Here is a 113,560-nt window from a genome sequence, read left to right as displayed (position 1 = left end):
GCCAGCGCTAATAAGGCTAGTTTTAAGGGTAGAGGTCCGTTTCGATATCGGAGACTACCCTTGCGGCCCGCAAAACTGCCCCGCCTACCGGTACACCCTGTCGCACGGCAAAGCCCAGAAAGCGCGAGTACAAGCTCTTCGATGGGGACGGTCTCGACCTACTTGTGCAAGCCAACGGCCGCAACGGCGGGCGGATCAGGTACGTGAAACCCGATGGCCGAGAAGGCCTGACTGCCCTAAGCAGTTATCCAGTGATCCGTCTCTTTCAATGGGAAGAGCCGGGCGCTCTTGACAGTGCTGCAGCCCTTATCGCATTTGGTTTTGCGGCAACTTCACTCCTGACATAGGCGTGACAGACGCCAATGGCTCTAGCAGCAGCGATGTAGGGGATGGTGCCGCAGACCAAGGAATGGAGTGCACCTGACTAACAGTCGGGCATGCCCCGGTCATCGCATTGCTGCATTTCATCCAACTCAGGATCTCGCAGCACTGGTCTCGTCAGCCAATGCAGCCTCTACCCGCCCACCTTTAACGGCTTCAAGAGGCCAGATCATGAGATGCCCTCGCTCCAGGACGTCAGGAGCCGCCAGCCACAGACTAGAGGACATCCCACACAGGTCGCAGGGGCCATCCCTGATAACGCTCAGCATTCTAGGCAGGATACGGTGGGGCGAGGATTAGCAAACGGAGGTGAAGCGTATGCAAATACGGTCGATGTGAGCTCATCCCCCTGCTCTGGGGAACAAGCGTTGGGTTGTCGGATCTTAGACATTGTGTACTAGTGTGTACAATCCTCTGAATCGTTGTGTAGCATACACACAACCGCGGCAAGCTTTGAGGAGGTACCCGTGCACAGCCGAGACATCATCAAGCGGCTGAAGGATGACGGTTGGGTCAGAGTCAAAGGGACTGATGGGAGCCACCAGCAGTTCAAGCATCCAACCAAGAAGGGGCGGGTTACGGTTCCTCATCCAAATAAGGATGTGGCAATCGGGACGCTTCGAAACATTTGGAAGCAAGCCGGTCTCTGACCGGTTTTACTCTTGCGGGTAGATCGTAAGCTTGCTGTTAGCAATAGTGAAATCGAATCGCCGAAATTTTTCGGAGGGATATTTAAAATGAAATACCCAGTTGTTTTGCACAAAGATGAAGACTCCGACTACGGAGTGACAGTTCCAGACGTACCGGGCTGCTTCTCTGCTGGCGAAACGATCGATGAAGCATTGAGCGAAGTCCAACTCGCGTTAGAGATGCATTTTGAAGGTTTGGTAGAAGATGGAGAGCCTCTGCCGCAACCTCAAAATATCGAAATCCATAGGAAGGACCCGGCTTATGCCGATGGCATCTGGGCTTTCGTAGAATTCGACGTCACCCCCTACTATGGGAAGTCGGTTCGCTTTAACGCGTCTTTACCAGAAGGTCTCCTCAAACGCATAGATGATCGCGTGAAAGAAGACAGCGCTTATGCGTCCAGATCAGGATTTTTAGCCGCGGCGGCGCTGCATGAGCTGGCGAAAAACTTAAACGAAGGCATAGACGCTTTAAAAACCAGAAAGACAGTATGACTTGAAAATATTAAGGGCGCCCTAGGGCGCCCTAATAATGACCAGGTATACGGGCAAGAAACGCAACTGAAGCACTGAACCAACTTTGCGAAACTTGAGAGCTCACAGGGTATTCATCGAACTTCTGAAACGCCTTGTTGGGGCTGCTGTGCAGCCCATCTCGGCGCGAGGCCGCTCCCACCCTGGGATTCGCTCGGTTCCGGATGCGGTGTTGGGTGGTTGCTCGTATGGAACGGCGCTTACGCAAGATACGGGTTAGGATTCCCGGCGAATTGAACGCATCTGCCCAAGGCCCCTCACCCCAACCAAACCTCAAACCGGGTGCCCAACACCCCATCCGAGCACATATTCACACTCCCCCCATGCGCCTCGGCGATCTTCTTCACGATGAACAACCCCAGCCCCACCGACCGCACCGTGTCCTGGCAATCGCTGCCTCGGGTCATCGGCTCGAACAACGTGGGCAGCAGCGCGTCATCGATTGCAGCACCATGGTTATGCACAGTCACCACCGCCCCGTCATCCGAGAAATCCGTGGTCACGGTAATGGGATAGCGAAGGTCGCCATAGGCGACAGCGTTGGCCACCAGGTTACCCATCAACTGCTGCAACCGATCCGGGTCGACCTGCACCACGCGCCGGCCGCGGGCGTAATGCCGAATCTGTGCGTCAGGGAAGGCCACCTTCAGCTCACTTATCGAATAATCCACGGCACGCACCAGGTCCACTCGCTCGCGGCGGATGGTCATGCCGGGGCCGAGCCTGACCGAGGCGAAGTCGAGCAGGTCGACGATCATGCGCAGCGCGCGCTCGGTCGAGGTATCGATGCCCGCCAACAAGCGCCGAGCACGGTCGCTTGGTAGATCGCGCTTGAGCATGGACGCGGCCATCTGGATGGCGGTCAGGGGGTTCTTCAGGTCGTGGCTGGCAATGGCGACCATCTGTTCGGAGAAGACGGCACGGCGCTGGACTTCCTGGTAGGCGGCGGCGAGTTCGGTCTGGGCGCGCTGCAGGGCGCTTTCGGCTTCTATCTTCTGCGCCAGCATTTCTTCGGCGCGTTGCATGGCTTCCAGGGCAGCCTTGCCACTGCTGGTGCTTTCGAGCGCGCTGAACAGCGCCAGATGGTAACGAATGCCGTCATCGCTTTCGCGGCGCACGCCGCTGAGCAGCATGGGCAGCTTGCGGCCGTCGCGGTGGCGCAGGGCGATCTTCACTTCGGAGATCGACCCCTGCATGTTCAGCAGTGGGCCCCAGTGGGTCAGCAGGAACACGCGGCCGTCGGCGGGCAGCAGTTGGTCGAAGCTCATCGCGTGCAGGGTGGCGCTGTCGTACCCCAGCCAGTCGGCCAGTGTCTGGTTGCAGCGCACCAGGGTGCCGTCGGGCGCCATCACCACCAGGGCACAGGGTGCGTGCTCGAAGAAGGCCTGGGTGGACAGCAGCGCCGTGTTATCCATGGTCGAGGCCAAGGTGGGTGAAGAATTGGTCCATCGCGGCCGCACAAGCGCCTGACGCGCTCAGCTGGGGGTAATGGCCCATATTCTCGATGATGCTCAGCTGGCTGCTGGGCATGACGGCGTGCAGGTAGTTGCCTACCGCTAAAGGCACGACGGGGTCCCCGGTGCATTGCACGATCAGGGTGGGCAGCTGCAGGCCTGTCACGTCCTTGCGGTGGTCGGACAGGAAGATCACGCGGGCGAAGTGCCGGGCGATCTGGGCGTCGGTGCGGCTGAAACTGCTGGCCAGTTCCTGCTCCAGGGCCGGCTGGCCGGGGGTCCCCATCAGCACGGGGGCCATGGAGCTGGACCAACCCAGGTAGTTTTCGTCGAGGGTGGTCAGCAGGTCGTGCACTTCATCGGGGGTGAAGCCGCCGGTGTACGCCTCGTCGTCGACGTAACAGGGCGAGCCGCCCACCATGACCAGCCCCATCAGGCGGCCTGGCCGCTGGCGCTCGGCCAGGGCAGTGATCATGGCGCTGACCGAGTGGGCGACCACGATGACCGGGCCCTGGGCGTATTCGTCGATGATTTCGTTGAGATCGCTCGCGTAGCCCCACAGCGTGGAGTACTTGTCGTGCTTGTAGGCACTCAGGTCCGAGTGCCCCGCCCCGACCAAGTCGTAGGTCACGACCCGGAAGCGTTCGAGAAAGTGCGGGAGCAGCAGCCGCCACATGGATTGGTCGCAGCCGAAACCATGGGACAGAACGAGGGTCACGTCACCGGCTCCGGCAACCTGGACGTTGTTACGTTTTTGCAGGGTCATACCTCTCCCCAATACCGTTCAACGTCATGCTGAGCTGTCACGATCCGTTCAAGTCCTTGCTGAGAATAGTTGAGGGAAGCCCTACAGAAAGGTGCCGTTGAGCGACGCGTCATCGCCCCGCTAATGACTTAGTGGGGTCTTGTGCTGTAACAGTTCACGGATCGGGACGCCCACATTACGCTATATAGGCAAGCGACGTAGAAGTTTCTGCCAATTTTCTGGGGACAGACGGTCAGGCGATGATCAGGATGCCATTGGCTGGTGTTTGACTTCGGTCAACTCGAATAGCGCTGCGAAGGTTAGGCTCAGGTCATGTACCGCCTGCCGGAGGCACCTCATGGCCAAGAAATTCCCGAAGCACCCCAGCCACCCCGAGCGCATTTGCTGGGGCTGCGATCTGTATTGCCCAGCCAAGGCGCTGGCATGCGGCAATGGTGCCGACCGGACCATGCACCCGATGGAGCTGTTCGGCGAGGACTGGGACAGCTTCGATGACAGGTTCGAGCCGCCCGCTGTGGATAACGCGAAGCCTCCCACTCTCTAACCGCGCCTTCAGCCTTGCATGAACCACCTCATCCGCCGGGCGCGGGTGAGGTGTTCGTGCTTGCAACGTGGATCAGAAGGTGGTGTTGACGGTCAGCGACAAGCTGCGCGGGTCACCGTAAACGGCCCCTGCATAGAACCCGTAGCGGGTGTAGTAGTGCTTGTCGAACAGGTTGTTGGCATTGAGGGTCACGCTGGTGTCGTCGGTCACCTGGTACTTGGCCATGGCGTTCCAGATGGCGTAGCCGGACCAGTTCACGTCGGTGGCACCACTGCTCACGCCGTTGACGGGCTGGCCCGCCGGGCTGGAAAGGGCGCGGATATTGGACTGCGCGGTAACGCCGGCGCCGACCGTCAGGCGGTCGAGTGGGCCGCTGAGGTGGTAGGTGGTAGAGGCCTTGAACAGGTGCGAAGGGTCGCTGCGCCCGTCGCTGTCGACGCGGCGGAAGTGCAGGTAGGTGTAGCCGGCGTACACGTTCCAGTCCGGGGTCAGGGCGCCTGCGATTTCCAGGTCGATACCGTCGGTTTCCTGGCCTGAGCCTGCTTTGTAGGCATCGCCACCGGTCGGGGTCGACAGGCCGCCGTCCAGCACGGCCTTGTTTTCCTGCTTGGTGCGGAAGTACGCCGCAGAGGCGTTCAGGCGACCGTCGAACCAGGCGCCTTTGATGCCCGTCTCGTAGCTTTGCCCACGGATCGGCTCGACCCGGCTGCCGGCACTGGTTTCCTGGGTTTGCGGGTTGAAGATGTCGGTGTAGCTGGCGTACAGCGAGTAGGTGTCGTTGAGGTCGTAGACCGCGCCCAGGTAAGGAGTCACAACGCCGCTTTCTTCCTGGCTGGTGCGCACGGCATCCACGCTGCGGGTGATGGCCGAGTAGTCGGTGGTGCGCACGCCCAGGATCACCGACAGTGGGTCGGTGATGCTCAGGCGGGTCGCGGCGTACATGCCTTGCAGGCGGGTGGTGGTCTTGCTGTGCTTGCCGGTCTGCGAAGCCAGCATCGCATAGTCCCCGTCCACGCCATTGCGCCAGTCGCTGATGGGCAGGCCATTGTTGGCGCGGAACAAGCAGCCCACCACTGGATCGGTGGCCTTGCCGCCACCGACCATGCTGCAGCGGTATTCCGGGGACCACTGCACGCTACGGCTGTCGTTGTAGCCGACCATGGCCTGGTGCGTACGGCCAAACAACTGGAACGGGCCGGACAGGTCGATCTGCGCCGACTGCTGGGTGGTGTCGCTCGAGCTGTGCAGGCCGTTGAGCACTGCGCCGCTGCCGTCCTGATTCCAGTAGCCGCCGAACCGGCCGCGCCCTGCCGAGTTGACCTTGCCCAGGCCTCGGTGGTTGAGGGCATCGGTCGTGCTCTGGGATGCCTTCAGGTCCAGCGACCAGTCGTTGTCGAAGCGGTGCACCAGCGAGCCGAAGGCGGTGCGGGTGGTGTACTCGCCAAAGCTCCAGCTCGGTACCAGGTTGGAGCTGCGTGGCAGGTCGGTCTTGCTGCCGTCGCGGTACCAGATGGGGATGTTCGCGCCCCAGCCACCGCCCACCACCTTGTTGTACTCGTACTGATAGCCGGCACCTAGGGTGGTGGCGTCGTCCAGGTCGAACTCGAAGTTGGCCAGGGCCGCGCGTGAACGGTCGGACTGGTAGTCGCGGAACGAGTTGGCGTCCTGCTGGGTCACCACGAAACGCGAGCGCAGGCGGCCGTCTTCGGACAGCGGCAGGTTCAGGTCGGCGCCCAGGCGGCGTTTGTCCCAGCTGCCGTAGGTGGCATAGGCGCTGCCGCCGAAGGTGCGGGTGGGCGCCTTGCGAATCAGGTCGATGGTAGCGGACGGGTCACCGGTTCCGCCGAGCAGGCCGTTGGCACCGCGCACGATGTCGATGCGCTCGTACAGGTCCATGTTCAGGGCGTTGCCGCTACCGCTGAAGTCGGACGCGCCGGGTGCCTGCAGACCGTCGATTTTCCAGTTGGTGATGGAGTAGCCACGGGCGCGGTAATCGGTGCGTCCGCCCACTTCGGCTTTGCTGGCGGTTACCCCGGGGGTGGTTTCCAGCGCCTGCTCGATGCTGTGGATGGCGCGGTCATCCATCTGCTGGCGGGTGATGGTGGTGACCGACTGTGGCGTTTGCCGTGGGGTCAGCGCCAGGCCGGTGGAGCTGCGCGTGCGTTCGACGGTGTAGCCCAGCTGGCCGGCATCGTCCTGGGGCAGCAGGGCACTGTCTTCGATTTGCGTGGCATCGAGCACCAGAGGTGCGCTGTCGGCGGCCATGACACCACCGCTGATGGCGAGGCCGACGAAGAAGGCAATTGGCTTGAGGCGGGTGCCGCCACAGGTGAACGCGGTGAAGGTGTTGGCGATGCTTGAGGGATTCATTTGGGAAGACTTCGTATTTGCAGATGATTTTTTGTTAGGATTCTAGGGATCAGTCCTCCGGGCTCTACACCCGACATGTACGGGGATGTAATGCAACGTAACGGGCGTTGACGACGCCCGCCTCACAGGTGTTTTTTCAGATGAGCACAACCCTGCTGGTTGTTGATGACGACGACGAGATTCGCGAGCTGCTGTGCGATTACCTGACCGATGCAGGCTACGTCGTACTGGCGGCGGCCGACGGCAAGCAGATGCACGAGCACCTGGCGCGGCAAAAGGTGGACCTTGTGGTGCTGGACCTGATGCTGCCCGGTGAAGATGGCCTGAGCCTGTGCCGTCAGTTGCAGGCCCTGCCGGGGCTGGCGGTGATCATGCTGTCGGCCAAGGGCAGTGCACTGGACCGCATCATTGGCCTGGAAGTAGGGGCCGACGATTACCTGGCCAAGCCTTTCGAACCCCGAGAACTCATTGCCAGGATCAAGGCCGTGCTGCGCAGGCCCCATCGGCTGGAGGCTGCCGTACAGGAGCCAACCCAGGTCCAAGCCCATGTCTTTGCAGGTTTTCGCCTGGAACATATCAAGCGCCTGCTGACCCGCCCCGACGGGCAGACCTTGACCTTGCCGCGCTCCGATTACCGGGTGCTGCGCGAACTGCTCGAAGCCAACAACCGTGTGGTGTCTCGCGACCAGTTGACACGTAGTGCCTTCAGCCGCGACCACCTGCCGGACGATCGCTCGGTCGACATGTGCGTCAGCCGCCTGCGCCAGCATCTGCGCCATGCGCCTGGCGATGTGGCGCAGATCCTCACCATCCGCAACGAAGGTTATCTGCTGAGCATTGCTCAGACCCAGGCCACGGCCTGACATGCGCTGGGCTCGCCGACTGTGGCCGCGCACGCTGTTCGGGCAGCTGATGCTGATCATGGTGGGCGGCACCCTGGCCATTCAGTTGATGTCCAGCAGCATCTGGTTCGATGTGCGCTTCGCCCAGGTGTTCGAAGCCCCCGTGCGCTTGATTGCGGCGCGCAGTGCACCGCTCATCCGGCAGGCCAGCTGTCATGCCGGCGTGCTCAAGGTGCCGGCCCATTACCAGTTGCGCTGCGCCGAGCAGCTGCCCGTACTGCAGCAGGACGAACGGCGCGGGCGCAAACGGGTCGAGTTGCTGCTTCACCAGGCACTGAAATACGAGCTTGGCCATGAGCCGCAGGTGCGTTTGATGAAGGTGCAGTTGACCGACGAACTGGGCCAGCCGATCGTCTGGCGCAGCCTGTTCGGGCTGCGCACCGCCCAGGCCCATCTTCAGTTTGCGGTGCCGTTGGCAGACGGGCATTGGCTGACCATCGACGGGCAGGAACTGCAGGGCTGGAGCGGTGAATCCGCCTGGCTGCTGATCAGTGACTACCTGCTGCGGGTGTACGCGTTTCGCATTGTCGCCGTGCTGGTGGTATGCCTGATTGCCGTGCGCCTGTGCCTGCGTCCGCTGCGCCGCCTGGCGGATGCGGCGCTGGCGCTGGGCAGCAACCTGCAACAACCGCCGCTGGCGCTCGATGGTCCCGATGAGGTTCGTCAGGCCGCGCAAGCCTTCAACGCCATGCAGCAGCGCCTGATCGCCATGGTCAACGACAAGGCTTACTTTCTCGCTGCTGTCTCCCATGACCTGCGCACCCCGCTGACGCGCATGCGCCTGCGCCTGGAACGCATGCCCGACGACGAACACCGGCAGCGCTTGCGGCAGAACATCGCCCAGATGGACGACATGATCGGCCAGGTGCTGGACTACCTGCGTGCGGGCGAACAGCAAAACCTGCAACCGGTCGACATGGATCGCCTGGTGATACGCCAGTGCGCCGAGCTGGCCACTGCCGACGAACCCATACCCGTGCACGGCCATGGCGGCGTGGTGAGCGTCGATGCCCTGATGGTGCAGCGTTGCCTGCAAAACCTGCTGGTCAATGCATTGCGTTATGCCAGTCAGGTGAGTGTGTCGGTGGAGCGCGTAGGGGCACGGGTGCTGGTTCACGTCGAGGATCGAGGCCCAGGCATTGCGCCGCACCTGCTGGCGACCGTCACCGAACCGTTCGTACGGGGCGAGAGCTCGCGTAACCAGGCATCCGGCGGGTATGGGCTGGGGCTGAGTATCGTCGAGCGAATCATGACCAGCCATGGGGGGGCATTGCGGGTGCGCAACCGTGAGGGGGGCGGGTTGCGCGTGACCCTTGAGCTGCCTGTCTAGAGACGGGCAGCCCGTAGGCTCAGGCCAGCGGCGCACGCGGTGCGAAGGTGGCCTGCGTGGGTGACCAGATCAGAAGATGCTGATCGGGTACTCGACGAATACGCGGACTTCGTTGCCGTCGTCGTTGTAACCGTTCTGGCGCACGGCATTGTTGGTACGCAGGAACGAGCTGCGCAGCTTGACCGACAGGTCCTTGGCAGGGCCTTCCTGTACCACGTAGCGGATCTGGTTGAAGATCTCGCGCTCCTTGCCTTCGCCGAAGCCCTGTGGGTTGGCGACATTGCGGGTGTTGATGTTGTCACCCACCACGTAGGCCAGCTTGTAGGTCAGGCCAGGGATGCCGTAGGCACCGAAGTCCAGGCCATAGCCCAGCTGCCAGGAACGCTCGTCCTCGGCATTGAAGTCGGACCAGTAGGAGTTGGCCAGGAAGATGGTCGAGCCACCATCACCCACACCGCCCTGGTTCTGGTACCAGCCGTAGTTGTAGCCGGTGCTGCCAGTGCTGCGCTGGTGAGCGAGGGTGAACGAGTGGGCGCCGTAGGCGTAGGTGGCGGCCAGGCTCCAGATGGTGTTCGAGTCGCCGTTCAGGCCCGCTTCACGCACGTACTTGTTGTCGATGCTCGACTTGTAGCCGTTGAAGTCCAGGGTCAGGGACTGGTTCTCGGCAATGGCGTAGACGTAGTTCAAGCCCAGGTAGTGCTTCTTCATCACGTCTTCGGTGTCGGCGGTGTACAGCGACGCGGTGAAGTTGTCGTTGAACTTGTAGCTACCGCCCAACACGTTGATCGACTTCAGACCACCGCCATCGCGACGTTCGGCGCTCTTGCGCGCTTCCTGGGTGAAGCGACCGGCGTTCAGCTCCAGGCCTTCGATTTCCTTGGAGGTGATCAGGGTGCCGGTGAAGCTTTCCGGCAGCAGGCGCGCATCGTCGTACTGGAGCACTGGCAGGGCGGGCATCTGGTCACCGTACTTAAGCACGGTGTTGGAAATGCGGAACTTCACGGCGGCACCGGCACGGGCCAGGTTGTGCGGCGAACGGGCATTGCCATCGGCATTGGTGGTGTCGTGCGGCTTGAAGAAGTCGACGCCGCCACCACCGTTGTGGCCCTTGCCGCCGTCCAGGCGCAAGGCGTACAGGCCGAATGCATCGACGCCGACCCCGACGGTGCCCTGGGTGAAGCCGGACGAGAAGTTACCGATGAATGCCTGGCCCCACTCGATCTGGTCATCGGTGCCGTGCTTCTTGTCACGGTTGATGTAGGCGTTGCGCAGAAGGACGTTGGCGTGGCTGTCCTCGATGAAGCCGTTGCTGGCGGCCTGGTCATTGGCCTGGGCCTGGGTCGCGGCGATCATCGCCAGGGCGACCAGGCTGATCCTGGTATTCAACATGTTATTTTCCTTATTTCTTGATCGAAAACGCGCTGCGTAATGACGCCATGAACCAACGCCCCTTCGTAGGTTCGACGCTATGCAGGTTCTGCCAAAAGCCCCTTTGCCGGTAAACGCGGCCGGCCTGGCAACAGCATGGCCAAACGGATTGGCCAGCAGGCGTGGCCGAATCCTAGCGGCGTGCGATTACAAATGTCAAAAAAACGTGAAATTCAGGTTGATATAACTAAAAACCGAGCGCTCATGAGGCATTTTCTTTAGAACTAAAGCTGTAGGAGGATATTCCTTCTTGATATGGAAAACTCATCCTGATCAAGGGGACAAGTTCCCTTGGCAGGCCTTCGTAATTAGTTACAAAGTGATACAAACGTAAAAATCCAGGGCTCAGAATAGGCGAGCATTAGTAAATAGCACCCATTATCATTCGCACCTTCATTATTGCTCGGTCGAACGTGCGCCATGCTTGCCCCTTCTCGCCTCGCTCCTATCACGCTCTCCATTTCATGCCTGCTGGCTGCCAGCCCCACAAGCGCTGCCACCACCACCCTACCTGAGCTGCCCGTCACCGCCGAAAGCGAGCGGGAAAAAGACAACCCGCGGGTGCGTGAGGTCGGTACCGCGACTCGAACCGCCACTGCCGTGCGCTCCGTGCCGCAGGCGGTGGATACGGTAAAGACGTCGCAGGTGCTGGATTACGGCAGCGACACGCTGGGCAAAGCGCTCGAGGGTATTCCCAACGTCAGCAGTGGTGCCGACACGCGCTTCGACAGCGTACGCATTCGCGGCTTCGAAGCCGGCAATGACTTCTATCTGGACGGCGTGCGCGATGACAGCCAGTACATCCGCGACCTGCACAGCATCGAACGGGTCGATGTACTCAAAGGCCCGGCGGCCGTGCTGTATGGGCGGGGCGGCCAGGGGGGTATCGTCAACCGCATCAGCAAGGCGCCCGAGGCAGGCCGCCGCTCTACCCTGGAGGCACGGGCAGGCAGCGAGGATCTGCGCAGCCTGTACGCCGACCTGAGCGCAGACCCCAGCGACACGGTCAGCCTGCGCCTGAACATGGGTAACCAGGACAACAACAGCTTCCGTGACGGTATCGACGGTAGCCGCCAGCTGTTCGCACCCTCGGTCAGCTGGCAGGTCACGCCGCAGCTGAACTGGCTGGTGCAATACGAGTACAGCCGCTTCAACCGCACGCCGGACCGCGGTATCCCCGGCGTCGATGGCCGCCCGGCGAACGTCAGCCGCAGCACGACCTACGGCGATACACAACGTGATTTCATCGATGATCGGGCGCAGTCCTTGCGCTCACGCCTGAACTACGAGCTCAACGATGCGTGGCAACTGCGTCACACCCTGAGCCTGTTCAAGCTCGACAGCGAATTCGACAACACCTACCCCACCGCCTATAACCCCAGCAATGGCACGGTGACGCGTCAGCGCTGGCAGCAGGACCTGAACACCCGCAACCTGTTCAACACCCTGGAAGCCGAAGGCACCTTTGACACACTAGGCCTGGGGCACACGCTGTTGCTGGGCCTGGAGTTCGGCAGCCAACGCCGCGACCCTACCTTGTATACCGCGGCTGCGGCAAACGCCGGCGGGCGGCCCGTGCCGCCGCTGGACCTGTACGACCCTGACCGGAGCAAGCAGCACAACGGTCGCATGGTGATGTCCAGCAACAACCACACCGTGGTGCAAAGCCGTGGCCTGTACCTGCAAGACCAGCTTCGCCTGAACGATCAATGGCAGCTGCTGGCAGGCGTGCGCTTCGATGAATTCGACGTGGAGACCACCAACAAGGTGCGCAGCCTGACCGAAAAACAGAGCAGCCGGACCACCAGCCCTCGCATAGGGATCGTGTACACCCCGTGGCAGGATCACTCGTTCTACGCATCATGGAGCAAGACCTTCTCGCCGGTAGGCGGTGGCCTGATCGGCATCACGCCGGGCGCCCCGGGCAACAGCAACGAGACGGCACCCGAGCTGACCCGGCAAAAGGAAGTTGGCGTGAAGAGCGACTGGTTCGACCAACGCCTGACCACCACCCTGGCGGTCTATGAACTGGAGCTTTACAACCGTCGTACCCGCGACCCGCTTAACCCGGAAATCACCTTGCTCAGCGGCCTTCAGCGCTCGCGCGGCATCGAGTTGACCGCCACGGGCAATGTGATCGGCAACTGGTACGTGCGCGGCGGGGTTGGCTTGCAGGATGCCACTATCGTCAAGGACAACAACGGCCAGCAAGGTAACCGGATCAATGACGTGGCCAAGCGTAACGCCAGCCTGTTCGTCACCTGGAAGCCAGAACTGGGCTGGTACGCCGAAACAGGCCTGACGCTGGTCGGCCAGCGGTATGCCGACAACCAGAACACCACGGTGCTGCCAGGTTATGGCCGCTGGGATGCGCTGGCCGGGTACCGCACCCAGGCGTGGGATGTGCGGGCGGCGCTGAGCAACATTGCCGACCGGACATACTACAGTTCGGCGACCAGTGCAGCGCAGATCCAGGTCGGCGACCCCCGCAGCCTGGTCGTCACAGGCACCTACAGCTTCTGAACGTCAGCAGGGGCAGCCTTTGCGGGGCTGCCCCTGCCAGTGTGGTACAGGGTTTGAGCAACGTTGGGTCGCGGCTAACGCCACACCGCCATCAACGCATGAAACTCCGCCTCGCTGATCAGTCCTTCAGGGTAACGCCCGGCAAGTAGCCGTCGTGGGTCGGTCGTCCTGACCCTGCTGCTTCCATGGTGCTTCAACCACGTCGCCAAACGCTCGAGCGATGCTTGGTCTATTGCCAATGGGCGCAATGCCGACTCACTTGCTGCATTCATTTCTACACGTACTCCTGGCCCGTGAGCAGCTAACCTACGCAAGTAGTGTTACAAGCAGGTAACCTGGTTACATCAGGCTATCTATTTGAAAAACAATACAAAAGCTATGCCACTGCAGGTGCCAGGCGTCGCTGGGCGGTTGTGCGCGTGCGCGTCCTCACCACGCGCCACGAACCATCAACGGTGCACAGGCGCCGGCTGCTGCTGGGTCAGGCAATGGATGTTACCGCCACCCAACAGCAATTCCCGTCCAGGGATCATCACCACCTCGTGATCAGGGAATATGCTCGACAGTATGGCCTTGGCCTCGGCATCGGCCGGGTCGTCGAAGCTCGGCGCGATGATGCCGCCGTTAACGATCAGGAAGTTGACGTACGAGCCTGCCAGACGCACCGAAGGGTCACGCTCCTGGCTGCCCGACACCTGGTCGACGCCGGCACATTCTTCTTCGGTGGCGTACAGCGGCCCGGGAATCGGCATCTTGTGCACGACGAAGGCCCGCCCCTTGGCGTCGCGGGTGGTCTGCAGCACTTCCATGGCCGCGTGGCAGCGCGCGTAGTTGGGGTCGTTCACGTCATCTGTCCAGGCCAGTAACACTTCGCCAGGGCGCACGTAACAGCAGAAGTTGTCGACATGGCCATCGGTCTCGTCGTTGTACAGGCCGTCCGGCAGCCACACCACGGTATCGACCGCGAGGTTGTCGCGCAGCACGGTTTCGATCTGCTCGCGGTTCAGGTGCGGATTACGGTTGTGGTTCAACAGGCACTCTTCGGTGGTGATCACCGTGCCTTCGCCGTCCACATGGATCGAGCCGCCTTCGAGCACGAACCCTTCGGTGCGATAACGCTGGCAGCGCTCCATCTCCAGCACCTTGCCAGCCAATGCCTCGTCCCGGTTCCACGGTGCATACAGTCCACCCTCGAAGCCACCCCAGGCGTTGAAATCCCAGTCCACGCCACGCACTTCGCCGTTGTCGTTGACCACGAAGGTGGGGCCGGTGTCACGCACCCAGGCATCGTCGCTGCCCAGTTCAACGACCCGGATGTTGGGCTGGTCCAGCAGGCGACGCGCGTTTTCATACTGGCCCGCCGAGACGCCCACGGTGACCGGCTCGAAGCGCGCGATCGCCTTGGCCAAGGTGACATGGGCCGCCTGCGCCGGCTTACCGCCCAGTCGCCAGTTATCCGGCCGCTCTGGCCAGACCATCCAGACCTGGGTTTGCGGGGCCCATTCGGCGGGCATGTGGAAACCATCGGCACGTGGCGTGGAAGTGAGGGTTTTCATCGTTGACCTCTGTCATGGCCCTGCCCGGAAGGGTGTGGGCGTAAAAAGCGTTTATAACCGATATAAATCCATCTTTAAACAGAATAGCGTTCGAGCAGGCGCATAATATACGGATTATATTTCGATAATAATCGGCAAATACGTGACGCTCGTCGTGCGCAACCTAACCCTAGCAGTGTTCAGAGCGTTGTCGGGCGCTCTTCTGGACAGGACAAGCACGCGTCTGCCAGCTAGGGTCATAACGCATAGCCTGCAGAGTGTTTCCCGATGAACGTGATAGCCACTGCCCTCCCCGAAGTGCTGATCATCGAACCCAAGGTCTTCGGCGACAGCCGAGGTTTTTTTTTCGAGTCCTTCAACGCCCGCGAGTTTGCCCGGCTGACCGGCGCCGAGGTCGAGTTCGTCCAGGACAACCACTCGCGCTCCGGCCGGGGCGTGCTGCGTGGGCTGCATTATCAGGTGGCCAATACCCAAGGCAAGCTGGTGCGCGTGGTACAGGGCGAGATCCGCGATGTGGCCGTGGACGTGCGCAGGCACTCGCCAACATTCGGCCAGTGGGTGGCGGTGCACCTGTCGGCGGAAAACCATCGTCAGTTGTGGATCCCGGCAGGCTTTGCCCATGGCTTTGCGGTGATGGGCGATTCGGCGGAGTTTCTGTACAAGACCACCGACTACTACAACCCCCAGGCTGACCGCTGCATCCGCTGGGACGACCCGACGCTGGCCATTGACTGGGGCCTGCAACAGCCGCCTGTGCTGTCAGACAAGGACAAGGTGGGCGTGTCGTGGGCAGAAGCACAAGTGCTGCCTTAACTAGCGCATAATTGCATCAGACTTTTCTGACGCAATGATGTGATGATCGCCAAGAACACCCCTCCTCGCCGCCCCCGTTGGCGCAGCCTGGCCTTACTGGCGCTGTGCCTGGTGCCGCTGCTATGGCCGCTGCATCACCTGGCCGAGCGCTATTACCGGCAAGAACTGGCCTCGCAGAACCGGCAGACCCTCGACCTCTATGTCGCCAACCTGCTGGGGACGCTGCACCGCTATGAAACCTTGCCGCAGATCCTTGGCGATTTGCCGGCCTTGCGCGGGGTGCTGGCCGATCCGTTCCGCCTGGAGGCGGTCACCAATGCTAACCGCCTGCTGAAAAACATCGTGCAGCAGACCGGCGCCGAGGTGATGTACCTCATGGACGTCAGCGGCAACACCTTGGCGGCGTCCAACTGGGACAAACACGACAGCTTCGTGGGGCGTAACTTCGCATTTCGCCCTTACTTCAACGAAGCCATGGCCGGGCACCTCGGTCGTTTCTTCGGCCAGGGCACCACGTCTGCAAAGCGGGGGTATTTCTTTGCCGCCGCCGTGCGCGACGGCGAACGCATCGTCGGTGTGCTGGTGGTGAAGGTCGACCTCGATCATACCGAGACCTTGTGGGGCCGCACGCCCGAGCAACTGCTGCTGACCGATCACAACGGCGTGGTCATCCTCACGTCACGCCCGGAGTGGCGTTTTCGCGCCACCCGTCCGCTGACCGCGGCTGAGCGCCAGGCCATCATCGCCATCCAGCCGTACCCGACCCAGGCACCCCAGCCGCTGGTGATCAGTGACGATGCCTGGATCACCCAGACCCGGGCCATTCCAGAGACCGGCTGGCAGGTCAGCATCCTTGCGCCGCGCATCCTGGTGGACCGCTCCGCGCAGACGGTCACGGCCATCGGTGCCGGCGCTCTGCTGGTCATCGTGCTGCTGACTGGCCTGGTGATGCAGCGGCGCCGTCATTATATGGACCGCATCGACTTCGAGGCCCGTGGTCGTCAGCAGCTCGAACAGCGCGTGGCCGAGCGCACCGCCGACCTCGAAGGGCTCAACGCGCGCCTCAAAAGCGCCGTGCTCGAACGCGAAAATGCCCAGCAGGAGGCCGTGAGGGCCCAGGACGAACTGGTGCAGGCAGGCAAGCTGTCGGTGCTGGGCACCATGTCGGCGAGTATCAGCCATGAGCTCAACCAGCCCCTGGCAGCCATTCGCAGCTATGCGGAAAACGCCGAGATCCTGTTGGACCATCAACGTACCGAGGACGCGCGCGGCAACCTGAAACTGATCGGCGAACTGACCGGGCGCATGGCCTCGATCATTGCCCACCTGCGCGCCTTTGCCCGCCGTGACCGCCACGCGCCGGAAAGCGTAGCCCTGCAACCGGCCCTGGACGATGCCCTGGCCCTGCTCGCCAAACGTCGCCGGGCAATGGCGGTGGAGCTGGTGCGCGACCTGCCTGAAGCGACGCTTTGGGTACAGGCGGGCGAAACCCGCCTGCGTCAGGTATTGGGCAACTTGCTGGCCAATGCCCTGGACGCGCTGACCGAGAAGGCCAACCCGCGCCGGTTGTGGATAAGTGCAGAGCAGCAGGACGATTGCGTTTATCTCTCCATTCGCGACAACGGCCCCGGTTTCACCCGTCAGGCACTGGAGCATGCCAGAGAGCCCTTTTTCACCACCAAGACCCGCACCCAGGGGCTGGGCTTGGGCCTGGCCATCTGTGACAGCCTGATGCGCACCCTGGGGGGAGAACTGTTGCTGGCCAACCACCCCGAGGGCGGTGCGGTGCTGACCTTGAAAATGCGTGTAGCCCCGCCGGGTGCCACCTTGCCCAATTCAGAGGATTCTTCGGCATGAGCCCCGAGACACTGATCGACAGCCGCGCCCAGGTGATCCTGGTCGACGACGACGCACACCTGCGCCAAGCCCTGAGCCAGACGCTGGACCTGGCCGGGCTCAAGGTCGTGGCACTGGCCGATGCCCACGGCCTGGCCGAGCGCATTCCAACAGATTGGCCGGGGGTTGTCGTCAGCGATATCCGTATGCCGGGCATCGACGGCCTGCAGCTGCTCGAGCAGCTGCATGGCCTGGACAGCGAACTGCCGGTACTGTTGATCACCGGGCATGGCGATGTCCCGCTGGCGGTACAAGCCATGCGCGCCGGTGCCTATGACTTCCTGGAAAAGCCCTTCGCCAGCGACGCCCTGCTCGACAGCGTACGCCGCGCCCTGGCACTGCGCCAATTGGTGCTGGAGAACCGTAGCCTGCGCATGGCTTTGAGCGACCGCCAGCAACTGGCCACGCGCCTGGTAGGCCAGTCCGCGGCCATGCAGCGCCTGCGCGAGCAGATCGGCGCGCTGGCCGGCACACGAGCGGACGTATTGATCCTGGGTGAGACCGGGGCTGGCAAGGAAGTGGTCGCCCGCGCCCTGCACGACCTGTCGAGCCGCCGGGACGGGCCCTTCGTGGCCATCAACGCTGGCGCTTTGGCCGAATCGGTGGTCGAGAGCGAGCTGTTTGGTCATGAGCCTGGCGCCTTCACGGGCGCGCAAAAACGCCGCATTGGCAAGTTCGAATTCGCCAATGGCGGTACGTTGTTCCTTGATGAAATCGAAAGCATGAGCCTGGATGTGCAGGTAAAGCTGTTGCGCATGCTGCAGGAGCGCGTCGTCGAGCGATTGGGTGGCAATCAGCTGATACCGCTGGATATCCGCATCATCGCCGCCACCAAGGAAGACCTGCGCCAGGCCGCCGATCAGGGCCGTTTTCGTGCGGACTTGTATTACCGCTTGAACGTGGCGCCCTTGCGTATTCCACCGCTGCGCGAACGTGGCGACGACATCCTGATGCTCTTCCAGCATTTCGCCGATGCGGCCAGCCAGCGCCATGGCCTGGGGCCGCACGCGCTGCAACCTGCGCAACGGGCCTTGCTGTTGCGCCATGACTGGCCGGGCAATGTGCGCGAACTGCAAAACGCGGCCGAACGCTTTGCCCTCGGGCTGGAGCTGGCACTCGATGGCCAGGCGCCGCCTGCAACCAACGCGCCCGCCCCCGTCACCGGCAACCTGAGCGAGCAAGTGGAGCACTTCGAGCGCTCGTTGATCACTGCCGAATTGGCCCAGCCTCATGGCTCGCTGCGTAGCCTGGCCGAAGCGCTGGGTGTTCCACGCAAGACGCTGCACGACAAATTACGCAAGCATGGCCTGAGTTTCGAGGGCGGTGGCGGTGGCCACGACGACCATGAGGAAACCCGTTGATGAGCAAGCCGATTCACCCGCTGCAGACAGTGCTTCACGGCGATATTCCACTGACCCGGGAGATGGGCCTGGAGGTGCTGGACTGGCAAGGGCATACCCTGCGCCTGCAACTGCCATTGGCCGCCAACGTCAACCACAAGAACACCATGTTCGGTGGCAGCCTCTATTGCGCCGCGGTCCTGGCCGGCTGGGGCTGGTTGCACCTGCGGCTACAGGAGTTGGGCATCGATGATGGGCATATCGTCATTCAAGAGGGGCAGATCAGCTATCCGCTGCCGGTTACCGGCGCCGCCGTGGCCAGTTGCGCTGCACCGGACGAGAAGGCCTGGTCGCGGTTCCTGACAATGTATCAACGGCGTGGGCGGGCACGGCTGACGCTGGAAACGGCAGTGAGCAACGTGGGCAGTGATGAAGTGGCGGTGCTGTTCAGCGGGCAGTATGTGTTGCACAGGTGAGCGGCGGGGTGATCGCGAGTGATCAACTCTCAGTCTTGTGTGAAGGCGAGCATCTAAGGCCGCTTAGCGGCCCTTTCGGCCCTCAAACGATGAGCAGTTTTCAACACCCAACGCCGCGCTTACTCGCGTGAATCAAACAAGCGCAAGCAAGGCCTCTCGCCAACCAGCCCCCGCCGGCAGGGCCAGGAAGTAGGGATTGAGCAGCGATTCGCGCGCCGGATACCAGAAGGGTTGGCCGTCGACCTCGATCACCTCGCCCCCGGCACCTTCGACCACACCCTGAGCAGCCGCCGTGTCCCACTGGGAGGTCGGCGCCAAACGCGGGTAGCAGTCGGCGCTGCCTTCGGCCAGCAGGCAGAACTTCAGCGAACTGCCCACCGAAACCAAATCAAGCGGCCCCACCGCAGCACCCAACCCGTTCAGCAAAGCCTCTTGCCGAGGGCTGGAGTGCCGACGGCTGGCAACCACGGTGAAAGGCGACCCGGCAGGCGGGGTGGCGCGCACCTGGATGGCCTGCGCGGTTTCACCCCGCTCCGCTCGCCAGGCACCCAGGGCCCGGCCGCCGAAATAGCAACGCCCCGAAGTGGGGATCGATACCACCCCGAACACCACCTCGCCCTGATCGATCAAGGCAATGTTGACCGTGAATTCCTCACTGCCGGCAATGAACTCCTTGGTGCCGTCGAGCGGGTCGACCAACCACCAACGGCGCCACTTCTGGCGCTCCACCAGTGGGATATCGCAGTCTTCTTCGGACAGAACGGGAATGTGCGGGGCCAGAGCCTGCAAGCCCTCTGCAATCACCTGGTGTGCAGCCAGGTCCGCAGCCGTGACGGGCGAGTCGTCGGCCTTGTTGACGACGGCCACATCGGCGCGCCAGAACGGCAGGATCGCCTCGCCCGCCGACAGCGCCAACGCCACCACGCCCTGCATCAATTGCTGATCGTTCATAGTGCCAGTACCCCGCGCTGGATCAGCAGGTCACGGGCCAGGTACAAGGCAGCCAGCGCGCGACCTTCGCTGAACTGCGGGTGCATGGCCAAGGCCGACAGCTCCCGCAGGTTGACCTTGTCCACGCTCATCGGCTCCGGCTCATCGCCTTCCAACCGTTCCTCATACAGGTCGGTGGCCAGCACCACCTGGATTTTCTGGCTCATGTAGCCCGGAGACAGGGAAAGCTCGGTCAGGTGCTCCAGTTGCCGTGCACCAAAGCCGGCTTCTTCCTTGAGCTCCCGGTCAGCTGCCGCCAGCACGTCCTCGCCGGGCTCGATCAGGCCCTTGGGTAGGGACAGTTCATATTCGTCAGTTCCACCGCAGTACTCTTCGACCAGGACCGCGTGCTCGGCATCGAGCATGGCCACGATCATCACCGCGCCATAACCGTTGCCCCGGCCCACCAGCCGCTCGTAGGTGCGTTCCACGCCGTTGCTGAACCGCAACTCGACGGCCTCGACTCGGAACAGGCGGCTGCTGGCGACGATTTCGCGGCTGAGGACGGTAGGTTTCTGGCGCATGGGGGGCTCCTTGGCGTGAACGGGTTACTATACCGTGGCTTGCCGACCGAACGAGAGTTTCCCATGCCTGTTCTTCCCTGGTCCGCCATCGACACCGTCCTGCTGGACATGGATGGCACACTGCTCGACCTGCACTATGACAACCGCTTCTGGCTGGAGCACCTGCCGCAGCGCTATGCAGAACTGCACGGCGTGAGCCGGGCGATGGCGCAGCTGGAACTCGAACCGCTGTTCGAGCGCAACGCCGGCACGTTGAACTGGTACTGTCTGGACTTCTGGAGCCGTGAGCTGCGCTTGCCGATCCGCGAGCTCAAGCGCGAAATCGCCGACCTGATCGCCTTGCGACCCGATGCCGATACCTTTCTGGCCGCGATCAGCCAGGCAGGCAAGCGGGTAATCATGATCACCAATGCACACCGCGATTCACTGTCGCTCAAACTCGAGCGCATCGAACTGGCACCCTACTTCGACCGTATGATCAGCTCCCACGACTATGGGTTTCCCAAGGAAAGCCCGCAGTTCTGGGATGCCTTGCAAGCCGATATCGGCTTTGAACCTGCCCGCAGCCTGTTCATCGACGACACATTGCCCATCTTGCGCAGTGCCCGGCAATTCGGCGTGGGCCACTTGCTGGCGGTGCGTCAGCCGGACAGCCAGGGGCAGCCTCGGGATACCGCGGAGTTCGCAGCTGTCGAGGACTATCGGGAATTGCTGCACGGACTGTGAACGCAAACCCGCGCCATGGGCGCGGGTTGCGGTGACAAGCCTATAGACAGGCTTACCCGTTACTCGGGAATACGCAACACCTGGCCCGGGTAGATCTTGTTCGGATCCGACAGCATGGGCTTGTTGGCCTCGAAGATCTTCTGGTACTTGTTCGCATCGCCGTACACCCGCTTGGAGATGGCGCTCAGGGTATCGCCCTTCTCCACGGTCACGAAGCGCGCAGCCTGGGCTACTGGGCCGGTGACGGTGATCTGATCGTCGACGCTGGCCACACCTTCAATGTTGCCGGCTGCCAGAATGATCTTCTCTTTCTCTTCCTGGCTCGCTACCTCGCCCTTGAGGGTGACTGTGTCGCCTTCCACGGTGGCGGTGATGTTGGGGTTACCCAACCCGACGTTTTCAACGTGCTTTTTCAACTGCTCCTCGGCCTTGGCATTGCCGGGGGTTAGCAGATCGATCAACTTCTCGCCTGCTTCCTTCACAAAGCTGAATAGACTCATGACGCTCTCCTTGTTGATGTGAAACCGTTGGACAGTGAAGTCTAGGCCATGACTCAGTCAGTCATCGCACTGCGACCTATCGACGCGGTCTATCACGGCATAGACCCTAGCAATTAGACGTCGCCGGCGGGCAAGCCTAGGCTTGTAGCCTCAGTAAGCCGGCGCCCAATCGCCGATCAAGAGCACGCCTGGATGAACAGCAAGCCACCGTTCTGTGCGGCCTCGTTACCGTTAGCCCTGCCCGCCGCCAGCACTACCTATGATTACGTCCAGCTCGGCGATGGCCAGCCTGGCAGCACGCCACTGGCCGAAGAAGTCGCCCTGGCGATCGTGTACAACGGCCTGAACCAGGCCGTCATGCTCGTCAGCCCGACCGACCTGGAAGATTTTGCCGTTGGTTTTAGTGTGGGCAGCGGCATCGTTGAAAGCACCGCCGAAATCTACGACGTCAAACTGTCGGGAAGTGGCGCGTCGATGTACGCGGACCTGGAAATCTCCAGCCGCGCTTTCTGGAACCTGAAGAACCAACGCCGCCAGCTGGCCGGCACCAGCGGCTGTGGCCTGTGCGGCGTCGAAGCCCTGGAGCAGGCGCTGCCGGACCTGGCCAAGCTGCCCGGCGCCCCGTTGCCGCCTGCACAGTGGCTGGTCGGCCTGCGCCAGCGCATCGACGCCTTCCAGCCGCTGGGCCAGCACTGCGGCGCCGTGCATGCGGCCTTGTTCATGGACCGCCATGGCGAACTGCTGCTGGGCCGCGAAGATATTGGCCGGCACAACGCCCTCGACAAGCTCATTGGCGCACTGCTGCGCCAGGGCATCGACAGCGGCGGCGGCCTGGCCATCGTCACCAGCCGTTGCAGCCTGGAACTGATCCAGAAAGTACTGCGCGCCGGCATCCAGACCCTGGTCAGCCTGTCGGCACCAACGGGCCTGGCCCTGCAATGGGCGCGCAGGCACAACCTCAACCTCATTCATTTGCCCAAACACAGCGCACCGCGGGTCTACAGCCCGGCGGCGGAGTCGTAACAGCCGTGACCTCGTACCAGCCTATTCCGAAAAACGCCCCAGCCTCTTCCCCTCGCTACAAGCCCTACCACGGCCCTGCCGGCGGCTGGGGTGCACTGCGCAGCGTGGCCAAAGCCTGGGTTGGCAGCGACAACCCGCTGAAGAACATCCGCGCCCTGCTCAAGACCAACCAGAACGGCGGCTTCGATTGCCCGGGTTGCGCCTGGGGCGACTCGCCCGAAAGCGGCATGGTCAAGTTCTGCGAAAACGGCGCCAAGGCCGTCAACTGGGAAGCCACCAAACGCCGCGTGGACGCCGCCTTCTTCGCCCGCTACAGCGTTACCTCGTTGTTGCAACAAAGCGACTACTGGCTGGAGTACCAAGGCCGACTGACCGAACCGATGGTGTACGACGCCGCCAGTGATCGCTACCAGCCCATCAGCTGGGACGCCGCGTTCGCCCTCATCGGCCGAGAGCTGAACAAGCTCGCAAGCCCTGACCAGGCCGAGTTCTATACCTCCGGGCGCGCCAGCAACGAAGCGGCGTACCTGTACCAGCTCTTCGTGCGCGCCTACGGCACCAACAATTTTCCGGACTGCTCGAACATGTGCCACGAGGCCAGCGGTGTGGCGCTGGGGCAGAGCGTCGGGGTGGGCAAGGGCACCGTCACGTTCGAGGATTTCGAGCACGCCGATGCCATCTTCGTCTGGGGCCAGAACCCGGGCACCAACCATCCTCGCATGCTGGACCCGCTGCGCGATGCGGTGAAACGCGGTGCGCAGGTGGTGTGCATCAACCCGCTCAAGGAGCGTGGTCTGGAACGCTTCCAGCACCCGCAAAACCCGCTGGAGATGCTGACCAACAGCGACCGCCCCACCAATACCGCGTTCTTCCGCCCGGCGCTGGGTGGCGACATGGCCATGCTGCGCGGCATGGCCAAGTTCGCCCTGCAATGGGAGCGTGAAGCGCAAGCCAAGGGCGAGCCGGCGGTCTTCGACCACGCCTTCATCGCCGAGCACGGGCACGGCCTGGACGACTACCTGGCGGTGGTCGATGCCACGCCGTGGGCGCATATCCAGCAGCAGTCGGGCTTGGCACTCGAAGACATCGAACTGGCCGCCCGTATGTACTGCCGGAGCCAGCGCGTGATCATGTGCTGGGCCATGGGCATCACCCAGCACCGTCACTCGGTGCCGACCATCCAGGAACTGGTCAACCTGCAAATGCTGCGCGGCAACATCGGCGCGTCAGGGGCCGGATTGTGCCCGGTTCGCGGTCACAGCAACGTGCAGGGCGACCGCACCATGGGTATCAACGAGCGTCCGCCTGCCGCCCTGCTCGACGCCATCGAAGCGCGCTTCGGCTTCCCGGTGCCGCGCAAGAACGGGCACAACACCGTCGAAGCCATCCATGCCATGCTCCAGGGGCACGCCAAGGTGTTCATCGGGCTAGGCGGCAACTTCGCCCAGGCCACACCTGACACCGAGCGCACCGCGCGGGCGCTGCGCAACTGCGAACTGACCGTGCACATCAGCACCAAGCTCAACCGCAGCCACCTGGTTCACGGCAAGCAGGCGCTTATTCTGCCATGTCTGGGCCGCACCGATATCGATATGCAAGCGGACGGGCCTCAGGCGGTCACCGTCGAAGACTCGTTCAGCATGGTCCATGGCTCCAACGGCCAGCTCAAGCCACTGTCCCGGCAGATGCGGTCCGAACCTGCGGTCATCGCTGGCATCGCTGCAGCCACCCTGGGCAAACACCCTGTGGACTGGCAATGGCTAGTGGCCGACTACGACCGCATTCGAGCCCTGATCGCCGACACCATTGCAGGCTTCGCTGATTTCAATCAGCGCATGCGCCAGCCTGGGGGGTTCTATCTGGGTAATAGCGCCGCCCGGCGCGAGTGGGCCACGGCCAATGGCCGCGCCAACTTCAAGGCCAACCTGCTGCCAGACTCCCTGATCGACGAGCGTGTACGTAACAGCGGCCAGGTGCCGGACTTGGTACTGCAATCGATGCGCTCGCACGATCAGTACAACACCACCATCTATGGCCTGGATGACCGTTACCGAGGCGTACGCGGCCAGCGCGACGTGTTGTTCGCCAACGAAGCCGACATTGTTCGGCTGGGCTTTGAGCCTGGCCAGAAGGTCGACATCGTTTCACTGTGGGGAGATGAGCATGTACGCCGCGTGCGCGGCTTCACTCTTCTGGCGTTCGACATACCTGCAGGGCAGGCAGCGGCCTATTATCCAGAAGTGAACCCGTTGGTGCCGCTGGAGAGCATTGGCGAGGGTAGTCATACACCCACGTCCAAGTTCATTGCGATCAAACTGGAACGCGCAGAGGACGACGGGCGAATACTCTGAATGAAAAAGCCCTGGTCCAATACAGGAGCAGGGCTGGGTCACAAGAGCATAAGACCGCAAAAAAAAGACAAAGTTTCACTTATAAATCAATGAGTTGACGAATTGTGTACAACCCGTGCAATTCGTCGGATATTCGTTGCCACTGGCTGCAGATAGAAGCACATTCGCCTCGTCATCACTCTGAGGCTCTCTTGAATGAAGAAGTACTCCTCGATTCTGTTGTTGTCTTTCAGCTTGCTCAGCGGCGTTGCCATGGCAGGCGGCTCCACCGAGGCCGGCATTGGCGGCGCATTGGGTGGGGTACTGGGCTCAGTCGTAGGCCAGTCCATCGGTGGTAGCACAGGCGGCGCCATAGGCGCAGGCCTGGGCGGCGCCGCCGGCAGTGCGGTGGGCGCCGACAAACGTCAGCGTGGCGAAGCGGCCATCGGCGGTGCGCTGGGCGCAGCAGGCGGCAACGTGGTGGGCCGTACCGTTGGTGGCACCACCGGCAGCTACATCGGTGCAGCCGCTGGCGGCGGCGCCGGCGGTGCCCTGGGCAACTACATGGGCAACAAGGCTGATCAGGATGATCGCCGCGACCATCGCCGCTACCGCCGCGACTACGACGACCGCCGTCACTGGGACCGTGGTCACCATTACGGCCACCGCAAGCACGGCCGTCATCGCCACCCTTGATGGGGCAGCGGTAACCGCTGCGCAAAGACCCCGCCTTGAGGCGTAATGCTGTTCACTTAAGCGTGTTGGGGCCGTTTCACGGCCCATCGCGGCACAAAGGCCGCTCCCACGATGCCCAGTGAGCCCGCTAACTCAAGCGTCACGCAGTCACTGTGCGAGCGGCCTTGTGCCGCGATGGGTCGCGGAGCGGCCCTAAATGAACAGCATTACGCCTTGAGGCGGGGTTTTTTCATGGGGCCTGCTCTGCAAGCGCCGCTAACCTCGCCGCCAACTGCGCCGGCAGCGCAACCGGCTGGCCACTGGCTCGGTCAATGAAAACCTGCACCACCGTCCCCGCCGCACAAGCCTGGGCTTCACCAGGACGATACAGCGCCAGCCGGTACTCCACGGTGCTCCCAGCCAGACGCGTCACACCCAGCGCAACCTCCAGTACGTCCGGAAAGCCCGGCAGGGCATAGAAGTCCGCCGCCGAGCTGACCACGAACGCCGCCAATGCGCCGTCGCGCAGATCCAGTCCGGCTTGCTCAATCAAAAAGGCCTGAATGGCCGTTTCGAAATAAGCATGCACGGTCGAGCCCGCGATATGGCCGTTGGCGTCGTTGTCTTGCGCGCGGGTCAGGATCGGATGCACGTGAGAAAAGGCAGTGCGCTGAGGAGGCTGGATCATCGGGCAGGCTCGCGGTTTCACATTGGATGGACACAGTGAATCAGAAAATGAGCCGTTTGACCGAACCAACCTTTTTGTTGAAGCTCCCAGCAAAAAGCCGCCTCGAAGGGCGGCTTTTTTACTACAACCTGCTTCAGCTTACAGCTGAGGACCCGCAGCCTTGATGGCATCGGACACATCGAACTTCTTGAAGTTTTCGATGAACAGGTTGGCCAGGCCCTTGGCGGCTTCGTCGTAGGCAGCCTTGTCAGCCCAGTTGGTGCGCGGGTTGAGCAGGTCAGTCTCGACGCCTGGTACCGACTTCGGTACGTCCAGGTTGATGATGTCCAGGTGCTCGGTTTCAGCACCGACCAACGCGCCGCTCTGGATGGCAGCGATCACGGCACGGGTGGTCGGAATGCTGAAGCGCTTGCCCACACCGTAGCCACCGCCCGTCCAGCCGGTGTTAACCAGGTAGACCTTGGAGTTGAAGCCGTTGATGCGCTTGATCAGCAGCTCGGCGTATTCACCAGCAGGACGCGGGAAGAACGGCGCGCCGAAGCAGGTGGAGAAGGTCGACTTGATGCCGCCGCCCGAGCCCATTTCGGTGGAGCCGACCAGCGCGGTGTAGCCGGACAGGAAGTGGTAGGCCGCCTGCTCGTTGTTCAGGATCGACACGGGAGGCAGTACGCCAGTCAGGTCGCAGGTCAGGAAGATGACCGCGTTCGGCTCGCCACCCAGGTTCGCCTCGGAGCGCTTGGCCACGTGCTCCAACGGGTAGGCGGCGCGGCTGTTCTGGGTCAGGCTGACGTCGTTGTAGTCGGCGTGCTTGTTGGCATCGAGCACGACGTTTTCCAGCACGGCGCCATGCTTGATGGCTTTCCAGATGACCGGCTCGTTCTTCTCGGACAGGTCGATGCACTTGGCGTAGCAGCCACCTTCCATGTTGAAGACGACACCTTCACCCCAACCGTGCTCGTCGTCACCGATCAGGTAACGGCTCTCATCAGCCGACAGCGTAGTCTTGCCGGTGCCGGACAGACCGAAGAACAGGGTGACATCACCCTCTTCGCCGATGTTGGCCGCGCAGTGCATTGGCAGTACGTCGGCAGCCGGCAGCAGGAAGTTCTGTACCGAGAACATGGCTTTTTTCATTTCGCCAGCGTAACGCATGCCAGCGATCAGCACTTTCTTCTGGGCGAAGTTGATGATCACGCAACCATCGGAGTTGGTGCCATCACGCTCAGGCTCGCAGACGAAGTTGGCGACGTTGAGGATCTGCCATTCGCCACGGCCAGCCGGGTTGAACTGCTCCGGGTTGATGAACAGGCAACGACCGAACAGGTTCTGCCAGGCCGTCTGGGTCGTCATCTTGACCGGCAGGTAGTGCTCGGCCGCCGCCCCTACGTGGACGTAGGAAACGAAGTGATCCTGGGCGTTGTTGAACGCCTCGACGCGGTCCCACAAGGCATCGAACTTGTCGGCCGGGAACTTGCGGTTGATCGGGCCCCAGGCGATGGCGTCCTGGGTGGAAGGTTCTTCGACGATGAAACGGTCAGCCGGGGAACGGCCGGTACGGTGGCCGGTCTCCACGACCAGTGCACCCGTGTCGGCTAGTACACCTTCACCGCGTTGCAGCGCTTCTTTTACCAGCTCATCGACGCTCAGGTCGGTGTACACGGTGTTGTTGGCTTGCGTCATGAGATACCCCATCCGGCCCGAGGCCGAGTGCTCCAAACGTTTTGTAGTCGTTTCAGAAAAACTACTACAGCGAAAAAAGTGGCCGGATTATGCCAGAAACGCCCAAAAAAAGTAGGCCCCTCCTGTCAGAACCGAGCTTTTGCGCAATTCGACAGGAGAATCTCCTGTAGTGAAACGTTTCAGTGAAGAGTTTCTGAGGCAGAGTCCGTGCCGCCGCCCGCAAAGAGCTGTGCGACATCGCTGGCATCGAAGAAATACCGCTCATTGCAGAACTGGCAGTCGATCTCTACCGTACCGCCGCATTCCTCCACCAGCGCCTTGGCATCGGCTTCGCCCAGGCTTACCAGCGCATTGCCGGAACGCTCGCGCGAGCAGCTGCAATTGAAGCGCAGAGGCTGAATGTCGAACAGCCGCACGGCATCTTCGTGGTACAGGCGGTGAAGCAGGGTTTCGTTGGCTTCGTCCCACTCTTGCGGCTTGAGGGTCTTGGCCAGGGCCACTACATGCTGCCAGCTGTCCTCACGTTCCTCGTCATCAGGCTGACGGTCACGCGGCAGTTGCTGAAGCAGCAGACCACGGGCCTTGCCGGCCTCGGCGTGCAGCCAGAAACGCGTGTTCAGCTGTTGGGATTGCACGAAGTAGTTGGTGAAGCATTCCGAGAGGTCGGCGCCGTCTAGCTCGACAGTGCCCTGGTAGCGCTGGCCCCTGACCGGATCGATGGTCAGCGTCAGGTGCCCGCCTGGCATCAGCTCGGACAGGGTGGCATCGGCTGCAATCTGGTCGGCCTCGTAGCGGGCCATGCCACGGATGTCGCGGTCCCCGGAGCACTCGACCATCAGCAAGGGGATAGGCCCTGCCGAGCGCGCCTGCAGGATCAGCAGGCCGTCGAACTTGAGGGCACCGACCAGCAGCGCGGTGGCGGCCATCAGCTCGCCGAGCAAGGTCTTGACCGGCGCCGGGTACTCGTGACGCGCCAAAACCGCGGCGTAGCTGTCATCGAGAGACACCCACTCGCCGCGCACATCGCGCTCGTCGAAGATGAAACGTTGGGTGAAATCTGTATCTGGCAAATCGCTCATGGTTGTCTGGCTATCTGAAAATAATGACAAGATAATTGCCGGGATTTGCAATCCCGTCGTCGAGCGTTTCGGGCGCTCATTCCCGTTAGGAGATCGAGGTATCTTATGGACAATCGACCACTGTTCCAAGCGAGGTGGTCCTGGGGGCCATTGGTAGCCTGTACGCTACTGCCCATCGCACTACTGTGTTTCTGGTTATGGCCTGTTGGCCAGATGCTGTGCCTGGCATTCGACGAATGGCTGTTCCACAGCCTCAATGCACCGCTGGCTGAAAACACTGCCTGGCGCTACATCTGGACCGTCGGCAGCCTGCGCCCGTTCGACATCGTCGTCGGCCTGATCCTGCTGGCCACGCTGATCCGCGGCGACTGGGTGTTCAAGGCTGCCCAGGTTCGCCAGGCATTTTTCGGCTTTCTGGTCACGCTACTGCTCTTAGTGGTGATTCGGGCACTGTTTTCCAAGTGGGTCGACGCGGCCGGCTGGCAACACAACAGCCCGTCGATGATGCTCGATGGCGCCGTTCACCTGAGCGACTACTACCCACACCTGGAGGCAACCTGGGAGCTGAAGGACCGTTCCAGCAAGAGCTTCCCGGGCGATCATGCCTCGGTATTGCTCATCTGGGCGTTGTTCATGAGCGTCTTCAGCCGCCGCGTCGGGCAGTACCTGGTGATCTGGGGGCTGGCTGTGGTGTTCATGCTGCCACGCCTGGTCGCTGGCGCACACTGGGGCCAGGATGACTACATCGGCGGCCTGTTGATGGCGGTGCTGGCACTGGGCTGGAGCCTGTATACGCCCCTGGCGGCCAGAAGCAGTGCTGCGCTGGTGCGCTGGACCGCTCCGCTGTTCAGGCTGTTGGGCAGGTTGCCGCTGGTCGGCCGGATGGCCGTGTTGCGCTGAGGCCTGGGCCGCCATGCGGCCACAGCTACTCGAAGCTTCCGTGCAACTGATGTATCTGGCGGCGCTGCTTCTTGGTCGGCCGCCCATCGGTGGTGACACCGGTGGCACCGGCCTTGCGCAGCGCCGCAGCCTGCTCGCGCCGGCGCACGCTTTCTTCGGTTTCTTCATACAAAGCCTGCGCTTCAGGCGCACCGCGGCGCACCGCCGACAGCGCTTTTACCACCACCGTGCGCTCGTCGAAGCCTGTACGCAGGACGAATTCATCGCCCACCCGCGGCTCCTTACCCGGTTTGCATCGCTCACCACGGCAATGCACCTTGCCACTTTCGATGGCCGCCTTGGCCAGCGCACGCGTCTTGTAGAAACGCGCTGCCCACAACCACTTGTCCAGGCGAACCTTGTCGTCATCTTCGACTTTCTGTGCCATCCCGATACCTCGAATTCCGTGATTGGGGGAACTGTACTACCGTAAGCATCGGATGCAAAAATTCCCCGCCATGCTTACAGTTCACTCTCTCATCCGCTGGGTGCGTTTCGTGAAGACATTTGATCATCTGACTGTAATTGGCCTGCGGGAATGGGTAGCCTTGCCCGAGCTGGGCGTGGCAGGGTTACGCGCCAAGATCGACACCGGCGCCAGCACCTCCAGCCTGCATGCCACCGAGATAGAACCTTTCGAACGCAATGGCCAGCCGTGGGTCCGATTCACTGCGCACCTGGGTTCGATCGTGCAATTGCGTCACCGCCGCTGCGAGGCGCCGCTGGTGAGCATGAAAACCATCCGAAGCTCCAATGGCCACGCCCAAACCCGTTATGTCATTCGCACCACGCTCGCGTTGGGTGACAGGGTATGGGCAGTCGAATTTACCCTGGCTTGCCGCAAGAGCATGCGTTACCGCCTGTTGCTGGGTTCCAAGGCCCTGATTCACGGACAGTTGGTCGTCAATCCGGGCCTGAAGTACGTACAAGACAAACCTGCCTTTCCGGCCACCCACACTACCTTGACAGGTGCTGCATGAAGATCGCTGTGCTTTCGCGTAATCCGCGTCTGTATTCCACCCGCCGCCTGGTCGAAGCCGGTACCCAGCGTGGTCACGAGATGGTGGTGATCGATACCCTGCGGGCCTACATGAACATCGCCAGCCACAAGCCGCAGATTCACTACCGCGGCAAGCCACTGGAAGGGTTCGATGCAGTCATCCCGCGTATTGGTGCCTCTGTCACTTTCTATGGCTGCGCTGTGCTGCGCCAGTTCGAAATGATGGGGGTGTACCCGCTCAACGAATCGGTCGCCATCGCACGCTCGCGCGACAAGCTGCGCTCGCTGCAATTGCTGTCGCGCCGTGGCATTGGCCTGCCGGTCACCGGCTTTGCCCATTCGCCCGATGATATTCCGGACCTGATCCAGATGGTCCACGGCGCCCCGCTGGTGATCAAGGTCCTCGAAGGCACCCAAGGCATTGGCGTGGTGCTGTGCGAAACCACCAAGGCGGCCGAATCGGTGATCGAAGCCTTCATGGGGCTCAAGCAGAACATCATGGTGCAGGAGTACATCAAGGAAGCCGGTGGTGCCGATATCCGATGCTTTGTGGTGGGTGACAAGGTGATCGCCTCGATGAAGCGCCAGGCCAAACCGGGCGAGTTCCGCTCCAACCTGCACCGTGGTGGTGTTGCCAGCCTGATCAAGATCACCCCGGAAGAGCGCATGACGGCCATCCGTGCAGCCAAGGTGATGGGCTTGAGCGTGGCCGGGGTCGACATTCTGCGCTCCAACCACGGCCCACTGGTGATGGAGGTGAACTCGTCACCGGGGCTGGAGGGCATCGAGGTGACTACCGGCAAGGACGTAGCCGGCATGATCTTCGAACACCTGGAGAAGAACGGCGGGCCCAACCAGACCCGGACCAAGGGCAAGGGCTGATCACCCCGCTGGCCGCCTGCCAGGCCCGCCGGCTTCCTCGGCGGCTGGTCGCCCCTTGGAAGCACGCCAGGCCAAGCTTGCGGTCAGACAGCGTTGCGCGGCAACAGCAACCCCAAGGGTAACCGTACCCGCGCTTCGATACCGCCTCCGGAACGATTGCGCAGTTCGACGTTTCCGCCATGCTGGGCGGCAATTCGCTTGACGATGGCCAGGCCCAGGCCGGTGCCTTTGCCGCCTCGCGCACGGTCACCCCGAATGAACGGGTTGAAGATGGTCTCGAGCTCGGATTCGTCGATCCCTGCCCCCCGATCAAGCACGCTCAGTACCACGTACGGGGCGCTTTCATCCCCCGAGACATAGGCTGCAACCTCGACGCCCTTGCCCGCATGGTGCAGGGCGTTGCCAATCAGGTTGCCCAGCATGCGCTTGAGCGATACCCGACGCACTGGAAACGGCGGTATGGGCTCCAGGCACAGCCGAACACGCTCCTCGGGCTGGTTGTAGGGTGCAACCACTTCACGCACCAACGCTGCAAGATCGACTTCTTCGAGGGGTTCGTCACGCCCGTCGCGAATGAACGCCAGGAACTGGTCGAGAATGGCGTCCATGTCTTCGATGTCGCGCACCATGTCGTCGCTCAGCTCACTGTCGCTGCCGAGCAGGGACAGTGAAAGCCGCAGCCGGGTCAGCGGGGTGCGCAAGTCGTGGGACACGCCGGCCAGCATCAACTCGCGCTCGCGCCCGGCTTGCTCGACGTCTTCGGCCATCTGGTTGAAGGCTTTGTACACCTCGGTCATTTCGCTGGGCGTGTCGCTGACCGGCAGGCGCACACTGCGCCCCTGGCCAAGCTGGCGCGCGGCGAACACCAGGCGTTTGAGCGGCTGGTTCAATTGACGCACGAATATCCAGGCCGATGCGGTGGACAGCAAGCCGATGGCCAGGAACCAGCCCAGCACGTTCCAGATTTTCTGCCCGCGCAACGGGTGGGGGTACAACGGCACCTTCAACCAGCCCGGGCCCAGGCTGGGCGCGTTGACCCACAAGGCAGGCGGCGCATGGATACGCAGCCGTACCTCGGTGTCCTCGCCAAGCTCGGCCTGCATCTGCCGTTGGTAAATCTCGCTATAGGGCCAGTGTTGCTCGCCCTCGGGTACGCCTGCACCGGTCACCCGGATCAGGCCTGCCGCTTCGGCGATCTGGTCACGGTTTTCTTCGTCGGCCGCCCAATAGGCGCGCAAGGTCAATGCCACGCCGTGGCTGTACTGGCGATCGACCAAGACGTCCTCGTTCATCAGCAGGTAGACCAGGGTCAACGCCTTGGAGAACAGAACGACGATCAGCACCAGCCACAAGGTGCGCGCGAAGAAACTCTGCGGAAACCACAGCGGCGTCTTCATCTAGGCAGCAGCGTCATTTGCCGGCGTTTCCGTCCGGTACGAACACATAGCCCACACCCCATACCGTCTGGATGTAGCGCGGTTTGGACGGGTCTGGTTCGATCATGCGGCGCAGGCGCGAGATCTGTACGTCGATGGAGCGCTCCAGCGCATCCCATTCACGCCCGCGTGCCAGGTTCATGAGTTTGTCGCGGGTCAACGGTTCGCGGGCATGCATCACCAGGGCCTTGAGCACAGCGAATTCACCCGTGGTGAGCATGTGCACTTCGTTGCCACGCTTGAGTTCGCGGGTGGCCAGGGACAGCTCGTAGTCGCCGAAGGTGACCGACTCGTCCTCGCTGCCCGGCGCACCGGGTACCGAAGGCGCCTGACGGCGCAGCACGGCCTTGACCCGGGCCATCAGCTCGTCGGGGTTGAATGGCTTGCCGAGGTAGTCGTCGGCGCCCAGTTCCAGGCCCTTGATGCGGCTGAGCTCGTCACCCTTGGCCGTGAGCATGATGATGGGAATCTGGTTGTTGTGCTGGCGCAGGCGCTTGCAGGCGGACAAGCCGTCTTCGCCCGGTAGCATCAGGTCGAGCACCACCAGGTTGAACACTTCACGCTGGAGCAGGCGGTCCATCTGCTCGGTGTTGGGGACCGCGCGGGCACGATAACCCTTGCTGGTGAAGAAACGTTCAAGCAGGCTGCTGAGCCCTGGATCGTCATCGACGATCAGAATTTTTTCACCTTCAGCGGTAGTTGGCGTGCCGGTCATGAATTACTCCTCTGGTATCGCTGCGCATTATGGCGTAGCCGCTACAACGCGTGCCGTGAGCATTGTTAGCAGATTTTTCCCGGGACGCCACTTCCAACTGGCGCCAGGCCATCACCGCAAGCTGTTTGCGATGGGTATAATGCGCCGCTTTCATCCAGCGCCGTCGGGCGAAAGGCCCACCGGCGACTCCGTATTCAAGAACGTCAGGTGGTTTACATGGACAGCATCAACAGCCGTATCGCCGAGGAACTGGGCGTACGCCCACAACAGGTCGAGGCGGCCGTGGGCCTGTTGGACGAAGGCTCTACCGTGCCTTTCATCGCCCGTTACCGTAAAGAGGTGACCGGTAGCCTGGACGACACCCAGCTGCGCCATTTGGAAGAGCGCCTGCGCTACTTGCGCGAGCTCGACGAGCGTCGCATCAGCATCCTTGCCAGCATCGAGGAGCAAGGCAAGCTGACGCCGGAACTGGCGCGCGAGATCAAGCTGGCCGACACCAAGACGCGCCTCGAAGACCTCTACCTGCCCTATAAGCAAAAGCGCCGCACCAAGGGCCAGATCGCCCTGGAAGCCGGTCTGGGCGAGCTGGCCGACAGCCTGTTCGCCGACCCGTCCCTGGTCCCGGAAAGCGAAGCGGCGCGCTTTGTCAGCGCCGACAAGGGCGTGGCAGACGTCAAGGCTGCGCTGGAGGGGGCCAAGTACATCCTCATGGAGCGTTTCGCCGAAGATGCAGCCCTGCTCGACAAACTGCGCAGTTTCCTGAAGCAGGAAGCGGTGCTCAGCGCACGCGTGGTGCCCGGCAAGGAAGAGGAAGGTGCCAAGTTCCGCGACTACTTCGCCCATGACGAACTGCTGCGCAGCGCGCCGTCGCACCGCGCGCTGGCGATCTTCCGCGGGCGCAACGAAGGTGTACTCAGCGCTTCGCTGAAAGTGGGCGAAGAGCTGCCGGGTACCCTGCACCCGTGCGAACTGATGATCGGCGAACACGTCGGCATCGAGAACCGTGGCCGCGCGGCCGACAAATGGCTGGGTGAAGTGGTGCGCTGGACCTGGAAGGTCAAGCTCTACACCCACCTGGAGACCGACCTGTTCGGTGAACTGCGCGACAATGCCGAGGGTGAGGCGATCAACGTCTTCGCCCACAACCTGCATGACCTGCTGCTGGCAGCGCCCGCTGGCCCGCGCGCCACGCTGGGCTTCGACCCTGGCCTGCGCACGGGCTGCAAGATCGCCGTGGTCGATGCCACCGGCAAGCTGCTCGACTACACCACCGTGTATCCCCATGCACCCAGGAACGAATGGGACCGCACGCTCTCGGTAATGGCTGCGCTGTGCGCCAAGCATTCGGTCGAGCTGATCGCCATCGGCAATGGCACCGCCAGCCGCGAGAGCGACAAGCTGGTGGCTGACCTGGTCAAGCAGTATCCTGCCCTGAAGATCACCAAGGTCATGGTCTCCGAAGCCGGCGCCTCGGTGTACTCGGCATCGGAGCTGGCGGCCCGGGAATTCCCCGATCTGGATGTGTCGATCCGTGGCGCGGTCTCGATTGCCCGTCGTCTGCAGGATCCACTGGCCGAGCTGGTCAAGATCGATCCCAAGTCCATCGGCGTGGGCCAGTACCAGCACGACGTGTCGCAAGTGAAGCTGGCACGCGGCCTCGACGCCGTCGTCGAGGACTGCGTGAACGCCGTTGGCGTGGACGTGAACACCGCGTCGGTCGCCCTGCTCACGCGTATTTCGGGGTTGAACACGACCCTGGCACAGAACATCGTCGCCCATCGCGATGCCAACGGCCCGTTCGCCACCCGTGCAGCCTTGAAGAAAGTCAGCCGGCTGGGTGAAAAAACCTTCGAGCAGGCCGCAGGCTTCCTGCGCGTGATGAACGGCGACAACCCGCTGGACGCGTCTGCCGTTCACCCCGAGGCCTACCCGCTGGTGCAGCGCATCGCCGCCAACACCGACCGGGACATCCGCTCGCTGATCGGGGACAGCAGCTTCCTCAAGCGCCTGGACCCAAAGAAATTCACCGACGAAACCTTCGGCCTGCCCACGGTGACCGACATCCTGCAGGAACTGGACAAGCCTGGCCGCGACCCGCGTCCGGAGTTCAAGACGGCCACCTTCCAGGACGGGGTCGAGGACCTCAAGGACCTGGAGCCTGGGATGATCCTGGAAGGCGTAGTGACCAACGTCACCAATTTCGGCGCCTTTGTGGACATCGGCGTGCACCAGGATGGGCTGGTGCATATCTCGGCGCTGTCGGAAAAGTTCGTCAAAGACCCACGCGAAGCGGTCAAGGCCGGCGATGTGGTCAAGGTCAAGGTCATGGAAGTGGACATCCCGCGCAAGCGTGTCGGCCTGTCCATGCGCATGAGCGATACGCCGGGCGAGAAGGTCGAAGGCAACCGGGGTGGCGGACGTGGCCAGGGGGGTGGCCGTCAGCAGCCAGCGCCCCGTCAGCGCGAGACCGCCACTGCAGCGCCGGCCAACAACGCCATGGCTGCCCTGTTCGCCAACGCCAAGCAGTTGAAGAAGAAGTGATGGACGTGGCACCCGAGTACGTGCAAAGCGCCTTCAGCCAATTGCTGGGCTGCAGCCTGCAACGCCTGGAAGCGGGCGTTGCCGAGGTGAGCCTGGCGGTGGCGCCGCACCTGCGCAACCGTGGCCAGAAGCTTCATGGCGGGGCGATCTTCAGCCTGGTGGACATCACCATGGGGCTGGCCTGCTCGTCCAGCCACGGCTTCGACCAGCAGAGCGTCACCCTCGAATGCAAGATCAACTACCTGCGCGCCGTCAGCGATGGCGAGGTGCTGTGCACCGCTCGGGTGCTGCATGCAGGCAGGCGCACGCTGGTGGTCGACGCTGACGTAGTCCAGGACGACAAGCTGGTGGCCAAGGCGCAAGGAACCTTCGTCGCGCTCTAGCTCACAAAGCATTATCTGCGGTAACTTCGGCAGTGCGCGCGCACTGCTGGGGCCGCGGTAAACCAGGCGACAACGCCCGTTCCCTTCCCCCTACCCTTGTAGACCGTCATCTCTACCCCCATATTGGGGCGACTGACGCGTGAAGGAATACATCTTGAGCACACTCCTCAACCGCCGCCTGAGCTTGCTCGGCGCTAATCTCCCCTTGCTCAAGCAGTGTCTGCACGGCATTGAGCGCGAATGCCTGCGCGTGACAGACAGTGGCCGTCTGGCCCAGACACCGCACCCCGAAGCACTGGGCGCGGCGCTGACCAACGAACAGATCACCACCGATTACTCCGAATCATTGCTTGAATTCATCACCCCGGCGCTGCCTGACGCCGCTGCGGTGCTGGAAAACCTCGAGCAGATCCACAGGTTCGTCTACACCAAGCTGGGCGACGAGTACCTCTGGAGCCCGTCGATGCCGTGTTCGCTGCCGGCTGAAGAAGACATTCCCATCGCCGAGTACGGCACTTCCAACATCGGCAAGCTCAAGCATGTCTATCGCAAGGGCCTGGCCCTGCGCTACGGCCGCACCATGCAGTGCATTGCCGGCATCCATTACAACTTCTCGCTGCCCGAGGCCCTGTGGCCATTGCTGCGCGAAGCCGAAGGCAGCACTGAAAACGAACGGGATTATCAGTCGGCCGCGTACATCGCCCTGATCCGCAATTTCCGTCGCTACAGCTGGCTGCTCATGTACCTGTTCGGCGCTTCGCCCGCCTTGGACAAGGGCTTTCTGCGGGGCCGCGCCCACCAGCTCGAAGAGCTCGATGGCGACACCCTCTACCTGCCCTACGCCACCAGCCTGCGCATGAGCGACCTGGGCTACCAGAGCAATGCCCAGGCGGGCCTGACGCCGTGCTACAACAACCTGTCCAGCTACACCGACAGCCTGCGCAAGGCGGTAGGCACGCCGTACCCACCTTATGTGGAGGTCGGTACCCATGTCGATGGCGAGTGGGTACAGCTGAACACCAACATTCTGCAAATCGAGAACGAGTACTACTCCAACATCCGTCCCAAGCGGGTGACCTACTCCGGCGAACGTCCAATCCAGGCGCTCACCTCGCGCGGCGTGCAGTACGTGGAGGTGCGCTGCCTGGACATCAACCCGCTCCTGCCAGTGGGCATCGACCTCACCGAAGCACGCTTTCTCGATGCGTTTTTGCTGTTCTGCGCGCTGGACGACAGCCCACAGCTCAACAACAACGAATGCAGCCAGTGCACCAGCAATTTCCTGAGTGTGGTCAAAGAAGGCCGGCGTCCAGGGCTGAAGTTGCAGCGTGATGGGCAGCCTGTGCCGCTCAAGGACTGGGCCAGCGAACTGATTGCTCAGATCGCTCAATTGGCCGACCTGCTCGACCAGGCCCAGGGCGGGGATGAGCACGCCAAGGCCCTGCAAGCCCAGCAGGCAAAGGTCGACGACCCCGAGCTGACCCCATCGGCCCAGGTGTTGGCGCGCATGACCGAGCATGATGAGAGCTTCATCGCGTTCTCGTTGCGACAAAGCCGTCTCCACGCCCAGACACTGCGCGAGCAGCCCCTGAGCCCCGACCAGCAGCAGGCCTTCGAAACGCTGGCGCGCGAGTCCCTGGCCAAACAGTCGCAGCTGGAACAGGAAGAAGTGGGCGAGTTCGATACCTTCGTGGGCGCCTACCAGGCCAGTATCCTGGCAATCAGCAACTGATGACCCGCGGCATCCCAGCGCGCAAGCCACGCGCCAGCAGCCAGGCCCGGATCGAAGCGATCCTGGCAGCTGCCCGCGAGCTCCTGGCCGAGGGCGGGGTGGCTGGCCTGTCGATCTACAGCGTGGCCGAGCGCGCGCAAATCCCGCCGTCATCGGTCTACCACTTCTTCGCCAGCGTGCCTGCGCTGCTCGAAGCGCTGACTGCCGATGTACACAGGGTTTTCCGCGAGGCGCTTGGCGCGCCGATCGACAGCAGCATGCTCACCCGCTGGCATGAGCTGTCGCGGTTGATCGAGCAACGCATGCTGGATATCTACAACGAGGATGCCGCTGCGCGGCAGTTGATCCTGGCGCAGCATGGCCTCAGCGAGGTCATGCAGGCTGACCGGCAGCACGACATGGAGCTCGGCGCCCTGATGCACAGGTTGTTCGACCAGCACTTTCACTTGCCGGTGATGCCTGCTGATGTGGATGTGTTCGCCTTGGCCATGGAATTGAGCGATCGGGTGTATGCCCGGTCGATGCAATTGCACGAGACCATCACCCCGCGCATGGCCGAAGAAGGCAAGCGGGTATTCGAAGCCTACCTGGGCTTGTACCTGCCACCTTTTCTGGTCAAGCGTTCGCACTGAGGGGCCGCAAGGCGGCCCCGTGCTCGATCACAGCTTGGCGATGGATACCTCGGTGGACTTCACGAAGGCAATCACCTCGCTGCCCACTTGCAGTTCCAGTTCACGTACGGAGCGGGTCGTGATGACCGATGTGACGATACCCGAGGCGGTCTGGACGTCGATTTCCGACAGCACCGGGCCTTCGAGGATTTCCTTGACGGTGCCTTTGAACTGATTACGGACGTTGATGGCTTTGATGGTCATTGGAGTGTTTCCTTTTCGATGGCTTCTGGGGGTTCAGTGCGCCCAACGCAACTGCGTGGGCAGGGGGGCAACAGGCTCCGGCTCGGGCGCAGTGCCCGGCGCAGAAAGGACTCGGTTGAGCACTTGGCTTTCAAGCGCGGCCAGGCGGTGCGAACCGCGCGGTCGTGGCCGTGGCAGGTCGACCGTCAGGTCGAGCCCGACTTCGCCGTCCTCGATCAGGATCACGCGATCTGCCACCGCAACCGCTTCACTGACGTCATGGGTCACCAGCAGCACGGTGAAACCATGCTGGCCCCACAGGCGCTCGATCAGTTGCTGCATTTCGATGCGCGTCAGTGCATCCAGCGCACCCAGCGGTTCGTCCAGCAACAGCAGACGCGGTTGGTGGATCAGTGCGCGGGCAAGCGCAACGCGCTGCTTCTGGCCGCCCGAGAGGGCTGCGGGCCATTCGTTGGCGCGGTCGGCCAGGCCCACTGCCTCCAGCGCATCCAGCGCCCTGGCACGCCAATCGCCGGACAGGCCGAGCCCCACATTGTCGATGACCTTTTTCCACGGCAGCAGCCGCGAGTCCTGGAACATCAGGCGGGTTTCTTCCCGTGCCTCGTCCAGCGGTGCAGCACCTGCCAGCAGTTGCCCTGCCGTTGGTTGGTCGAGCCCAGCCAGCAGGCGCAGCAAGGTACTTTTGCCGCAACCGCTACGGCCGACGATGGCGACGAACTGGCCGGCCGGGACATGCAGGTCGATGCCTTTTAGCACCTCGCGCGAGCCGAAGGTTTTACGCAGGCCCTTGGCGGCCAATGGAATGCCACGCAGCAGGTGTGGCGGATTGTCCTTGAGCACGGTCATGCGCCCTCCTTCCTGGCAACTTGATAAGCCGGATGCCATCGCAGCCACACACGCTCAAGGCCACGGGCAGCCAGGTCGGCGAGCTTGCCGAGCACGGCGTACAGCACGATGGCCAGCACCACCACATCGGTCTGCAGGAACTCCCGGGCGTTCATCGCCAGGTAGCCAATGCCGGCGTTGGCCGAAATGGTTTCGGCGACGATCAAGGTCAGCCACATGAAGCCCAGTGCGAAGCGCACGCCCACCAGTATCGAAGGCAAGGCACCGGGCAGGATCACCTGGCGAAACAGGCTGAACCCCGAAAGCCCGTAGCTGCGCGCCATTTCCACCAAGGCCGGGTCGACATTGCGGATCCCGTGGTAGGTATTCAGGTAGATGGGGAAGAGCGTGCCCAGCGCGACCAGAAAGATCTTCGCCGACTCGTCGATGCCGAACCACAAGATCACCAGCGGGATCAGGGCCAGGTGCGGCACGTTACGGATCATCTGTACCGAACTGTCGAGCAGGCGCTCGCCCCAGTTGGACAGCCCGGTGATGAAGCCCAGCACCAGGCCAATGCTGCCACCGATCACGAAGCCCAGCCCGGCACGCCAGCCGCTGATGGCCAGGTGCGTCCAGATCTCTCCACTGCGTACCAGGTCGACGCCGGCTGACAGTACGGCGCTGGGCGCTGGCAGAATGCGGGTTGACAGCCAGCCCGCGCTGACCGCCAGTTGCCACGCGGCCAGCAGCAGTACCGGCAGCGCCCAGGGCGCCAAGCGCTCTGTCACGGTATTCGAGGCTTTGCGACTCATACAGTACCCCTCATCGCTGGGCCACGGACTTGGGCAGGATGTCGTTGGCAACCATCTCGCCGAACGGGCTCACGTAGCCGCCGCCGGTGGCAGGCTGAGGCCGTTGTACGTCCAGGTGCGGGAACAACAGTTCGGCCACCCGGTATGACTCTTCCAGGTGCGGGTAACCGGAGAAGATGAAGGTGTCGATGCCCAGGGCGGCATACTCCTTGACCCGTGCGGCGACGGTCGGGCCATCGCCCACCAGCGCAGTGCCTGCACCTCCGCGAACCAGGCCTACCCCAGCCCACAGGTTGGGGCTGACTTCGAGCTTGTCGCGGCTGCCATTGTGCAGCGCGGCCATGCGCTGCTGCCCTACCGAGTCGAAACGGGCAAGCGATGCCTGGGCGCGAGCGATGGTGTCGTCGTCCAGATGGGATATCAGTTTTTCAGCCGCTTCCCACGCTTGCGCATTGGTCTCGCGCACGATCACATGAAGACGAATGCCAAACCGCACCTCGCGCCCTTGAGCAGCTGCCTTATCGCGCACCTGGGCGATCTTTTCAGCCACCGCGCTGGGCGGTTCGCCCCAGGTCAGGTACAGCTCGACCTGCTCTGCAGCCAGGTCTTGGGCGGCTTCGGACGAACCACCGAAATACAACGGTGGACGAGGCTGCTGGATGGGTGGGTACAGCAGCTTCGCGCCTTTGACCTGGATGTGTTTGCCGTCGTAGTCGACTTCTTCGCCTTCAAGCACCTTGCGCCAGATGCGGGTGAACTCGACAGACGCTTCGTAGCGCTCCTGATGATTGAGGTGCAGGCCGTCACCGGCCAACTCATCCGGATCACCACCGGTTACCAGGTTGAACAGCGCCCGGCCATTGGACAGGCGATCGAGCGTGGCGGCCTGCCGCGCGGCGACTGTCGGCGAGATGATCCCAGGGCGCAGGGCTACCAGGAACTTCAACCGTTCGGTAACAGGAATCAGGGAGGCGGCCACCAGCCAGGAATCCTCGCAGGAGCGCCCGGTGGGTATCAGCACGCCGCCGAACCCCAGGCGGTCGGCCGCCTGGGCAATCTGCTGCAGATAGCCATGGTCGACCGCCCGGGCGCCTTGCGCGGTGCCCAGGTATTTGCCATCACCGTGCGTGGGGAGGAACCAGAAGATGTTGAGGCTCATTGGAGTTGTCTCCTAAGGGATAGCTGAGCCGGGGAAGGCCCGGCACGGGCAGATCAATCAAGGTGCACTGGCAACCTTGGCCGGGGGTGTCCAGATCACGTCCTTGATGCGCAGCGGCTTGGGTATGAGCTTGAGCGTCTGGAAGGTGTCTGCGATTTTCTGCTGGGCCGCCACTACGTCCGGCGTCAAGGGCGCTGCGCCATAGCCTTGGCGCTTGACGGACGTCAGGGTGATGTCCGGCGTGAGCCCAAGCAGCGGAGCGACCTGGTCGGTGACCTCCTGCGGGTTGGCCTGCGACCACTCACCGACCGCACGTACCTGTTCGATGACGGTATTGATGACGGCCGGGTGCTGATTCGCATAACTGCGCGTGGCCAGGTAGAACTGATGGTTGTCTACCAGGCCCTGGCCGTCACGCAGGGTGCGGGCTTGCAGCTGCTGCTCGGCGGCGGCCTGGTACGGGTCCCAGATCACCCAGGCATCGACACTGCCACGCTCGAACGCTGCGCGCGCATCGGCCGGGGGCAGGTAGACCGGTTGAATATCGGTGTACTTCAGGCCTGCGTCTTCGAGTGCCCGTACGAGCAGGTAATGGACATTGGAGCCCTTGTTGAGGGCGACCTTCTTGCCCTTGAGTGCCTGCACCGACTGGATCGGCGAGTCTTTGGGCACCAGGATGGCCTCACTGTGGGGTGCGGGAGGTTCGTAGGCCACGTACAGCAAGTCGGCCCCGGCGGCCTGTGCGAATACCGGAGGCGTTTCGCCGGTCACGCCGAAGTCGACAGAACCGACGTTCAGCCCTTCGAGCAGCTGAGGGCCGCCGGGGAACTCGGTCCACTGCACCTGCACGCCCTGCTCGGCCAGGCGCTTTTCCAGCGTGCCCTTGGCCTTGAGCAGCACCAGGGTGCCGTATTTCTGATAACCGATGCGCAGGGTTTCAGCCTGTGCCTGGGTGATGGCGCCGAGGGACACAGCCGCCGCAAACAGGGCGACCAGACCACGACGCAAGAAGATTGTGCGCATGGCGCTCTCCTGTGCGATGGGGTTCGGGTTGCACCTGCTTGCCTCGTTGACGGGCGAGTAAGGTGATACAGCGGGTTTGCCGGATCAGATGCTCCAGCGAGCACTGATCAGGCGATCATTGAGCACACCGGGTGCTACCGGGCGCGGGCGCCTGGCCAGGGCCAGGTGGAAGGTTTCCAGCGAGTCGTGCAGCCGCTCTTCGAGGGCAGGCGCCAGCTGGGCCGGCTTATTGCCTTCGGCATAGGCGATCTGGCTGTCGTCGGCAAAGATCCCTTGCAGGGTCTCCTGGGCCTTGAGAGCCGACAGCACGGGCTTGAGGGCGTAATCCACGGCCAGCATGTGGGCAATGCTGCCGCCCGTTGCGATGGGCAGTACTACCCGGTTGGCCAATGCGCGCTCGGGCAGCAGGTCAAGCAGGGTTTTCAGCGCGCCGGCGAACGACGCTTTGTACACCGGCGTGGCAACGATCAGGCCATCGGCCTGGGCCACCAACTGTTGGAAGTGCTGCACGTGCGGGCTGTCGAAGCGGGCATGCAGCAAGTCTTCGGCAGGAAAGTCGCGCACCTGCAGGGTGACGACTTCAACGCCACGGTGCTCGAGCCACTGCCGCGAACGTTCGAGCAACACGCCTGAGCGTGAGCGAGGACTTGGGCTACCACCGATTGATACGACCAGCATTGCTGCGCTTCCTTGGGTTACGGTAGGACGACATTATCAGCATCTTTATATATCTATAAATCATATTTAATTCTTTATTTATTCGATTTAGGTATTTACTGGTCAGTTTTTTGGTCAAAAAAAAGGGCCGTCGAAACGGCCCGAAAATCCCTGCTTGGCTAAGCGCTATGCAACACAGTATTCACGCTCGGTTCGGTTGAGGCGTCAGACGCAGATAGGGTTTGACCGCCTTGTAGCCTTTTGGAAAGCGTTGCCGGATCTCTTCTTCGTCCTTGAGCGAAGAAACGATCACCACGTCGTCGCCGTCCTGCCAGTTGCCTGGCGTGGCGACCTTGTGCGAATCGGTCAATTGCAACGAGTCGATGACCCGCAGGATCTCGTTGAAGTTTCGCCCGGTACTGGCGGGGTAGGTAATCGTCAGGCGAACTTTCTTGTTCGGGTCGATGATGAACAGCGAGCGTACGGTGAGGGTATCGCTGGCATTTGGGTGGATCAGGTCGTACAGATCGGACACCTTGCGGTCGGCGTCGGCGAGGATCGGGAAGTTGACCACGGTCTGCTGGGTTTCGTTGATGTCGTCGATCCAGCGGTGATGCGAGTCGACCGGGTCGACCGACAGTGCAATGGCCTTGACTCCGCGCTTGGCAAATTCCTCCTTGAGCTTGGCCGTGAGCCCCAATTCGGTGGTGCACACCGGGGTGAAGTCGGCAGGGTGCGAGAACAGCACGCCCCAGCTGTCGCCCAGCCATTGGTGAAAACGGATCTTGCCTTCGCTGGAATCCTGTTCGAAATCCGGGGCGATATCGCCGAGTTTGAGGCTCATGGGATGCAGCTCCTGTACTGGGGTGCCTGTGGAATGAATGTGCCTGAATTTCTTCAACCTTAAAAAGAATAAATAAAGCTTTATTAATGCTTTTTACGCATAACAAATTTTGGTCACAAAAAAGCCTCGCATCAGGCGAGGCTCTTTAATGTGGCTACGGCTTACAGGAAATTGTAAGTGTAGTTCACGATGAAACGGGTCTGGTCCTGATCGGCCAACGAGCTTTCACCGGTGCCGCGGTATACACCGTGGCGCAGGCTCGCACCCAGGCCTTTGAACGTGCCTTCCTGGATGACGTAGTCGATCCGGGCGTCACGTTCCCACTCGCTGAAGTGGCCATTGCCGCTGGCGTTCTTGCCGTCTTCACCCTTGAGGTAGGAAACCGAAGCCTTCAGGCCCGGTACGCCGAGGCGCGCGAAGTCATAGGCGTATTGACCGAAGGTGGTGTTCTCACCGGCCTTGGCGAACTGGTTGATCATGCTGTCGGTGAACAGGTAGAAGCTGGCGCCGCCGGCGCCTTCGAGCGAGGAACGCGAACCGTCCTTGCGCACGCTACCCTGGTTCAACCAGACGAAACCACCGTCGTCGTTGACGCGCTGGTGACCGAGCATGAGCGAGTGACCGCCCAGGGTGTAGGTGAACATTGCCGACCAGGTCTTGTTGTCGACCTCGCCAGGCGTCTTGGCAAAGCCGCCGTTGTTGTTGAAGGTGTAGCCCGAGTCACCGTTACGGCCATCGCTGCTGCTGTTGAAGTAGCGCAGGTCAGTCTTGAACGACTGGTCGTCAGCGATCTTGAAGACGTGGGTAGCGCCCAGGAAGTGCTGCTTGTAGAAGTCTTCCAGGTTCGAGTAGTAGTACTGCAGGGTCAGGTCTGGAGTGAGCTTGTAGTCCAGGCCGCCATAGCGGAACTTGTTGCTGTCACGGAAGGCGCCGTTGACCGACAGGCCGGTGCGGTTGCTCGAGGCGCGGCCCATGGCGTGGGTCAGCTGACCGGCGTTGATGGTCAGGTTGTCGATTTCCTTCGACTGGAGGGTGCCACCTTCGAAGGTCTGCGGCAGCAGACGGCCATCGTTGGAGACCAGGATCGGCAGGTTAGGCGCCAGGGCGCTGCCGTAATGGACTTCAGTCTTGGAGAACTTGGCCTTGGCGTTGGCACCCAGGCGAGCCCACTGGCTGACGGCGGAGCCGTCGGAATCGCTTGGGAAGAAGCTGCTGTTGTCAGGGTGTTTGCCACGGCCGCCATCGAGGTGGATGCCCCACAGAGCCTGGGCGTCTACACCGAAACCAACGGTGCCCTGGGTGAAACCGGACAGGTAATCCAGTTTGAAGCCCTGGCCCGATTCACGGTTGTCGGCGCCGCCGTCACGGTTGTCGCCATTGAAGTACATGGTGCGCGAGCTGACCGACAGCTTGCTGTCTTCAACGAAACCGGCAGCACCTGCTTGTTGGGCGAGAACACCCAGTGCCACGGCCATGGCCAGGCTGGACTTGTACATGCTTTGCTCCTCTACGTTCTAATTTTTGTGTATCTCAGGCGGCCGGGTCTGTTGCCCCGCTCACCGTGGATGGGCGATTTAGTCCCAAAGCGTGACCCTTTAGTCAATCATTTCTAAACGTTTCGCGACTTTGGTCTAAGGCGCCAACCTGCGCTACAGGATAATGACAATCCTATAAATCCAAAATGACTGTTTTGTGAATCGGTAAGACTTTTAAGGAATATGTAAGGAACCATTACTGCATTTTGTTGTAGCAAGTGGGTTTCTCATAACCCCCGGCTATTTGCAATCGTTTGCTCATAACCTCATTCCAATTGGATCTATAGGGACGCTGAGCCTAGCAGCGTCGGCTGATTTTGCCATTGCGCGTGGTCAAGCATCGACCAAGGGTGCCAAACACGCGCTAAGCTAATTCTTAAAAGTTATTTATTTTTAGTTTTTTAGATCAATTAGCCTTAGCTCATGCATCCTTTACCCGATGAGAGCTAACCATGAACCCGCACCGCACCCTGCGAATTCTCAGTACCTTAGCCCTTGCTGGCACCAGCTGGATGGCCCAGGCGTCAGACTTGACAGTGGCGTATCAGACGACGGTCGATCCTGCCAAGGTGTCGCAGGTCGATGGCGACTACGAGACGGCGACCAAAACCAGTATCGACTGGCGCAAGTTCGACAATGGTGCCGATGTGATCACCGCCGTTGCCAGTGGGGACGTGCAGATTGGTTATCTGGGCTCCAGCCCATTGGCAGCCGCCGCAACGCGCAAGCTGCCGATCGAGACGTTCCTGATCGCCACGCAGATCGGGGCCGGCGAAGCGCTGGTGGTGCGCGATGAAATCAAGACACCCCAGGATCTTGTGGGCAAAAAAGTCGCTGTTCCCTTCGTGTCGACCGGGCACTACAGCCTGCTGGCAGCACTCAAGCACTGGAACATCGATCCTGCCAAGGTGCAGATCGTGAACCTGGCACCGCCCGCGATCATCGCGGCATGGAAACGTGGCGACATCGACGCCACCTATGTCTGGGACCCTGCGCTGGGCGTGGCGAAGGAAACCGGCAAGGTGCTGATCACCTCGGGCGAGCTGGGCAAGGCAGGGGCCCCCACCTTCGACGCCTGGATCGTGCGCAAGGACTTCGCATCCAAGCACCCCGACGTGGTCAGGGCCTTCGCGCAGGTCACCCTGCAGGCGTATGCCGACTACCGAAAGGACCCACAAGCCTGGCTGGCGAACCAGGACAACGTCGCCAAGTTGGCCAAGCTGTCCGGCGCCAAGCCTTCGGACATCCCGGTGTTGCTGCAAGGCAACGTCTACCCGCTGGCCGCAGACCAGGCCAGCGCCCTGGGTGCGCCCACTACCCAGGCCCTGACCGACACGGCCACGTTCCTCAAGCAGCAAGGCAAGGTCGAGGCCGTACTGCCGGACTACAGCCCCTACGTCAGTGCCCAGTACCTCCCCCACTGAATTTGCAGACAATTACAGGAGCCTGACATGGCCTTGCTCGAACTGGAGCGCATCAGCGCACAGTACCCTGGTGCCGCGAGCCCGGTGCTGGCCGACATCACCCTGAGCGTAGGGCCGCGGCAGTTGCTGGTGGCGCTTGGGCCCTCGGGCAGCGGGAAGACCTCGTTGCTGAACCTGATCGCAGGATTCGTCAGCCCCAGCGCGGGACGCATCACGCTCGACGGCGTGCCCGTGCAGGGGCCAGGGGCCGAGCGTGGCGTGGTCTTTCAGGATGATGCCCTACTGCCCTGGCAGAACGTGCTGGGCAATGTCGCCTTCGGCCTGGAACTGGCCGGCGTGCCACGCGCGGCACGTGAAGCCAGAGCCCGCGAGATGCTCGCCCTGGTCGACCTTGCAGAGTTTGCCGAGCGGCGCATATGGCAGCTTTCAGGCGGCCAGAAGCAGCGCGTGGGCCTGGCCCGTGCATTGGCCGCCGACCCTGGCGTACTGCTGATGGATGAACCGTTCGGTGCCCTGGATGCGTTCACCCGCGAGCACATGCAGACGCTGCTGCTGGATATCTGGCAGCGCGCCGACAAACCTGTGTTCCTGATCACCCATGACATAGAGGAGGCCGTGTTTCTCGCCACTGAGTTGGTGCTGCTCGCACCCAGCCCAGGGCGCATCGTCGAGCGGCTTCAATTGGACTTCGGCCAGCGTTACGCCAACGGCGAGCCGGCGCGGGCGATCAAGTCCGACCCGCGCTTCATCGAAGCGCGCGAGCATGTGCTGGCCCGGGTCTTTTCGCACCATCAATCCCAGGAGCGCGCATGAGCAGCATTGATATACCAGCGGCCAGTGAGCCCACTGTTCAATCAGCACCTGCCGCCAGCGGGGCTCGCTTGCTGCCCACCCGTTGGATCAGCGCATTGACCCTGGCCAGCCTAGTGCTGACCTGGTGGTTGGTCACGGCTGCCGGGTGGGTCGAACCCCTGTTTCTGCCCTCGCCTGCTGACATCACGGCCAAAGCCTGGGTCTTGCTCACCCAGGGCTACATGGATGCCAGCCTGTGGCAGCACCTTGGCGCCAGTCTCGGGCGTATCGGCACGGCATTGCTGGCCGCGGTGTTCACGGCCATCCCGATAGGTATCGCCATTGGTTATAGCCGCGTGGCACGGGGCATCTTCGACCCGTTGATCGAGTTCTACCGGCCTATCCCCCCGCTCGCCTACTTGCCGCTGATCGTCATCTGGTGCGGGATCGGCGAGCTGTCGAAGGTGCTGCTGATTTACCTGGCGATCTTCGCGCCCATCGCCATCGCCACTGCCACGGGCGTGCGCACCACCGACCCGGCCAGGCTGCGAGCCGCGCAATCGCTGGGCGCGACCAAGGCCCAGCTGATTCGTCACGTGATCCTGCCCAGTGCGCTGCCCGACATTCTGACGGGCATCCGGATTGGCCTGGGCGTCGGTTGGTCGACGCTGGTAGCGGCCGAACTGATCGCCGCCACCAGCGGCCTTGGCTTCATGGTGCAGTCGGCCGCGCAATTTCTGGTCACCGATGTGGTGGTGCTGGGCATCCTGCTGATCGCGCTGATCGCGTTCGCGCTGGAGATGAGCCTACGCGCGCTGCAACGCCGACTGGTGCCCTGGCACGGACAAAGCCACTGAACCCTACCGCTCGTGCGCCCGCAAGGGCGCCTGCCTGAAGAGACCGACATGAGCCTGACCATTACCCCACTCAGCCCGGCGCTGGGCGCACAGATCGGCGGCGTGGACCTTGCCCGCGACATCAGCGACGAGGTGCGCGACGCCATAGAACACGCGTTGCTTCGCCATCAGGTGCTGTTCTTCCGCGACCAGCCCATCGCCCCCGCCCAGCAGGCGCGTTTTGCCGCCCGCTTTGGCGACCTGCACATCCACCCCATCTACCCCAACGTACCCGATACGCCCCAGGTGCTGGTGCTCGATACTGCGGTCACTGACGTCCGTGACAACGCCGTTTGGCACACCGACGTGACCTTTCTGCCGACACCGGCCCTGGGCGCAGTGCTCAGTGCCAAGCACTTGCCGGCCTATGGCGGCGATACCCTGTGGGCCAGTGGCATTGCAGCCTTCGAGGGATTGTCAGCGCCGCTGCAGGCGATGCTGGTCGGGCTGACGGCGACCCACGACTTCACCAAGTCATTCCCGTTGGAGCGCTTTGGCACAACTCCGCAGGATCTGGCGCGCTGGGAGCAGACCCGGCGTGAAAACCCACCCTTATCTCATCCGGTGGTACGCACGCATCCAGCCAGCGGGCGCCAGGCACTGTTCGTCAATGAGGGGTTCACCACGCGCATCAATGAATTGAGCGAATCGGAAAGTGAGGCACTGCTGAAGCTTCTTTTCGCTCATGCCACCCGGCCAGAGTTCACGATCCGCTGGCGCTGGCAGGAAAACGACGTAGCGTTCTGGGACAACCGCGTCACCCAGCATTACGCAGTGGACGACTACCGGCCGAACCGGCGGGTGATGCACAGGGCAACCATTCTGGGCGATGCGCCCTATTAGCCGGAAGGCGCTTAGTCGGAGAGAGGCGGGGCGATCCTGGAAGGCCGAGCCATGAGGCTCGCCCTTCCAGGACGGGTCGATCAGCGCACCAAATGCAGGAACTGCATGTGCCGTTCGTACTGGTCGAGGATGTCGTTGATGATCTGTTCCTTGCTGTAGCCCACCAGGTCGTAATTCTGGCTGCCTTCGCTGAGGTAGACCTCCGCCCGGTAATAGCGACGGTTCTTCAACTCATGGGCACCCAGGCCACCACGGGCGAACGAGGGCGTGAAGTAACCGCGCATCTGCACCTGGTAGATGAACGGCTGTTCATCGCCATGGCCGACTTTCAAGCTGACGTTGTCATGGCTCGGGTCGTCCTGGGTGATCAGCACCAGCCCTTTCTGCTCGAACACCTCACGCACATCGGCAATGGCCGGGCGCACCACATCGTCCATGAACCGGTACACCTCGTCCCGCGAAGGGAAATGCACCGCCTGGCTCAAGCGCTGGCGCCAACCCCCACGGCCTCGGCGTGACTGGGCGAAGGGAGCCAGCGAATGCATCTGCGCGATCTGGCGCTGCGACTCCAGGTAGAAGGCCTTGTGCAGCCCCCACATCATGCACAACAGGATCAGCGAGAAGGGCAACGAGGTGAGCACCACCGCTGACTTCAGCGAGTCGATGCTGCCGGCGAACAGCAAGGCACTGGTCACCAGTGCCGTCATGGCGCCCCAGAAGATGCGCAGCCAGTTCGGGCCGTCCTCGTCTGCATCGCCGCCGGTCGCCGACAGCGTGGACAGCACCACGGTACCGGAGTCTGCCGACGTCACGAAGAACACGAAGCTGACGAACACCGTCATGGCAATCACCGCCTTGCTCCACGGGTAGGTCTCCAGCAGCAGGTACAGGCTCATGGACGGGTTGTCCAACGCGGCCTGGCCCAGCGCGGTCATGCCGTGATTGATGACCTGGTCCAGTGCGCTGTTGCCGAAGATCGACATCCACGCCAGGGTGAAGCCAAGCGGAATCAGCAGCACACCAAAGACGAACTCGCGAATGGTCCGCCCACGGGAGATGCGCGCGATGAACAAGCCCACGAACGGCGCCCACGCGATCCACCAGGCCCAGTAGAACACCGTCCAGCCGCCCAGCCACTCACGGTTGTCGCCATAGGCATAGACATCGAAGCTCTTGCGGGGCAAGGCACCCAAATAGTCACCCAGGTTCTGGATAAGGGTATTGAACAGGTGCTGGGTGGGGCCTGCGAACAACACGAAGAGCAAAAGCGAACAGGCCAGGAACAGGTTGATGTCGCTCATCACCCGTACGCCTTTTTCCACACCGGCTACTGCCACGGCTACCGCCGCGCCCATCATCAGCGTGATCAGCACCACCTGCACCCACTGGCTGTGGCTGATGCCGAACAGGTAATCCAGGCCGGCGTTGAGGTGCAGCACGCCAAAGCCCATGTCGGCCCCCAGGCCGAATACCGTGGCGATGATGCCGAAGCCGTCGACCGCATAGCCGATAGGCCCGTTGATGCGCTTGCCGATTAGCGGGTAGAGCGCAGAGCGCAAGGCCAGCGGCAGGTTGTGCCGGTAGGCGAAATAGGCCAGCGCCATGCCGACGAAGGCAAAGACGCCCCAACCATGCAGGCCCCAATGCAGGAACAGGATCTGCATCGCCTGCCGACCCGCCTCAGCCGTACCCCCTTCACCCTGGGGCGGTTGCAGCATGTGGGTAAGCGGTTCCGAGACGCAGAAGAAGAACAGCGTGATGCTGATCCCCGCAGCGAACAGCATGCCCGCCCATGACAGGTAGCTGAATTCGGGTTCGTCGTGGTCGGCACCGAGCTTGATCTTGCCGTAGCCGGATACGGCGGTGACCACCACGAAGACCAGATACAGCGTCATCGCCAGCATGTAGTACCAGCCTACCGTGTTGGCAGCCCAGTTCTGCGCCGCCAGCAACCACTGACCTGCACTCTCCGGATTGATGATGACCACAAGGCCAAAGATGAGGATGAAACTTGCCGCAAAATAGAACACCGGGGGGTTCATGCGGATCTTGCCAGGGGCAAGCGAAGGGGTCGGTGCACTCATGGCGTGGGCACCTCGTCAAAGGACGAAAGACGCATAATTAACGGGTTCAGCAAAGGAATCCTCCTGATGAACACCGGCAGCGGACCAGCGTTTTTTTAATTGAACAAGCGTTCAAGTTAAACATGGTTTGAGCCTCATTGCGAATTGAAGCGCCGATTGGTAATGCCCTGGAAACACCTCTTGGCCAGCCTGACATGCCCTGTCGACCCCTGGCCGCAAAGGGGCATGCACCGGGCGGGTGCCGACTCAAGGCACCGTCCACGATCACTGTTTGTCCTGACAATCGAGCTGCAGGTTGGCCTGGGTAATGTTGCTGTGCGGCGGCACACTGCGCGTCAACCAGACGTTGCCACCGATGGTGGAACCCTGCCCGATGGTGATGCGCCCCAGTACGGTAGCGCCGGCATAGATCACCACGTCATCTTCGACGATCGGGTGACGGGCCAAGCCCTTGTGCAACGTGCCGGACTCATCGCTCGGGAAGCGCTTGGCGCCAAGGGTCACCGCCTGATAAATCCGCACGCGCTCGCCGATGATCGCGGTTTCGCCGATCACCACGCCGGTACCGTGGTCGATGAAGAAGCTTGGGCCGATCTGGGCTCCAGGATGGATATCGATACCCGTTGCCGAGTGGGCCAGCTCAGAACTGATTCGTGCCAACAGTGGCAGCCCGGCCGTGTACAGGTGATGGGCCAGGCGGTGATGGATGATCGCCAGGATGCCGGGATAGCACAGCAACACCTCATCGACACTGCGTGCCGCCGGGTCGCCGTGATAGGCCGCCAGCACGTCGGTATCGAGCAGTACACGCATGCCCGGCAGCGCTGCGGCAAAGCCCTGGATCAGCTTCAGGGCATGGGCATCGACACCCGCCAGGTCCTCCTTGCCTTGCCGAGCGGCGTAGCGCAGTTCCAGGCGCGCCTGCACCAACAACGCATTGAGCGCGGCGTCCAGGGTGTGGCCGACATAAAAATCCTCGCTCTCCTCGCGCAGGTCCACTGGCCCCAGGCGCATGGGAAACAGCGCGCCGCAGAGCTGTTCAAGGATCTGTCGCACCGCTTCGCGCGAGGGCAGCTCCCGGCCACCTTGCTCGCCGCTGCTGCGGCCATTGCGGGTGCGCCATTGCTCACGGGCACCGCGCAAGCCGGCCACGATTCCCTGCAGTTGCCAGTGCCCGGAGGCGGGTTGTTCGCTCACGGTGTGTTCTCCTGCCTTCTAGGCTATCTGTTCTATTGTCGATGCCGTCATTTTGCGGGCAAGCGCCCTGGAACAGGCCTCACCCTCTTTCCTGACACTGGATTGGACCGCCAGGGCAATGACAGCCATGCCAGCCTCGCCTACCCTCAAGATCAATGGACAATTTCCAAACGCATAAATAGGCAAAGTGCGATAATTTTTGACTATTTCCTGCGCTGCGCATCCAACCCTATAGTCGCCATCACTTCATTCACAACACGCTCGGGGCTCAGACATGTCGAAGTTCGCCAAACCGCTACTCAATGCCAGCCTGGCCCTGCTGCTGGGCACAGGCCTGCTTGGCCAGGCCTTTGCCGGCGAAGAGTTGAAGACCATCCAGGAAAAAGGCGTGATCAACGTCGGCCTTGAAGGCACATACCCACCCTTCAGCTTCCAGGATGAAAACGGCAAGCTGACCGGCTTCGAAGTGGAGCTGTCCGAATTGCTGGCCAAGGAGCTCGGCGTAAAGGCCAAGATCCAGCCGACCAAATGGGACGGTATCCTGGCTGCGCTGGAATCCAAGCGGCTGGACATCGTCGTCAACCAGGTCACGATTTCCGAGGAGCGCAAGAAGAAATACGATTTCTCCGAACCCTATACCGTCTCGGGTATCCAGGCGCTGGTGCTGAAGAAGAAGGCTGACCAGCTCGGCATCAAGGGCGCTCAGGACCTGGCAGGCAAGAAAGTCGGTGTAGGCCTGGGTACTAACTACGAGCAATGGGTCAAACAGGATGTGCCCAAGGCCGAAGTGCGTACCTATGAAGACGACCCCAGCAAGTTTGCCGACCTGCGCAACGGCCGCATCGATGCCATCCTGATCGATCGCCTGGCTGCACTTGAATACGCGCAGAAAGCCAAGGATACGCAACTGGCGGGCGATGCGTTCTCGCGACTGGAGAGCGGGGTTGCCATGCGCAAGGGCGAACCTGAACTGCTGGACGCCATCAACAAGGCCATCGACACGCTCAAGGCGGACGGGACGCTGACCAAGCTGTCCGAAAAGTACTTCGGTGCTGACGTCACCCGATGATCGCTGAAAGCCTGCAACTGGTCGCCGACTCCGCACCCTTTCTGCTCAAGGGTGCGGGTTACACCGTGCTGCTCAGCGTAGGGGGCATGTTCTTCGGATTGGTGCTGGGCTTTGCCCTGGCGTTGATGCGTTTGTCCAAAGTGCTGCCGCTCAACTGGCTGGCACGGATATACGTATCGTTCTTCCGTGGCACGCCCCTACTGGTGCAGCTGTTCGTCATCTACTTCGGCATGCCCCAGATCGGTATCGAGCTCGACCCGATCCCCGCCTCGCTGATCGGGCTGTCATTGAACATGGCCGCCTACATCTGCGAGATCCTGCGCGCCGCGATCGCTTCCATCGACCGTGGGCAGTGGGAAGCAGCAGCCAGCATCGGCATGACCCGCGTGCAGGCCATGCGCCGGGCGATCCTGCCCCAGGCGCTGCGCACGGCGTTGCCGCCGTTGGGCAACAGCTTCATCTCGCTGGTCAAGGACACTGCGCTGGCCGCCACCATCCAGGTGCCGGAGCTGTTCCGTCAGGCCCAGTTGATCACGGCACGTACCTTCGAGGTGTTCACCATGTACGTGGCAGTGGCCGTGGTCTACTGGGTGCTGTGCAGCATCCTGGCCCACTTCCAGAACCGCATGGAAGCGCGGGTCAACCAACACGACCAGGAGCACTGAGCATGATCGAAGTCAAAGGCCTGACCAAACGCTTCAAGGGCCTGACCGTGCTCGATGGCATCGATGTGACGGTGCAGCCAGGTGAAGTGGTGGCGATCATCGGCCCTAGCGGGTCGGGCAAGACCACCTTCCTGCGGTGCTTGAACCTGCTGGAAACGCCCGATGCCGGGCAGATCAAGATCGGCGCCATCAGCATCGATGCCGACCGGCCCCTCGGCCCGCAACACAGCGCGATACGTCGCCTGCGCCAACAGGCAGGCTTCGTGTTCCAGAACTTCAACCTGTTTCCCCACCGCACGGCCTTGGAGAACGTCATCGAAGGGCCGGTGATCGTCAAGAAAACACCGCGCGACCAAGCGGTGGACCTTGGCCGGCGTCTATTGGCCAAGGTGGGCCTGGCAGGCAAGGAAGACGCCTACCCGCGTCGCCTGTCCGGGGGCCAGCAGCAGCGGGTGGCCATTGCCCGTGCCTTGGCCATGGAGCCGGAGGTGATTCTGTTCGATGAACCCACCTCGGCCCTGGACCCGGAGCTGGTAGGCGAGGTACTGGCGACCATTCGCAGCCTGGCGGAAGAAAAACGCACCATGATCATCGTTACCCATGAAATGAGCTTCGCTCGCGACGTGGCCAACCGGGTCATCTTCTTCGACAAGGGTGTGATCGTGGAGCAAGGTGAGGCCAAAGCCTTGTTCGCGGCGCCGCAACAGGAGCGCACGCGGCAGTTTCTGCGCAAGTTTCTGGGCACGGCTGCTTCTGAGTAAGCCGGCAAAGCCAGCCCGCATTGTAAAAGCACAGCCGTCACTGAGCTCACGCCTGAATCCATGTCGCCTGGTGGCAGGCGACACGCTTCTATATATATTCCAAACCGTTAGTTCATAAATATTTTATAAACCTTTACGGTATATGTACCGGACCACCGGACCAGCATACGTCTGTCGCGATCAGCTGTAGCGGCATAACCCACATGTGAGGTCAGCAATGGTCAGGATCACCATCACCCCAGTGCATAACGCCAGGGCATTGCGTGCAGCCAAGGAGCGGCACTGATGTCCAGCCAAGCCCTTATTCCCCCCCGCAGCGTGCTCGACAGCGCACCGCCTGTGCTGCCAGCCAAGGTCCTGCGCAGCGATGCCCAAGCGCTGCAGGCTGCGCGTGAAGTCGCCGCTGTCGCGCGCGAACACGCTGCCCGTCGGGATCAGCAACGCGAACTGCCCTGGGCCGAGATCGAACTGTTCACCCGCAGTGGCCTGGGAAGCATCAGCGTTCCCAAGGCCTACGGCGGCCCCGAGGTGTCGTTTGAAACCGTGGCCGAAGTGTTCCGCCTGATCAGTGCTGCCGACCCCGCACTGGGGCAGATCCCGCAGAACCAGTTCGGCATGCTGCAACTGCTGCGCCTGACAGCCACGCCGGCGCAACAGGCGGTGCTGTTTCGCAGCGTGTTGGACGGCTGGCGCATCGGCAATGCGGGCCCGGAGCGCGGAACCAAGGACACCCTTACCCTCAAGGCACGCATCGACCGCGCAGGTGACGGCTATCGCATCAGTGGTGAGAAGTTCTATTCCACCGGGGCGTTGTTCGCCCACTGGGTGGCGGTCAAGGCGCTGGATGAGGAAGGTCGCCAGCGCCTGGCTTTCGTGCGCCGCGGCACACCCGGGCTACGCATCGTCGACGATTGGTCGGGTTTCGGTCAGCGCACCACGGCCAGCGGCACGGTACTGCTCGATGACGTTCCGGTAGAAGCAGATCTGGTCATCGACAACTGGCGCCAGCGGGAGGTACCCAATACCCAGGGCGCCGCCTCGCAGCTCATCCAGGCGGCCATTGACGCAGGCATTGCCGAGGCCGCCATCGATGACGCCATTGCTTTCGTGCGCACAAAGTCGCGCCCCTGGATCGAAGCCCAGGTAGACCGCGCCAGCGACGACCTCTATGTCATTGCAGACATCGGCCGCCTGAAGCTTGAACTGCATGCCGCCGAGGCGCTGCTGCGCCGGGCCGGGCAGGTGCTGGACGAGGTCAACGCAGGCACGGTGGATGCCGAGTCGGCCGCCCGCGCGTCGATTGCGGTGGCCGAGGCCAAGGTACTGACCACCGAGATTGCCCTGCAGGCCAGCGAGAAACTGTTCGAACTCGCCGGCAGCCGCGCCACCCTGGCCGAGTTCAACCTCGACCGCCACTGGCGCAACGCCCGCGTGCACACGCTGCACGACCCGGTGCGCTGGAAATACCACGCGGTTGGCGCGTACCACCTCAACGGCACCCTGCCCGCGCGGCATTCCTGGATCTGATTGGTAGCCTCCTGGGCCGCTGCGCGGCCCGGGGCACCGGAGACACACCATGACCACACGCATCATTACCAGCGACGGCGAAGCCCTGGCCGTTGCCTTGGACATCGCCCGACAGCTACGCCCCGACAGCGCGGCGCGCGACCGTGAACGGCGTCTGCCACACCCTGAGCTGGCGCTGTTCACACGCTCGGGCCTGTGGGGTATCAGCGTCCCCAAGGCCTACGGCGGGGCGGGCGTATCCAACGTCACCCTGGCCAAGGTCATCGCCATCATCGCGCAGGCCGACGGCTCGCTCGGGCAGATTCCGCAAAACCATTTCTATGCCTTGGAAGTGCTACGAGTAAACGGTACGCCCGAGCAGCAGCAGCGTCTGTACGCCGAGGTGCTGGCAGGTCGGCGGTTTGGCAATGCCCTGGCAGAACTGGGCACCAAAACAGCCAATGACCGCACCACCCGGCTGAGCAGCGAAGGCGAAGGCTTTCGCATCAATGGCCGCAAGTTCTACGCCACGGGTGCGCTATACGCCCAGCGCATACCCACCTCGGTGGTCGATGACCAAGGCGTCCAGCACCTGGCATTCGTGCCTGCCGACAGCCCCGGCCTGCAAGTGATCGACGACTGGAGTGGCTTCGGCCAGCGCACCACCGGCAGCGGCTCGGTGGTGTTCGATAACGTGCCTGTCAGCGCACAGGACGTCGTACCGTTTCAGAGCGTGTTCGAGCGCCCTACCCCGGTAGGCCCGCTGGCGCAAATTCTTCATGCGGCCATCGATACCGGCATCGCCCGTGCAGCCTATGAGGACGCCTTGCATTTCGTGCGGACCCGCAGCCGGCCATGGGTGGATTCAGGCGTCGAGCAGGCGAGCGACGATCCGCTGACCGTCAAGCACTTCGGCCAACTCGCCATCCGCCTGCACGCTGCCGAAGCCTTGCTCGAACGCGCAGGCCATTACCTAGACAGCGCGCGTGACGACAGCACGGCCGAAACCGTAGCCGCAGCGTCCATTGCCGTGGCAGAGGCACGGGCCATCAGCACCGAAATCGCCCTGTCCGCCGGCACCACGCTGTTCGAGCTCGGTGGCAGTCAGGCCACGCTGGCCGAACACAACCTCGACCGCCACTGGCGCAATGCCCGGGTGCACACGCTGCACGACCCAGTGCGCTGGAAGTACCACGCCATCGGCAACTACTACCTCAACGAGCAAAACCCACCGCGCCGGGGGACCCTCTGATGGCCCGGCAGATCCTGCTCAATGCCTTCAACATGAACTGCGTGGGGCATATCAACCATGGCCTGTGGACGCACCCGCGCGATACGTCGACCCAGTACACGACCCTCGAATACTGGACCGACCTGGCGCGCCTGCTGGAGCGGGGCCTGTTCGACGGATTGTTCATTGCCGACATCGTCGGCACCTACGATGTCTACGGCCAGTCGCTGGAGGTGCCGTTGAAGGAATCCATCCAGTTGCCGGTCAACGACCCTCTGCTGCTGGTGTCCGCCATGGCCGCCGTTACCCGCAACCTCGGTTTCGGCCTCACGGCCAACCTTACGTATGAAGCGCCTTATCTCTTCGCTCGCCGCCTCTCGACCCTGGATCACCTGAGCAATGGGCGAGTCGGCTGGAACATCGTCACCGGTTATCTGGACAGCGCTGCGCGCGCCATGGGCCTGACCCAGCAGCCCGAGCATGACCGTCGCTACGACCAGGCCGATGAATACCTCAAGGTGCTGTACCAGCTGCTTGAGGGAAGCTGGGCCGATGATGCCGTGCTGGCTGATCGCGGCCAGCGCATCTATGCGCGCCCCGACAAAGTGCGCAAGGTTCGCCACCACGGGGAGTTCTACGATGTAGAGGGCTACCACCTGTGCGAACCGTCGCCACAACGGACACCGGTACTGTTTCAGGCTGGCAGCTCACCGCGCGGGCTGACGTTTGCGGGCAACCATGCCGAGTGTGTGTTCATCAGCGGCCAGGACAAGGCTTCAACCCGCGCCCAGGTGGACAAGGTGCGCGCCGCTGCCAGAGCTGCGGGTCGCGACCCAATGGCAGTCAAGGTCTTCATGGGCATCACGGTGATCGTGGCGCCCACCGAGCAACAAGCCCTGGCCAAGCACGCTGAATACCTGCGCCATGCCAGCCCCGAAGCCGGCGTCGCGCATTTCGCCGCCTCCACCGGCATCGACTTTGCGGCCTTCGATCTGGACGAGCCGATTGCCTTTAGCCAAGGCAACGCCATCCAGTCGGCCACTCGCCAACTTCAGGACAACGCCTGGACCCGACGTCGCCTGCTGCAACAGCACGCCTTGGGTGGCCGCTACGTCACCTTGATCGGCGACCCCGCGCAAGTGGCTGATGAGCTGATTGCGTGGGCCGATGAAACCGGCCTGGACGGCTTCAACCTGACCCGCACCGTTACACCGGAAAGCTTCGAGGACTTCATCGACCTGGTGATTCCGCAGCTACAGGCGCGCGGCTGCTACAAGACCGCCTACGCCGGCGGCACGCTGCGCGAAAAGCTGTTCGCAACCGACCATCCCTACCTGCCAGCCGACCATCCTGGCTCGGCCTACCGCTTTGCGCCTGCCCCCGCTTTCACCGGAGCCCTGCACCATGCTTGAAAAACTAATTCGTCCCGTTGCGGCCGTCGTTATTGCCTTGGGCTTCTCGAGCGCAGCCCTGGCCGATCAGCCGCTGAAGATCGGCACCACGTCAGCCTTCGCCATCCCGCTGGAAGCCGCCGTCGAAGAGGCGCACAAGCAGGGGCTCGAGGTGAAGCTCATCGAATTCAGCGACTGGATAGCGCCCAATGTCAGCCTCAACAGTGGCGACATCGACGTGAACTACTTCCAGCACATTCCCTTTCTGGAAAACGCCAAGGCTGCTGCCGGTTTCGATCTGGTGCCCTACGCCCCAGGCATCATCAACAACGTGGGCCTGTATTCCAAGCGCTACAAAAGCTTCGCCGACCTGCCCGAAGGGGCGAGCGTCGCAATCGCCAACGACCCGATCAACAGCGGGCGAGGCCTGCAACTGCTGGCCAAGGCCGGCTTGATCACGCTGAAACCTGGCGTGGGCTACAAGGCCACAGAACAGGACATCACGGCCAACCCGAAGAAGCTCAAGATCATTCAGGTCGAAGCGGTCCAGTTGGTACGGGCGTATGACGACGCGGACCTGGTGCAGGGCTACCCCGCCTACATTCGGCTGGCCAACAGTTTTGACGCCACCTCGGCCCTGCTTTTCGATGGTCTGGAGAACAAGGAATACGTGATTCAGTTCGTCATTCGCCCACAGAGCAGGAATGACCTTCGCCTGGCCAAGTTCGTCGACATCTACCAGCACTCGCCGGCCGTGCGCGCGGCCTTGGACAAGGCTCATGGCACGCTCTACCAGGCCGGTTGGGAGTGACAGCGATGAGCCAGTCCACTGCACGAGCACTCGAATCCCCTGCCCCACCGCCTCAGGCTGAACACGTGGACCTGCGCCCCGACGTCAGCCAAGCCCATGTGCGGTTCATCGGGTTGGGCAAGACGTATCCAGGCCAGAGCCAGCCGGCGTTGCAAGGCATCGACCTGAACATCCGGCGCGGTGAAATCTTCGGCATCATCGGCCGCAGCGGGGCAGGTAAGTCCTCGCTGCTGCGCGTCATCAACCGGTTGGAGCAGCCTACGCAGGGCCGGGTGCTGATCGACCAGGCGGACATTGCCCGCTACGACGAGCAGGCACTGGTGGCGTTGCGCCGAAACATCGGCATGATTTTCCAGCACTTCAACCTGATGTCAGCCAAGACCGTGTGGCAGAACGTCGAACTGCCCCTGAAAGTGGCCGGCGTTGCCAAGGCGCAGCGCCAGCGCAAGGTACGCGAGCTGCTGCAACTGGTTGGCCTCGAGGACAAGCACGACGTCTATCCTGCGCAGCTGTCCGGCGGCCAGAAGCAGCGCGTGGGCATTGCCCGCGCCCTGGTGCACGACCCAAGCATCCTGCTGTGCGACGAAGCGACCTCGGCGCTGGACCCCGAGACGACCGCCTCGATTCTGGGGCTGCTACGCGACATCAACCAACGCCTGAGCCTGACCATCGTGCTGATCACCCATGAAATGGCCGTGGTGCGCGACACCTGCCACCGGGTTGCGGTACTGGAGCGTGGCCAATTGGTCGAGCAGGGAGAGGTCTGGCAGGTGTTCGGCGCGGCGCGGCACGCTACTACGCGCACGTTGCTGGCGCCGCTGCAACCCACGTTGCCAGAAGCCCTGACCGCGGACATCAAGGCTGTCCCATCGAGCCCCGACAGCGCTATCGTGCTGAAGCTGACAGCGTTCGGCGAGCCCGACCTGACGGCGTTGTTCGCCGAGTTGGGCGGACGTGTGCGGCTGCTGCAAGGGGGTGTGCAGTCCATCGGCGCGCGCACACTGGCGCAACTGATCGTTTCGGTGCAGCACTCGCCCCATGACGCCAGCCGCCTCCTGGAGCACACTCGGCGCTGGGCCGAAGACGTGGAGGTGCTGGGCCATGTGGGTTGATCGTCTACTGGAGGGTTTGCTCGACACGCTGTTGATGGTCGGCGTTTCTTCGCTGATCGCCTTGCTGGTGGGCGTACCGATGGCCGTCATGCTGGTGACCAGCGACAGGGGCGGCATCTATGCGGCACCGCTGCTCAACCGGGTGCTGGCCGCCTTCGTCAACCTGTTCCGCTCGGTGCCGTTTCTGATCCTGATGGTTGCCCTGATCCCCTTCACGCGCTGGGTGGTCGGCACTACCTATGGGGTCTGGGCGGCCATCGTGCCCCTTACCATCGCAGCTACGCCCTTTTTCGCTCGCATCGCCGAAGTCAGCCTGCGTGAGGTCGACCATGGCTTGGTGGAGGCAGCCCAAGCCATGGGATGCCGACGCTGGCACATCGTCTGGCACGTGCTGCTGCCAGAAGCCCTGCCGGGCATCGTCGGCGGCTTCACCATCACCTTGGTGACGCTGATCAATTCATCCGCCATGGCAGGCGCCATCGGTGCCGGAGGGTTGGGTGACATCGCCTACCGCTATGGGTACCAGCGCTTCGACAGCCAGATCATGCTAACGGTGATCGCCATGCTGGTGGCCCTGGTGGCACTGATCCAGCTGGGTGGCGACCGCCTGGCCCGAGGGTTGAACAAGCGATGAGCGCAGGGTGCGGGCTGGCGCCAAGCCAGCCCTTGGCCTCATTCCCAGCGCAGGTGTTCTGCGGCGACCGGCCGGCCGAACCAATAGCCCTGCCCCAGCTGGCACTGCTCCTGCAGCAGGAAGCTGGCCTGCTCCTGCTGCTCGATGCCTTCGGCATGCACTTGCATGCCCATGCTGCGGGCCAGGGCGATGATTACCCGCACGATCGCGACATCATCTTCATCGCACGGCAGCCCGGCCACGAAGCCCTGGTCGATCTTGAGCTTTTGCACGGGCATGCGCTTGAGGCGTAGCAGCGAGGAATAGCCGGTGCCGAAATCATCGATGGCCAAGGTCACACCCAGCTCGCGCAGACGGTGAAGCTGCTCCAGGGCCACTTCCGGGTCTTCCATCACCGCACTTTCCGTCACCTCCAGTTCAAGCAGCGCTGGCGCCAGGCCTGTTTCGTGCAGCACATCGGCCACCTGCCGGTACAGCTCATGCTGGCCAAACAGCCGGCTCGAGATGTTCACGGCCACGAATGCCAGGGGGCGGCCTTCTCGCTGCCAGCGCACCATCTGCAGGCACGCCTGGCGTAGCACCCAGGCATCGATTTCGGCAATCAGCCCGGTGCGTTCGGCAATCGGGATGAACTCACCGGGGGGCACCAGGCCCCGCTGGGGATGCTGCCAGCGGACCAGTGCCTCGACCCCCACCTGACTGCCCGAGGCCAGGTCATGCACGGGCTGGTAGAACACGCGCAGCTCGTCCTGCTCGAGGGCGCGGCGCAGTTCTCCCGCCGTTTCCACACGCAACTGGGCGTGCGCGGTCAGCTCTTCGGTGTACAGGGCGTAACAGGCGCGGCCGTTGGTCTTGGCCTTGTACAGCGCCGAATCGGCATTGCGTAGCAACTGCTCGGCACTCAGGGCGTCGCTTGGGAACAGGCTGATGCCTGCGCTGACACTGATGAACAGGCGATGACCCTCGAAGAGGAAGGGCTCGCGCATGCGTTCGATGATGCGCTGAGCCAGTTTTGCCGCCTGCCCCAGATCCTGGCAGTGCTCGGCCAGGACGCCGAACTCGTCGCCGCCCAGGCGCGCCAGGGTAACCCCGCTGCTCACGACTTCACCCAGGCGCACGCCCACCAGCTTGAGCAGCTGATCGCCAATCGTATGGCCGAGCCCGTCGTTGATGCTTTGGAAATGATCGAGGTCCAGAAGCAGCAGCGCACAACCGCGCTTCTTGGCCTGGGCCGCTGCCAACGCCTGCTGGACCCGGTCGGTGAACAACAGGCGATTGGGCAGGTCGGTCAGGGGATCATGGTGGGCCAGATAGGCCAGCTCCTGCTCCGAATGCTTGATGGCACTGATGTCACTGAATACCGCCACGTAATGGCTCAGTTCGCCTTCGTCATCGCAAATGGCGCGGATGGTTTGCCATTGAGGATAGATTTCACCGCTTTTACGGCGGTTCCAGATCTCGCCGCTCCACTCCCCCGTCTCGGTCAGGGCCGCGTAGATTTGCTGGTAGAACGCGGCGCCATGACGCCCCGACTTGAATTTGCTGGGGCGCTGGCCAATGACCTCATCCTGCTGATAGCCGGTGATGCGCATGAACGCGCGGTTGACGTGCACGATCACCCCCTGCCGGTCGGTCACAAGGACGCCTTCCAGGGTGCAGTCGAACACCGCAGCGGCCATGCGCAGGCGCTCACGGTCCTCCCCGCGCAGGCGCGCACCGGCGCCGATGAAGTTCAACAGCCGCACGCGTGACACATAGATCAGCAAGGCACTGAGCAACACCCAGACCACGATGTTGATCTGACGCCCCACGGTCAGGGCCAGGGAGTCATCAGTCATGCTCTGCAGCACCACCTCGGCCAGCACCAGCCAGAGGATCGAGAGCACCACATAAAGCGCTGCCATGCGCAAAGCGTCGCGAACGGAAACAGACATGTCGGGTGCAATTGCCCATGAAAAATGTTGGGGGATTATAAAGCTTCTGCTGCCCGACGTGCGGTTAGCGCTTCGCAAAGGCCGCGCATCAAGGTATGCCGGGCACCGACGCCCGGCTGAAACATGGCGTGGTCAGCTTTGACTGGTTTTATTTCCCGACCCAGGGATAATCGCACCTTTCCCCTGAATCTCGAGGGTATCTCTGCCTATGTGGTACAACGGCCTGCTCGACTTGTCGGCCTGGCAACTGGTCGGCATCACTTTGTTGATGACCCATGTGACCATTGTCAGCGTCACGGTCTACCTGCATCGCTATTCCGCGCATCGTGCGCTGGAGCTCAACACCGGGCTCAAGCATTTCTTCCGCTTCTGGCTGTGGCTCACCACGGCGCAGAACACCCGTGAATGGACCGCTGTCCATCGCAAGCACCACGCCAAGTGCGAAACCCCGGAGGACCCGCACAGCCCAGTCTACAAGGGCTTGAGTACGGTGCTGCGCAAAGGGGCCGAGCTCTATCGCGAAGAGGCGCGCAACCCCGAGACCTTGCGCATCTACGGCAAGAACTGCCCGGACGACTGGGTCGAACGCAACCTCTACTCCCGCTACAAGCTGGGCGGTATCGTGCTGATGGCGCTTATCGACCTGCTGCTGTTCGGCACCGCCGGCATCACGATCTGGGCCGTGCAGATGATGTGGATTCCCTTTTGGGCAGCCGGGGTGGTCAATGGCCTGGGCCACGCCGTGGGCTATCGCAATTTCGAATGCCGCGACGCGGCGACCAACCTGGTGCCTTGGGGCATCGTCATTGGGGGCGAAGAGCTGCACAACAATCATCACACCTACCCCAACTCGGCCAAGCTTTCGGTCAGGCGCTGGGAATTCGACATGGGCTGGGCGTGGATTCGCCTGTTCTGCCTGCTGCGCCTGGCCAAGGTCCAGCGCGTGGCCCCCATCGCCCACCGCGTTGCCGGCAAGGCTAGCCTGGACATGGACACCGCCATGGCCATCCTGAACAACCGCTTCCAGATCATGGCCCAGTACCGCAAGCTTGTGATCGGCCCGCTGGTCAAACAGGAGCTGGACCGCGTCGATACCTCGGTCAGCCACCACTTCCGGCGCGCCAAACGCCTGCTGTCCCGTGAAACCAGCTTGCTGGAGGATCGCCACCATGTCCGTATCGAGTCCATGCTGGCGCACAGCCAGGCATTGAAGACCATTTACGAGAAGCGCCTGGCCCTGCAGCAGATCTGGGCGCGGACCAGCGCCAATGGCCACGACATGCTTGCCGCCATGAAGGATTGGGTACACGAGGCCGAGACCAGTGGCATCCACGCCCTGCGCGACTTCGCTTCGCAGTTGAAAACCTATTCCCTGCGCCCGACCGCTGCCTGACCTCCGTTGATCGATACGCCCCGTTCTGGGGCGTAAGCTCAGGAACTTCAACCCTCTGTTTCGACTCGAACTGCCCACATCGGCCGGAAGGTGGCCGCACCTTTACCCGTCGAGCGCGCGCTGTGCACATGGCCAAGAACAATCCCAAGATTCTGACCGGTACTCCTCCCCCCGACGCTGCCCAAACCCTGCTGGCACTGATGCATGCCCAAGGCGAAGTCGCCCGACTCAGCGAACGTGAGCAGCTATTCAGTTCGTTGCTTGAAAGTGTCAACGCCGTACTGTGGGCCTTCGATTGGGAAACGCGGCAAGTGCTGTACGTAAGCCCTGCGTTCGAGCGCATCTTTGGTCGCCCTGTCAGCCGGGTCATGGCCGATTTCAACGTATGGCGCGACAGCATCTATCCGGATGATCTTGAATTTGCCGAACAGAGCCTGGCCCAGGTACTGTCCACAGGCTCCGTGGAACACCGCGAATACCGCATCCTCAACGGCGATGGCGAGCTGCGCTGGCTGAGCGACAAGTGCTACGTCAGCCAGCAGCCAGGTAGCGATCGGGTGACCATCGTCGGCATCGCCGAAGACATCACCGACAAGAAACGCCTCGAAGGCGAGCTTCAGCGTCTGGCCACCACCGATGTCCTGACCCAGAGCAGTAACCGCCGCCACTTCTTCGAATGTGCCAAGCAGGCCTTCGACAAGGCACGGGAGGACGGTACACCGCTGACTTTCCTGCTTCTGGACATCGACGATTTCAAGAACATCAATGACAGCTACGGCCACCAGGAAGGTGACCAAGTGCTGCAGCGCATTGCCCACAGCGGCAGGACGGTACTGCGCCGCGGTGACCTGTTCGGCCGCATCGGGGGCGAAGAATTTGCCGCCGTATTCCCGGGCTGCACGGCCAAAGTGGCAGAACAGATCGCCGAACGATTGCAGCGGGAGGTGCAGCGGCTGAGTTTCGGCCAAGAGGGCCAGACCTACAGCGTGACGGTGAGCCAGGGCCTGACGGGTTTGATGGAGGACGACGACACCCTCAACAGCTTGTATGCCCGTGCCGACGCAGCCATGTATCAAGCGAAGCGCCAAGGCAAGAATCAGATCGTTCAGGGATGAGCATCGGCGCCCACCGTCGGTAAATTGCTGACATGAAAAAACCCGCCGAAGCGGGTTTTTTTTAAGCCAGCTACATCAAGCGAGTTCAGCGAAGCACTCTTCGATGATGGCCAGGCCCTTGTCCAACAGAGCGTCTTCGGCGGTCAGCGGCACCAGAATACGCAGGACGTTGCCGTAGGTACCGCAGGACAGCAGGATCAGACCCTTGTCGCGCGCCTTGGCAACGACTTGGGCGACAGCTGCAGGGTTAGGGGTATGAGTGCCTTTCTCGAAAACTTCGACGGCAATCATCGAACCCAGGCCACGCACGTCACCGATGATCGGGTGCTTCTGCTGGATCTCACGCAGACCGGCGGTCAGGCGCTCGCCCACGGCCTTGCTGCGGTCCAGCAGGTTCTCTTCTTCGAATACATCGATGACGGCCAGGGCCGCAGCACAGGCGATTGGCGAACCGGCATAGGTGCCGCCCAGACCGCCCGGTGCAATGGCGTCCATGTATTCGGCCTTGCCGCACACACCGGCCAGCGGGAAGCCGCCGGCGATGGACTTGGCGAAGGTCGTCAGGTCAGGCGCAACGCCCATCTGCTCCATGGCGAAGAAGGTGCCAGTACGGCCTGCACCGGTCTGCACTTCGTCGGCGATCAGCAGGATACCGTGCTGGTCACACAGGGCACGCAGACGCTTCATCAGCTCTTTTGGCGCTGGCAGGAAGCCGCCTTCGCCTTGTACGGGCTCGAGGATGATGGCGGCGATGTCACGTGGCTCGGCGTCGTTCTTGAAGATGCGCTCGACCGAAGCGATGGCATCGTCGACGCTGACACCGTGCAGCTCGCTCGGGAACAGTGCACGGAAGACACCACCTGGCATCAGGCCCATGCCTGCAGAGTACGGCACGACTTTACCAGTCAGGCCCAGGGTCATCATGGTACGGCCGTGGTAGCCGCCGGTGAAGGCGATCACGCCGGCGCGGCCGGTTGCAGCACGGGCGATCTTGACGGCGTTCTCGACCGCTTCGGAGCCAGTGGATACCAGCAGGGTCTTCTTGTCGAAGTCACCTGGCACCAGCTTGTTGATCTTTTCGCACAGCTCTACGTAGGGCTCATACGCCAGTACCTGGAAGCAGGTGTGGCTGACCTTGGTGAGCTGCTCTTGCACCGCTGCAACCACTTTTGGGTGCAGGTGGCCGGTGTTCAGCACGGCGATACCACCAGCGAAGTCGATCAGTTCGCGGCCTTCGACGTCGATGACGGTGGAGTTCTTGGCCGATTCAACGAAAATCGGGTGGATCTGGCCGACGCCACGTGGGACAGCGGCGACACGGCGTTGCATCAAGGATTCGTTGGTCTTGCTCATAATGCCCTCATTGCGCCGTTGAACATGGCGCTTTTATTCGGGGGTAGCTGGGGTTGCCCGCAGTCAGTATTCGTTGATCGACTGCCGCGAACGCCCTGGCCACCAGGTGCTGCAATGTAAAAAAGGCCAGCGGGACGTCGCTCTCGCGCCCCGCTGGCAGAGGTAAAGCCTTTACCGTGCGATCAGACGCTGATGCACAGGTATTTGATTTCGAGGTAATCCTCGATACCGTACTTGGAGCCTTCGCGGCCCAGGCCAGAAGCCTTGATACCGCCAAATGGCGCCACTTCGTTGGAAATCAGGCCGGTGTTGATGCCTACCATGCCGTATTCCAGCGCTTCGGCGACACGGAACACACGGCTCATGTCGCGGGCGTAGAAGTAGGACGCCAGGCCGAACTCGGTGTCGTTGGACATGGCGATGACTTCGGCTTCGTCTTTGAAGCGGAACAGCGGCGCCAACGGGCCAAAGGTTTCTTCCTTGGCAACGGCAGCGGTCTTGGGCACGTCGACCAGAATGGTCGGCTCGAAGAAGTTGCCTTCGATCAGCTTGCCGCCGGACAGGACCTTGGCGCCTTTGCTCACCGCGTCTTCGATGTGCTCCTGCACCTTGGCCACGGCCTTGCCGTCGATCAGCGGGCCAGTGGTGGTGCCGTCTTCGAGGCCGTTACCGATCTTGAGCTTGGCCACAGCGGCGGCCAGCTTCTGCGCGAACGCGTCATAGACGCCGTCTTGCACGTAGATGCGGTTGGCGCAGACGCAGGTCTGGCCGTTGTTACGGTACTTGGAGATGATCGCGCCTTCGACTGCCTTGTCCAGGTCGGCGTCGTCGAACACGATGAACGGGGCGTTACCACCCAGCTCCAGGGATACTTTCTTGATGTCCTTGGCGCATTCCTGCATCAGCTGGCGACCGATTTCGGTAGAGCCGGTGAAGGAGAGTTTGCGCACCAGGGCGTTGCCGGTCAGTTCGCCGCCGACTTCGCCTGCGCTGCCGGTAACCACGCTCAGCACGCCTGCCGGAATACCGGCACGGTTGGCCAGTTCGACCAGCGCCAGGGCGGAGTACGGGGTTTGCGAGGCAGGCTTGAGCACCATGGTGCAGCCAGCGGCCAGGGCCGGGCCGGCTTTACGGGTGATCATGGCAGCCGGGAAGTTCCACGGGGTGATGGCCGCGGTGACGCCAATCGGCTGCTTGATGACGATCAGACGCTTGTCAGGCTGGTGGCCTGGGATGGTGTCGCCATAGACGCGCTTGGCTTCTTCGGCGAACCACTCGATGAAGGAGGCGGCATAGGCGATTTCGCCCTTGGCTTCGGCCAGCGGCTTGCCTTGTTCGGTGGTCATCAGGCGAGCGAGGTCGTCCTGGTTTTCGATCATCAGTTCGAACCAGCGACGCAGCTTGGTCGAGCGCTCCTTGGCGGTCAGGGCACGCCAGGCCGGCAGGGCCTTGTCGGCTGCCTCGATGGCGCGGCGGGTTTCCGCAGTACCCATCTTCGGCACGGTACCAATGACTTCGCCCGTGGCAGGGTTGGTCACATTGATAGTCTGGCCGCTGTCCGCATCCAGCCATTCACCGTTGATGAAAGCTTGCTGGCGGAACAACTGAGCGTCTTTGAGCTGCATGTCGGCTTCCCGAATTGTTGATTGTTGAAAGCGCCCAGCGCAGGGCTCCGAGCGTTTGAAATCTCAAACGAATGCTAAGCGTCTGCTGGGGTGTTGGACAATAGGCTGTTCGAAAAAAAGAACGAGCGGTTGAACACCTTATCTGAAATCGGCTCGCTGGTAGGGCGTGATGGGCCCTGGCTCCCCAAGGCGAGCACGAACCGAAAGAGTAGCCCCAGGCAGAACCGCCATGGAGGCGAACATGGCAACTGGTAAAAAGGGCTACAGATCAAGGCGATGGACGCAGACGAACGAGATAGGTATCATGCGTGCGCGTTGCACTCGTAGCTCAGCTGGATAGAGTACTGCCCTCCGAAGGCAGGGGTCGTGGGTTCGAATCCCGCCGAGTGCGCCATACATGAAAAGCCCCAGGCCAACGCCTGGGGCTTTTTCGTTTGTGCGCCATGTCACACGCCTGGTACTGCCGTACCACAGGTCATTGGTGTTAGCGTGAGGGCCTTCCCGCACGACGGGGCCTCATCAATGATTGGCGAAGGAATGCGTACACTCATGCATCTGAAAAAGCTCACCTCTGTTTCCCTGCTGGCAGCCAGCATCGGCTTGTTCGCATTGCCTGCCCAGGCCAACCTCACCCAGCAGCAGTCTGCGGCGATCGTCAAGGCGTTCGACGGCAGCGATCCGCATGACTTCAAGCAGTTTCTCGGCAAGCTCAAAGGCAGCGAACTGGCCCAGGCCGATGACCTGGGCACCACCTTGGACACCTACCTGGCCGGTAAGCCGCTGGGCGCCGAGCAGCAGAACGAGATCAATCGCCTGCTCGGGCTCTACACCCGCATCAAGTACGGCAAGGCTGCCACCCAGACCCTGCGCGAACTGGTGGCCATTCCCACGGTCACCGTCGAGGGCACGCCTCAGCATGAAAACCCCGAGTTCCTGAAGATCGCCGACAAGATCAAGGCACTGGCCGACGGGTTTGGCCTGGCTTTTCGCAACGTCGACAACCGTGTCTACGAAATCTCCCTGGGAAGCGGCAAGGAAGTGGTCGGTATCCATGCCCATGCCGACGTGGTCCCTGTCACACCGGAAAACTGGAAGCTGGCCGACGGCACGCGCCTGGACCCGTTCAAGGTCACCCTGGTCGGTGATCGCATGTACGGCCGTGGTACCGAGGACGACAAGAATGGCATCGTCGTAGCGCTGTATGCCCTGAAGGTCGCCAAGGATGAAAACCTGCCCCTGGCGCGGCAATTCAAACTGCTGATCGACACCACCGAAGAAACCAGCGGCGATGCCATCCCGTACTACTTCGAGCGCAACCCTACGCCTGACTACAACCTCGCCCTGGATGGCGGCTATCCGGTGGTCATCGCGGAAAAAGGCTACGGCACCGTGATGGCGAATTTTGCCAAGCGTGCGGCCAGCGGCCAGGGTGCCGAAATCGTCAACCTTACCGGTGGGCTTGCTACCAATCAGATCCCGTCCACCTCGGTAGCGACCTTGCTCACCGACGACGCCAGCGCACTGGCGCAGCGGTTGAACACGGCCGGTGCCGAGTACGTGAAGCAAAACGGTGGCGACTTCAGCATTGCCGCCAAACCCGACGGCAAGCAAGTGGTGCTCACCGTGACCGGTGTGTCAGCTCACTCCTCGGAGCCCGAATCGGGCGTGAACCCTGTCGCGCGCATGCTGGACTTCATCAATGGCGTGGGCAAGACGGTGCCGTTGAAGCGGAACCAGTTCACCGATGCTGCCCACTATGCGGCGGACAACTGGGGCCTGGACTACCTGGGCAAGAAGCTGGGCATCGCCTATGACGATGCATTCATGGGGCCGCTTACCGCCTCGCCAACCTTCGTCGGTGTGGATGACAAAGGCTTGAAGCTGGCGATCAACCTGCGCATCCCCAAGGGCAAGGCGGTCGCGACGATCAAGGATGAAATCGCCGACAAGCTCGGTAAGTGGTCGCAGCAAAGCCATATCACGCCCGCCTACGACTACAGCCTGGACGAGCCGATGTACCGCAACCCAGAAGGCGAGTGGGTCAAGGCCCTGCTGGCTGTGGCCAGCGAAAACCTGGGCATGAAGCACGCGTTCGGTACGTCCGCCGGAGCCACCTCAGTGCATGACCTGCCCAACGGCGTGCAGTTTGGTCTGGCCATGCCCGGTGTGAAGTACACCGGGCATAACGACAACGAGTTCAAGACCGTGGACCAGTTCATGCTGGACCTGCAGGTGGTCAGCGAAATGGTGGCGCGGATCGGGCAGATGCCGAAGCTCTGAGATCCGCCTCTGCCTTTGGCATCGCTACCCGGCCTGGCAGGCCGGGCTAGCGCGCCCGGTGATCCCTGCACAGCCCTGAATCATGTCAGGCTGTGCATCACCTGCAGGGTCTTTTCAATGTCCTGGGGCGTGTTGGTGATCCCGGCAGAGAAGCGAACCGAGGTATGGCGGTAAGGTGTTGCGCTGGCAATGATGTTCTGCGCTTTCAACTTCGCCACCACGTCCTTGGGCGCCTGACCCTTAACGTCGCAGCACACGATACCCGCCGAAAACTGCGCGTCTTGGGGCGTGAGCAATGAAACATTGGGCAGTTTGGCCAGCCCTTCCTTGAGTTGGCCATTGAGTTCGGCAACGCGCTCGGCAATGCGCTTGCGGCCAATTTGCTCGATGAATCGGAACGCCTCGATCATCGCCCACTGATTCTCGAACGCCAGGAACCCTCCGGGGCTTACCCATGCCGCTTGCGTATCGCCCTGCGGCGCACGTTCCTGGCGCCAGGCATTGGCAGGCTCGGCCGCCATGATGGTGGGAATGGTCGGCATGACGTGGCGCCATTGCCCTTGGCGCCCCCACACCAGACCGGTTCCGTGCGGGCCGAGGATCCACTTGTGTGTACCGGCACTGAAGAAATCGCATCCCAGGCTGGCGACCTGCGCCTCGGAGCAGCCGAAACCATGCACCCCGTCAATCACGTACAGGATTCTCTGCGCCTCGTCACGGCCTTTGTTGAGCCGGGCCACCAGGTCGCCGATCTCCTTGACCGGCAACCGTACGCCGGTGCCTGAATGGACCCAAGTCATTGCCAGAATGCGGGTCGAAGGGCGAATGGCGGCTTCGATACGCGACACGATGGCATCGACGCTGACGTCCTGCGGCCCTTGGTAGAGATCGATGCGCCTGATGCTGCCACCCCACTTGACCACAGCCAGGCGCATCGCTTCGTCATGGGTGTACCACTCATGGTGGGTGGTGAGAATTTCCTGATCGGGATTGAGCTTGATGCCGTTGTAGATCATTGCCAGGCCCTGGGTCGTGCTGGTGGTCAGGGCAATGTCCTCTGCGCGCCCGCCCGTATAGGCGGCCGCGGTTTCGCAGACCTTGCGCCAGACCATGTCTTCGGGTTTGGCGAACATGTGGTCTTCGAGGTAGGTATAGGGGTTCTGGTCGAAGGCCTCCCGGTGCCGCGCCATGGCATCGCGCACCGGCTTGGGGTTGGATGCCAGAAAGAAGTTGGAGATATGCACATACCGTGGCGACAGCTGAAACTGCGCCCGTACCGATGCCCAGTCGGCAGGATCGAATGCCGGGGTTTCTGGCTCGGGCGCCGCAACGGCGCCTGCGCTGGACAGGCTGGCGATCATGCCGCCGCCAACCAGGGTGGCGCCCACAGCGCCCCCCATGAATCCACGTCTTCCCAAACTCATTTCGACTTCCTATCGATTCACAGTGAGGTCCGCGCAGTGCGCGCGGACAAAGCATTGAAGATGCGCTGCCCATACAGGCCGACAGCCAGACCCAGCACGATCAGGACAACGGCCAGTACCTTGCTGGTGGGCACGCTCTCGTTGAACACCAGTACCGAGCCGAGCATGCCGAAAATCGGCACCAGCAGCGAAAGCGGTGCGACGGTCGATACCGGGTACGTCTTGAGCAGCGAATTCCAGATCCAATAGGCAAACAAGGTGTTCGGATAAACCTGGAACAGAATCGACAGAATCGCCGTGCTGTCCACCTGATGGACCAGCGCGGTGTAGCCGGCACTGCCATTGACCGCGTAGTCGAGCACGAACAACGGGATCGGTGCAAAAGCGCTGGACCACACCAGGAACGCGAACACGTCCTTGGTCTTTGCCTTCTTGTTGATGACGTTGGCCACGCTCCATGCGCCAGCGCCCAGGAGTACCAGCAACACACCAGGCAATGTCACCGAGCCGTCGCTGATCGTGATGATGCACAGCAGCCCCGCTAAGGCCACCAGCATGCCCAGCACCTGAAAGCGCGTCAGTGCTTCTTTGAAGACCAACCCGCCCAGCAGGATGGTGAAGAATGCACTGAACTGCAGCACCAGCGAGGCAATGCCGGCAGACAGCCCAGCCTTGATCCCGAGGTTGACCACACCCCATAAGCCGATGCCGAACACCAGGCCGTAGCCAATGATGTAGCGCCAGGCCACATCGGGTTTGCGGATGAAGAAAATCGCCGGCAGCGCACACAGGCTGAAACGAATCCCGGCGAGGATCAGTGGGTCGACAGTGGCCAGCCCCAGTTTGATGACAGAGAAATTGATGCCCCAGATGGCCGTGATCAGAACGGCCAGCACTACATGCTGTGGTTTCATTGGCAGGCTGCCTTGAAGAAGAAGTTAAGCAACGGATGTCAGGTGCCGGGCCAGTGATACCCGCGAGAACAGATCAACCATCCAGTCGCGGGTACGCTCGGGCTCGGCGGTCTTGACGATGCCCGCCAGCGGCGCTTCGAATGCCGAGTAGGTCACGTGCCCAGGCAATGGTGCACCCGGTTCGAGCTCGTTCCACTGCACGATACAAGGGCTGCCGCGCAGTTCACCTGCGCCCTCGAGCCCAAGGAACGTGCGCTGCGGGTGAGTGTGCCCAGGGAACACGAACCATCCGTAGCCCAGGTCCGCCTGCCGGCCGCTCAGCGTCGAAAGGTCCAGTTCGCCGTCGACATAGATGCGCAGTTCCAGCGAAGGCAAATGAATCCCCGTGGCCATCTCATACGTCGCCACCACGTCAGCCCCGCCGACCCGGTTACCCACTTCGAGGAAGACCGGCCCGTCGGCGTCCATGATGGCTTCCAGGTGGAAGGCGCCGTGGGTGATCCGCACCGCGTTCAGCGCCTGCCCCACCCACTCCCGCATGGATGCGCAGCTGTCCACATGCCAGGAACCCAGCGGCGCACCCCGCTCCATGTAGTCCAGGCAGGTGCCTACGTATTCACTGGCCTGCATCGTGACGATTCGACCGTCGAGCACCAAACCATCGAAATGGCGGATGGGGCCTGCAACGTACTCCTCGACCTGAAAATCATCGATGTGCAACGACTGTTCATGGATTTTGCGCCGGATTTCGGCGTGGGCCTGAGACGGTAAATGTACGCTGACGTCCGCGCTCGAAGCGCCGCTGTGGGGTTTCAAGACCGTTTTGCCTGCCCAAGGCACCTGGCCTTGCGCGTCCAGGTAACAGGCCAGCGACATGAACTGCGGTATGCGCAAGCCGTTGGCCTGCACCGCTTGCTTCATCAGCAGCTTGTTGCGCGCCAGGGTCACGGTCTGTAATGAAGCCCCTTCAACGCCCAATGCTTCTCTCAAGCGTGCAGCATCGAGCAGTTCGTATTCGGACATTGAAATAATGCGATCAAAGCGCTGGGGGCTACCAGACAGCCATGCCAATGCTTCCTCACTAGCGCTGGCGGTACCCGCTCGTACCACCCGCTTGCACTGCAAATCGGCAGGCAGCGTGTCGATTGCAGCTTGCTTGCCGAAATAGGTGACTTCGTGCAGCGCATGATCGATGCCACGGTGGTATTCGATTCGGGGGTAAGGCACACGGTGGAGGATCAGAATCTTCATATTATTGTTCTCGAAGCGTGGATGGCGTCGCTCAGCAAGCGGCTTTGAGCAGGGGTTCGGCAGCCAGGCTGCGCGCCATGACCTCCAGCCACTGTTCGCGCAGCGCGCTGACCAGATCACGGATATCGGCCTGGGCATCGTGCAGCGTCACGCAGGCCTGCGCCACGAAATCGCCATTATCCCGGGGCGTGGCATGGACGAGACGGCGCGCACTGGTCACCCAAGCGCATTCGAGCAAGACGACAGCGTCCTGTGCAATGCCCAGCCGCTGTGCTGTGCAGGCAATGGTTTCCACCACCAGGGCATGAACGTCGCCTAGTCGGGCCACATCGACGGTCATGTCCTGAGGCACGCCGAACATGAGGGTGGCCGCGCTACAGCTAGGCTCTGGCAGCTCCTTGGGTATGGCTGCCGAAAATACCGAGTCGATCCAGGCTGCATACAAGTCAAGCCCGTGGACAGCTTGAGCCAGCGTCCAGATTTTCATGCCTGCAGGGCGCCGATTGGGTTCGACCACGGCCGTGTTGCAGTCTTTCTCGCTGAGCTTGATCTCGTTGTGGAACGGCCCGATGCGCTGGCCGACCAATCGGTTGACCTGCTCGCCCACCACACGGATGGCCATGCGCTCCTGATGATCGAGCCGGGCCGGCAGGATCTGCGCCACTTCTACCGGGTAGCGCCCGGTGGCACTCACTTTCTCGGTGATGAACCACAACTCGCCCAGCCCGTCGTAGGAGTATTCACGGTCAAAGGGTATCAAGGCTTCGGCCAGCACGCCGCTCGCCAGGTACGGCTCTACTTCGGCAAACGCCTGGTCGCAGTCTGTACCCGGGGCGACCAGGACGACGCCCCGGTTATTGCCCTCGGTCGTGGGTTTGATGACGAAGCCGTGAGCCTGACGCCGGGCGAAGTTCTGTACGTCTTCAAGGCACCTGATGCGTTCGAAATCCGGCACCATCACGCCGAGCTGTGTAAGCAGCGGCCCGATGCGCTGCTCGCTTATCCGATAGGCCAGCTTGTCGAACGCCCCCAGTGCCAGGCGGGCGTCGTCAACGGGCAAACCAAGGCGCTCAAGCAGCGCAGCGCCACTGGCCACGGCATTGTCGGAAAACACGATGCCAGCACTGACACGCGCGGCCTCGTCGCCTAATTGCTCAAGCACGCGCTGGATGAAGTCCGGCGCCAACGGGTCTGCGTCGATAAGCCGATCGCTGATGCGCAGATCGTGCGCCTGGGGAGCGCTGCGCACCAACCAGGTTTCGGCATTCCAGCGCTCACGGGCATGGTTGCGCATGTGTTGAACGTCGCCGATACGGCTCAAGTTGTAATCCACAACCAGCAAAACGGGTCTTTGCAAGGACATGTCAATTGTCTCCGGTGCCTGGCGGACGTCAGAAGCCTTCGGTCTCGTACTGGATATCGAGCGCGTCTGCGCTGCTACGAGACAGGCGCTTGAGTTCAGCGGGGTGTTCGGTGTGCGGGAATGTCCACAGCAACTGGCCGAGGAACACTTCACGGGCATGGGCAGGAATCACATCGCCTGCCTTGAGCAGGATGTGCGTCACGCTGGGTGCCAGTGGGGTCTCAGCCAGCTCGACGCTACGCAGGGTGCCGGGTTTGGCGAAATAGACGCGAAAGAACGTGGCCGTCGTCTGCTCGGTGGTGCCCTCGGCGTGCCAGCCAAGCCTGTCCAGACGCTGTGCGAAGGCCTCGCGCAGAGGCGCATCGTCCTGGCTTGCGAACAGCAGGTCCAGCCACAGCGAGAGCATGCTGTGCCCGTCAGCGACCGCCTCAACGCTATGGGAAATCAGGCTGCCGCCCACCCGTGGATTGACTTCGATCAGGTCCCAGTGCTCGCCGGTGAACCTGGCTTCGATGTGGTAGCAACCCCATTTCAGCGCCAGGCAGCCAAGCACTTCACTCAGCCATGCCAGGCCGGCTGCGATCTGCGCTTTATCGAGGCTGGCTGGCGGTGTGGTGCAGCTGTCTTCCAGCACCGTTTCGGCTGTCTCGGTGACTTCGTATTTTTCATGAATGGCCACCACGTGGACCTGGCCATCGAGCAGTAGGGTCTCGAAGCTGAATTCTTTACCGGGGATGTAATCCTCGGCCATGAACTCAAGCCCCTCATTGAAGGCCGAGGCATACACGGTGTCGCTTGCCGAAGCCTCTCTCAAGGCTTCCAACGTGGCCCAACGGGTGTCCGGACGCATTGGGAAGGCGGCATAGGAAGCGATGCCATGGATCGGCTTGATGAAGTAAGGCCGGCCATCCATCTGCAATGCCTGCAGGACCGATGCCGACAGAGCATGCGCCTGGACCTGTGAAAGCCCGGCTGCCGCCAGTTGGTTACGCACCCCGAGCTTGTTGCGCAGGGCAAGCGCTTGCTGAGGGCCAATGTCGTAGGTGCCAAGCGACAGGTTGGCCTGCGCCATCAGGTGCCGGTACCCCTCCCACACGCTGATGCAGCAGGTGACCTGTTCGCCTGCTTCATGCAGACGCTGGAGGGTTTGGGTAACCTCATCGCTGCGTAATTGGTGAGCGTCGCCGACATAGAGCCGGTCTGCCCAAGACTCGATTTGCTGCAAACGAGCCGGTACATGTTCAGGAAGCGGCAATGAAGAAAGCACGAAGCAGCGAAGCTGTCGACGATGCAGCTCTAACTTCAAGTCTTCCAGAAATGAAAAGCCGCAATGGCTCAGGATCAGCACACCAGGTCGCGTCGTCTTCATTGCCTGCACCATGGCTTAGGCTACCTTGGCTTGCGGGCTGGCCAGCGTGTCCAGGTACAACTCGTTGAAGTACATGGCCAACACTTTCTGATGCTCGGCCAGGTAGCGCTTGAGCGCAGCGATGTCCTGCTCACCTTTGATCAAGAAGCGCAATGCCGCCCATACCTCGCCTGGATGGTCATCGTTGATGTCGGTGTGGGAGTGGGAGATCTGACCCACGATCTTGGATTCGCCGACCGAACCCTTGAGCGCTTCGAGCTTGCGCGGCTCGAGCTTGACGTTGACGTATTCGACCAGGTACGAGTAGGCGATGACGCCCAGGGGGCCTTCATGGTCGAGCAGGTAGGAGAAGAAGCCTGCCAGCAGCTTGGTGGACAGGTAGGGTTCGGTGGCAAGGAACTCTTCGCGGCTGACGCCTACACGCTGGAGATCCTGGATGAACAAGTCGTCATGCAGCATTTCTTCCTGTTCGTAGTGGGCCCAGATCTGCGCAGCTTCCGGGCTGACTTTCGCCACCTCGACCAAGGCCTTGGCCTCGGCAACGCGCAGCAGGCGGATACGCCACGCCGTCTCGATCAGGTGACGCTTGTAGTAGGCGCTGTTGACATCCTTGCCTTCCAGGTGCGCGGCTTGCGGCACCGTCTTGTACCACTGATCGACCTGTTCATCGATGATGCTGTCGATTTCCCCACGCAGGTTGACCGATGCAGCAGCATTGAGGAACGGAGTGCGATCGCCATAGCCCACATTCTTTACACGGTTCAGCATATTCGAGCCTCTTCTTGGGTTCTGATACAAGACGCCACTCATCATGAGTCGACGTGAACAACGCACTGCCTAGCCAATGACTTCAATGGCCAATTCACCTCTGATCAGGCACTGGCAGGCCAGACGGTAGTCCGCCCCGCTATAGCCCAACAGTTCTATGAATGCTGTTTCCTCATCGTTGCGTGGATTCAACGCGTCCAGCCCTTCCTTGACTTTGATCAGGCACGCCCCGCACGCCCCGACGCGGCAGCCGAGCGGGATGACATTCTTGCCACCGGCCTCCCATTCGATGTCCGTAAGGGGTGAGTTGGAGGGCAGTTCAAAGTCGACGCCGTGGGAAGAAACGGTCAGTTTGTGCAGCGCCATACGTGCCTCGGCCAAGTTGAAAGTCCTGTGTCGCGCGCACGGCATCACGTTGCTGTGTCGAAACAATGAGCGCAGCTGTTGAATCGCAAGTACTTATCGGTTGTTGAAGTTCAACCACAACCAGTAGATCAAGGCGACGGCACTGATCGATGCGCCCAGCAGGCACACGGCTACCCAACCCGCCTGGGCGTAGGTGTAGGTCGCCGCGATGGCGCCGAGCCCGCTGCCCAGCGAGTAGAAGCACATGTAGGCGCCAACGAGCCTGCTTTGCGCATCCGGTCGTGCAGCGAAGATCAGGCTTTGGTTGGTGACGTGCACGGCCTGCACGGCGAAGTCGAGCATCACCACGCCCAGGACCATTGCCAGCAGCGAGCTATGGACGAACGCCGTCGGAAGCCAGGAAAGGGTCAGCAAGACCAGCGCAATGCCTGTGGTGCGATTGGCCAGGCCACGGTCTGCCAGTCGCCCGGCCCTCGCCGCTGCGAGAGCCCCTGCTACCCCGGCAAGGCCAAAGAACCCGATTTGGGTATGCGAAAGCGCAAGATCTGGTTCACTGAGCGGCAGGACCATGGATGTCCAGAGCACGCTGAAGGCAGCGAAGATAAGCAACGCAAAGACTCCGCGCACGCGCAGGGTACGTTCGCGCAGAAACAGCTGCAGCACCGAACGCAGCAGGGCAAAGTAGCCGCCGCTGACCGCAGCGCGGGGAGGGGCGGGCAGCGTGCGCCACAACACGAAGGCCATCCCCGCCATCAGCGCGGCCGACACGAAATACACGCTGCGCCACCCGGCCAGATCGGCCATCGCGCCAGACACGAAACGTGCAAGCAGAATCCCCAGGACCACGCCGCTGGTCACAGTCCCCACGGTCTGGCCACGTTGCTCGGGGCTTGCCAGTGCCGCAGCGTAGGCCACCACCACCTGCACCAGTACGGCCATCAACCCCACCAGGACCATGGCACCGAGCAGCACGACCCAGGCCTGCGCCAGCCCTACGGCGCAGAGGGCCAAGGCGCTGAGGAGCATTTGGCAGAGAATGAGCTTCTTCCGGTTGACCAAGTCGCCCAGCGGCACAATGAACAGCAAACCGACCGCATAACCTGCCTGGGTGGCCGTGACGACGATCCCGATGGTGCTGGCAGGCACCGCCAAACTGCTGGCCATGGACTCGAGCAGCGGCTGGGCGAAGTACACATTCGCCACGGCCATTGCGCAGGTAATGGCAAAGAGGAAGGTTTGGGAAGGGCTGAGTGTGGTACTACGCGGTGTGTCGCAGCGCGCCGTGTCGTCACGGTTGGCAGACGCTTCGGCTGTCGCCGCCCGCTTGACCGGGCTATCTGGCCTGTACGGCATGCACTTCCATCCTTGGAATAGGTTTCAAAAGGAAACCACTTGTAGCGATTTCTAACAAATCAGGTTTTTAAATGCAACTACTGACCATGAACGTTTTCTCATATGGTTAGCGCTTTTCATCATCTGCTCATGGACAAACATGGCCAAACAGGAACAGTTAGCGCGCAGTGAATGCCCAGTGGCGCGCACCCTAGAAGCGATTGGGGACCGATGGGTATTGATGATCATCCGCGAAGCGTTCGACGACGTACGGCGGTTCAGTGATTTTCAGAAGCGCCTTGGTGTCGCCAAGAACATCCTCACCGTAAAGCTCAAGGCAATGGTCGAATTGGGCGTGTTCGAGGTCCGGCCTGCTTCCGATGGGAGTGCTTACAAGGAGTATGTGCTGACCGAAATGGGCCGGGCCGCCTTCCCCATCGTCATCAGCATGCGCCAGTGGGGAGAGCGTTTTTTGTACGGTTCAGGTGAATGCCACTCGATCATGCTGGACAACATGACAGACCAGCCCCTTGAGACGATCACCGTTCGATCCCGTACAGGCCAGCAGTTGAGCCCGGAGGATTGTCACCGACGACTGATCACCCGAGGGGGTTGAGGCAAACGCTCCTGCATGCTCATGACGTTTTTCAATCACCTCGATGCCGTTTCCTGCATTGCCGGATGGCGCCGGGTGGTCGATGCTTGCAGGACCGTCGCCAGTGTTTCCTCGACCCGCAGAGGCCCCCATGAAAAACGTCGAACAAATCCTCAAGAGCAAGTCCGAACACCAGACCGTGTACACCATCGGTCCGGACGACTCAGTGCTCGACGCCCTCAGACTGTTGGCCGAGATGAACATCGGCGCGTTGCCTGTCGTTGAAGGCAGCGAGGTGGTAGGTATCGTCAGTGAGCGCGATTATGCGCGCAAGCTGGTGCTCAAGGGACGCTCGTCGGCCGCCACGCCGGTGCGCGACATCATGAGCGCACCGGTGGTCACCGTGGAGCCGAAGCACAACCTTGAATACTGCATGAACCTGATGACCAATCGACATTTGCGCCATCTACCGGTGGTGAGCAACGGTGAGCTGTTGGGGCTGTTGTCGATTGGCGACCTGGTCAAGGAGACCATCGCGGAGCAGGCAGGGTTGATCTTGCAGCTCGAGCAGTACATCCGCGGCGAGTGAGGCATTTCAGGGCTCGGCCACCTGCATGCGCTACAGGTAAGACTGGCCGTCAGCCGGTTCCGGAACTGTCTATACCTTGAATGGCAGTATCGACGCGTTGACCGGAACGGCTCACGGCCCCTCACGCTTCACGCTGCAGGTAACTTATTTCTTGGCCGGATGCAGCGCTTCGTTCAACTGATCGGCCATGGGAACCCAGTCGGCATCGGCGGCGTAGCTTTCCTTGAGAAAGGCACGCTGGCCCTCACTCCAGAACGGTGCATCGACCAATTTCACATCATCATCGAGTGGCGAATGGGTGGTGATGAAGCGCTCGATCTCGACCGGGTCGTCGTCCAGTCCAAGCTGCTTGAACAATTCGGAAAAGTGGTGAGTCGGTTTGTCCATGATTCCTCCGCAGTGCCGGCATGCGCTTTGGTGTAAGCGCCAGTCCTGTTTGAGAGCTTGCGCTCAAGGGTGGGCATCAGCGCCCTAGGCAGGACGACCGCAATCATCCTGCCTGGGAATAGACAGCGCGCCACAGCAGAAGACTCGATAAATCACCGTAATGCCTTGAGCAGAAAGCTCTGAGCCAGAAGGCGCAGCCACCTCTGCCCTGGATTTACAGCGGCGCGCGGCGCAAGGTGGCCAGGAACGTGGCCGCACCGATGAACAGCCCGGCAAAGGTACGGTTGAGGCGCTTTTGCTGCTTGGGTGTGCGCAGCACCCTAAGCACGCGTGCTGCAAGCCCCGTATAACCCGCCATCACCAGCAGATCGACGGCAACCATGGTAGCGGCGATGGCGATGTACTGTGGTAACAAAGGCGCATGAGGATTGATGAACTGCGGCAGCACCGCCAGCATGAACACCAGGGCCTTGGGGTTGCTGACGTTCACAAGAAAACCCCGGAACACCAGGCTCAGCGGTTTGCCGATGGGTCGTATACCGGATTCATCGCTCATGTCCATGGGCAGGGCGCGCCATTGCTTATAGGCCAGGTACACCAGGTAGGCGACGCCGAACCATTTGATCACATGGAATGCGGTGGCCGAAGCAGCCAGGATGGCCCCGACGCCTGCCGCAATGATGGCGATCTGCATCACCAGGCCGATCTGCAAGCCCAGCGCATTCCAGTAGCCGCGCCAGAACCCATATTGCAGCCCACTAGACATCGAGGCGATAGCGCCCGCACCCGGAGACAGGCTGATAACCCAGCAGGCGGCAAAAAAGCCCAACCACACTTCCATCGACATCCCACACCTCGCTCATGCACATGTTTCAAAGCATTAAGCTAAGGTGCCGATGAAAAAATGACCAGCGCAATTTGAGCGATTTTGCAGCGCTGCTTGCGAAGGGTCGGTAGCAGCGCTCGCAAAAAGCGCGTCAGCTGAGCGCTTCGAGTTCGGCCTGCATGGTTTCGAGCGTTTCCAGTGCCTGCATCCAAGCGTCTTCGAGGTTGCCTTCACGCTGCTTGAGCGCGGTTTGCCGGGCCAGCAATTCACGCAGCTCGTCCTTGCGGGCGGCTTCGTAAAGACCACCATCACCCAACGCAGTCTCGATCTCGGCCAACTGCGCATGCACCTGGTTGAGTTCAGCTTCAAGCTTGTCAGCGGTCTTCTTGTGCGGCGCCAGTTGTTGGCGCAATGCTGCCGCAGCCTGGCGCATGGCCTTCTTGTCGGTCTTGTCGGGGTTGGTTACCGCGCTACTGACCGGCGCGTTGCGCTGGCGATATTCCACGAGCCAGCGGCTATAGTCATCGAGGTCCCCGTCGAAGGGCTCGACCTTACCGTCGGCGACCAGCAAGAAGTCATCGGTTGTGCTTTTGAGCAGATGCCGGTCGTGGGACACCACCACCACTGCACCTGCAAACTCCTGCAATGCCATGGTCAGGGCCAGGCGCATTTCCAGGTCCAGGTGGTTGGTGGGTTCGTCGAGCAGCAGCAGGTTTGGCCGCTCCCAGGCGATAAGCGACAGCGCAAGCCGTGCCTTTTCGCCACCCGAGAAGTTCACGACCGGCTCGTCTACGCGATCGCCATGAAAATCGAAACCACCGAGGAAGTCGCGCAGCGTCTGCTCGCGCTCGGTTGGGGCAATGCGCTGCAGGTGCAGCAAGGGGCTGGCCTTGTCGTCCAACGAGTCGAGCTGATGCTGGGCAAAATAGCCGACGGCGAGGTTTTCACCCCGCACCAGGCGCCCGGACAATGGCTCAAGCTCACCGGCAAGGTTCTTGATCAAGGTGGACTTGCCGGCGCCGTTGGGGCCTAGCAGGCCGATGCGTGCACCCGGCACCAGCTGCAGCTTGACCTTCTCGAGAATGGCCTTGTCGCCGTAACCCAACCGCCCTTCGGACAGGCTCAACAGGGGGCTGGAGATTTTCTGCGACTCGCGGAACACGAAATCGAACGGCGAATCCACGTGAGCGGCCGACAGCTCCTCCATGCGCTCCAGGGCCTTTATGCGGCTCTGTGCCTGACGCGCCTTGGTGGCCTGGGCCTTGAAGCGCGCAATGTATTTTTCCATGTGCGCACGCTGCGCCTGCTGCTTCTCGTATGCTTGCTGCTGTTGGGCCAGGCGTTCGGCACGGGTGCGTTCGAATGCACTGTAGCCGCCCTTGTACAGGTTCAGCTTGCGCTGTTCGACATGCAGCACGTGATCGACCACGGCATCGAGAAAATCCCTGTCGTGGGAGATCAGCAACAGCGTGCCCGGGTAGCCCTTGAGCCAGTCTTCCAGCCAGAGGATGGCGTCCAGGTCCAAGTGGTTGGTCGGTTCGTCGAGCAATAACAGATCGGAGGGGCACATCAATGCCTGGGCCAGGTTCAGGCGCATCCGCCATCCACCGGAGAAGTCGCCGACGCGGCGGTCCATCTGCTCGTTGGTAAAGCCTAGCCCCGCCAGCAGCTTGCGCGCTCGCGCATCGGCGGTATAACCGTCCGCACTGTCCAACTCACTGTGCAGCCGGGCCAGTGCCGTACCGTCATGGGCCTGCTCGGCCTCTGCCAACGCAGCCTGCACCCTGCGCAATCGCACATCGCCGTCGAGCACATAGTCCACGGCCACCCGGTCGAGGGTATCGACCTCCTGGCGCATGTGCGCGATCCGCCAGTCTGCCGGCAGGTGGCAATCACCGCCATCGGGCGACAACTCACCGCGCAGCAAAGCGAACAAGCTGGATTTGCCGGCACCGTTGGCACCGATGAGGCCGGCCTTGTGACCGGTGTGCAGGGTCATCTCGGCGCCATCTAGCAAGCGCTGCGGACCACGCTGTAAAGTGAGGTTGGATAGTCTGATCATGATGGTCGCGGAGTCTACCAGCTTCCTCGGCCCATAGCGCGAGTGGAACCATGCAATGCGACTTGTGGGATCACGCCTTGAGCCTGTACGCCAGGCCCGGTGTGGAAGCGGCTTGCCTCGACCTGCAACGGCAAGGGGGCGACGTGTGCCTGCTCTTGTGCGCCACCTGGCTGCAGGCCAGGTCAATCGAGGTGCAGCAACAGCGCGTCGAGGCCTTGCAGGGCTGTGCAGGGCCCTGGCAACGGGATGTGGTCTCACCCTTGCGAAGCCTGCGCGAACAATGGCGAGAATCAGCGAAAGGCGACCCACCGTTGGCTGAGCTGCGAGAGCAACTCAAAAGACTGGAGCTTTCAGCTGAAAAAGCGCTGTTGGAACGCTTGCAAGCCTGTGCAGCACAGTGGCCCGCCGGCAGACCGGGACATACTGGCGACTGGCTGGCTTGGCTTGCACCGAGCCAGCTGCGAGATCACCGCGCACTTGAGCAGTTGCGCGCGGCGGCGCTGGCGCATCAGGCGTCGGTGGACGACGACTGAGCAGCTCCTACGTCGGATACAGGTGTGGCAGGGTTCACCGAGTTGCCGGACGCTGGGGCTTTGTCGTCGGCAGCCGTCGCCGGCTTGGCACTTGTGGATCGGCTGCTGGCAGTGCGAGTGGCCGTTCGGGTGGCGGTGCCACGGGTAGAGGGTTTCGCAGGTGCGGGCTTGCTTGCGGCTTTTGCACTCGCTGCCTTGGCTGCAGGCTTGGCTGACGTCGCCTTGGCAGCCTGGGTGCTGGATGCAGAAGATTCAGCCGCTGAAGCCTTGGCCGCTGTCGCTTTCGCAGGGGACTTGGCTGCGCCCGGCTTTGTGGCAGCCTTGGTTGCGGTAGGCTTCGAGGCCGATCTGGCAGCAGGTTTGGCTGCCACGGATTTTGCGTCAGCGGCCTTGGCTGCAGGCTTGGTAGCTGCGGTGCGCGCAGCCGGTTTGGCCTTGCCAGTGGCTGGGGTAGGCGATTTGGCGGCTGTGGTCTTGGTAGCAGGCTTGGTAGCAGCTGGGGCGGCAGCCTGGGCTGCACGTTGGTCGAGGGCCTTGGTAGCGGCTTCACGCACCTTGCCGACGCCCTGGGCCAGTTTCAGACTGTCCTGAGCATCGCGCTTTAGCTGCTGGATGTAGCCGCGGGTCTGGGTCTGGCGGTCCTTGAGCGAGTCGAGCAGCTCTTCGAGCTCGGCAACGGCCTTTTTGGCCTTGTTCTGCGACTTGGCTTTGCCCGCCGTTGCTGCGTCTTGCAACTTCAAGCGACCGTCATGCAGTTTTTCCTGGGCCTTGCCGCGCTGCTTTTCCAACTTGGCCAACAGCTTCTCTGCATCAGCCAGCGCTTGCGAGCAGGCCTCTTCCAAATGTTCAAGCAAGCTACCCGAAAGTTGCTGAAGCAGGTGTAACGGCGTGCTGACTGGCTTTTTCTTGGCCGACATGACTTACCTCCTGACTGATGAGAGTGCGACTCATACTATGCTTCCGCTGCGCAGGCCGCTAGGGCATCTTGACCGCAATATCCATACACTGTTGCATATCAACGTCTGAGCACATCTCGCACCGCAAGCACGGCAATTAACTACGCTTCGCCAGCGCTGACCTGCTGCTGCTCAATGCACCGTGTGGTCCGGCACGCCGCGAGCCCGTACCGTCGTGAACACTGGCATACTTCGCCCCCCACCGCCGTAGGAATTGGTCATGCTTCGATCCATTGTTCTAGGTTTTTGCCTACTGCCGATGTTGGCCGTGGCCGACACCGATGATCAGGACCTTGCCTACAGCCTGGGTGCCAGTCTGGGTGAACGGCTGCGACAGGAAATGCCAGGGCTACAGCTCGATGCGCTCGTCGAAGGCTTGCGCCAGTCTTACCAGGAACAGCCCTTGAAGTTGAGCCAGGCCCGCATGCAGGCGCTGCTCGAACAGCACCAACCGCAGCAAGACGCTGCGCCCCAGGCGCCTGAAGCCGCAGAGATACGTTTCATGGCCAATGAGCGGGCCCGTGCTGGCGTTCATGAGTTGATGCAAGGTGTGCTGTACAGCGAGCTACAAGCAGGCAATGGACCGCAGCCCAAGGCGGGCGCCAAGGTGCTGGTCAATTACGTGGGACGGTTGCCCAGTGGAGAAGTGTTCGACCAAAGCCGTGAGCCGCAGTGGTTCAGCCTCGACTCGGTTATCGAGGGCTGGCAGATGGCGCTGCCGCAAATGCATGCGGGTGCAAAATGGCGACTGGTGATTCCGTCTGCACTGGCCTACGGCGCCGACGGCGCGGGTGATCTGATTGCACCCTACACGCCGCTGGTTTTTGAAATCCAATTGCTGCAAACCAAGGACTGAATGACCCTCAGACGGGCGCCAGGCCTTCTTCCTTGTGCGCGTTGTGCAGCACTTCGATCAGGCAATCTTCAAGCTCGAAGCGCTCATGCAACAAGCTGCCAAGCTTGCCAAGCTTCTCGGCGAAGCGTTCGGTGTCCCTGCATTCAGCCTTGACGCAGTGATCGTTGAACGCCAGTGCAATCTGGGTAATGTCATCAATGCGTGGGCTGATCTCGCCTGCAAGATCAAGGGCTCGGGTGTCTCCAAATGCCTTGGCCTCGCTGACCAGTTGTTCACAGATTTCGAAATGCCACGCCGAGACATAGTCCACCAGCAGCGCACAGAAGTCGCCGTTGGTGTCTTTGTCTGCAAAGGCCGGTTTGGCATCACGCAACGAACGATAGGCATGAACCAGTTGCTCGCGCTCGCTCAGCCAACGGTCGATCAGCGCGTTGACCCCGCCCCAGCGTTCCTGTGCATTCTGACAACTATCGAGCATGGCGATCTCTTCCCCTGTGGGTAGATGCCGCTGCTCCTCGCGTAGCGCTGCTAAGGCACGAGATTGAATTAGCAGAACAGCATCAAACCTTGGATTTTCGGTAGGCGTGCTCGGAGATTATTCCCACGCAAGCTGCCCTTCAAGGTACGCAGGGTAATAACTTCGTACAAGTGTTTAATACGCCGTCTTACCGCCATTGGTCGTGCTGCGGCTCAGCGTTGTTTGAGGTCATGGGTGAGCAGGGCATGCAGGCGACCTGCAAGTAGATGACCGAGCGCAAACGCAGCCAGGAGCACAAAGGCCATCAGGCTCCATTCGGGTAACGTCAAGTCCATGAAGCTCCAGGTCAGCGCATTGCAATCAGGGGCACCGGAAAATAGTTGCCGGGCAAGCTCGTTCCAGTACTGCCCAGCGTTGTGGTCGATGGCGACGGGGCAGACCAGGTCATCGGCCGCAACCCCCTGCAGCCAGACATGCCTTGCGGCTACTGCAGCGCCACCCAGTGCAAAGCCAAGCGCTAGCTGGGCATAGCGGCGTTGGCCTTCGAGTGCCGGCCCATGCAGCACTGCGCTTAGACACACCAGTACATACCCTGCCAGCAGCGCCCGTTGTGTCACACACAGTAGGCACGGCAACAGCCCGAGCGCATCTTGCAGCTTGAATGAAGTGACTAGGGCAGTGAATGCCACCAGGCAGGTTGGGAAGAAGAAAGTACGCAGGCGGGCCGGCAGCATGGGCAGTGAGGGTCCCGGTATCGGTAGTCGTGGCTTGAAACGGTAGAGGAATCACATCCTTTGTTTCAAGGCACAACAGTCGAGACAATTCCCAGCGTTACCTAAGAAATATCCAACTGCTGTGTAAGACGCGCCTTAAGAAAATACGTCAGGATTTCTCTGGCCCGAGCCGAAAGATTACCTCCCCTTGAAGCCCGCGGCTTTGCGCGGGCCAAGGTCAGGTCAAGCGCGAACCGTCTCCGGCAACGGCAGCGCCAGCAGTCGCTCATCGAGCAAACCAAGCCCTTCCTGGAAGAGTTGGTTGCTGCGCTCCGTTTCGCCAAGGCCTGCGAGCAGACGTGCCAGCTCAGCGCAGGCCTCGGGGTTGCGCTCCATGCGCAAGCTGCTTTCCAGATAGTCACGGGCCTTGCCCCACAGCCGATTCTGCAAGCTGAGCCGACCCAGCGTCAGCAGCAGGCTGGCATCCTGAGGATGGTCCTTGAGCCAAGCTTCGGCGGTCTGCAGCTGCTGGGCAGGGTCTTCACCGCGCACCAGGCCGTACAGCCGAGCAAGGTGGCTTTCGTAGTTGCGCTTGAGCGCCGTGCGCAATACCTGCTCGGCCTCGCCCTGAGCGCCGAGCTGGCGCAGTTGCTCGGCATAGGCCAGGACCAGTTGCGGCTCCTGACGCTGGGCGGAGGTCAATTGCTGCCAGGCACGCTCCAGGGCTTGGCGGGCCGTTTGCGCATCTTCACCCCGGGTCTGTGCCAGGCTCAGGTTTTGCCCCCAGGCACGACGTTCGAGCGTGGCGAGCTCGGTGGCGGGCAATACCTTGTTCTTGCGCAGGTCCGGCATCAGGCGAATGAGCGCAGACCAGTCGCCGCGCTCAAGCTGCAAGCGTTGCAACAAACGCAGTACCTGAGTGTTCTGTGGATGGCGCTCCTGCATGGCCAGCAACGTCTCCAGCGCCCCGTCGTTGTCGCCACGGTCCATTTGCAGTTGGGCATGGGTCAAGGCCACGGCAAGCTCTGCCTGAGGTTGCCGCTCCAGCGCACGCTCCAGCAGACCGTCGCTTTCCTCGACACGGCCCTGCTCGTTGGCGGCCTTGGCGGCGCCAAGGTAATACATCAGCGGTTGGCGTTCGGCTTCTGCAGCCCTGTGCAGATGACGCTGGGCGCTGGCCCAGCGCCCTTCTGCCAGATCCAGTTGGCCCTGTTCGATGGCAACGCGGTTGCGCCGGCTGCGGTTGCGCCGGGACCAAGGGTTGACCGCCCCGCCGGACGCCAGGAGCAGGCCGACCAGAAAACGCAGCACCAACAGCGCCAGGATGACGGCCAGCAAGCCCAACAGCGCGGCCCAAAGCCCGGACTGATAACGGAAGCTGCCATAGGAAATCATCACGTAGCCGCTGTGCTTGGCCACGGCCACGCCGAGGGCCGCTGCCACCACAATGGCCAGTACCGCCAACAGGTAGACACGCTTCATGGCTTGTCTCCCTTGTCCTCGGCAGGCAGATGCCGGCGCTGGATATAGGCCTGAACGGAGGCAAGGCTTTCACTGAGGTCAGGGGTAACGACCGAAACGGGTTGCTCGGCCAGTGCGTTCAGGCTGTCGAGCATGGCTTTGCTCTGCGGATTGTCGGCGTTGAAGTTGGCCAGCAGCACGCTGCGTGCATCGTCCAATGCCTGGGCATAGACCTTCGCATCGCCGTTGAGCGCTGCCCATTGCGCCTGTTCCAGCGTAAGACTCAACGCCAGGCGCAGCTGATTGAGCTGCTGCCCCGCGAGCAGTGGCTTCACATTCTCGTCTGCATTGAATTCAATCTGGAAATACTTGGATATTTCCGACCACCATTTGGACAGGCGACTGGCGCCATCGCCGTCACTGGTCAGCGCACCCATGGCATTGGCGTCATTGTCGAATTCCGGGGGCTGGGCGCTCAGTTGCTGGACGAGCTCACGCTGGGCCGCCAACTTCAGGAACAGACCGGTGCGGTCAGGCTGCTGGGTATTGTTGAGCGTGGCGAGGCTGCGGGCCAGTTGCTCGCGCGCGGCGAAGGCGCCAGGGTCGCTTTGCTCGCGCAAAATCTCGTCGGCCCCTTCGACCAGCGCCTTGGCACTGGTGATGTCCTGCAAGGCCGACAGCCTCAAGGTCGCCAGGCGCAACAAGTGCTCGGCTTCGGCCAGGCGCCACTCCTTGCGGCTTTCACCCAGTACGGTCTCAAGCCGCTGACTCAGACGTTGCTGATCGCCTTGGAGCTGCGCGACCAGACGACGACGGTCTTCAAGCTCACTGGCTGCCGGCAGACCGGCCAACTGTGCGCTGATTTTCTGTTCACGCTGCTGAAGCGCCTCGGCTCGCTGGTTCAGCGCCTCCAGGTGCTGGCCCTGGTCGAACTCGCTGCCTTGCAGTTGGTGCACTTGCCAGGCGCCCCAGCCGCCTACAGCGATGCCGGCAGCGCCCAACAACAGGGCCAGCGCGGCTAAGCCATTGCCGGAGCGCTTGGCGGGCACTGGGGTGACAGGCTCCGTCGGCGCCTGGGCCGACGTTTGATCCTTGTTGGACAAGACAGTCTCGCTCACGTATCCATCCTTTGCATGGGGGCGCGCCGCCTAGAGCTTGGCGCCTGGGTCGGCAGGTGCAGCGCTGCGCTGCACGGCTGCCAGCAAGGCCGCAGCGCTGGCGCCACGGCAATCCACAACGTGTTGGGCACCTGCGGCCCGGGCCTGTTCAGCGACCCGCGGGCTTGGTACGAACACCGGCAAGCGTGCCAGCTGCGGCCATTGGCTACCAGCCTGTTGCTGCAAGTGTTCGAAACCCTGTCCACTGCTGACCACCAGGCCATTAAGGCGTTCCGCTTCGATGCGATGCAACAGGTAGCCCGCAGGGTACGACGGCAGGTCGCGGCGATACAGTTCCAGATAATCGACGGTAGCACCTCGCTGAGCAAGACGCTCTGCCAACAGTTCGCGACCTCCGACACCCCGCACGATCAAGATGCGCGGCCCTGCGTTCGCCAGAACCTGTTGGAGCGCAGGCAATTCGAGCAAGGCTTCACTGTCGTCCCCGCATGCGGGGAAGCTGACATCAAGCTGTGCATCCTGCAGCACCGCAGCCGTAGCCGCGCCTACCGTGAACCAACCCTGCATCGGTACGGGCAGTTGCCGCTGCGCCGCTGCCGCCAGCAATAACCTGGCAGCCGGTTTACTGACCACGATGAACCCTTGGTAAGTAGACAGTCCCTTGAGCAACGCCAATTGCGGCGGCTGCAGCATGACAGGTTCGATCGCAAGCAAAGGCATGCAGCTGCTGGCTATGCCAGCTTGGCCCAGTGTGTGGGCAAGCGCTGCACACTCCTCAGCGGGTCGGGTCAACAGCAGGCGCCAAGGGCTCACGAATGCCCTGCCTCGCCGTAGACTTCCTTGAGAATGGCCTCAGCACCCTGATTGAGCAGATCTTCGGCCACCTGCACACCGAGTGCTTCAGCTTGCAGGCGAGGCGCCCGAGCCTGGGCGACCAACAGCGTACCGCCATCTGGATGCCCTACCAGGCCCCGAAGCCACAGCTGGTCTTGTTCAAGCACTGCATAACAGGCGATGGGCACCTGACAACCGCCGTTCAGGCGTTTGTTCAAGGCGCGTTCGGCTACCACACGATCGGCCGTATCGAGATGATGCAAAGGCGCGAGGAGCGCGTGGATCTCTACGTCGGCGCTGCGACATTCGATGCCAACAGCGCCTTGCCCCCCGGCAGGAAGGCTGTCGTCGACGCTGATGCTATCGGTGATTCGCGCTTCGAAGCCCAACCGGATGAGCCCGGCTGCCGCCAGGATGATGGCGTCGTAGTCACCCGCGTCGAGCTTGGCCAGGCGTGTATTGACGTTGCCGCGCAGAAAGCGAATCTGCAGGTCGGGACGGCGGGCCAGCAGTTGGGTCTGTCGACGCAGGCTGGAAGTTCCGACGATGCTGCCGGCAGGCAATGACTGAAGGCTGTCGAACCGGTTGGAAACGAACGCATCGCGCGGGTCTTCACGCTCGCAGATGCAATACAGGCCAAGGCCCTCGGGAAAGTCCATGGGGACGTCTTTCATCGAGTGCACGGCGATGTCGGCTTCGTGCTCGAGCAGAGCGGTTTCCAGTTCCTTGACGAACAGCCCTTTGCCGCCGATCTTGGCCAAAGGTGCATCGAGCAGCTTGTCGCCCCGGCTGACCATAGGCACCAGGGAAACTTTCAGGCCAGGGTGGGCCTGTTCCAGGCGCGCCTTGACGTATTCGGCCTGCCACAGGGCCAGGGCACTTTTACGAGTGGCAATACGGATTTCGCGAGTGGACATGTAACGCCCCGAACCAGAGAAATGCCGCCGATGATAGCAGCATCACCGGCGGCACTAGCAGATACGGATCAACAGCCTGGGCCGAAGCTGCCGATGACAGGCCCGGCGGTGCGCCCCTGTGCGACTGCCATGAGCACTGGCACGTCCACGGCGTCAAGCGCTCAAAGGGTCTGCATCATCTTGCGCACGCCAGCTACATGACGCCGGCTCACGGTCAGGGCATCGCCGTCGAGCCCTCGAAGGTACAGTTGGAAATGCCCCAGAGGTGTACGTTGCAGGCGTTCGATCCGCTCCCGCGCAACCAGCGCATTGCGGTGGATACGCACAAAACGGTCGCCAAATTCATCCTCGAGTGCCTTGAGCGGCTCGTCGAGCAGCACTTCGCCCGTTTCATGGCGCAGGGTCACGTACTTGTGATCGGCGATGAAGTAGATGATCTGAGCGATAGGGATCAACTCGATGCCCTTGCGGGTTCTGGCACTGATGTGGCTGCGGGGACCACCGCCCTCGTGGCCTGGACGAGTGAGCGCGGCCAGCTGGCTGCGGTTTGGCCGGTCGGCCTTGCGCAGTGCCTCACGAAGCGCCTGCCCGTGCACAGGCTTGGTCACGTAGCTGAGGGGAGTTTCCTTGAAGGCGTCTTCCCCGTACTCGTCATCACCGGTACAGAACACGAGCGCAGGTGGCGCCTCACGCTCGCACAGTCGGGCGGCGACCTGCAGACCATCGAGGCCAGGCATGCCGATATCCAACAGGACAATGTCGGGTTTCAAGCTTTCGATCAGCGCAAGGGCCTCTTCACCATTGGTGGCACTTGGCTCCAGCACGGTATAACCCTCGAGTTCACCGAACATTCGGCTTAGGCGCTCGCGGCCTTGGGGTTCGTCATCAACGATCAGGACATTCATAATTGCGCTGGATTCCTGAGTGAGTCTCGCACGGTTAAAAGCGTAGACAGCTGTGTGAAGCGACGCTGCGTGTCACGCTCTAGACCGGTGCGATAGCCAAAGATTCACTGTGGCTGGCAGATTAGCTGCCCGCCTCTGTCAAACTGTAGACGGTCCATGGAACACTGCCGTTCAATCGGTGAAATCTCCGTGGCCTACATCGCGCTACGCCTTTTCCACCCTCACACTCTGCAGGCGCCCTGCGGCACTGGGCCCAACCCTGTTATCATCGCGGCAATTTTTCGTTCACGCCTGCAATGAGTGAAACCATGAGCACTGACAAGACCAATCAGTCCTGGGGCGGCCGCTTCAGTGAACCCGTAGACGCCTTCGTCGCCCGTTTCACGGCCTCGGTCGATTTCGACAAGCGCCTGTACCGCCACGACATCATGGGCTCCATCGCTCATGCCACCATGCTGGCGCAAGTCGGTGTGCTCAGCGATGCCGAGCGTGACACCATCATCGACGGGCTCAAGACCATCCAGGGCGAAATCGAGGCTGGTGCCTTCGACTGGCGCGTCGACCTGGAAGACGTGCACATGAACATCGAAGCGCGTCTGACCGACCGCATTGGTATCACCGGCAAGAAATTGCACACCGGCCGTAGCCGCAACGACCAGGTCGCAACCGACATTCGCCTGTGGCTGCGCGACGAAATCGACCTGATTCTGGCCGAAATCACCCGCCTGCAAAAAGGGCTGCTGGAACAGGCCGAACGCGAAGCCGAAACCATCATGCCTGGCTTCACACACCTGCAGACGGCCCAGCCCGTCACCTTCGGCCACCACCTGCTGGCCTGGTTCGAAATGCTCAGCCGCGATCATGAACGCCTGGTCGACTGCCGCAAGCGCACCAACCGCATGCCATTGGGCAGCGCTGCGCTGGCCGGCACCACCTACCCGATCGACCGTGAGCTGACCTGCAAGCTGCTGGGCTTCGAAGCCGTGGCAGGCAACTCCCTGGACGGCGTGTCGGACCGTGACTTCGCCATTGAATTCTGCGCCGCCGCCAGTGTGGCGATGATGCACCTCTCGCGCTTCTCCGAAGAACTGGTGCTGTGGACCAGTGCCCAGTTCCAGTTCATCGACCTGCCCGATCGATTCTGCACCGGCAGCTCGATCATGCCGCAGAAAAAGAACCCGGACGTGCCAGAGCTGGTGCGTGGCAAGAGCGGGCGCGTCTTCGGTGCGCTGACCGGACTGCTGACCCTGATGAAAGGCCAGCCGCTGGCCTACAACAAGGACAACCAGGAAGACAAGGAACCGCTGTTCGATGCCGCAGACACGCTGCGCGATTCGCTGCGTGCCTTCGCCGACATGATCCCGGCCATCAAGCCCAAGCATGCCATCATGCGCGAGGCCGCCTTGCGCGGGTTCTCGACCGCAACGGACCTGGCCGACTACCTGGTGCGCCGTGGCCTGCCGTTCCGTGACTGCCACGAAATCGTGGGCCACGCGGTGAAGTACGGGGTCGATAGCGGCAAGGACCTGGCAGAGATGAGCCTGGAAGAGCTGCGTCAGTTCAGTGACCAGATCGAACAGGACGTATTCGCCGTTCTTACGCTGGAAGGCTCGGTAAATGCCCGTGATCACATCGGTGGTACGGCACCGGCACAGGTACGCGCAGCGGTGGCTCGCGGCAAGGCGTTGCTGGCTGCGCGCTAACGGCGCTGAGTGACGGGTTGAGAGCTAACCCTCCCTCGTCGCATGGGCAAAATACTGAGGTTGAAGGGGGCTTTGAAACAAGCCCCCATCTGGCCGGACTCGCCCGCTGTTTCAGCGCTTGTTGCGCATCATTTCAAGGAATGACGGCATTGCCGCTTCCTTGTCTGCCACGATTTTTGCCATGTGGGGGTTCTGCCCCATCTGCTCGAGCAGTGCCTTGGCCTGAGGGAAATCTTCAAGGAAGTCGATGTTGAGCACTTTCTTGCCTACGGCGCATGCCAGGTCGACCGAGAAGCAGAACATCAGGTCGGCCAGGGTCAATTGCTCGCCTGCCACGTAAGGCGCGAAACGCCCGTTGCGCTTGAGCGTGGCGAAACCTGCCAGAAGCTCGGTGCGTGCCTTTTCCTTGACCAATGGTTCCACGGGCATACCGAAGAAGGCTTCGGCATAGCAGGTGCGAGCAGGAAGCTCGATGTACAGCTCGATCTCCTTGACCAGTTCACGCACTTTCGCCTGCGCGTACGGGTCAGCGGGAAGCAGCGCCTTGCCGCCTTGGGTCTGCTCGATGTAGTCGAGGATCACCGTGGTTTCGCTGAGAAAGCCGTGCTCGGTCTGCAGTACCGGCACCTTGCCACGTGGGCTGACTTCCAGCACCTGAGGCGTCTGACCGCTGAAGAACAGGACTTCTTCGAAAGGCACGCCCTTTTCCAACAAGGCCAACTTGACCATGTTGTAGTAGTTGCTGACAGGGAATCCGTGGAGCTTGAGCATGGTTCGACAGCCTCCGGGCCGTATGGGGATGGCAGGGCTGTTATAGCCCGTTCGCCGTCGGCTGACCAGCGTCATGCACCCGGTCGATGACCAGGCATTGCCACCACGGACGTGGCAAACTGTAGCGCCCACCACAGGAGTAATCCCATGAGCGAGCCCACCGATATCGACAATGACGATGAAGCGTTTGCCGAAGCCACGCTGACGCAGGCCATCGAAAACCAGATCGAAAGCGGCGAGCCGGCTGCGGCGAAGGCTACGTTCAACAAGCTGACACTGGTCGGGTATGAGCGCGAGGATATCCTCAACCTGATGGCCCACGTATTGGCCTTCGAGATCGACAACATGCTGGCGCAGGATCGAGCCTTCGATAGCCAGTGGTATGAAAACGCCCTGCGCGCGCTGCCTGAACTGCCTCCTGAGATGGATCAAGGCGAGGACGAATAACACGGCTACACTCCAGATTCAGGCACCCCCCGCGGTGCCGCTATCCTCGTCTGGAAGTCAGGAGTCGCCATGTCCTTTTCACCCGAACTGATCGCTGAACTGGAAGTCCTCGCACTGTTCAACCTCGACAGCAGCCAGGAAGGCATCAAGATTCACAACACCGCATCCCCGACCCTCATCGCCGCCGCGCAGCGGCTGCACGAAAAAGGCCTGACCGATCAACCCGACGGTGGCTACCTGACCAGCCTGGGTCACGATGCGGTCGAAAGTGTTCAGTTGCTGCAGAATATTCTGAGGGCGCCCCAGCCGGCCTGACCTTGTGAGTGCGTGGGGCTGTGCTGCAGCCCCTGCCTTGCAGTGGCCTTGGAAGGCTCATTTACAAGCCATAAGCCCGCCACCTGGGCTGCGCTCGCCTCACCTGACCCTGTTCTCAAGACTTTTTACACAGACCCTATTTTCCCATCAGTGCTCGACGGGTCGCTTCCAACCGCCTCCAAGCGCCAGGAACACGCCAACCTGCCCCATTGCAACCTGGCTGTTCGCAGCCGCCAACTGCGCACGCATGTCGGTATAGGTCCGCGTCGCCTGCAAGTCCGCCAGGAACGACTCCCGCCCAGCCTGATAATACCGGTGCGTCTGGTCGGCCGCCTCCCGAGCTGACTTCTCGGCCTCGGCCAGTGCATCGCGCCGGTCCAGCAATGCGCTGTATTGGGCCAGCCGCGTCTGGGTTTCGCGTATGGCATTGAGCACTACGCCATCGAAATTCGCCAAGGCTGCCTGGGTGGACGCTTCGGCCATGCGAATGCGGGCCCGCGTGCCATCGGTGGGGATACTCCAGCTGACCTGCGGGCCGAAGCCCCAACGGTTGGTCGAAGGCTCGCCCAAATTGTCCAGGATGCCGATGGTCCCGACCTGCGCGCCGATGCTGATCTGTGGATAAAGCGCGCCGGTCGCCACACCGATATTGGCGGTAGCAGCAGCCAGTTGTCGCTCTGCCTGACGCACATCGGGGCGACGTTTGAGCAACGCGGCGCCATCGCCCACTGGCACTAGCTGAGTCAGCTGCGGAAGTTCGGCACAATCGGCAACGCCTGCTGGCAACTTCTGCACGGGGACCGCCAGCAATGCGGCCAGGGTATACAGGCCTGTCTCACGTTCGGCCTTGAATCGCGGCAGCTCGGCGCCCAACGACTTGAACTGGGTTTGCGACCGCGTCACCTGGGTTTCATCGCCACGCCCCGCATCGCGCAGGCGCTGGCTGAGCTTGACGCTTTGCGCCTGTAAATCGAGCGACTCACGGGCAATGTGGTATTCCTCGTTGGCCGAGCATACCTGGGTATAGGCCTTGACCACATCTGCCACCAGCGTGATCCGCGCCGTGTCCGCTGCGGCTTGGACTGCATCGGCACTGGCTTTGGCGGCCTCTGTGCCGCGCTTGAAGGTGCCCCACAGGTCGAACTGGTATGACGCGCTGATGATCGCCTCGCCGATGTTGGCCACAGGCACCTTTTCGGGCTGCAAGAAAGCCTCGCCAGACTCCTGCAGGCGCTGGGCGCCTAGCTTCACTCCACCGTCGAAGCCCCCTTGAGACTCAGCGATGTCGACCTGCGCGCGGGCCTTGGCGATGTTCGCTGCCGCAACGCGCAGTTCGGTATTGGCACTCAAGGCCTGGCGCACCAGCGCGTTCAACCGCGGGTCGTGATACAGCTGCCACCAATCCTCCGGCACCGGTGCCGACACTACGCTGTCGGCATCCTGGCGCAGGGGGCCGTTGAGGTCAGTGCGCTGTATTGCCGCCTCTTTGGGCAGCTCGTAGTCTGGCCCGACCGTCATGCACGCGCCAAGCGACAGGCATAGCCCTGCGAGCATCAGCCGTTTCATGGGTGCTGGCCCTCGACGATCGAGACAGTGGCGGTTCGCCCGGCAATCATGCGGAAATCCTGCGGGACTTCGTCAAAGGCGATCCGCACCGGAATCCGCTGGGCCAGCCGCACCCAGCTGAAGGCAGGGTTGACGTTGGGCAGCAGGTTGGTGCCGCTGCTGCGGTCGCGGTCCTCGATGCCGGCTGCAAAGCTTTCCACATGCCCGCGCAGGCGGGTGTTGTCGCCCATCACACGAATATCCACCACGTCCCCGATGTGAATGCCCCCCAGCTTGGTTTCCTCGAAGTAGCCATCGACGTGATAAGAGGCACTGTCGACCACCGACAGCACCGGTCGCCCCGCGGTTACGAACTCATGGTTGCGCGGCGCGCGATCGTTGAGGTAACCGTCCACGGGACTGCGCACCACCGAGCGATCAAGGTTCAACTGGGCACTGTCGACAGCCACCTGCGCCTCGCTGACCGCCGAGCGGGCGCGCGCTTGGCGCGACTGGCTTTCTTCGAGCTGTTCGGCCGCCACCAGATTGCCCAACTTGCGATTACGGTTCACCTCCCGCGAGGCCTGGGCCAAGGTTTCCTGGCGCTCGCCGAGCGTGGCCTTGGCCTGACGCAGCGCCAGGCTGAAACGGTCCTGGTCGATGGTGAACAGCACATCGCCGCGCTTGACGGTCTGGTTGTCACGCACCTCGACCTTCTGGATCAACCCGGACACGTCCGGGGCGATCTGGATCACATCGGCGCGAATGTGGCCATCGCGCGTCCAGGGTGCGAACAGGTAGTACACAACCATCTGCCAGACGAGTACGGCGGCAAATGTCACTACCAACAGGGTAAGGACCACACGGCCCAGGGTCAGCAAAGGTTTTTTCATGGCAGCATCAGGCTTCGACAGAAATGGTCCACCGCACCGAGCAGCACGGCGTAGAGGGCAACGTTGAACAATGCCCGGTGCCAGACCAGGCGATAGAAGTGCACACGCACCAGTACGGCGTGGACACCCAGAAACAGCAGGTAGGTTCCAATCATCATTACCAGCAGCGTGGGCAGGAATACCCCACTGATATCCAGTTCACCGATCACAGGGGCGCTCCATCCAGGCCAGACGGCAGTTGCAGTTGTTCCGCAGGCTCGAGCATGACCTCGACACCCGGCAGCAGTGCCAGGCGCAGGCCAGCCAGTGCATGCAACAAATGCGGGCGGGCGTCGAGGCGTTCGCAGGGTTCATCGAGACTGAGCGCCAGTCGGGCCCTTTCCATGTTGCGCAAGAGTGCAGGTGGCGCGTGCAGCCGCTCACCGGCGCGCAGGCAGGCCGCGTAATGGGCACCCACTTCAGCGATCACCAGGGTCAGTCGCTCACGGGCAACCTGACCGGCGCGCGGCATGTACGCCAGCAAGTCGAGCAGGTTCAGCCCCACACGCAAGTCCCGTAGCGCCACGCTGCTGTCCTGGCCGGTTTGCGACAGACGCGGCAAATGCTGCATCAAGCGATCGAGCATTTTTACACCCACCTTGCGATGCTCGGCCAAGGTCGCGTACTCGGTCACCTCGACGATGTCGCGCCAGGCGAAACGGGTCATGCGTTTGGCAGCCAGCTCCACACCAAAGGGGCGCATGACCAAGGTCCAGATGAACGCGAAGAGCAGGCCAACCGGGCCGGCGAGGTTGGAATTGAGGAAGGTGAAGAAATCGGCGTCGTAAGCACCCTGGATGCTGATGAAGGTCGAGGTGTTGACGATAGTTAGCAATGTCCCCAGGTAGAAGCGCGGCTGTACCGTCAACGTACCGATGCAGATGAAAGGCACGGCGAAGGCCAGTACCAGCATCGGGAAGTCATGCAGGTTGGGCAGCACGAGGAACAGGTACAGGCTCGAGAAAATGACCGACAGCAGGGTCCAGAAGAAGAAGCGGTAGATCTGTGGGGCCGGGTCGTCCATCGCGGCGAAGAAGCTGCACGACACAGCCGCCAGGATCACCGCACTGGCGCCGTCATTCCAGCCCAGGCCGATCCACAGGCCGCAGGCAACGATGATGGCCAGGACGGTGGAGGTGACCGAGTAGAGCATCAGGCCCCGGTCGAAGAATGGCCGCAAGCGCGCCAGGCGCCAGTGGCGGTAAACGGCGCGCCAGGGTGTGGCGTCATCGGTGCGCAGGGCATGCTGCAAGGTACAGCAGTCCTGCCACAGATCTACCCATTCGGTGAGCCGGTAGAGCGCGTTGGACAGCAACAGCTCGGCACGCTGGTCCAGTGCAGCCGCATCCGGCCGCAGCTCGTCGATCCTTTGGTGCAAGGCTGCCCACTGCTGGACAGAAGGGCTTTCTGCCGTGCCCTTGAGCCATTCACGGGCTGCATCGAGCACAGGCAGGATCTGTTCGAATTGCTGCGCAGCGCGCCCTTGCAAGGCCGTCAATGCGTCGTCCAGCGCATCAATGACCGGCAGTAGGTGAATCATGCGCCCACGCAGCTCACGGGCGTTTTTCAAGGTATGAGGCCCGGTCCCTTCATGGCCGAGCTGGCCGATCATCAACTCCAGTGAGTTGAAGGTCGCCACCATCGCCCCGCGCATACCTCCGACATCGACCGTGCTCTGCTGCCGGACCAGATAGCTGTCGCTATAGCGAATGGCCTCGTTGAACCAGTTACCGGTTGCCCCCACTACCACGGGCGCCAGCCGCCGCGGCCAGAAAATGGCCCCGACCACGGCTGCGCAGACGATCCCCAGGCAAATTTCCTGAGCCCGCGAGGAAGCCACGTCGAACACGGCCAACGGGTTGTCGACCACTGCCAGGGCGATCATCGGCAAGGTGTACCCGGCCAGCATGAACACGTAGTTGTTGGCCGTACGCACGTTCAGAGAAAGGAACAGCAACGTCCCCGTCCACAGGGCCACGGCGATGCTCAGCAGCAGCGGCGACTGCACCAGAGGCGGCACCAACAGCACTGCCCCAGCGGCACCCAGCAAGGTACCCAGGGCGCGGTACAACGCTTTGGAGCTGGTAGGCCCCAGGAAGGGGCTGGAAACGATGTAGACGGTCGCCATGGCCCAGTACGGACGCGGCAACTGCATGAGCAGGGCGATATACAGCGCAATCATCGAGGCGGCGAAGGTGCGCACGCCGTAGAACCAATCGCGAGCCGGCGGTACCGAGCTGAAGAAGCCGTTCATGCGACCCCGCCCGTGCTGCCCAGCCCGGCTGCTTCGAATGCGCGCAGTACACGCAGCGTGGCCTGCAGGTCCTCTGGATCGAGACGACTCAGCACATCACCCCGCACCCTTACCAGCTCCGCCTCGATGGCCTCGGCCAGCGCGCGCCCTTCAACTGTGAGGCTCAGGGCCTTGGCGCGCCTGTCCAGTGGATCCTCGCTACGCAACACCAACCCGGCCTTGCACAGCTGGTCGAGCAAGCGCACCAGGGACGGGCTTTCCAGCCCAGCCGCCTGGGCGACGGCCACCTGGTGCACGCCATCGCCCAGGCGCACGATCATCAGCAGTGGCGCGGCACAGGCTTCGGAGATGCCGTAGCCGGTCAGCGCCACGTGACAGATGCGGCGCCAGTGGCGAGCGGCAACGACCAGGCCGCTGCTGACCTGTAGACGCAGAAGATCAAGGGACATGAAAACCACATATATTCATAGTTTGCTAACTATCAATATACGCCGGGTGCTCCCCCTTCCGTCAACAGGGGGCGACGAAGCGCCTGCATGAAATCTTGTTTACAGTGCAAAGCTCGCAGCTAACTGCACCAACGCTTCAGGGCTGAACCTGGTCTTCCAGCTTCATGGTCAGGGCCAAGGTACTGCCCATCTGCACGGCGCGGTCGCGCCATTGCTGATACCGCTCCTGATCGCGTCGACTGAAGTGCACGGCCAGTTCTTCAGCTGCCTGCACCACACCCGCAGCGGCCGCCAGTTCGAGCCAGTACAACGCCGGCTTGAGCTCCGGTTGCACATGCAGACCGTGAATCAGCCGGTAGCCAACCTCAAAGCGACAGCGTGCCTCACCCTGCTCGGCACCTTGCAGGAACCATCGGTAGGCAAGCTGTGGATCGACTTGCCATTGAATCCGGGCATCACACACTTCTTCTTCGTACAAGTCTCCCAGCGCAGCGGCCGCATGCGACATGCCCCGCTCGAACGCCTGGCGGTAGCATTCGGCGGCCTGGGTGTAGGAACGGTCGACACCTTTGCCGAAGTAGTGCTGCTGCCCCAGGTTGAACCAGGCCACGGCACTGCCCTGCAACGCCGCCATGCGCAGCAGGTGCCCGGCCAGCACGGTATCAGCACGCCAGTACTTGCCATTGAGCCAGATCCAACCAAGGTCGTTCAGCGCCGCGACGTTCCCTTGCAGGGCTTGCAGGCGCAGATCCTGGTAGACCGCTTGCAGGTCACTGGCTTCGTCCAGACGGCTGACCAGCATCGTCCGTTGACTGGGCATGCCGACACCTGCAAACAGCCGCTGGCGTCGGGCAACGGCGGGAGGAACGATCACCTGTGCCGGAAGCAGGCGGGCGAGCAGCGAATGGATATTGCCGACAGCAGACATGTTCATCCTCATTGAACGATGCACAACCTCAACCTTCGGCTGTGATGAGGCGTGATTCTGCGCAACAGGACGTCAAAACCTGTCGCGAACGATTCGGTGGCAGGCAACCAACCGTCACTTACTTGATCTGAGCGGTCCGTGGCCAATTGCCATGCCCCTCGCGTGCCGCCATCCTAGAGCGGCAAGCCTAGACAAGGACGTTACCTTTTGCCGTTCGCCACCACTCGCGCCACCCTCAGCCGTCAGTGGGCGCTGCTGCGCCAGCTACCGGGCCGTTCTCCAGGGCTCACCAGTTCCGAACTGGCTTGTCGGCTACGAGACCTGGGCTTTACCGTCAGCAAGCGCACCGTGGAGCGCGACCTCAATGACCTGTCGCTGATCTTTCCGCTGGAGCGCAATGACAAGAGCATCCCCTACGGGTGGCACTGGGCGGCCGGCGTGGTGAACGAGCTACGCGGCACCACCGATCTGCTGGCACACCTCAAAGGAGAGGCGCTGCAAGCGCCACCGGGCGAAGGCATCGAATTGGTGGCACGCATCAGCGATCCACTGGCGCGCCAGCTCAGGGAGGCCCCACTGAGCAGCGACATGCAGTTGACCGCCCATGACCAAGGGCATCGGCTGCGGGCCACGGTGAGCGATGGGAGCTCGTTGCGCTGGTGGCTATTGAGCCGTGGGGATGAGCTGGTGGTCGAGCAGCCTGCGCAGTTGCGCGAAGAGATCGGCAAGATTCTCAGCAACGCCGCAGCCCAGTATCAAACGCCATGATCAGGGGAGCGCTCACTGGCCTTGGCCAATGGCCGGCGTCCGCGCCTGCCTGTTCAGCGCTGCATGCCCCAACGCTTGACCGTCAGGCGCTCCAGCGTGCTGAAGACAATCCCCTCAACCAGCAGCCCGATCAGGATGACCACCGCAAGGCCTGCGAACACCTTGTCGGTATAGAGTTCGTTGCGGTTCTGAAAGATGTACCAACCCAGGCCACCTTTGCCGCTGCTGGCGCCAAAGACCAGTTCCGCGGCGATCAACGTGCGCCAGGCGAACGCCCAGCCGATCTTGAGCCCGGACAGAATCGAGGGCAACGCCGCCGGCACCAGGATGTGCATCACCAGCCGTAGCCCTTTGAGGCCGTAGTTGCGCCCGGCCATGCGCAGGGTGTCGGAAACGCCCTGGAATCCTGCATAGGTATTGAGCGCCAGGGCCCAGAGTACCGAATGCACCAGGACGAAGATCAAGCTGTTTTCGCCTAGCCCGAACCACAGCAATGCCAATGGCAACAGGGCGATGGCAGGCAGGGGGTTGAACATGGAGGTCAAAGTGCCAAGCAAGTCGCGCCCAAGCTGGGTCGAGACAGCCAAGCTAGTGAGACCAAAAGCCAGGATGATGCCCAGCAGGTAGCCCTTGAGCAGGATCACCAGCGACACGCCGACCTTGGCCGGCAACTCTCCACTGACCAGGCCTTCCCAAAACGCGGCAGCGGTCTGGAGGAAGGTCGGTAGCAGCAGGTCGTTGTTCTGGTAACGGGCGACGGCTTCCCAGACCACGGCGATGACCACCAGGATGACGGCCTTGCGCAGCCAGCCGTGCTGCCAGAGGCGCTGAGTCAACGACAGGTCGCGTTCCACAGGCACACTGAGCAAGGGCTCTAGCTGCACCTCGTATTTCTGGCGCACAGAGGTTGTGGTCATGGCTCAAACTCCTGATCAGTAGGCAATGCGGATGTCATTGAAACCAATATCGTCGACCTGCGCGGGGCCAGCAGCTTCATCGAACAACAAGCGGTGTATGTGCCGGGCACTGGCCTGGAAATCGCTGCCACCCAGGCTGCCCAAGTCATATTGGTGGCTGTGCACCTCGGCGCGTACCCGGCCGGGGTGAGGTGAGAGCAGCAAGATGCGGTTGCCCACGACCAAGGCCTCCTCGATAGAGTGGGTGACGAACAGCAGGGTGAAGCGCACTTCCTCCCAGAGCAGCAGCAATTCTTCCTGCATCTTGCGCCGGGTAAGTGCATCGAGTGCGGCAAAGGGTTCGTCCATCAGCAATATCTTCGGCTGCGTGGCCAAGGCCCTGGCGATCGCCACGCGCGCCTTCATACCGCCCGACAGCGTATGCGGGTAGGCATCGGCGAAAGCTGCAAGGCCGACTTTATCCAAGTAGTGAAGCGCCCGGTCTTCGGCCTCGGCCCGCTTCAATTGGCCCGATACCAACAGCGGAAACATGACGTTGTGCTTCACCGTCTTCCAAGGTGGCAACTGGTCGAACTCCTGGAACACCACGATTCGGTCCGGCCCCGGGCCGCTGACGGGCTGCCCCTGAAGCAGGATCTGCCCTTCACAGGGTTCGATGAAGCCAGCCACGGCCTTGAGCAAGGTTGACTTGCCGCAACCCGAAGGCCCCAGTAGGACGAAGCGATCTGCCTGATCCACCTCGAAACTGACCTGATGGGTCGCGCGCACCACCCGTCGCCGGGTGCGGTACTCGAGGGTGAGGCCCTGCACGTTCAGCAACGGCGGTGCTGCGGGGTGGATCAAGGTGCTGACCGTGTGGCCTGGCAATGGCGCAGTCATGACTCAGCTCCCTTGCAACGGGCGTTCATCCTGGAAGAAATAATCCTTCCATGACGCTGGCTTATGCTTGATCGCGCCGACCCTGTAGAGGAATTCGGCGAGCTTGTAGGTGTTCTTTGGCGTGACGGTAAATTCGTACCGAGGGTTGTCGATCAGCTTGATGAGGCTTGCGCGGTCGATCTTGGCGTTGGTCACCCGGATGTAGGTATCGGCGGCTGCCGCCTTGTCGTTCTGGGCGAATGTGGCCGCTTCGGCAATGGCATCGACGAAGGCTTTGTACGTCTTGGGGTTGTCCTTGCGGAATTTTTCGGTGGCGAATAGCAGCGTGGGCGAATTCGGTCCGAGCAGGTCGTAGCTGTCGAGCACGATGTGCACGTTCTTGTTGGCCAGTGCCTGGTCCTGGAACGGCGGGTTGGAGAAATGCCCGTTGAGTTCGGTACCGCCTGCCAGCAAGGCGGCCGTAGCATCGGGATGAGGAACAGCCAGGGTGTACTTGTCCAGCCGGTTGTACTGCTGATCTCCCCATTGCTGCGCCGCAGCGTATTGCAGCAGGCGCGACTGCACCGACACCCCCACTGCCGGCACTGCGATTCGGTCCTTTTCGGACAGATCCGCAATGGTCTTCACAGCCGGATTGCTACTGACCAGGTAATACGGGAAGTTGCCCAGCGAAGCCACAGCCTTGACGTTCTGTCGCCCTCGGGTGCGATCCCAGACGGTGAGCAGCGGACCTACGCCAGCGCCTGCGATATCCACGGAGCCGGATAGCAACGCGTCGTTGATGGCCGAGCCACCGGAAAGCTGTGCCCACTCGACGTCGATGTCGATGCCCTGCGCTTTGCCATGCTTTTCGATCAGGTGCTGATCACGCACCACATTGAGCAGCAGGTAGACGATCCCGAACTGTTCGGCGATGCGGATCTTGCCTTCTGCCTGGGCGGCGGCGGGGGCCGTCAGGCTGCCAATGATGAGGCTTGCGCCCAGCCCGATGCTTGCCGCCAGGCGGCTGATGGATTTGCGCATGATGGAATCCTTTTCGTCAGAACGGGGCATCGCCCTGGATGGTGGTGCGGTAGAGCTTGCGCCGCAGGTGCGCAGGGCAACCGGCAGCCAGGTGGATCAGGGAGCGGTTGTCCCAGAACACCAGGTCGTGGGGCTCCCATTGATGGCGATAGACGTTGTCATCCTGCACGCTCAAGGCATACAGCTGTTGCAGGACATCCCGGCTTTCGTCTTCCGGCAGGCCGACGATGCGGGTGGTGAAACCTTCACTGACGAACAAGGCCTGACGCCCGGTCTCAGGGTGGGTGCGCACGACGGGGTGGACCACTTCCTGCACCTGGGCCAGTTGCTCGGCTGTCAGTGCAGGGCGCCAATTGCCTTCGAATCGGGTTTCGGCATAGCGGGCGGTGTAGGAATGAGCGGCATTGCGCCCGGCTACCAGCGTGCGCAGCGCAGCGGGTACTGCGTCCCAGGCCTTGTGCATGTCGGCGAACAACGTGTCCCCGCCTTCGTCAGGGAGTTCCTGGGCGTGTAGCATCGAGCCCAAGCTGGGCAGTGCCTTATAGGAAAGGTCCGAGTGCCAGAATTTGCCAGCATCGCCCAGGCCGATGTTTTGGCCGTTCTCGATGATGTTGGAAACAATCAGGATTTCAGGATGCCCCTCAAGCAGGAACTGCTTGAGCACATGAATCTGCAGTTCGCCAAAACGGCGGCTGAAGGCGATCTGGTGCTCAGGCGTGATGCGCTGATCGCGAAAAACCAGCACATGATGATCGAGGTGGGCACGGTGAATCCGCGCGAAGTCCTGGGCATTGAGCGGCCTGGAAAGGTCGAGGCCGACGATTTCGGCGCCGACGGCGCCGGCGAACGGGTGGACATCAAAATGTTGTGACGGCGCGCTATCGATGAGCAACAGGGCGTTCAAGGCGGCTGGCATGTTTCACTCCCACGCAGTGCGCGACTTCATGACGCGCGACGATCGGAAACGCACGGGGGACTCCCGTGTGGGTTCGAGTCGTGCGGCGCATCGATTGGTCGACGGGTACGCAGTGGAGTGAACTATAAGGTCATAAGAACTATATTTTAAATACCTTTAAAGCATAACCATAGTTCGGTCGGTGCCTGAGTTCGGCGTCAGATCAGGCCACCCTCTTCTTCTTCCTCTATCAGGTTATTGAGGCTGCTCAGCGCTTTGCGCGCTGTCGAACGGTTCAGGAGTTTGGCCTGGGCGCCCGGTGGCAGGTCAGTGATCTTGAACACGCCTTTGGCGGTCAGGACATCGATCAAGTCTTCAAGCACCCGGATCATGTCCAAGTCGCTTTGCTTGAGCTGATTGAGGCTATTTTCCACGACGTCATCGGCAAACCATTCCTGAATGTCGGCATGGTCGGCCGGAAGCATTTCGGTAAATTCGTCGAACGCAGCAGCTTCCACTCGCTGCAACTGGCCAGCGGCGTCGCGTTGCACGTAGAACATGGCGATGTCCCTCGTCACATGGATTCCTTCAGGGTAGACAGCAGCATAGGCAAAAAGCGCCGCACGCGTGGGTGCGGCGCGAAAGTATGCGCTGTGGGAGTGCGTGGCGGAAGGCCTGCCCAGGCAGTTGCGCCAGGTCAAGGCACACCGGAGCAACCTGTTACGGTTGCCCCGGTCATGGACCGTCAGCTGTCTTTGTTGTGGATGATGATGGTCGGGTCGGCACCGCTGATCAACGAATTGATCGTCTGGTTGGACCAGTTCACGCCTTCCAGCTTGATGGTGACGTCAGCATTGGCCAGCCCGCCATCGGTGTTGAGCTTGCCTTCGCTGCTGACCTGCAACGTCGTGGTGCCCTCCACCGTCGACAGCTTGAGGTAGTTGTCGATGGTGCTGCCTTTCTCGCCTTGCAACAGGTCCTTGAGGTCGATGCGGTCACCTTCGGAGCGGTTGAAGTCCTTGATGACGTCATTGCCATAATCACCGGCCTTCCAGACGAAGGTATCGGCACCGCTGCCGCCGATCAGGATGTCGTTACCCGGGCCGCCGATGAGGGTGTCGTTGCCCGAACCACCCAACAGGATGTCATTGCCTTTGCCGCCATCGAGGATGTCGTTGCCGCCCTGACCGAACAGGATGTCGTTGCCGTTGCCGCCCGAGAGGATGTCGTTGCCGTCGTTAGGCCCTGAAATATCGAACTCGGTGTAGTGCTCAGCGATGTATTGGTGAACATTACTAGTGGTGACAGCACTGGCATCAACCCCTGTTTTCTGGGCGACATACGTTTGCAAGGCCTGATAGCCCTCGCTGACAACACCGTTCAAGGTAATCAAGTCACCAAAGATGATGTCGTTGCCATTTCCACCGTCGACCGTATCGGCACCAGGCAACGTCGCCTCAGTATGTCCAAGAACCGCGCTTGCCAGTTTGGACGGATCTATATTGGTCTGCGGTTTGCCCGCCGTATCGTACGGTTTGAGATCAGCGAGGCTGACGTCAGAATTCAAACCAATAGCCTGAACCTTACTCAGTCCCGGCACGGTCGAACTGCCACCAAGCAACATGAAACTATCAGTTGTATTTGTAGCCGAATCGCTCCAATTCGAGGATGAATTCTTGCCAGTGCCGCCCAAACTGGACAGCTCGTAGGTGCCATCACCTTGGGCATGGATTGTCCCGATAGTGCTCGTGGACATGGCAACAAACGAACCCCAGAAATTGTAGCCATAAGTTGTAACTTTTACCTGTCCAGCGCTGTTTATGTCCACCCTGTGAGTCGAGTCAGCCCACTCACTGAACGTGGCACCAACCTTGTAGTTGTTAACATTAACAACCTCGTCCAGCATTTTGCCGTTCGTCCACAGTCGGGCATCAGTCTGCTCGCCACGCTGGTAATAGGTCGGCTTACCATCGGTAATGAAGTACGTAAGATTCTCAGCGTTCGTATTGCCCAGCGCCATCTTGCTCTTGAAGAAGTTAGCTGTAGTTTTAAACGCATCTTCATAATTGGTGCCGCCGCCGTAGTCGCCGCCCTGCATGGAGCTCAGAACACTTTGAAGTTGGCTCAGAGCATTCGCGTCCGATAGATTGACGGCTATATTTTGGTTGACCTGAGTATCGAAATCTACCAGGAAGAGGTTAACCGTTCCCGACGTGTCGGCCCCCAAACTCGCTTTGAGTGTCTTGAATACAGATTCCAGCTGTGTCTTCGCTGCGGCAATCGATTCGTCTGTCATACTGCCGGAGCTGTCGACAATGAATGCAATGTTGTAGTTTTTTCCGGCCACCACGTTCAGGCCAGATACATCCGCCACGATGATGTCATGACCTTCGCTGCCATTCAGTACGTCGCTGCCCGATGTACCAACACTGGCTTTGTAAACGCCGCCATAAACCGTAACCGGAATACGGCCAACGGTACTAGCGGAGTCACCCAGACTTTCAGTAGCCGTTGAAGTGACCGTGATGTCAAACGAGCCCTTGAAGTAGGCAGGTGGGGTAAGGGTCAAGCCACTGAGTTTCCACCCTGTTACATTGATCGGCCCATCGGCGACTGTAGCTGTATGTCCTGCGTTGTCAGTTAACACCGTTCCTTTTGGTAAGCCGCCCAGTGTGACGTTCAGCGTCTCGGAACCATCGGTATCGGTCAGGGCGGTCGAAATACCGACCAGTTTCACCGTACCGTTCTCTGGGCCTTCGTTGAGCTTGTAGCCATCGTAGTAGGTTTGACCATTGACCGTGTGCGCGTCGGACACGGTCAGGCCAGCGTTGGCCATCTCGGTCACGTTCTGGTACATGCGAATGTTCGCGCTGCTCAGATCCGTCACGCCGCCAGAGCCCACCTGAATGTTCAGGTCATAACTGCCCGGGCCGGACTGGTTGGCGTGGTAAACCTCGATCGGGTAGTAGCCGGTCGCCGTAGGCGTGAACGACCCCGTCACCTGGCCGCCGCCACCCCACGTGGCCGTGACCACGGTCTTGCCACCGATATTGACCAGGAAGCTGTCGTCGGCAGTACCACTGAAGGTGTAGGTCTTGCCTGCTTCCAGGTAGATCAGGCCGGAGGTCTTCGAACCGCTGCCCCCATTCACGCTGCCGTCGGACTGGACGTTGGTGGTAGTGCCGCTGGAGGTGGCGCTGCCGGAGTTGGCAAAGACCGTCTTGAGTGCATCACCGGTGATGCCATTGCCGTTGGTGCCCAGGTCCTTCAGGGTGGTCCACACTTCCTTGGTCAGGCCTTTGGACACCACATCGGCACTGCCGATGGCCAGGGTCGGCATGTCGGCCACCGGGCTGATATCGACCTTCATGGTCGTCTCGGTGCCCAGGTTGGTCCCGTCGTTGGGCTTGTACTTGAACTGCGCGTAGTCGGCCTGTTGGTTGCCCACGCCGGTGCCACCGTAGCCGTCAGCGCCAGACTGGTTTAGCAGCGGCACGAACTTCAGCTTGCTGGCGGCGATATCGGCCTGGCTGATCACCTGGCCGACGGTAACGTTGGTCCAGCTGCTGCCGTTGAAGTACTTGAGGCTGCCTGCAGCCGGCAGCGAGGTGATGGTCACGGCCAGACCGGTGTTGCCATCCGGGTCGGTGACCTTGAAGTCCCCCCAGGCGAATACGTAGTCGGTGTCTTCCACGCCATACACGGCACCGCCTGGGGAAACCGGCAGGTTGTCGTTGTCGAGGATGGCGGTGGTGACGCTGCCTTTGCTGCCGTTTACCTGCAAGTTCTCGAAGTTGCCACCGGTGGCGCTTTCGATCTTGACCGTGAAGTTCTCGGTGCCTTCGACCAATTTGTCGTCGATCGTCGGCACATCGAAGGTCACGCCGGAGCTGTTGGCCGGAATCTTCACGGTAGTGACACCCGTGAAGTCCTCACCGTTCTTGGCCGTGCCCGAGTAGCTGAGGGTGACGGTCACTTCGGACTGGGATGGATTGCTCAACGTCAGGGTGTAATGCGCCGTCTCGCCTTCGGTCAGCGAAGTGGTGCCACTGATGCCTACGGTGGTCACGTCACCCTGGCCACTTGGCTCGTCGGTCACGGTAGTGGTTACGGCAGTCTTGCTGCCCACCAGGCTTTCGAACTGCTTGTCACCAGCAACGCTGATGTCGGTGATCGCCTTGGTGATCGCAGGCTGCCCACCGACGTACACGTCGTCCGGCGCATTGATGCTGACCGTACCGCTGGCAGAACCCGCCGCGATGAACACTTGCGTGCCACCGGTCAGGGTCACGGTCACACCGCCGTGGCCTGTCACAGGCAGGCTGGTGTCTTCACTGACCAGCGTCACGGTGTAGGTGATCTTGCCACCCTCGACGACGGTGGTGTTATCCACAGCCAGCACGGCGGTGACCTTGCTGATGGTGTCGGTGATGTTGACCGAGGCAGGCGCGCCCAGCACCAGGTTCTCGAACTTGGCGTTCGGCACTTCAGCCTTGGCGATGCCGATCTCCAGCTTGCCCTCGTCCTTGAACACGTCATCGCCCTGAGCTGGCGCGACATAGGACTTGCTGGTCTCCCCGGCCTTGAACACAACGGTGGCGTTGTTGCTCAGGGTGACGGTGAGGTCCTTGTCCAACACGCGGTTCAAGGTCAGGGTGAACAGAGGCGGCGTGGCTTCATTGACCGAGGTTTGGTTGGCCACGATGTTGACCAGTACCAGGTCACCCTGGCCGGCCGGCTCATCGGTCACCGCCGTGGTGACGGTGGTCTTGCTCGCCACCAGGTTTTCGAACTGCTTGTCACCGGCGACGGTGATGTCCGTGATGGCCTTGGTGATTGCAGGCTGGCCACCGACGTACACGTCGTCCGGCGCATTGATGCTGACAGTGCCGCTGGCAGAACCTGCCGCGATGAACACTTGCGTGCCGCCGGTCAGGGTGACGGTCACGCCACCATGGCCAGTCACTGGCAGGTTGTTGTCTTCGCTGACCAAGGTCACGGTGTAGGTGATCTTGCCGCCTTC

Annotated in this window: 105 protein-coding genes, 1 tRNA gene and 1 pseudogene; 47 read left to right on the top strand and 60 right to left on the bottom strand. The window is 61.8% G+C overall.

Annotated elements, in window-relative coordinates; genetic code table 11:
• Positions 1-44: 44 nt before the first annotated feature.
• From CRP40_RS22205 to CRP40_RS12520, 3 genes and pseudogenes are all read left to right on the top strand, one after another.
• Positions 45-263 (top strand): annotated as a pseudogene (locus CRP40_RS22205) (integrase); the annotation flags it as partial.
• 585 nt (positions 264-848) lie between these two features.
• Positions 849-1,031 (top strand): type II toxin-antitoxin system HicA family toxin, encoded by a 183-nt coding sequence (locus CRP40_RS12525; protein WP_027914095.1) that lies wholly within the window; start codon positions 849-851, stop codon positions 1,029-1,031.
• Between the two features lie 87 nt (positions 1,032-1,118).
• On the top strand, positions 1,119-1,565 hold the full coding sequence (locus tag CRP40_RS12520) for a type II toxin-antitoxin system HicB family antitoxin (protein ID WP_049696767.1): 447 nt from the start codon (positions 1,119-1,121) through the stop codon (positions 1,563-1,565).
• Between the two features lie 296 nt (positions 1,566-1,861).
• Here CRP40_RS12520 and CRP40_RS12515 read toward each other — a convergent pair whose 3' ends face one another.
• Both CRP40_RS12515 and CRP40_RS12510 read right to left on the bottom strand, forming a co-directional pair.
• Complete coding sequence (locus CRP40_RS12515; RefSeq protein ID WP_050587302.1) at positions 1,862-3,019, bottom strand: HAMP domain-containing sensor histidine kinase; 1,158 nt, start codon at positions 3,017-3,019, stop codon at positions 1,862-1,864.
• Positions 3,012-3,824: an alpha/beta hydrolase gene (locus tag CRP40_RS12510; RefSeq protein ID WP_027914097.1), complete on the bottom strand. Its 813-nt coding sequence runs from the start codon at positions 3,822-3,824 to the stop codon at positions 3,012-3,014. The genes CRP40_RS12515 and CRP40_RS12510 overlap by 8 nt, the downstream gene beginning before the upstream one ends.
• 337 nt (positions 3,825-4,161) lie before the next feature.
• Here CRP40_RS12510 and CRP40_RS12505 point away from each other — a divergent pair, with 337 nt between their 5' ends.
• Positions 4,162-4,368 carry a DUF3079 domain-containing protein gene (locus CRP40_RS12505; RefSeq protein WP_023535792.1) on the top strand — a complete coding sequence of 69 codons (207 nt, stop codon included), beginning with the start codon at positions 4,162-4,164 and terminating at the stop codon, positions 4,366-4,368.
• Positions 4,369-4,440: 72 nt separating this feature from the next.
• On the opposite strand, the gene CRP40_RS12500 is transcribed toward CRP40_RS12505, so the two are convergent.
• Positions 4,441-6,738 carry a TonB-dependent siderophore receptor gene (locus CRP40_RS12500; protein ID WP_027914098.1) on the bottom strand — a complete coding sequence of 766 codons (2,298 nt, stop codon included), beginning with the start codon at positions 6,736-6,738 and terminating at the stop codon, positions 4,441-4,443.
• A 140-nt stretch (positions 6,739-6,878) separates the two neighbouring features.
• On the opposite strand from CRP40_RS12500, the gene CRP40_RS12495 reads away from it, so the two are divergent.
• Both CRP40_RS12495 and CRP40_RS12490 read left to right on the top strand, forming a co-directional pair.
• Complete coding sequence (locus tag CRP40_RS12495; RefSeq protein ID WP_027914099.1) at positions 6,879-7,601, top strand: response regulator transcription factor; 723 nt, start codon at positions 6,879-6,881, stop codon at positions 7,599-7,601.
• A 1-nt stretch (position 7,602) separates the two neighbouring features.
• Positions 7,603-8,970, top strand: coding sequence for an ATP-binding protein (locus CRP40_RS12490; RefSeq protein ID WP_027914100.1), 1,368 nt, complete (start codon positions 7,603-7,605; stop codon positions 8,968-8,970).
• A gap of 69 nt (positions 8,971-9,039) precedes the next feature.
• Here CRP40_RS12490 and CRP40_RS12485 read toward each other — a convergent pair whose 3' ends face one another.
• A complete protein-coding gene (locus CRP40_RS12485; RefSeq protein WP_023535821.1) occupies positions 9,040-10,359 on the bottom strand; it encodes an OprD family porin in 1,320 nt (439 codons plus the stop codon).
• Between the two features lie 459 nt (positions 10,360-10,818).
• Between CRP40_RS12485 and CRP40_RS12480 the strand changes: the two genes are divergently transcribed.
• A complete protein-coding gene (locus CRP40_RS12480; protein ID WP_027914101.1) occupies positions 10,819-12,921 on the top strand; it encodes a TonB-dependent siderophore receptor in 2,103 nt (700 codons plus the stop codon).
• A 74-nt stretch (positions 12,922-12,995) separates the two neighbouring features.
• On the opposite strand, the gene CRP40_RS22200 is transcribed toward CRP40_RS12480, so the two are convergent.
• Positions 12,996-13,193, bottom strand: coding sequence for a hypothetical protein (locus CRP40_RS22200; protein WP_080992933.1), 198 nt, complete (start codon positions 13,191-13,193; stop codon positions 12,996-12,998).
• A gap of 177 nt (positions 13,194-13,370) precedes the next feature.
• Positions 13,371-14,477, bottom strand: a complete 1,107-nt coding sequence (gene aguA, locus CRP40_RS12470) for an agmatine deiminase (RefSeq protein ID WP_027914102.1) — start codon at positions 14,475-14,477, stop codon at positions 13,371-13,373.
• 267 nt (positions 14,478-14,744) lie between these two features.
• On the opposite strand from aguA, the gene rfbC reads away from it, so the two are divergent.
• From rfbC to CRP40_RS12450, 4 genes are read left to right on the top strand one after another with little or no spacing between them, the layout of a single operon-like run.
• Complete coding sequence (gene rfbC, locus CRP40_RS12465; RefSeq protein ID WP_027914103.1) at positions 14,745-15,290, top strand: dTDP-4-dehydrorhamnose 3,5-epimerase; 546 nt, start codon at positions 14,745-14,747, stop codon at positions 15,288-15,290.
• A 42-nt stretch (positions 15,291-15,332) separates the two neighbouring features.
• Positions 15,333-17,147 carry an ATP-binding protein gene (locus CRP40_RS12460; protein ID WP_027914104.1) on the top strand — a complete coding sequence of 605 codons (1,815 nt, stop codon included), beginning with the start codon at positions 15,333-15,335 and terminating at the stop codon, positions 17,145-17,147.
• Positions 17,144-18,547 carry a sigma-54 dependent transcriptional regulator gene (locus CRP40_RS12455; RefSeq protein WP_027914105.1) on the top strand — a complete coding sequence of 468 codons (1,404 nt, stop codon included), beginning with the start codon at positions 17,144-17,146 and terminating at the stop codon, positions 18,545-18,547. The genes CRP40_RS12460 and CRP40_RS12455 overlap by 4 nt, the downstream gene beginning before the upstream one ends.
• Positions 18,547-19,002 (top strand): YiiD C-terminal domain-containing protein, encoded by a 456-nt coding sequence (locus tag CRP40_RS12450; RefSeq protein ID WP_027914106.1) that lies wholly within the window; start codon positions 18,547-18,549, stop codon positions 19,000-19,002. The genes CRP40_RS12455 and CRP40_RS12450 overlap by 1 nt, the downstream gene beginning before the upstream one ends.
• Positions 19,003-19,134: 132 nt before the next feature.
• On the opposite strand, the gene cysQ is transcribed toward CRP40_RS12450, so the two are convergent.
• Positions 19,135-19,953, bottom strand: coding sequence for a 3'(2'),5'-bisphosphate nucleotidase CysQ (cysQ, locus tag CRP40_RS12445; protein ID WP_027914107.1), 819 nt, complete (start codon positions 19,951-19,953; stop codon positions 19,135-19,137).
• Positions 19,950-20,516, bottom strand: a complete 567-nt coding sequence (gene nudE / locus CRP40_RS12440; protein WP_027914108.1) for an ADP compounds hydrolase NudE — start codon at positions 20,514-20,516, stop codon at positions 19,950-19,952. Before nudE ends, cysQ begins: the two co-directional genes overlap by 4 nt.
• 63 nt (positions 20,517-20,579) lie before the next feature.
• Between nudE and yrfG the strand changes: the two genes are divergently transcribed.
• Entirely contained in the window at positions 20,580-21,242 is a 663-nt protein-coding gene (gene yrfG, locus CRP40_RS12435) for a GMP/IMP nucleotidase (RefSeq protein WP_027914109.1), read from the top strand.
• Positions 21,243-21,301: 59 nt separating this feature from the next.
• Here the strand turns inward: yrfG and lysM are convergent, their stop codons facing one another.
• Positions 21,302-21,742 carry a peptidoglycan-binding protein LysM gene (gene lysM / locus CRP40_RS12430; RefSeq protein WP_027914110.1) on the bottom strand — a complete coding sequence of 147 codons (441 nt, stop codon included), beginning with the start codon at positions 21,740-21,742 and terminating at the stop codon, positions 21,302-21,304.
• Positions 21,743-21,934: 192 nt separating this feature from the next.
• On the opposite strand from lysM, the gene fdhD reads away from it, so the two are divergent.
• From fdhD to CRP40_RS12415, 3 genes are all read left to right on the top strand, one after another.
• Positions 21,935-22,765 (top strand): formate dehydrogenase accessory sulfurtransferase FdhD, encoded by an 831-nt coding sequence (fdhD, locus tag CRP40_RS12425; protein ID WP_027914111.1) that lies wholly within the window; start codon positions 21,935-21,937, stop codon positions 22,763-22,765.
• Positions 22,766-22,770: 5 nt separating this feature from the next.
• A complete protein-coding gene (locus CRP40_RS12420) occupies positions 22,771-25,116 on the top strand; it encodes an FdhF/YdeP family oxidoreductase (RefSeq protein ID WP_027914112.1) in 2,346 nt (781 codons plus the stop codon).
• A gap of 195 nt (positions 25,117-25,311) precedes the next feature.
• Positions 25,312-25,791 (top strand): glycine zipper domain-containing protein, encoded by a 480-nt coding sequence (locus tag CRP40_RS12415; protein ID WP_027914113.1) that lies wholly within the window; start codon positions 25,312-25,314, stop codon positions 25,789-25,791.
• 229 nt (positions 25,792-26,020) lie between these two features.
• Here CRP40_RS12415 and CRP40_RS12410 read toward each other — a convergent pair whose 3' ends face one another.
• The 3 genes from CRP40_RS12410 to hslO form a co-directional block, all read right to left on the bottom strand.
• Positions 26,021-26,458: a thioesterase family protein gene (locus CRP40_RS12410; RefSeq protein ID WP_027914114.1), complete on the bottom strand. Its 438-nt coding sequence runs from the start codon at positions 26,456-26,458 to the stop codon at positions 26,021-26,023.
• Positions 26,459-26,596: 138 nt separating this feature from the next.
• Positions 26,597-28,138 carry a phosphoenolpyruvate carboxykinase gene (locus CRP40_RS12405; protein WP_027914115.1) on the bottom strand — a complete coding sequence of 514 codons (1,542 nt, stop codon included), beginning with the start codon at positions 28,136-28,138 and terminating at the stop codon, positions 26,597-26,599.
• 179 nt (positions 28,139-28,317) lie between these two features.
• On the bottom strand, positions 28,318-29,217 hold the full coding sequence (gene hslO, locus CRP40_RS12400; protein ID WP_027914116.1) for an Hsp33 family molecular chaperone HslO: 900 nt from the start codon (positions 29,215-29,217) through the stop codon (positions 28,318-28,320).
• A gap of 105 nt (positions 29,218-29,322) precedes the next feature.
• Between hslO and CRP40_RS12395 the strand changes: the two genes are divergently transcribed.
• On the top strand, positions 29,323-30,117 hold the full coding sequence (locus CRP40_RS12395) for a phosphatase PAP2 family protein (RefSeq protein WP_027914117.1): 795 nt from the start codon (positions 29,323-29,325) through the stop codon (positions 30,115-30,117).
• 25 nt (positions 30,118-30,142) lie between these two features.
• Here CRP40_RS12395 and CRP40_RS12390 read toward each other — a convergent pair whose 3' ends face one another.
• The gene (locus tag CRP40_RS12390) at positions 30,143-30,544 is read right to left on the bottom strand and encodes a S4 domain-containing protein (protein WP_027914118.1); all 402 of its coding nucleotides are present in this window, start codon (positions 30,542-30,544) and stop codon (positions 30,143-30,145) included.
• A 109-nt stretch (positions 30,545-30,653) separates the two neighbouring features.
• Between CRP40_RS12390 and CRP40_RS12385 the strand changes: the two genes are divergently transcribed.
• Complete coding sequence (locus CRP40_RS12385; protein ID WP_023535750.1) at positions 30,654-31,136, top strand: ATP-dependent zinc protease; 483 nt, start codon at positions 30,654-30,656, stop codon at positions 31,134-31,136.
• Positions 31,133-32,038 carry a 30S ribosomal protein S6--L-glutamate ligase gene (gene rimK, locus CRP40_RS12380; protein WP_027914119.1) on the top strand — a complete coding sequence of 302 codons (906 nt, stop codon included), beginning with the start codon at positions 31,133-31,135 and terminating at the stop codon, positions 32,036-32,038. Before CRP40_RS12385 ends, rimK begins: the two co-directional genes overlap by 4 nt.
• Before the next feature lie 83 nt (positions 32,039-32,121).
• On the opposite strand, the gene CRP40_RS12375 is transcribed toward rimK, so the two are convergent.
• Positions 32,122-33,435, bottom strand: coding sequence for an ATP-binding protein (locus tag CRP40_RS12375; protein WP_027914120.1), 1,314 nt, complete (start codon positions 33,433-33,435; stop codon positions 32,122-32,124).
• A 13-nt stretch (positions 33,436-33,448) separates the two neighbouring features.
• Complete coding sequence (ompR, locus tag CRP40_RS12370; RefSeq protein ID WP_027914121.1) at positions 33,449-34,189, bottom strand: two-component system response regulator OmpR; 741 nt, start codon at positions 34,187-34,189, stop codon at positions 33,449-33,451.
• A 216-nt stretch (positions 34,190-34,405) separates the two neighbouring features.
• Between ompR and CRP40_RS12365 the strand changes: the two genes are divergently transcribed.
• The 4 genes from CRP40_RS12365 (at position 34,406) to CRP40_RS12350 (ending at position 39,477) form a co-directional block, all read left to right on the top strand.
• Positions 34,406-36,730, top strand: coding sequence for a Tex family protein (locus tag CRP40_RS12365; RefSeq protein WP_027914122.1), 2,325 nt, complete (start codon positions 34,406-34,408; stop codon positions 36,728-36,730).
• Positions 36,730-37,113: a PaaI family thioesterase gene (locus CRP40_RS12360; RefSeq protein ID WP_033694972.1), complete on the top strand. Its 384-nt coding sequence runs from the start codon at positions 36,730-36,732 to the stop codon at positions 37,111-37,113. Before CRP40_RS12365 ends, CRP40_RS12360 begins: the two co-directional genes overlap by 1 nt.
• Positions 37,114-37,252: 139 nt before the next feature.
• On the top strand, positions 37,253-38,845 hold the full coding sequence (gene gshA, locus CRP40_RS12355; RefSeq protein ID WP_027914124.1) for a glutamate--cysteine ligase: 1,593 nt from the start codon (positions 37,253-37,255) through the stop codon (positions 38,843-38,845).
• Entirely contained in the window at positions 38,845-39,477 is a 633-nt protein-coding gene (locus CRP40_RS12350; protein WP_027914125.1) for a TetR/AcrR family transcriptional regulator, read from the top strand. Before gshA ends, CRP40_RS12350 begins: the two co-directional genes overlap by 1 nt.
• Positions 39,478-39,504: 27 nt before the next feature.
• Here the strand turns inward: CRP40_RS12350 and CRP40_RS12345 are convergent, their stop codons facing one another.
• The 8 genes from CRP40_RS12345 to CRP40_RS12310 form a co-directional block, all read right to left on the bottom strand.
• On the bottom strand, positions 39,505-39,720 hold the full coding sequence (locus CRP40_RS12345; RefSeq protein ID WP_003255829.1) for a molybdopterin-binding protein: 216 nt from the start codon (positions 39,718-39,720) through the stop codon (positions 39,505-39,507).
• A 33-nt stretch (positions 39,721-39,753) separates the two neighbouring features.
• Positions 39,754-40,566, bottom strand: coding sequence for an aliphatic sulfonates ABC transporter ATP-binding protein (ssuB, locus tag CRP40_RS12340; protein ID WP_027914126.1), 813 nt, complete (start codon positions 40,564-40,566; stop codon positions 39,754-39,756).
• On the bottom strand, positions 40,563-41,360 hold the full coding sequence (gene ssuC, locus CRP40_RS12335; protein WP_027914127.1) for an aliphatic sulfonate ABC transporter permease SsuC: 798 nt from the start codon (positions 41,358-41,360) through the stop codon (positions 40,563-40,565). Before ssuC ends, ssuB begins: the two co-directional genes overlap by 4 nt.
• A gap of 10 nt (positions 41,361-41,370) precedes the next feature.
• On the bottom strand, positions 41,371-42,519 hold the full coding sequence (gene ssuD / locus CRP40_RS12330; RefSeq protein ID WP_027914128.1) for an FMNH2-dependent alkanesulfonate monooxygenase: 1,149 nt from the start codon (positions 42,517-42,519) through the stop codon (positions 41,371-41,373).
• A gap of 57 nt (positions 42,520-42,576) precedes the next feature.
• A complete protein-coding gene (locus CRP40_RS12325; RefSeq protein WP_027914129.1) occupies positions 42,577-43,542 on the bottom strand; it encodes a sulfonate ABC transporter substrate-binding protein in 966 nt (321 codons plus the stop codon).
• An 84-nt stretch (positions 43,543-43,626) separates the two neighbouring features.
• Positions 43,627-44,220, bottom strand: coding sequence for an NADPH-dependent FMN reductase (gene ssuE / locus CRP40_RS12320; RefSeq protein WP_023535782.1), 594 nt, complete (start codon positions 44,218-44,220; stop codon positions 43,627-43,629).
• A gap of 181 nt (positions 44,221-44,401) precedes the next feature.
• Positions 44,402-45,043: a peroxiredoxin gene (locus CRP40_RS12315; RefSeq protein ID WP_027914130.1), complete on the bottom strand. Its 642-nt coding sequence runs from the start codon at positions 45,041-45,043 to the stop codon at positions 44,402-44,404.
• Positions 45,044-45,204: 161 nt separating this feature from the next.
• Entirely contained in the window at positions 45,205-46,539 is a 1,335-nt protein-coding gene (locus CRP40_RS12310; protein ID WP_027914131.1) for an OprD family porin, read from the bottom strand.
• Between the two features lie 491 nt (positions 46,540-47,030).
• Between CRP40_RS12310 and tauA the strand changes: the two genes are divergently transcribed.
• Genes tauA through tauD form a run of 4 tightly spaced genes read left to right on the top strand, consistent with a single transcriptional unit; the run spans position 47,031 to position 50,533 of the window.
• Complete coding sequence (gene tauA / locus CRP40_RS12305) at positions 47,031-48,002, top strand: taurine ABC transporter substrate-binding protein (RefSeq protein WP_027914132.1); 972 nt, start codon at positions 47,031-47,033, stop codon at positions 48,000-48,002.
• Positions 48,003-48,029: 27 nt separating this feature from the next.
• Positions 48,030-48,815, top strand: coding sequence for a taurine ABC transporter ATP-binding subunit (tauB, locus tag CRP40_RS12300; protein ID WP_027914133.1), 786 nt, complete (start codon positions 48,030-48,032; stop codon positions 48,813-48,815).
• Entirely contained in the window at positions 48,812-49,651 is an 840-nt protein-coding gene (tauC, locus tag CRP40_RS12295) for a taurine ABC transporter permease TauC (protein ID WP_027914134.1), read from the top strand. Before tauB ends, tauC begins: the two co-directional genes overlap by 4 nt.
• A 48-nt stretch (positions 49,652-49,699) precedes the next feature.
• Entirely contained in the window at positions 49,700-50,533 is an 834-nt protein-coding gene (gene tauD / locus CRP40_RS12290; RefSeq protein WP_027914135.1) for a taurine dioxygenase, read from the top strand.
• Positions 50,534-50,613: 80 nt separating this feature from the next.
• Here tauD and betT read toward each other — a convergent pair whose 3' ends face one another.
• Both betT and epsC read right to left on the bottom strand, forming a co-directional pair.
• Positions 50,614-52,575 carry a choline transporter BetT gene (betT, locus tag CRP40_RS12285; RefSeq protein WP_165919275.1) on the bottom strand — a complete coding sequence of 654 codons (1,962 nt, stop codon included), beginning with the start codon at positions 52,573-52,575 and terminating at the stop codon, positions 50,614-50,616.
• A gap of 306 nt (positions 52,576-52,881) precedes the next feature.
• Positions 52,882-53,814: a serine O-acetyltransferase EpsC gene (gene epsC, locus CRP40_RS12280; RefSeq protein WP_027914137.1), complete on the bottom strand. Its 933-nt coding sequence runs from the start codon at positions 53,812-53,814 to the stop codon at positions 52,882-52,884.
• 274 nt (positions 53,815-54,088) lie between these two features.
• On the opposite strand from epsC, the gene tcyJ reads away from it, so the two are divergent.
• The 9 genes from tcyJ (at position 54,089) to CRP40_RS12235 (ending at position 62,994) form a co-directional block, all read left to right on the top strand.
• The gene (gene tcyJ / locus CRP40_RS12275; RefSeq protein ID WP_027914138.1) at positions 54,089-54,883 is read left to right on the top strand and encodes a cystine ABC transporter substrate-binding protein; all 795 of its coding nucleotides are present in this window, start codon (positions 54,089-54,091) and stop codon (positions 54,881-54,883) included.
• The gene (gene tcyL / locus CRP40_RS12270) at positions 54,880-55,548 is read left to right on the top strand and encodes a cystine ABC transporter permease (protein ID WP_027914139.1); all 669 of its coding nucleotides are present in this window, start codon (positions 54,880-54,882) and stop codon (positions 55,546-55,548) included. Before tcyJ ends, tcyL begins: the two co-directional genes overlap by 4 nt.
• 2 nt (positions 55,549-55,550) lie before the next feature.
• Positions 55,551-56,309, top strand: coding sequence for an L-cystine ABC transporter ATP-binding protein TcyN (tcyN, locus tag CRP40_RS12265; RefSeq protein WP_027914140.1), 759 nt, complete (start codon positions 55,551-55,553; stop codon positions 56,307-56,309).
• 285 nt (positions 56,310-56,594) lie between these two features.
• Positions 56,595-57,836 carry an SfnB family sulfur acquisition oxidoreductase gene (locus CRP40_RS12260; protein WP_027914141.1) on the top strand — a complete coding sequence of 414 codons (1,242 nt, stop codon included), beginning with the start codon at positions 56,595-56,597 and terminating at the stop codon, positions 57,834-57,836.
• Positions 57,837-57,885: 49 nt separating this feature from the next.
• Positions 57,886-59,067 (top strand): SfnB family sulfur acquisition oxidoreductase, encoded by a 1,182-nt coding sequence (locus tag CRP40_RS12255; protein WP_027914142.1) that lies wholly within the window; start codon positions 57,886-57,888, stop codon positions 59,065-59,067.
• A complete protein-coding gene (locus tag CRP40_RS12250) occupies positions 59,067-60,458 on the top strand; it encodes an LLM class flavin-dependent oxidoreductase (RefSeq protein ID WP_027914143.1) in 1,392 nt (463 codons plus the stop codon). The genes CRP40_RS12255 and CRP40_RS12250 overlap by 1 nt, the downstream gene beginning before the upstream one ends.
• Positions 60,451-61,248 (top strand): MetQ/NlpA family ABC transporter substrate-binding protein, encoded by a 798-nt coding sequence (locus CRP40_RS12245; protein ID WP_027914144.1) that lies wholly within the window; start codon positions 60,451-60,453, stop codon positions 61,246-61,248. The genes CRP40_RS12250 and CRP40_RS12245 overlap by 8 nt, the downstream gene beginning before the upstream one ends.
• 5 nt (positions 61,249-61,253) lie before the next feature.
• Positions 61,254-62,360 carry a methionine ABC transporter ATP-binding protein gene (locus tag CRP40_RS12240; RefSeq protein WP_027914145.1) on the top strand — a complete coding sequence of 369 codons (1,107 nt, stop codon included), beginning with the start codon at positions 61,254-61,256 and terminating at the stop codon, positions 62,358-62,360.
• Entirely contained in the window at positions 62,350-62,994 is a 645-nt protein-coding gene (locus CRP40_RS12235; protein WP_027914146.1) for a methionine ABC transporter permease, read from the top strand. Before CRP40_RS12240 ends, CRP40_RS12235 begins: the two co-directional genes overlap by 11 nt.
• 38 nt (positions 62,995-63,032) lie before the next feature.
• Here CRP40_RS12235 and dibA read toward each other — a convergent pair whose 3' ends face one another.
• A complete protein-coding gene (gene dibA, locus CRP40_RS12230) occupies positions 63,033-64,928 on the bottom strand; it encodes a phosphodiesterase DibA (protein WP_027914147.1) in 1,896 nt (631 codons plus the stop codon).
• A gap of 208 nt (positions 64,929-65,136) precedes the next feature.
• Between dibA and desA the strand changes: the two genes are divergently transcribed.
• Complete coding sequence (gene desA / locus CRP40_RS12225; RefSeq protein ID WP_027914148.1) at positions 65,137-66,321, top strand: delta-9 fatty acid desaturase DesA; 1,185 nt, start codon at positions 65,137-65,139, stop codon at positions 66,319-66,321.
• Positions 66,322-66,449: 128 nt separating this feature from the next.
• Positions 66,450-67,436 carry a sensor domain-containing diguanylate cyclase gene (locus CRP40_RS12220; RefSeq protein ID WP_027914149.1) on the top strand — a complete coding sequence of 329 codons (987 nt, stop codon included), beginning with the start codon at positions 66,450-66,452 and terminating at the stop codon, positions 67,434-67,436.
• A gap of 75 nt (positions 67,437-67,511) precedes the next feature.
• Here CRP40_RS12220 and gabT read toward each other — a convergent pair whose 3' ends face one another.
• Together gabT and gabD are read right to left on the bottom strand one after the other, a co-directional pair.
• Positions 67,512-68,789, bottom strand: coding sequence for a 4-aminobutyrate--2-oxoglutarate transaminase (gene gabT, locus CRP40_RS12215; protein WP_027914150.1), 1,278 nt, complete (start codon positions 68,787-68,789; stop codon positions 67,512-67,514).
• 182 nt (positions 68,790-68,971) lie between these two features.
• A complete protein-coding gene (gene gabD / locus CRP40_RS12210; protein WP_023535744.1) occupies positions 68,972-70,414 on the bottom strand; it encodes an NADP-dependent succinate-semialdehyde dehydrogenase in 1,443 nt (480 codons plus the stop codon).
• 317 nt (positions 70,415-70,731) lie between these two features.
• Here gabD and CRP40_RS12205 point away from each other — a divergent pair.
• Together CRP40_RS12205 and CRP40_RS12200 are read left to right on the top strand one after the other, a co-directional pair.
• Positions 70,732-70,808: transfer RNA gene (locus CRP40_RS12205), tRNA-Arg, on the top strand.
• 155 nt (positions 70,809-70,963) lie between these two features.
• Positions 70,964-72,694, top strand: a complete 1,731-nt coding sequence (locus tag CRP40_RS12200) for a dipeptidase (protein ID WP_027914151.1) — start codon at positions 70,964-70,966, stop codon at positions 72,692-72,694.
• A gap of 80 nt (positions 72,695-72,774) precedes the next feature.
• On the opposite strand, the gene CRP40_RS12195 is transcribed toward CRP40_RS12200, so the two are convergent.
• From CRP40_RS12195 to CRP40_RS12160, 8 genes are all read right to left on the bottom strand, one after another.
• Complete coding sequence (locus CRP40_RS12195; protein ID WP_231977358.1) at positions 72,775-74,118, bottom strand: aminotransferase class V-fold PLP-dependent enzyme; 1,344 nt, start codon at positions 74,116-74,118, stop codon at positions 72,775-72,777.
• A gap of 17 nt (positions 74,119-74,135) precedes the next feature.
• Positions 74,136-75,032 (bottom strand): EamA family transporter, encoded by an 897-nt coding sequence (locus CRP40_RS12190; protein WP_027914153.1) that lies wholly within the window; start codon positions 75,030-75,032, stop codon positions 74,136-74,138.
• 24 nt (positions 75,033-75,056) lie between these two features.
• Positions 75,057-76,283 carry a hypothetical protein gene (locus tag CRP40_RS12185; RefSeq protein ID WP_027914154.1) on the bottom strand — a complete coding sequence of 409 codons (1,227 nt, stop codon included), beginning with the start codon at positions 76,281-76,283 and terminating at the stop codon, positions 75,057-75,059.
• 31 nt (positions 76,284-76,314) lie between these two features.
• On the bottom strand, positions 76,315-77,646 hold the full coding sequence (locus CRP40_RS12180; RefSeq protein ID WP_027914155.1) for a biotin carboxylase: 1,332 nt from the start codon (positions 77,644-77,646) through the stop codon (positions 76,315-76,317).
• Positions 77,647-77,674: 28 nt separating this feature from the next.
• Positions 77,675-79,015: an ATP-grasp domain-containing protein gene (locus CRP40_RS12175; RefSeq protein ID WP_027914156.1), complete on the bottom strand. Its 1,341-nt coding sequence runs from the start codon at positions 79,013-79,015 to the stop codon at positions 77,675-77,677.
• Between the two features lie 15 nt (positions 79,016-79,030).
• Complete coding sequence (locus CRP40_RS12170) at positions 79,031-79,783, bottom strand: hypothetical protein (protein WP_023535779.1); 753 nt, start codon at positions 79,781-79,783, stop codon at positions 79,031-79,033.
• Positions 79,784-79,852: 69 nt separating this feature from the next.
• Positions 79,853-80,164, bottom strand: a complete 312-nt coding sequence (locus tag CRP40_RS12165; RefSeq protein ID WP_231977360.1) for a 2Fe-2S iron-sulfur cluster-binding protein — start codon at positions 80,162-80,164, stop codon at positions 79,853-79,855.
• Positions 80,165-80,242: 78 nt separating this feature from the next.
• Positions 80,243-81,502: an MFS transporter gene (locus CRP40_RS12160; protein WP_027914157.1), complete on the bottom strand. Its 1,260-nt coding sequence runs from the start codon at positions 81,500-81,502 to the stop codon at positions 80,243-80,245.
• A 139-nt stretch (positions 81,503-81,641) separates the two neighbouring features.
• Here CRP40_RS12160 and CRP40_RS12155 point away from each other — a divergent pair, with 139 nt between their 5' ends.
• Positions 81,642-82,097, top strand: a complete 456-nt coding sequence (locus CRP40_RS12155; protein WP_027914158.1) for a helix-turn-helix domain-containing protein — start codon at positions 81,642-81,644, stop codon at positions 82,095-82,097.
• 130 nt (positions 82,098-82,227) lie between these two features.
• Positions 82,228-82,665 (top strand): CBS domain-containing protein, encoded by a 438-nt coding sequence (locus CRP40_RS12150; protein ID WP_027914159.1) that lies wholly within the window; start codon positions 82,228-82,230, stop codon positions 82,663-82,665.
• 144 nt (positions 82,666-82,809) lie between these two features.
• On the opposite strand, the gene CRP40_RS12145 is transcribed toward CRP40_RS12150, so the two are convergent.
• From CRP40_RS12145 to CRP40_RS12135, 3 genes are all read right to left on the bottom strand, one after another.
• A complete protein-coding gene (locus CRP40_RS12145; protein ID WP_027914160.1) occupies positions 82,810-83,052 on the bottom strand; it encodes a DUF2789 domain-containing protein in 243 nt (80 codons plus the stop codon).
• A gap of 214 nt (positions 83,053-83,266) precedes the next feature.
• Positions 83,267-83,899, bottom strand: coding sequence for a LysE family transporter (locus CRP40_RS12140; RefSeq protein WP_027914161.1), 633 nt, complete (start codon positions 83,897-83,899; stop codon positions 83,267-83,269).
• A gap of 130 nt (positions 83,900-84,029) precedes the next feature.
• Positions 84,030-85,940, bottom strand: a complete 1,911-nt coding sequence (locus CRP40_RS12135; protein WP_027914162.1) for an ATP-binding cassette domain-containing protein — start codon at positions 85,938-85,940, stop codon at positions 84,030-84,032.
• Between the two features lie 50 nt (positions 85,941-85,990).
• Between CRP40_RS12135 and CRP40_RS12130 the strand changes: the two genes are divergently transcribed.
• Positions 85,991-86,473: a TIGR02444 family protein gene (locus tag CRP40_RS12130; RefSeq protein WP_027914163.1), complete on the top strand. Its 483-nt coding sequence runs from the start codon at positions 85,991-85,993 to the stop codon at positions 86,471-86,473.
• On the opposite strand, the gene CRP40_RS12125 is transcribed toward CRP40_RS12130, so the two are convergent.
• Entirely contained in the window at positions 86,449-87,390 is a 942-nt protein-coding gene (locus CRP40_RS12125) for an AlgP family protein (protein WP_027914164.1), read from the bottom strand. The genes CRP40_RS12130 and CRP40_RS12125 overlap by 25 nt on opposite strands.
• A 259-nt stretch (positions 87,391-87,649) precedes the next feature.
• Between CRP40_RS12125 and CRP40_RS12120 the strand changes: the two genes are divergently transcribed.
• On the top strand, positions 87,650-88,285 hold the full coding sequence (locus CRP40_RS12120) for an FKBP-type peptidyl-prolyl cis-trans isomerase (RefSeq protein ID WP_027914165.1): 636 nt from the start codon (positions 87,650-87,652) through the stop codon (positions 88,283-88,285).
• A gap of 7 nt (positions 88,286-88,292) precedes the next feature.
• On the opposite strand, the gene CRP40_RS12115 is transcribed toward CRP40_RS12120, so the two are convergent.
• The 7 genes from CRP40_RS12115 to CRP40_RS12085 form a co-directional block, all read right to left on the bottom strand.
• A complete protein-coding gene (locus tag CRP40_RS12115) occupies positions 88,293-88,763 on the bottom strand; it encodes an Rsd/AlgQ family anti-sigma factor (protein WP_023535822.1) in 471 nt (156 codons plus the stop codon).
• A 212-nt stretch (positions 88,764-88,975) separates the two neighbouring features.
• Positions 88,976-89,497 carry a disulfide bond formation protein B gene (locus tag CRP40_RS12110; RefSeq protein WP_027914166.1) on the bottom strand — a complete coding sequence of 174 codons (522 nt, stop codon included), beginning with the start codon at positions 89,495-89,497 and terminating at the stop codon, positions 88,976-88,978.
• A 222-nt stretch (positions 89,498-89,719) separates the two neighbouring features.
• Positions 89,720-90,958 carry a heme biosynthesis HemY N-terminal domain-containing protein gene (locus tag CRP40_RS12105; protein WP_027914167.1) on the bottom strand — a complete coding sequence of 413 codons (1,239 nt, stop codon included), beginning with the start codon at positions 90,956-90,958 and terminating at the stop codon, positions 89,720-89,722.
• Positions 90,955-92,055 (bottom strand): uroporphyrinogen-III C-methyltransferase, encoded by a 1,101-nt coding sequence (locus tag CRP40_RS12100; RefSeq protein ID WP_027914168.1) that lies wholly within the window; start codon positions 92,053-92,055, stop codon positions 90,955-90,957. The genes CRP40_RS12105 and CRP40_RS12100 overlap by 4 nt, the downstream gene beginning before the upstream one ends.
• 30 nt (positions 92,056-92,085) lie before the next feature.
• Complete coding sequence (locus CRP40_RS12095; protein ID WP_027914169.1) at positions 92,086-92,868, bottom strand: uroporphyrinogen-III synthase; 783 nt, start codon at positions 92,866-92,868, stop codon at positions 92,086-92,088.
• Positions 92,865-93,806, bottom strand: coding sequence for a hydroxymethylbilane synthase (hemC, locus tag CRP40_RS12090; protein ID WP_027914170.1), 942 nt, complete (start codon positions 93,804-93,806; stop codon positions 92,865-92,867). The genes CRP40_RS12095 and hemC overlap by 4 nt, the downstream gene beginning before the upstream one ends.
• 161 nt (positions 93,807-93,967) lie before the next feature.
• Entirely contained in the window at positions 93,968-94,711 is a 744-nt protein-coding gene (locus CRP40_RS12085; protein WP_027914171.1) for a LytTR family DNA-binding domain-containing protein, read from the bottom strand.
• A 308-nt stretch (positions 94,712-95,019) separates the two neighbouring features.
• Between CRP40_RS12085 and argH the strand changes: the two genes are divergently transcribed.
• Complete coding sequence (argH, locus tag CRP40_RS12080) at positions 95,020-96,414, top strand: argininosuccinate lyase (RefSeq protein WP_027914172.1); 1,395 nt, start codon at positions 95,020-95,022, stop codon at positions 96,412-96,414.
• Between the two features lie 111 nt (positions 96,415-96,525).
• Here argH and CRP40_RS12075 read toward each other — a convergent pair whose 3' ends face one another.
• Entirely contained in the window at positions 96,526-97,185 is a 660-nt protein-coding gene (locus CRP40_RS12075) for a glutathione S-transferase (protein ID WP_027914173.1), read from the bottom strand.
• A gap of 147 nt (positions 97,186-97,332) precedes the next feature.
• Between CRP40_RS12075 and CRP40_RS12070 the strand changes: the two genes are divergently transcribed.
• Together CRP40_RS12070 and CRP40_RS12065 are read left to right on the top strand one after the other, a co-directional pair.
• Positions 97,333-97,632 carry a hypothetical protein gene (locus tag CRP40_RS12070; protein ID WP_023535746.1) on the top strand — a complete coding sequence of 100 codons (300 nt, stop codon included), beginning with the start codon at positions 97,333-97,335 and terminating at the stop codon, positions 97,630-97,632.
• A 69-nt stretch (positions 97,633-97,701) separates the two neighbouring features.
• Positions 97,702-97,947 (top strand): TIGR02647 family protein, encoded by a 246-nt coding sequence (locus tag CRP40_RS12065; protein WP_023535777.1) that lies wholly within the window; start codon positions 97,702-97,704, stop codon positions 97,945-97,947.
• Between the two features lie 147 nt (positions 97,948-98,094).
• On the opposite strand, the gene CRP40_RS12060 is transcribed toward CRP40_RS12065, so the two are convergent.
• From CRP40_RS12060 to CRP40_RS12035, 6 genes are all read right to left on the bottom strand, one after another.
• Entirely contained in the window at positions 98,095-99,513 is a 1,419-nt protein-coding gene (locus tag CRP40_RS12060; RefSeq protein WP_027914174.1) for a TolC family protein, read from the bottom strand.
• Positions 99,510-100,385 carry an HlyD family secretion protein gene (locus tag CRP40_RS12055; RefSeq protein ID WP_027914175.1) on the bottom strand — a complete coding sequence of 292 codons (876 nt, stop codon included), beginning with the start codon at positions 100,383-100,385 and terminating at the stop codon, positions 99,510-99,512. Before CRP40_RS12055 ends, CRP40_RS12060 begins: the two co-directional genes overlap by 4 nt.
• On the bottom strand, positions 100,382-100,594 hold the full coding sequence (locus tag CRP40_RS12050) for a DUF1656 domain-containing protein (RefSeq protein WP_023535833.1): 213 nt from the start codon (positions 100,592-100,594) through the stop codon (positions 100,382-100,384). Before CRP40_RS12050 ends, CRP40_RS12055 begins: the two co-directional genes overlap by 4 nt.
• The gene (locus CRP40_RS12045; protein WP_027914176.1) at positions 100,591-102,678 is read right to left on the bottom strand and encodes an FUSC family protein; all 2,088 of its coding nucleotides are present in this window, start codon (positions 102,676-102,678) and stop codon (positions 100,591-100,593) included. The genes CRP40_RS12050 and CRP40_RS12045 overlap by 4 nt, the downstream gene beginning before the upstream one ends.
• Entirely contained in the window at positions 102,675-103,127 is a 453-nt protein-coding gene (locus tag CRP40_RS12040; RefSeq protein WP_027914177.1) for a MarR family transcriptional regulator, read from the bottom strand. The genes CRP40_RS12045 and CRP40_RS12040 overlap by 4 nt, the downstream gene beginning before the upstream one ends.
• 136 nt (positions 103,128-103,263) lie before the next feature.
• Positions 103,264-104,055 (bottom strand): tetratricopeptide repeat protein, encoded by a 792-nt coding sequence (locus CRP40_RS12035; protein WP_027914178.1) that lies wholly within the window; start codon positions 104,053-104,055, stop codon positions 103,264-103,266.
• 207 nt (positions 104,056-104,262) lie between these two features.
• Here CRP40_RS12035 and CRP40_RS12030 point away from each other — a divergent pair, with 207 nt between their 5' ends.
• The gene (locus CRP40_RS12030) at positions 104,263-104,823 is read left to right on the top strand and encodes a WYL domain-containing protein (RefSeq protein WP_027914179.1); all 561 of its coding nucleotides are present in this window, start codon (positions 104,263-104,265) and stop codon (positions 104,821-104,823) included.
• A 53-nt stretch (positions 104,824-104,876) separates the two neighbouring features.
• Here CRP40_RS12030 and CRP40_RS12025 read toward each other — a convergent pair whose 3' ends face one another.
• The 6 genes from CRP40_RS12025 to CRP40_RS12000 form a co-directional block, all read right to left on the bottom strand.
• Positions 104,877-105,740 (bottom strand): ABC transporter permease, encoded by an 864-nt coding sequence (locus CRP40_RS12025; RefSeq protein WP_027914180.1) that lies wholly within the window; start codon positions 105,738-105,740, stop codon positions 104,877-104,879.
• Positions 105,741-105,755: 15 nt separating this feature from the next.
• Complete coding sequence (locus CRP40_RS12020; RefSeq protein ID WP_027914181.1) at positions 105,756-106,619, bottom strand: ABC transporter ATP-binding protein; 864 nt, start codon at positions 106,617-106,619, stop codon at positions 105,756-105,758.
• A gap of 3 nt (positions 106,620-106,622) precedes the next feature.
• Positions 106,623-107,642, bottom strand: a complete 1,020-nt coding sequence (locus tag CRP40_RS12015) for an ABC transporter substrate-binding protein (RefSeq protein ID WP_027914182.1) — start codon at positions 107,640-107,642, stop codon at positions 106,623-106,625.
• A gap of 16 nt (positions 107,643-107,658) precedes the next feature.
• Positions 107,659-108,558, bottom strand: a complete 900-nt coding sequence (locus CRP40_RS12010) for a TauD/TfdA family dioxygenase (RefSeq protein ID WP_033694973.1) — start codon at positions 108,556-108,558, stop codon at positions 107,659-107,661.
• A 197-nt stretch (positions 108,559-108,755) separates the two neighbouring features.
• Positions 108,756-109,097, bottom strand: coding sequence for a hypothetical protein (locus CRP40_RS12005; protein WP_023535786.1), 342 nt, complete (start codon positions 109,095-109,097; stop codon positions 108,756-108,758).
• A gap of 185 nt (positions 109,098-109,282) precedes the next feature.
• Positions 109,283-113,560 (bottom strand): immunoglobulin-like domain-containing protein (locus tag CRP40_RS12000; RefSeq protein ID WP_115065756.1); only part of this gene is annotated, 4,278 nt, incomplete at its 5' end.

It is taken from the genome of Pseudomonas sp. URMO17WK12:I9, assembly GCF_900230165.1.
In the GTDB taxonomy this organism is placed as follows: domain Bacteria; phylum Pseudomonadota; class Gammaproteobacteria; order Pseudomonadales; family Pseudomonadaceae; genus Aquipseudomonas; species Aquipseudomonas fulva.
This window is presented reverse-complemented; position numbering and strand designations above follow the sequence as displayed.

Bases quoted from the DNA above. Each gene is read 5' to 3' on its own strand.
- CRP40_RS12520 (WP_049696767.1), top strand. From the start codon at position 1,119: ATGAAATACCCAGTTGTTTTGCACAAAGATGAAGACTCCGACTACGGA.
- CRP40_RS12515 (WP_050587302.1), bottom strand. From the start codon at position 3,019: ATGGATAACACGGCGCTGCTGTCCACCCAGGCCTTCTTCGAGCACGCA.
- CRP40_RS12510 (WP_027914097.1), bottom strand. From the start codon at position 3,824: ATGACCCTGCAAAAACGTAACAACGTCCAGGTTGCCGGAGCCGGTGAC.
- CRP40_RS12505 (WP_023535792.1), top strand. From the start codon at position 4,162: ATGGCCAAGAAATTCCCGAAGCACCCCAGCCACCCCGAGCGCATTTGC.
- CRP40_RS12500 (WP_027914098.1), bottom strand. From the start codon at position 6,738: ATGAATCCCTCAAGCATCGCCAACACCTTCACCGCGTTCACCTGTGGC.
- CRP40_RS12495 (WP_027914099.1), top strand. From the start codon at position 6,879: ATGAGCACAACCCTGCTGGTTGTTGATGACGACGACGAGATTCGCGAG.
- CRP40_RS12490 (WP_027914100.1), top strand. From the start codon at position 7,603: ATGCGCTGGGCTCGCCGACTGTGGCCGCGCACGCTGTTCGGGCAGCTG.
- CRP40_RS12485 (WP_023535821.1), bottom strand. From the start codon at position 10,359: ATGTTGAATACCAGGATCAGCCTGGTCGCCCTGGCGATGATCGCCGCG.
- CRP40_RS12480 (WP_027914101.1), top strand. From the start codon at position 10,819: ATGCTTGCCCCTTCTCGCCTCGCTCCTATCACGCTCTCCATTTCATGC.
- CRP40_RS22200 (WP_080992933.1), bottom strand. From the start codon at position 13,193: ATGAATGCAGCAAGTGAGTCGGCATTGCGCCCATTGGCAATAGACCAA.
- aguA (WP_027914102.1), bottom strand. From the start codon at position 14,477: ATGAAAACCCTCACTTCCACGCCACGTGCCGATGGTTTCCACATGCCC.
- rfbC (WP_027914103.1), top strand. From the start codon at position 14,745: ATGAACGTGATAGCCACTGCCCTCCCCGAAGTGCTGATCATCGAACCC.
- CRP40_RS12460 (WP_027914104.1), top strand. From the start codon at position 15,333: ATGATCGCCAAGAACACCCCTCCTCGCCGCCCCCGTTGGCGCAGCCTG.
- CRP40_RS12455 (WP_027914105.1), top strand. From the start codon at position 17,144: ATGAGCCCCGAGACACTGATCGACAGCCGCGCCCAGGTGATCCTGGTC.
- CRP40_RS12450 (WP_027914106.1), top strand. From the start codon at position 18,547: ATGAGCAAGCCGATTCACCCGCTGCAGACAGTGCTTCACGGCGATATT.
- cysQ (WP_027914107.1), bottom strand. From the start codon at position 19,953: ATGAACGATCAGCAATTGATGCAGGGCGTGGTGGCGTTGGCGCTGTCG.
- nudE (WP_027914108.1), bottom strand. From the start codon at position 20,516: ATGCGCCAGAAACCTACCGTCCTCAGCCGCGAAATCGTCGCCAGCAGC.
- yrfG (WP_027914109.1), top strand. From the start codon at position 20,580: ATGCCTGTTCTTCCCTGGTCCGCCATCGACACCGTCCTGCTGGACATG.
- lysM (WP_027914110.1), bottom strand. From the start codon at position 21,742: ATGAGTCTATTCAGCTTTGTGAAGGAAGCAGGCGAGAAGTTGATCGAT.
- fdhD (WP_027914111.1), top strand. From the start codon at position 21,935: ATGAACAGCAAGCCACCGTTCTGTGCGGCCTCGTTACCGTTAGCCCTG.
- CRP40_RS12415 (WP_027914113.1), top strand. From the start codon at position 25,312: ATGAAGAAGTACTCCTCGATTCTGTTGTTGTCTTTCAGCTTGCTCAGC.
- CRP40_RS12410 (WP_027914114.1), bottom strand. From the start codon at position 26,458: ATGATCCAGCCTCCTCAGCGCACTGCCTTTTCTCACGTGCATCCGATC.
- CRP40_RS12405 (WP_027914115.1), bottom strand. From the start codon at position 28,138: ATGACGCAAGCCAACAACACCGTGTACACCGACCTGAGCGTCGATGAG.
- hslO (WP_027914116.1), bottom strand. From the start codon at position 29,217: ATGAGCGATTTGCCAGATACAGATTTCACCCAACGTTTCATCTTCGAC.
- CRP40_RS12395 (WP_027914117.1), top strand. From the start codon at position 29,323: ATGGACAATCGACCACTGTTCCAAGCGAGGTGGTCCTGGGGGCCATTG.
- CRP40_RS12390 (WP_027914118.1), bottom strand. From the start codon at position 30,544: ATGGCACAGAAAGTCGAAGATGACGACAAGGTTCGCCTGGACAAGTGG.
- rimK (WP_027914119.1), top strand. From the start codon at position 31,133: ATGAAGATCGCTGTGCTTTCGCGTAATCCGCGTCTGTATTCCACCCGC.
- CRP40_RS12375 (WP_027914120.1), bottom strand. From the start codon at position 33,435: ATGAAGACGCCGCTGTGGTTTCCGCAGAGTTTCTTCGCGCGCACCTTG.
- ompR (WP_027914121.1), bottom strand. From the start codon at position 34,189: ATGACCGGCACGCCAACTACCGCTGAAGGTGAAAAAATTCTGATCGTC.
- CRP40_RS12365 (WP_027914122.1), top strand. From the start codon at position 34,406: ATGGACAGCATCAACAGCCGTATCGCCGAGGAACTGGGCGTACGCCCA.
- CRP40_RS12360 (WP_033694972.1), top strand. From the start codon at position 36,730: ATGGACGTGGCACCCGAGTACGTGCAAAGCGCCTTCAGCCAATTGCTG.
- CRP40_RS12350 (WP_027914125.1), top strand. From the start codon at position 38,845: ATGACCCGCGGCATCCCAGCGCGCAAGCCACGCGCCAGCAGCCAGGCC.
- CRP40_RS12345 (WP_003255829.1), bottom strand. From the start codon at position 39,720: ATGACCATCAAAGCCATCAACGTCCGTAATCAGTTCAAAGGCACCGTC.
- ssuB (WP_027914126.1), bottom strand. From the start codon at position 40,566: ATGACCGTGCTCAAGGACAATCCGCCACACCTGCTGCGTGGCATTCCA.
- ssuC (WP_027914127.1), bottom strand. From the start codon at position 41,360: ATGAGTCGCAAAGCCTCGAATACCGTGACAGAGCGCTTGGCGCCCTGG.
- ssuD (WP_027914128.1), bottom strand. From the start codon at position 42,519: ATGAGCCTCAACATCTTCTGGTTCCTCCCCACGCACGGTGATGGCAAA.
- CRP40_RS12325 (WP_027914129.1), bottom strand. From the start codon at position 43,542: ATGCGCACAATCTTCTTGCGTCGTGGTCTGGTCGCCCTGTTTGCGGCG.
- ssuE (WP_023535782.1), bottom strand. From the start codon at position 44,220: ATGCTGGTCGTATCAATCGGTGGTAGCCCAAGTCCTCGCTCACGCTCA.
- CRP40_RS12315 (WP_027914130.1), bottom strand. From the start codon at position 45,043: ATGAGCCTCAAACTCGGCGATATCGCCCCGGATTTCGAACAGGATTCC.
- CRP40_RS12310 (WP_027914131.1), bottom strand. From the start codon at position 46,539: ATGTACAAGTCCAGCCTGGCCATGGCCGTGGCACTGGGTGTTCTCGCC.
- tauA (WP_027914132.1), top strand. From the start codon at position 47,031: ATGAACCCGCACCGCACCCTGCGAATTCTCAGTACCTTAGCCCTTGCT.
- tauB (WP_027914133.1), top strand. From the start codon at position 48,030: ATGGCCTTGCTCGAACTGGAGCGCATCAGCGCACAGTACCCTGGTGCC.
- tauC (WP_027914134.1), top strand. From the start codon at position 48,812: ATGAGCAGCATTGATATACCAGCGGCCAGTGAGCCCACTGTTCAATCA.
- tauD (WP_027914135.1), top strand. From the start codon at position 49,700: ATGAGCCTGACCATTACCCCACTCAGCCCGGCGCTGGGCGCACAGATC.
- betT (WP_165919275.1), bottom strand. From the start codon at position 52,575: ATGAACCCCCCGGTGTTCTATTTTGCGGCAAGTTTCATCCTCATCTTT.
- tcyJ (WP_027914138.1), top strand. From the start codon at position 54,089: ATGTCGAAGTTCGCCAAACCGCTACTCAATGCCAGCCTGGCCCTGCTG.
- tcyL (WP_027914139.1), top strand. From the start codon at position 54,880: ATGATCGCTGAAAGCCTGCAACTGGTCGCCGACTCCGCACCCTTTCTG.
- tcyN (WP_027914140.1), top strand. From the start codon at position 55,551: ATGATCGAAGTCAAAGGCCTGACCAAACGCTTCAAGGGCCTGACCGTG.
- CRP40_RS12260 (WP_027914141.1), top strand. From the start codon at position 56,595: ATGTCCAGCCAAGCCCTTATTCCCCCCCGCAGCGTGCTCGACAGCGCA.
- CRP40_RS12255 (WP_027914142.1), top strand. From the start codon at position 57,886: ATGACCACACGCATCATTACCAGCGACGGCGAAGCCCTGGCCGTTGCC.
- CRP40_RS12250 (WP_027914143.1), top strand. From the start codon at position 59,067: ATGGCCCGGCAGATCCTGCTCAATGCCTTCAACATGAACTGCGTGGGG.
- CRP40_RS12245 (WP_027914144.1), top strand. From the start codon at position 60,451: ATGCTTGAAAAACTAATTCGTCCCGTTGCGGCCGTCGTTATTGCCTTG.
- CRP40_RS12240 (WP_027914145.1), top strand. From the start codon at position 61,254: ATGAGCCAGTCCACTGCACGAGCACTCGAATCCCCTGCCCCACCGCCT.
- CRP40_RS12235 (WP_027914146.1), top strand. From the start codon at position 62,350: ATGTGGGTTGATCGTCTACTGGAGGGTTTGCTCGACACGCTGTTGATG.
- dibA (WP_027914147.1), bottom strand. From the start codon at position 64,928: ATGTCTGTTTCCGTTCGCGACGCTTTGCGCATGGCAGCGCTTTATGTG.
- desA (WP_027914148.1), top strand. From the start codon at position 65,137: ATGTGGTACAACGGCCTGCTCGACTTGTCGGCCTGGCAACTGGTCGGC.
- CRP40_RS12220 (WP_027914149.1), top strand. From the start codon at position 66,450: ATGGCCAAGAACAATCCCAAGATTCTGACCGGTACTCCTCCCCCCGAC.
- gabT (WP_027914150.1), bottom strand. From the start codon at position 68,789: ATGAGCAAGACCAACGAATCCTTGATGCAACGCCGTGTCGCCGCTGTC.
- gabD (WP_023535744.1), bottom strand. From the start codon at position 70,414: ATGCAGCTCAAAGACGCTCAGTTGTTCCGCCAGCAAGCTTTCATCAAC.
- CRP40_RS12200 (WP_027914151.1), top strand. From the start codon at position 70,964: ATGCATCTGAAAAAGCTCACCTCTGTTTCCCTGCTGGCAGCCAGCATC.
- CRP40_RS12195 (WP_231977358.1), bottom strand. From the start codon at position 74,118: ATGAGTTTGGGAAGACGTGGATTCATGGGGGGCGCTGTGGGCGCCACC.
- CRP40_RS12190 (WP_027914153.1), bottom strand. From the start codon at position 75,032: ATGAAACCACAGCATGTAGTGCTGGCCGTTCTGATCACGGCCATCTGG.
- CRP40_RS12185 (WP_027914154.1), bottom strand. From the start codon at position 76,283: ATGAAGATTCTGATCCTCCACCGTGTGCCTTACCCCCGAATCGAATAC.
- CRP40_RS12180 (WP_027914155.1), bottom strand. From the start codon at position 77,646: ATGTCCTTGCAAAGACCCGTTTTGCTGGTTGTGGATTACAACTTGAGC.
- CRP40_RS12175 (WP_027914156.1), bottom strand. From the start codon at position 79,015: ATGAAGACGACGCGACCTGGTGTGCTGATCCTGAGCCATTGCGGCTTT.
- CRP40_RS12170 (WP_023535779.1), bottom strand. From the start codon at position 79,783: ATGCTGAACCGTGTAAAGAATGTGGGCTATGGCGATCGCACTCCGTTC.
- CRP40_RS12160 (WP_027914157.1), bottom strand. From the start codon at position 81,502: ATGCCGTACAGGCCAGATAGCCCGGTCAAGCGGGCGGCGACAGCCGAA.
- CRP40_RS12155 (WP_027914158.1), top strand. From the start codon at position 81,642: ATGGCCAAACAGGAACAGTTAGCGCGCAGTGAATGCCCAGTGGCGCGC.
- CRP40_RS12150 (WP_027914159.1), top strand. From the start codon at position 82,228: ATGAAAAACGTCGAACAAATCCTCAAGAGCAAGTCCGAACACCAGACC.
- CRP40_RS12145 (WP_027914160.1), bottom strand. From the start codon at position 83,052: ATGGACAAACCGACTCACCACTTTTCCGAATTGTTCAAGCAGCTTGGA.
- CRP40_RS12140 (WP_027914161.1), bottom strand. From the start codon at position 83,899: ATGTCGATGGAAGTGTGGTTGGGCTTTTTTGCCGCCTGCTGGGTTATC.
- CRP40_RS12135 (WP_027914162.1), bottom strand. From the start codon at position 85,940: ATGATCAGACTATCCAACCTCACTTTACAGCGTGGTCCGCAGCGCTTG.
- CRP40_RS12130 (WP_027914163.1), top strand. From the start codon at position 85,991: ATGCAATGCGACTTGTGGGATCACGCCTTGAGCCTGTACGCCAGGCCC.
- CRP40_RS12125 (WP_027914164.1), bottom strand. From the start codon at position 87,390: ATGTCGGCCAAGAAAAAGCCAGTCAGCACGCCGTTACACCTGCTTCAG.
- CRP40_RS12120 (WP_027914165.1), top strand. From the start codon at position 87,650: ATGCTTCGATCCATTGTTCTAGGTTTTTGCCTACTGCCGATGTTGGCC.
- CRP40_RS12115 (WP_023535822.1), bottom strand. From the start codon at position 88,763: ATGCTCGATAGTTGTCAGAATGCACAGGAACGCTGGGGCGGGGTCAAC.
- CRP40_RS12110 (WP_027914166.1), bottom strand. From the start codon at position 89,497: ATGCTGCCGGCCCGCCTGCGTACTTTCTTCTTCCCAACCTGCCTGGTG.
- CRP40_RS12105 (WP_027914167.1), bottom strand. From the start codon at position 90,958: ATGAAGCGTGTCTACCTGTTGGCGGTACTGGCCATTGTGGTGGCAGCG.
- hemC (WP_027914170.1), bottom strand. From the start codon at position 93,806: ATGTCCACTCGCGAAATCCGTATTGCCACTCGTAAAAGTGCCCTGGCC.
- CRP40_RS12085 (WP_027914171.1), bottom strand. From the start codon at position 94,711: ATGAATGTCCTGATCGTTGATGACGAACCCCAAGGCCGCGAGCGCCTA.
- argH (WP_027914172.1), top strand. From the start codon at position 95,020: ATGAGCACTGACAAGACCAATCAGTCCTGGGGCGGCCGCTTCAGTGAA.
- CRP40_RS12075 (WP_027914173.1), bottom strand. From the start codon at position 97,185: ATGCTCAAGCTCCACGGATTCCCTGTCAGCAACTACTACAACATGGTC.
- CRP40_RS12070 (WP_023535746.1), top strand. From the start codon at position 97,333: ATGAGCGAGCCCACCGATATCGACAATGACGATGAAGCGTTTGCCGAA.
- CRP40_RS12065 (WP_023535777.1), top strand. From the start codon at position 97,702: ATGTCCTTTTCACCCGAACTGATCGCTGAACTGGAAGTCCTCGCACTG.
- CRP40_RS12060 (WP_027914174.1), bottom strand. From the start codon at position 99,513: ATGAAACGGCTGATGCTCGCAGGGCTATGCCTGTCGCTTGGCGCGTGC.
- CRP40_RS12055 (WP_027914175.1), bottom strand. From the start codon at position 100,385: ATGAAAAAACCTTTGCTGACCCTGGGCCGTGTGGTCCTTACCCTGTTG.
- CRP40_RS12045 (WP_027914176.1), bottom strand. From the start codon at position 102,678: ATGAACGGCTTCTTCAGCTCGGTACCGCCGGCTCGCGATTGGTTCTAC.
- CRP40_RS12040 (WP_027914177.1), bottom strand. From the start codon at position 103,127: ATGTCCCTTGATCTTCTGCGTCTACAGGTCAGCAGCGGCCTGGTCGTT.
- CRP40_RS12035 (WP_027914178.1), bottom strand. From the start codon at position 104,055: ATGTCTGCTGTCGGCAATATCCATTCGCTGCTCGCCCGCCTGCTTCCG.
- CRP40_RS12025 (WP_027914180.1), bottom strand. From the start codon at position 105,740: ATGACCACAACCTCTGTGCGCCAGAAATACGAGGTGCAGCTAGAGCCC.
- CRP40_RS12020 (WP_027914181.1), bottom strand. From the start codon at position 106,619: ATGACTGCGCCATTGCCAGGCCACACGGTCAGCACCTTGATCCACCCC.
- CRP40_RS12015 (WP_027914182.1), bottom strand. From the start codon at position 107,642: ATGCGCAAATCCATCAGCCGCCTGGCGGCAAGCATCGGGCTGGGCGCA.
- CRP40_RS12010 (WP_033694973.1), bottom strand. From the start codon at position 108,558: ATGCCAGCCGCCTTGAACGCCCTGTTGCTCATCGATAGCGCGCCGTCA.
- CRP40_RS12005 (WP_023535786.1), bottom strand. From the start codon at position 109,097: ATGTTCTACGTGCAACGCGACGCCGCTGGCCAGTTGCAGCGAGTGGAA.